General features: G+C 62.5%; 107 protein-coding genes, 3 tRNA genes and 2 pseudogenes (1 of these 112 running past the window's edge). 43 read left to right on the top strand and 69 right to left on the bottom strand.

All coding sequences use genetic code 11. From position 1 onward, the window contains the following. The 9 genes from K7H91_RS00275 to K7H91_RS00315 form a co-directional block, all read right to left on the bottom strand. A protein-coding gene (locus K7H91_RS00275) for an SGNH/GDSL hydrolase family protein (protein ID WP_230718087.1) crosses the window boundary here: on the bottom strand, nt 1–197 show its 5' portion. It extends 442 nt beyond the left edge of the window; only the first 197 of its 639 coding nucleotides appear in the window; it begins with the start codon at nt 195–197; its stop codon lies off the left edge, out of view. Between the two features lie 10 nt (nt 198–207). Beyond that, nucleotides 208–1,608, bottom strand: a complete 1,401-nt coding sequence (locus K7H91_RS00280; protein WP_230718089.1) for a pyruvate dehydrogenase complex dihydrolipoamide acetyltransferase — start codon at nt 1,606–1,608, stop codon at nt 208–210. Nucleotides 1,609–1,620: 12 nt separating this feature from the next. Then, a complete protein-coding gene (locus K7H91_RS00285) occupies nt 1,621–3,015 on the bottom strand; it encodes a pyruvate dehydrogenase complex E1 component subunit beta (RefSeq protein ID WP_230718091.1) in 1,395 nt (464 codons plus the stop codon). Nucleotides 3,016–3,031: 16 nt separating this feature from the next. Then, nucleotides 3,032–4,054 (bottom strand): pyruvate dehydrogenase (acetyl-transferring) E1 component subunit alpha, encoded by a 1,023-nt coding sequence (pdhA, locus tag K7H91_RS00290; RefSeq protein ID WP_230718093.1) that lies wholly within the window; start codon nt 4,052–4,054, stop codon nt 3,032–3,034. Nucleotides 4,055–4,201: 147 nt separating this feature from the next. Continuing rightward, the gene (locus K7H91_RS00295) at nt 4,202–4,522 is read right to left on the bottom strand and encodes an FtsB family cell division protein (protein WP_230718095.1); all 321 of its coding nucleotides are present in this window, start codon (nt 4,520–4,522) and stop codon (nt 4,202–4,204) included. Nucleotides 4,523–4,910: 388 nt separating this feature from the next. Beyond that, nucleotides 4,911–6,185, bottom strand: coding sequence for a phosphopyruvate hydratase (gene eno / locus K7H91_RS00300; protein ID WP_230718097.1), 1,275 nt, complete (start codon nt 6,183–6,185; stop codon nt 4,911–4,913). Between the two features lie 207 nt (nt 6,186–6,392). After that, nucleotides 6,393–7,232 carry a 3-deoxy-8-phosphooctulonate synthase gene (gene kdsA / locus K7H91_RS00305; RefSeq protein WP_230718099.1) on the bottom strand — a complete coding sequence of 280 codons (840 nt, stop codon included), beginning with the start codon at nt 7,230–7,232 and terminating at the stop codon, nt 6,393–6,395. Between the two features lies 1 nt (nt 7,233). Then, nucleotides 7,234–8,112, bottom strand: coding sequence for a VOC family protein (locus tag K7H91_RS00310; RefSeq protein WP_230718101.1), 879 nt, complete (start codon nt 8,110–8,112; stop codon nt 7,234–7,236). 78 nt (nt 8,113–8,190) lie between these two features. Continuing rightward, entirely contained in the window at nt 8,191–12,066 is a 3,876-nt protein-coding gene (locus K7H91_RS00315) for an autotransporter domain-containing protein (protein ID WP_230718102.1), read from the bottom strand. Between the two features lie 253 nt (nt 12,067–12,319). Between K7H91_RS00315 and K7H91_RS00320 the strand changes: the two genes are divergently transcribed. Genes K7H91_RS00320 through glp form a run of 5 tightly spaced genes read left to right on the top strand, consistent with a single transcriptional unit; the run spans nt 12,320 to nt 17,764 of the window. After that, nucleotides 12,320–14,215 carry a SurA N-terminal domain-containing protein gene (locus tag K7H91_RS00320; RefSeq protein WP_230718104.1) on the top strand — a complete coding sequence of 632 codons (1,896 nt, stop codon included), beginning with the start codon at nt 12,320–12,322 and terminating at the stop codon, nt 14,213–14,215. An 11-nt stretch (nt 14,216–14,226) separates the two neighbouring features. After that, on the top strand, nt 14,227–15,261 hold the full coding sequence (gene trpD / locus K7H91_RS00325; RefSeq protein ID WP_230718106.1) for an anthranilate phosphoribosyltransferase: 1,035 nt from the start codon (nt 14,227–14,229) through the stop codon (nt 15,259–15,261). Beyond that, entirely contained in the window at nt 15,258–16,067 is an 810-nt protein-coding gene (trpC, locus tag K7H91_RS00330; RefSeq protein ID WP_230718108.1) for an indole-3-glycerol phosphate synthase TrpC, read from the top strand. The genes trpD and trpC overlap by 4 nt, the downstream gene beginning before the upstream one ends. Continuing rightward, nucleotides 16,064–16,555 (top strand): cyclic pyranopterin monophosphate synthase MoaC, encoded by a 492-nt coding sequence (moaC, locus tag K7H91_RS00335; protein WP_230718110.1) that lies wholly within the window; start codon nt 16,064–16,066, stop codon nt 16,553–16,555. Before trpC ends, moaC begins: the two co-directional genes overlap by 4 nt. Nucleotides 16,556–16,558: 3 nt before the next feature. After that, entirely contained in the window at nt 16,559–17,764 is a 1,206-nt protein-coding gene (glp, locus tag K7H91_RS00340; RefSeq protein WP_230718112.1) for a gephyrin-like molybdotransferase Glp, read from the top strand. Nucleotides 17,765–17,837: 73 nt separating this feature from the next. Here glp and K7H91_RS00345 read toward each other — a convergent pair whose 3' ends face one another. Then, nucleotides 17,838–18,161, bottom strand: coding sequence for a DUF1476 domain-containing protein (locus K7H91_RS00345; RefSeq protein WP_230718113.1), 324 nt, complete (start codon nt 18,159–18,161; stop codon nt 17,838–17,840). 239 nt (nt 18,162–18,400) lie between these two features. Between K7H91_RS00345 and K7H91_RS00350 the strand changes: the two genes are divergently transcribed. The 4 genes from K7H91_RS00350 to K7H91_RS00365 all read left to right on the top strand — a co-directional run bounded on the left by K7H91_RS00350 (nt 18,401) and on the right by K7H91_RS00365 (nt 20,819). Further along, complete coding sequence (locus K7H91_RS00350) at nt 18,401–19,162, top strand: phosphoribosylaminoimidazolesuccinocarboxamide synthase (RefSeq protein ID WP_230718115.1); 762 nt, start codon at nt 18,401–18,403, stop codon at nt 19,160–19,162. Between the two features lie 30 nt (nt 19,163–19,192). Then, nucleotides 19,193–19,435 (top strand): phosphoribosylformylglycinamidine synthase subunit PurS, encoded by a 243-nt coding sequence (purS, locus tag K7H91_RS00355; protein ID WP_230718117.1) that lies wholly within the window; start codon nt 19,193–19,195, stop codon nt 19,433–19,435. 11 nt (nt 19,436–19,446) lie between these two features. Beyond that, nucleotides 19,447–20,121, top strand: coding sequence for a phosphoribosylformylglycinamidine synthase subunit PurQ (purQ, locus tag K7H91_RS00360; protein WP_230718119.1), 675 nt, complete (start codon nt 19,447–19,449; stop codon nt 20,119–20,121). 104 nt (nt 20,122–20,225) lie between these two features. Next, nucleotides 20,226–20,819 (top strand): acyloxyacyl hydrolase, encoded by a 594-nt coding sequence (locus K7H91_RS00365; protein WP_230718121.1) that lies wholly within the window; start codon nt 20,226–20,228, stop codon nt 20,817–20,819. Between the two features lie 223 nt (nt 20,820–21,042). Here the strand turns inward: K7H91_RS00365 and K7H91_RS00370 are convergent, their stop codons facing one another. Beyond that, on the bottom strand, nt 21,043–21,459 hold the full coding sequence (locus tag K7H91_RS00370) for a winged helix-turn-helix transcriptional regulator (protein ID WP_230718123.1): 417 nt from the start codon (nt 21,457–21,459) through the stop codon (nt 21,043–21,045). A 141-nt stretch (nt 21,460–21,600) separates the two neighbouring features. Between K7H91_RS00370 and K7H91_RS00375 the strand changes: the two genes are divergently transcribed. After that, nucleotides 21,601–22,488, top strand: a complete 888-nt coding sequence (locus K7H91_RS00375; protein WP_230718125.1) for an SDR family oxidoreductase — start codon at nt 21,601–21,603, stop codon at nt 22,486–22,488. A 12-nt stretch (nt 22,489–22,500) separates the two neighbouring features. On the opposite strand, the gene K7H91_RS00380 is transcribed toward K7H91_RS00375, so the two are convergent. Both K7H91_RS00380 and K7H91_RS00385 read right to left on the bottom strand, forming a co-directional pair. Next, on the bottom strand, nt 22,501–23,253 hold the full coding sequence (locus tag K7H91_RS00380; protein WP_230718127.1) for a pyridoxine 5'-phosphate synthase: 753 nt from the start codon (nt 23,251–23,253) through the stop codon (nt 22,501–22,503). 78 nt (nt 23,254–23,331) lie between these two features. Further along, nucleotides 23,332–24,462 (bottom strand): ATP-dependent DNA helicase, encoded by a 1,131-nt coding sequence (locus K7H91_RS00385; RefSeq protein WP_230718129.1) that lies wholly within the window; start codon nt 24,460–24,462, stop codon nt 23,332–23,334. Here K7H91_RS00385 and K7H91_RS00390 point away from each other — a divergent pair. Together K7H91_RS00390 and K7H91_RS00395 are read left to right on the top strand one after the other, a co-directional pair. Continuing rightward, nucleotides 24,461–24,988: a hypothetical protein gene (locus K7H91_RS00390; protein ID WP_230718131.1), complete on the top strand. Its 528-nt coding sequence runs from the start codon at nt 24,461–24,463 to the stop codon at nt 24,986–24,988. The genes K7H91_RS00385 and K7H91_RS00390 overlap by 2 nt on opposite strands. A gap of 64 nt (nt 24,989–25,052) precedes the next feature. Beyond that, a pseudogene (locus K7H91_RS00395) lies at nt 25,053–25,481 on the top strand (RNA polymerase sigma factor); the annotation flags it as partial. Between the two features lie 12 nt (nt 25,482–25,493). On the opposite strand, the gene K7H91_RS00400 reads toward K7H91_RS00395, so the two are convergent. The 8 genes from K7H91_RS00400 to murQ form a co-directional block, all read right to left on the bottom strand. Then, on the bottom strand, nt 25,494–26,090 hold the full coding sequence (locus K7H91_RS00400; protein WP_230718133.1) for a LysE family translocator: 597 nt from the start codon (nt 26,088–26,090) through the stop codon (nt 25,494–25,496). A gap of 63 nt (nt 26,091–26,153) precedes the next feature. Next, nucleotides 26,154–27,281 carry an anhydro-N-acetylmuramic acid kinase gene (locus K7H91_RS00405; protein ID WP_230718135.1) on the bottom strand — a complete coding sequence of 376 codons (1,128 nt, stop codon included), beginning with the start codon at nt 27,279–27,281 and terminating at the stop codon, nt 26,154–26,156. Then, nucleotides 27,281–28,285: a serine hydrolase domain-containing protein gene (locus K7H91_RS00410; RefSeq protein ID WP_230718137.1), complete on the bottom strand. Its 1,005-nt coding sequence runs from the start codon at nt 28,283–28,285 to the stop codon at nt 27,281–27,283. The genes K7H91_RS00405 and K7H91_RS00410 overlap by 1 nt, the downstream gene beginning before the upstream one ends. Next, nucleotides 28,282–30,021, bottom strand: coding sequence for an ABC transporter ATP-binding protein (locus tag K7H91_RS00415; protein WP_230718139.1), 1,740 nt, complete (start codon nt 30,019–30,021; stop codon nt 28,282–28,284). The genes K7H91_RS00410 and K7H91_RS00415 overlap by 4 nt, the downstream gene beginning before the upstream one ends. Further along, nucleotides 30,018–30,857: an ABC transporter permease gene (locus K7H91_RS00420; RefSeq protein WP_230718142.1), complete on the bottom strand. Its 840-nt coding sequence runs from the start codon at nt 30,855–30,857 to the stop codon at nt 30,018–30,020. Before K7H91_RS00420 ends, K7H91_RS00415 begins: the two co-directional genes overlap by 4 nt. Next, nucleotides 30,857–31,816 carry an ABC transporter permease gene (locus tag K7H91_RS00425; RefSeq protein ID WP_230718143.1) on the bottom strand — a complete coding sequence of 320 codons (960 nt, stop codon included), beginning with the start codon at nt 31,814–31,816 and terminating at the stop codon, nt 30,857–30,859. Before K7H91_RS00425 ends, K7H91_RS00420 begins: the two co-directional genes overlap by 1 nt. A 24-nt stretch (nt 31,817–31,840) precedes the next feature. Further along, a complete protein-coding gene (locus K7H91_RS00430) occupies nt 31,841–33,352 on the bottom strand; it encodes an ABC transporter substrate-binding protein (protein ID WP_230718145.1) in 1,512 nt (503 codons plus the stop codon). 53 nt (nt 33,353–33,405) lie between these two features. Then, nucleotides 33,406–34,338 (bottom strand): N-acetylmuramic acid 6-phosphate etherase, encoded by a 933-nt coding sequence (gene murQ, locus K7H91_RS00435; RefSeq protein WP_230718147.1) that lies wholly within the window; start codon nt 34,336–34,338, stop codon nt 33,406–33,408. Between the two features lie 231 nt (nt 34,339–34,569). On the opposite strand from murQ, the gene K7H91_RS00440 reads away from it, so the two are divergent. Then, on the top strand, nt 34,570–35,424 hold the full coding sequence (locus K7H91_RS00440) for a MurR/RpiR family transcriptional regulator (RefSeq protein ID WP_230718150.1): 855 nt from the start codon (nt 34,570–34,572) through the stop codon (nt 35,422–35,424). 6 nt (nt 35,425–35,430) lie between these two features. Here the strand turns inward: K7H91_RS00440 and K7H91_RS00445 are convergent, their stop codons facing one another. Then, the gene (locus tag K7H91_RS00445) at nt 35,431–36,102 is read right to left on the bottom strand and encodes an AraC family transcriptional regulator (RefSeq protein ID WP_230718152.1); all 672 of its coding nucleotides are present in this window, start codon (nt 36,100–36,102) and stop codon (nt 35,431–35,433) included. A 122-nt stretch (nt 36,103–36,224) separates the two neighbouring features. On the opposite strand from K7H91_RS00445, the gene K7H91_RS00450 reads away from it, so the two are divergent. From K7H91_RS00450 to alaS, 3 genes are all read left to right on the top strand, one after another. Beyond that, nucleotides 36,225–37,874 (top strand): SulP family inorganic anion transporter, encoded by a 1,650-nt coding sequence (locus tag K7H91_RS00450; protein ID WP_230718154.1) that lies wholly within the window; start codon nt 36,225–36,227, stop codon nt 37,872–37,874. Nucleotides 37,875–38,072: 198 nt separating this feature from the next. Further along, nucleotides 38,073–39,158: a recombinase RecA gene (gene recA, locus K7H91_RS00455; RefSeq protein ID WP_230718157.1), complete on the top strand. Its 1,086-nt coding sequence runs from the start codon at nt 38,073–38,075 to the stop codon at nt 39,156–39,158. A gap of 135 nt (nt 39,159–39,293) precedes the next feature. Beyond that, on the top strand, nt 39,294–41,948 hold the full coding sequence (gene alaS / locus K7H91_RS00460; protein WP_230718159.1) for an alanine--tRNA ligase: 2,655 nt from the start codon (nt 39,294–39,296) through the stop codon (nt 41,946–41,948). Between the two features lie 176 nt (nt 41,949–42,124). Here alaS and dusA read toward each other — a convergent pair whose 3' ends face one another. Further along, nucleotides 42,125–43,135, bottom strand: a complete 1,011-nt coding sequence (dusA, locus tag K7H91_RS00465) for a tRNA dihydrouridine(20/20a) synthase DusA (protein ID WP_330165978.1) — start codon at nt 43,133–43,135, stop codon at nt 42,125–42,127. Between the two features lie 100 nt (nt 43,136–43,235). On the opposite strand from dusA, the gene K7H91_RS00470 reads away from it, so the two are divergent. Both K7H91_RS00470 and K7H91_RS25655 read left to right on the top strand, forming a co-directional pair. Next, nucleotides 43,236–43,985, top strand: a complete 750-nt coding sequence (locus K7H91_RS00470; RefSeq protein WP_330165979.1) for a hypothetical protein — start codon at nt 43,236–43,238, stop codon at nt 43,983–43,985. A 39-nt stretch (nt 43,986–44,024) separates the two neighbouring features. After that, complete coding sequence (locus tag K7H91_RS25655; RefSeq protein ID WP_330165980.1) at nt 44,025–44,306, top strand: tyrosine-type recombinase/integrase; 282 nt, start codon at nt 44,025–44,027, stop codon at nt 44,304–44,306. A 436-nt stretch (nt 44,307–44,742) separates the two neighbouring features. Here the strand turns inward: K7H91_RS25655 and K7H91_RS00475 are convergent, their stop codons facing one another. The 18 genes from K7H91_RS00475 to K7H91_RS00560 all read right to left on the bottom strand — a co-directional run bounded on the left by K7H91_RS00475 (nt 44,743) and on the right by K7H91_RS00560 (nt 64,897). Next, complete coding sequence (locus tag K7H91_RS00475) at nt 44,743–45,489, bottom strand: hypothetical protein (RefSeq protein WP_230718163.1); 747 nt, start codon at nt 45,487–45,489, stop codon at nt 44,743–44,745. Between the two features lie 34 nt (nt 45,490–45,523). Beyond that, complete coding sequence (locus K7H91_RS00480) at nt 45,524–46,339, bottom strand: aspartate dehydrogenase (RefSeq protein WP_230718165.1); 816 nt, start codon at nt 46,337–46,339, stop codon at nt 45,524–45,526. Then, on the bottom strand, nt 46,332–47,810 hold the full coding sequence (locus K7H91_RS00485; RefSeq protein ID WP_230718167.1) for an aldehyde dehydrogenase family protein: 1,479 nt from the start codon (nt 47,808–47,810) through the stop codon (nt 46,332–46,334). The genes K7H91_RS00480 and K7H91_RS00485 overlap by 8 nt, the downstream gene beginning before the upstream one ends. A gap of 31 nt (nt 47,811–47,841) precedes the next feature. Beyond that, the gene (locus K7H91_RS00490) at nt 47,842–48,561 is read right to left on the bottom strand and encodes an ABC transporter ATP-binding protein (protein WP_230718169.1); all 720 of its coding nucleotides are present in this window, start codon (nt 48,559–48,561) and stop codon (nt 47,842–47,844) included. Then, nucleotides 48,554–49,309 carry an ABC transporter ATP-binding protein gene (locus tag K7H91_RS00495; protein WP_230718171.1) on the bottom strand — a complete coding sequence of 252 codons (756 nt, stop codon included), beginning with the start codon at nt 49,307–49,309 and terminating at the stop codon, nt 48,554–48,556. The genes K7H91_RS00490 and K7H91_RS00495 overlap by 8 nt, the downstream gene beginning before the upstream one ends. Beyond that, nucleotides 49,306–50,250 carry a branched-chain amino acid ABC transporter permease gene (locus tag K7H91_RS00500; protein WP_230718173.1) on the bottom strand — a complete coding sequence of 315 codons (945 nt, stop codon included), beginning with the start codon at nt 50,248–50,250 and terminating at the stop codon, nt 49,306–49,308. The genes K7H91_RS00495 and K7H91_RS00500 overlap by 4 nt, the downstream gene beginning before the upstream one ends. Beyond that, nucleotides 50,247–51,113 (bottom strand): branched-chain amino acid ABC transporter permease, encoded by an 867-nt coding sequence (locus K7H91_RS00505; RefSeq protein WP_230718175.1) that lies wholly within the window; start codon nt 51,111–51,113, stop codon nt 50,247–50,249. Before K7H91_RS00505 ends, K7H91_RS00500 begins: the two co-directional genes overlap by 4 nt. Before the next feature lie 75 nt (nt 51,114–51,188). Beyond that, complete coding sequence (locus tag K7H91_RS00510) at nt 51,189–52,391, bottom strand: amino acid ABC transporter substrate-binding protein (protein ID WP_230718176.1); 1,203 nt, start codon at nt 52,389–52,391, stop codon at nt 51,189–51,191. Between the two features lie 126 nt (nt 52,392–52,517). Next, nucleotides 52,518–53,420 (bottom strand): LysR family transcriptional regulator, encoded by a 903-nt coding sequence (locus K7H91_RS00515; protein WP_230718178.1) that lies wholly within the window; start codon nt 53,418–53,420, stop codon nt 52,518–52,520. A gap of 277 nt (nt 53,421–53,697) precedes the next feature. Beyond that, nucleotides 53,698–55,452 (bottom strand): serine hydrolase domain-containing protein, encoded by a 1,755-nt coding sequence (locus K7H91_RS00520; RefSeq protein ID WP_230718180.1) that lies wholly within the window; start codon nt 55,450–55,452, stop codon nt 53,698–53,700. 134 nt (nt 55,453–55,586) lie between these two features. Continuing rightward, nucleotides 55,587–56,582, bottom strand: a complete 996-nt coding sequence (locus K7H91_RS00525) for an NADPH:quinone reductase (protein WP_230718182.1) — start codon at nt 56,580–56,582, stop codon at nt 55,587–55,589. A 7-nt stretch (nt 56,583–56,589) separates the two neighbouring features. Further along, complete coding sequence (locus K7H91_RS00530) at nt 56,590–57,381, bottom strand: SDR family NAD(P)-dependent oxidoreductase (RefSeq protein WP_230718184.1); 792 nt, start codon at nt 57,379–57,381, stop codon at nt 56,590–56,592. Between the two features lie 2 nt (nt 57,382–57,383). Then, the gene (locus K7H91_RS00535; RefSeq protein WP_230718185.1) at nt 57,384–59,039 is read right to left on the bottom strand and encodes an ABC transporter ATP-binding protein; all 1,656 of its coding nucleotides are present in this window, start codon (nt 59,037–59,039) and stop codon (nt 57,384–57,386) included. Then, nucleotides 59,032–59,853: an ABC transporter permease gene (locus K7H91_RS00540; RefSeq protein WP_230718187.1), complete on the bottom strand. Its 822-nt coding sequence runs from the start codon at nt 59,851–59,853 to the stop codon at nt 59,032–59,034. The genes K7H91_RS00535 and K7H91_RS00540 overlap by 8 nt, the downstream gene beginning before the upstream one ends. A gap of 10 nt (nt 59,854–59,863) precedes the next feature. Beyond that, nucleotides 59,864–60,823, bottom strand: a complete 960-nt coding sequence (locus K7H91_RS00545; protein WP_018064213.1) for an ABC transporter permease — start codon at nt 60,821–60,823, stop codon at nt 59,864–59,866. 7 nt (nt 60,824–60,830) lie between these two features. Beyond that, entirely contained in the window at nt 60,831–62,417 is a 1,587-nt protein-coding gene (locus K7H91_RS00550; protein ID WP_230718190.1) for an ABC transporter substrate-binding protein, read from the bottom strand. A 114-nt stretch (nt 62,418–62,531) separates the two neighbouring features. Beyond that, a complete protein-coding gene (locus K7H91_RS00555) occupies nt 62,532–63,977 on the bottom strand; it encodes a carnitine 3-dehydrogenase (protein WP_230718192.1) in 1,446 nt (481 codons plus the stop codon). Continuing rightward, the gene (locus tag K7H91_RS00560; protein ID WP_230718194.1) at nt 63,977–64,897 is read right to left on the bottom strand and encodes a 3-keto-5-aminohexanoate cleavage protein; all 921 of its coding nucleotides are present in this window, start codon (nt 64,895–64,897) and stop codon (nt 63,977–63,979) included. Before K7H91_RS00560 ends, K7H91_RS00555 begins: the two co-directional genes overlap by 1 nt. A 419-nt stretch (nt 64,898–65,316) precedes the next feature. Here K7H91_RS00560 and K7H91_RS00565 point away from each other — a divergent pair, with 419 nt between their 5' ends. Next, nucleotides 65,317–66,243 carry a GlxA family transcriptional regulator gene (locus K7H91_RS00565; RefSeq protein ID WP_230718196.1) on the top strand — a complete coding sequence of 309 codons (927 nt, stop codon included), beginning with the start codon at nt 65,317–65,319 and terminating at the stop codon, nt 66,241–66,243. Between the two features lie 7 nt (nt 66,244–66,250). Here K7H91_RS00565 and K7H91_RS00570 read toward each other — a convergent pair whose 3' ends face one another. Next, on the bottom strand, nt 66,251–67,135 hold the full coding sequence (locus K7H91_RS00570; RefSeq protein ID WP_230718198.1) for an alpha/beta hydrolase: 885 nt from the start codon (nt 67,133–67,135) through the stop codon (nt 66,251–66,253). Between the two features lie 306 nt (nt 67,136–67,441). Here K7H91_RS00570 and K7H91_RS00575 point away from each other — a divergent pair, with 306 nt between their 5' ends. From K7H91_RS00575 to K7H91_RS00595, 5 genes are all read left to right on the top strand, one after another. Then, on the top strand, nt 67,442–68,323 hold the full coding sequence (locus K7H91_RS00575; protein WP_230718199.1) for a DMT family transporter: 882 nt from the start codon (nt 67,442–67,444) through the stop codon (nt 68,321–68,323). Between the two features lie 146 nt (nt 68,324–68,469). Further along, entirely contained in the window at nt 68,470–68,955 is a 486-nt protein-coding gene (locus tag K7H91_RS00580; protein ID WP_230718201.1) for a GNAT family N-acetyltransferase, read from the top strand. Beyond that, the gene (locus K7H91_RS00585) at nt 68,939–69,340 is read left to right on the top strand and encodes a GFA family protein (RefSeq protein ID WP_230718203.1); all 402 of its coding nucleotides are present in this window, start codon (nt 68,939–68,941) and stop codon (nt 69,338–69,340) included. Before K7H91_RS00580 ends, K7H91_RS00585 begins: the two co-directional genes overlap by 17 nt. A gap of 98 nt (nt 69,341–69,438) precedes the next feature. Further along, on the top strand, nt 69,439–69,855 hold the full coding sequence (locus K7H91_RS00590) for a hypothetical protein (RefSeq protein ID WP_230718206.1): 417 nt from the start codon (nt 69,439–69,441) through the stop codon (nt 69,853–69,855). A 206-nt stretch (nt 69,856–70,061) separates the two neighbouring features. Further along, nucleotides 70,062–70,424 carry a helix-turn-helix domain-containing protein gene (locus K7H91_RS00595; protein WP_269065820.1) on the top strand — a complete coding sequence of 121 codons (363 nt, stop codon included), beginning with the start codon at nt 70,062–70,064 and terminating at the stop codon, nt 70,422–70,424. A gap of 366 nt (nt 70,425–70,790) precedes the next feature. Here K7H91_RS00595 and K7H91_RS00600 read toward each other — a convergent pair. Then, nucleotides 70,791–71,303: pseudogene (locus tag K7H91_RS00600) on the bottom strand (cold-shock protein); the annotation flags it as partial. Nucleotides 71,304–71,530: 227 nt separating this feature from the next. Between K7H91_RS00600 and K7H91_RS00605 the strand changes: the two are divergent. The 3 genes from K7H91_RS00605 to K7H91_RS00615 all read left to right on the top strand — a co-directional run bounded on the left by K7H91_RS00605 (nt 71,531) and on the right by K7H91_RS00615 (nt 72,405). Beyond that, nucleotides 71,531–71,971, top strand: a complete 441-nt coding sequence (locus K7H91_RS00605; RefSeq protein ID WP_230718212.1) for a VOC family protein — start codon at nt 71,531–71,533, stop codon at nt 71,969–71,971. A 167-nt stretch (nt 71,972–72,138) separates the two neighbouring features. Further along, nucleotides 72,139–72,213, top strand: a tRNA-Glu gene (locus tag K7H91_RS00610). A gap of 117 nt (nt 72,214–72,330) precedes the next feature. Then, a tRNA-Glu gene (locus K7H91_RS00615) sits at nt 72,331–72,405 on the top strand. A 48-nt stretch (nt 72,406–72,453) separates the two neighbouring features. Here the strand turns inward: K7H91_RS00615 and recJ are convergent. From recJ to K7H91_RS00645, 6 genes are all read right to left on the bottom strand, one after another. Beyond that, nucleotides 72,454–74,268 (bottom strand): single-stranded-DNA-specific exonuclease RecJ, encoded by a 1,815-nt coding sequence (gene recJ, locus K7H91_RS00620; protein ID WP_230718214.1) that lies wholly within the window; start codon nt 74,266–74,268, stop codon nt 72,454–72,456. Nucleotides 74,269–74,387: 119 nt separating this feature from the next. Then, nucleotides 74,388–75,701, bottom strand: coding sequence for a homoserine dehydrogenase (locus K7H91_RS00625; protein ID WP_230718216.1), 1,314 nt, complete (start codon nt 75,699–75,701; stop codon nt 74,388–74,390). 139 nt (nt 75,702–75,840) lie between these two features. Further along, on the bottom strand, nt 75,841–76,242 hold the full coding sequence (locus K7H91_RS00630) for an acyl carrier protein (protein ID WP_230718218.1): 402 nt from the start codon (nt 76,240–76,242) through the stop codon (nt 75,841–75,843). Nucleotides 76,243–76,408: 166 nt separating this feature from the next. Next, nucleotides 76,409–77,626: an LL-diaminopimelate aminotransferase gene (locus tag K7H91_RS00635; protein WP_018065959.1), complete on the bottom strand. Its 1,218-nt coding sequence runs from the start codon at nt 77,624–77,626 to the stop codon at nt 76,409–76,411. Nucleotides 77,627–77,809: 183 nt separating this feature from the next. Next, a complete protein-coding gene (locus tag K7H91_RS00640) occupies nt 77,810–78,004 on the bottom strand; it encodes a hypothetical protein (protein WP_018065958.1) in 195 nt (64 codons plus the stop codon). 78 nt (nt 78,005–78,082) lie between these two features. Then, nucleotides 78,083–78,475 (bottom strand): GFA family protein, encoded by a 393-nt coding sequence (locus tag K7H91_RS00645; RefSeq protein WP_230718220.1) that lies wholly within the window; start codon nt 78,473–78,475, stop codon nt 78,083–78,085. 65 nt (nt 78,476–78,540) lie between these two features. Here K7H91_RS00645 and sfsA point away from each other — a divergent pair, with 65 nt between their 5' ends. The 5 genes from sfsA to K7H91_RS00670 all read left to right on the top strand — a co-directional run bounded on the left by sfsA (nt 78,541) and on the right by K7H91_RS00670 (nt 83,425). Then, nucleotides 78,541–79,248, top strand: coding sequence for a DNA/RNA nuclease SfsA (gene sfsA, locus K7H91_RS00650; protein WP_230718222.1), 708 nt, complete (start codon nt 78,541–78,543; stop codon nt 79,246–79,248). A 32-nt stretch (nt 79,249–79,280) separates the two neighbouring features. Beyond that, the gene (gene map / locus K7H91_RS00655; protein WP_230718224.1) at nt 79,281–80,114 is read left to right on the top strand and encodes a type I methionyl aminopeptidase; all 834 of its coding nucleotides are present in this window, start codon (nt 79,281–79,283) and stop codon (nt 80,112–80,114) included. A gap of 50 nt (nt 80,115–80,164) precedes the next feature. Next, complete coding sequence (radC, locus tag K7H91_RS00660; RefSeq protein WP_230718226.1) at nt 80,165–80,962, top strand: RadC family protein; 798 nt, start codon at nt 80,165–80,167, stop codon at nt 80,960–80,962. A 228-nt stretch (nt 80,963–81,190) separates the two neighbouring features. After that, the gene (gene sthA / locus K7H91_RS00665) at nt 81,191–82,606 is read left to right on the top strand and encodes a Si-specific NAD(P)(+) transhydrogenase (RefSeq protein ID WP_230718228.1); all 1,416 of its coding nucleotides are present in this window, start codon (nt 81,191–81,193) and stop codon (nt 82,604–82,606) included. A gap of 3 nt (nt 82,607–82,609) precedes the next feature. Continuing rightward, on the top strand, nt 82,610–83,425 hold the full coding sequence (locus K7H91_RS00670; protein ID WP_230718230.1) for an aminoglycoside phosphotransferase family protein: 816 nt from the start codon (nt 82,610–82,612) through the stop codon (nt 83,423–83,425). Between the two features lie 320 nt (nt 83,426–83,745). Here the strand turns inward: K7H91_RS00670 and tig are convergent, their stop codons facing one another. Both tig and K7H91_RS00680 read right to left on the bottom strand, forming a co-directional pair. Then, nucleotides 83,746–85,341, bottom strand: coding sequence for a trigger factor (gene tig / locus K7H91_RS00675; RefSeq protein ID WP_230718450.1), 1,596 nt, complete (start codon nt 85,339–85,341; stop codon nt 83,746–83,748). Nucleotides 85,342–85,538: 197 nt separating this feature from the next. After that, a tRNA-Thr gene (locus tag K7H91_RS00680) sits at nt 85,539–85,614 on the bottom strand. Between the two features lie 164 nt (nt 85,615–85,778). Here K7H91_RS00680 and K7H91_RS00685 point away from each other — a divergent pair. Further along, the gene (locus K7H91_RS00685) at nt 85,779–86,552 is read left to right on the top strand and encodes an NAD kinase (RefSeq protein ID WP_230718232.1); all 774 of its coding nucleotides are present in this window, start codon (nt 85,779–85,781) and stop codon (nt 86,550–86,552) included. Here the strand turns inward: K7H91_RS00685 and K7H91_RS00690 are convergent. Next, complete coding sequence (locus K7H91_RS00690; RefSeq protein WP_230718234.1) at nt 86,549–87,142, bottom strand: NUDIX domain-containing protein; 594 nt, start codon at nt 87,140–87,142, stop codon at nt 86,549–86,551. The genes K7H91_RS00685 and K7H91_RS00690 overlap by 4 nt on opposite strands. 98 nt (nt 87,143–87,240) lie before the next feature. On the opposite strand from K7H91_RS00690, the gene K7H91_RS00695 reads away from it, so the two are divergent. Together K7H91_RS00695 and K7H91_RS00700 are read left to right on the top strand one after the other, a co-directional pair. Further along, a complete protein-coding gene (locus K7H91_RS00695; protein ID WP_230718235.1) occupies nt 87,241–88,128 on the top strand; it encodes a 23S rRNA (adenine(2030)-N(6))-methyltransferase RlmJ in 888 nt (295 codons plus the stop codon). Next, nucleotides 88,125–88,727 carry a glutathione S-transferase family protein gene (locus K7H91_RS00700; protein ID WP_230718237.1) on the top strand — a complete coding sequence of 201 codons (603 nt, stop codon included), beginning with the start codon at nt 88,125–88,127 and terminating at the stop codon, nt 88,725–88,727. Before K7H91_RS00695 ends, K7H91_RS00700 begins: the two co-directional genes overlap by 4 nt. A gap of 77 nt (nt 88,728–88,804) precedes the next feature. On the opposite strand, the gene K7H91_RS00705 is transcribed toward K7H91_RS00700, so the two are convergent. Next, nucleotides 88,805–89,449 carry an outer membrane protein gene (locus K7H91_RS00705; protein ID WP_230718239.1) on the bottom strand — a complete coding sequence of 215 codons (645 nt, stop codon included), beginning with the start codon at nt 89,447–89,449 and terminating at the stop codon, nt 88,805–88,807. Nucleotides 89,450–89,750: 301 nt separating this feature from the next. On the opposite strand from K7H91_RS00705, the gene K7H91_RS00710 reads away from it, so the two are divergent. The 6 genes from K7H91_RS00710 (at nt 89,751) to K7H91_RS00735 (ending at nt 94,793) form a co-directional block, all read left to right on the top strand. Beyond that, the gene (locus K7H91_RS00710) at nt 89,751–90,521 is read left to right on the top strand and encodes an SDR family oxidoreductase (protein ID WP_230718241.1); all 771 of its coding nucleotides are present in this window, start codon (nt 89,751–89,753) and stop codon (nt 90,519–90,521) included. Continuing rightward, complete coding sequence (gene uvrC / locus K7H91_RS00715; protein WP_230718243.1) at nt 90,518–92,533, top strand: excinuclease ABC subunit UvrC; 2,016 nt, start codon at nt 90,518–90,520, stop codon at nt 92,531–92,533. Before K7H91_RS00710 ends, uvrC begins: the two co-directional genes overlap by 4 nt. Nucleotides 92,534–92,660: 127 nt before the next feature. After that, the gene (gene pgsA, locus K7H91_RS00720; protein WP_230718245.1) at nt 92,661–93,257 is read left to right on the top strand and encodes a CDP-diacylglycerol--glycerol-3-phosphate 3-phosphatidyltransferase; all 597 of its coding nucleotides are present in this window, start codon (nt 92,661–92,663) and stop codon (nt 93,255–93,257) included. Continuing rightward, complete coding sequence (gene moaD / locus K7H91_RS00725) at nt 93,254–93,508, top strand: molybdopterin converting factor subunit 1 (RefSeq protein ID WP_018064256.1); 255 nt, start codon at nt 93,254–93,256, stop codon at nt 93,506–93,508. The genes pgsA and moaD overlap by 4 nt, the downstream gene beginning before the upstream one ends. Before the next feature lie 3 nt (nt 93,509–93,511). Beyond that, a complete protein-coding gene (locus tag K7H91_RS00730; protein WP_230718247.1) occupies nt 93,512–93,973 on the top strand; it encodes a molybdenum cofactor biosynthesis protein MoaE in 462 nt (153 codons plus the stop codon). Nucleotides 93,974–94,085: 112 nt separating this feature from the next. Beyond that, nucleotides 94,086–94,793, top strand: coding sequence for a DJ-1/PfpI family protein (locus K7H91_RS00735; protein ID WP_230718249.1), 708 nt, complete (start codon nt 94,086–94,088; stop codon nt 94,791–94,793). 55 nt (nt 94,794–94,848) lie between these two features. Here K7H91_RS00735 and ndk read toward each other — a convergent pair whose 3' ends face one another. Both ndk and K7H91_RS00745 read right to left on the bottom strand, forming a co-directional pair. Next, complete coding sequence (gene ndk / locus K7H91_RS00740) at nt 94,849–95,271, bottom strand: nucleoside-diphosphate kinase (protein ID WP_026173380.1); 423 nt, start codon at nt 95,269–95,271, stop codon at nt 94,849–94,851. Nucleotides 95,272–95,368: 97 nt separating this feature from the next. After that, the gene (locus K7H91_RS00745; protein WP_230718251.1) at nt 95,369–96,037 is read right to left on the bottom strand and encodes a glutathione S-transferase family protein; all 669 of its coding nucleotides are present in this window, start codon (nt 96,035–96,037) and stop codon (nt 95,369–95,371) included. Nucleotides 96,038–96,175: 138 nt separating this feature from the next. On the opposite strand from K7H91_RS00745, the gene K7H91_RS00750 reads away from it, so the two are divergent. Next, nucleotides 96,176–96,688: a DinB family protein gene (locus K7H91_RS00750; protein WP_230718252.1), complete on the top strand. Its 513-nt coding sequence runs from the start codon at nt 96,176–96,178 to the stop codon at nt 96,686–96,688. A 44-nt stretch (nt 96,689–96,732) separates the two neighbouring features. Further along, nucleotides 96,733–98,613: an ABC-F family ATP-binding cassette domain-containing protein gene (locus K7H91_RS00755; protein WP_230718254.1), complete on the top strand. Its 1,881-nt coding sequence runs from the start codon at nt 96,733–96,735 to the stop codon at nt 98,611–98,613. Nucleotides 98,614–98,780: 167 nt separating this feature from the next. On the opposite strand, the gene metF is transcribed toward K7H91_RS00755, so the two are convergent. The 14 genes from metF to K7H91_RS00825 form a co-directional block, all read right to left on the bottom strand. Further along, nucleotides 98,781–99,695, bottom strand: a complete 915-nt coding sequence (metF, locus tag K7H91_RS00760) for a methylenetetrahydrofolate reductase [NAD(P)H] (RefSeq protein WP_230718256.1) — start codon at nt 99,693–99,695, stop codon at nt 98,781–98,783. 4 nt (nt 99,696–99,699) lie between these two features. After that, a complete protein-coding gene (locus tag K7H91_RS00765) occupies nt 99,700–100,704 on the bottom strand; it encodes an ArsR/SmtB family transcription factor (RefSeq protein ID WP_230718257.1) in 1,005 nt (334 codons plus the stop codon). Between the two features lie 443 nt (nt 100,705–101,147). Next, complete coding sequence (locus tag K7H91_RS00770) at nt 101,148–102,626, bottom strand: LysM peptidoglycan-binding domain-containing protein (RefSeq protein ID WP_230718259.1); 1,479 nt, start codon at nt 102,624–102,626, stop codon at nt 101,148–101,150. Nucleotides 102,627–102,756: 130 nt separating this feature from the next. Continuing rightward, nucleotides 102,757–103,410: a protein-L-isoaspartate(D-aspartate) O-methyltransferase gene (locus tag K7H91_RS00775; RefSeq protein ID WP_230718261.1), complete on the bottom strand. Its 654-nt coding sequence runs from the start codon at nt 103,408–103,410 to the stop codon at nt 102,757–102,759. 16 nt (nt 103,411–103,426) lie between these two features. Next, nucleotides 103,427–104,185, bottom strand: a complete 759-nt coding sequence (gene surE, locus K7H91_RS00780; RefSeq protein ID WP_230718263.1) for a 5'/3'-nucleotidase SurE — start codon at nt 104,183–104,185, stop codon at nt 103,427–103,429. Between the two features lie 7 nt (nt 104,186–104,192). Next, on the bottom strand, nt 104,193–105,476 hold the full coding sequence (gene serS, locus K7H91_RS00785; RefSeq protein WP_230718265.1) for a serine--tRNA ligase: 1,284 nt from the start codon (nt 105,474–105,476) through the stop codon (nt 104,193–104,195). A gap of 91 nt (nt 105,477–105,567) precedes the next feature. Further along, the gene (tatC, locus tag K7H91_RS00790) at nt 105,568–106,386 is read right to left on the bottom strand and encodes a twin-arginine translocase subunit TatC (RefSeq protein ID WP_230718267.1); all 819 of its coding nucleotides are present in this window, start codon (nt 106,384–106,386) and stop codon (nt 105,568–105,570) included. Then, the gene (gene tatB / locus K7H91_RS25660; protein WP_330165981.1) at nt 106,383–106,937 is read right to left on the bottom strand and encodes a Sec-independent protein translocase protein TatB; all 555 of its coding nucleotides are present in this window, start codon (nt 106,935–106,937) and stop codon (nt 106,383–106,385) included. The genes tatC and tatB overlap by 4 nt, the downstream gene beginning before the upstream one ends. Before the next feature lie 40 nt (nt 106,938–106,977). Then, nucleotides 106,978–107,193, bottom strand: a complete 216-nt coding sequence (locus K7H91_RS00800) for a twin-arginine translocase TatA/TatE family subunit (protein WP_230718269.1) — start codon at nt 107,191–107,193, stop codon at nt 106,978–106,980. 18 nt (nt 107,194–107,211) lie between these two features. Further along, nucleotides 107,212–108,351, bottom strand: coding sequence for an ABC transporter ATP-binding protein (locus K7H91_RS00805; RefSeq protein ID WP_419197422.1), 1,140 nt, complete (start codon nt 108,349–108,351; stop codon nt 107,212–107,214). Nucleotides 108,352–108,379: 28 nt separating this feature from the next. After that, nucleotides 108,380–109,075: an SMC-Scp complex subunit ScpB gene (scpB, locus tag K7H91_RS00810; RefSeq protein ID WP_230718273.1), complete on the bottom strand. Its 696-nt coding sequence runs from the start codon at nt 109,073–109,075 to the stop codon at nt 108,380–108,382. Next, the gene (locus tag K7H91_RS00815; RefSeq protein ID WP_230718275.1) at nt 109,072–109,893 is read right to left on the bottom strand and encodes a segregation and condensation protein A; all 822 of its coding nucleotides are present in this window, start codon (nt 109,891–109,893) and stop codon (nt 109,072–109,074) included. The genes scpB and K7H91_RS00815 overlap by 4 nt, the downstream gene beginning before the upstream one ends. Before the next feature lie 2 nt (nt 109,894–109,895). Beyond that, on the bottom strand, nt 109,896–110,915 hold the full coding sequence (gene nagZ / locus K7H91_RS00820; RefSeq protein WP_230718277.1) for a beta-N-acetylhexosaminidase: 1,020 nt from the start codon (nt 110,913–110,915) through the stop codon (nt 109,896–109,898). A 112-nt stretch (nt 110,916–111,027) separates the two neighbouring features. Then, nucleotides 111,028–113,271 carry an SPOR domain-containing protein gene (locus K7H91_RS00825; RefSeq protein ID WP_230718279.1) on the bottom strand — a complete coding sequence of 748 codons (2,244 nt, stop codon included), beginning with the start codon at nt 113,269–113,271 and terminating at the stop codon, nt 111,028–111,030. Nucleotides 113,272–113,325: the final 54 nt, after the last annotated feature.

Here is a 113,325-nt window from a genome sequence, read left to right on the forward strand (position 1 = left end):
CCGTTGCGGTCAGCCGCCGCCGTGTGATCGTCAAAGGCCGTGGTGCGGCCGCCCAGCGCCTCGGGGAGAACGTGAACGCCCTCCCCCAGAGCCTTCTGCAGCACCATCGGCCAGCGGTCCTCATGCGCATGACGGCGCTGCCCGGCCGCGTCATGACCGAACGTCAGCGAATCGCCGTAGCAGAGAACCGTCTTCATCGGACCGCCCTCAGACCAGCATCGACATCGGGTTTTCGATATAGCCCTTGAACGCCGCCAGAACCTCGGCCGCCAGAGCGCCATCGACGCAACGGTGGTCGGTCGAAAGCGTGACCGACATCATGGTCGCGATCGCCAGTTCGTCATTCTTGACCACCGGACGCTTTTCACCCGCGCCAATGGCGAGGATCGAGGCGTGCGGCGGGTTGATGACGGCAGCGAAGTCCTTGACGCCCATCATGCCCATGTTCGAAACAGCCGTCGTTCCGCCCTGGTATTCGGCGGGCTTCAGCTTCTTCTCACGAGCGCGGCTGCCCAGATCCTTCATCTCGTTGGAGATGACCGAGAGCGGCTTTTCCTCCGCCCGGCGCACGATCGGGGTGATCAGGCCGCCCGGGATCGACACCGCAACGCCGACATCGACATGCTTGTGGACGACCATGTTGCTTTCCGTCCAGGAGACGTTGGCGTTCGGCACATCCCGGAGTGCAAGCGCCATGGCCTTGATGACCATGTCGTTGACGGAGAGCTTGTAGGCCGGCTTGTCGTCCCTGACGGGCGCTGCCTTGTTGAGCTGGCTGCGAAGCGCCAGAAGCGCGTCGAGCTCGCAATCGATCGTGACATAGAAATGCGGCACGGTCTGCTTGGATTCGACCAGACGCTTGGCGATCGTCTTGCGCATGCCGTCATGCGGCACGAGTTCGTAAGAGCCTTCCTCGAACAGCTTGAGAACAGCCTCTTCCGAGGTCGCCTTCGGCAGCGGCGCGGCGGCAGCCTCTTGCCTGCCGGCTTCCGGCTTGGCAGCGGCCTTGCCGACGCCTTCGCTCTCGGCCTTCTCGATATCGCGCTTGACGATGCGGCCATGCGGGCCAGAACCGGAAAGCGCAGTCAGATCGAGACCGGCTTCCTTGGCCAGACGACGGGCAAGCGGCGAGGCGAAGATGCGCTCGCCATCGGCCTTGGGCGCCGCGGGCGCCTTGGGCTCGGGAACCGGTGTATCGGAAGACGGAATGCCGCCCTTGGCGACCTTTTCGGCCGTTTCGTCGGAGGAAGACTTCTCGGCCTTGGCCTCTTTCTTGGGCGCTTCCTTCGGCTTTTCTTCCTTGGGAGCTTCCTTTGCCGGCGCATCGCCGCCATCGGCCGCCTTGGCGGCTTCGGCAGCGTCCTCACCTTCTTCGGCGAGGATCGCGATCAGGGCATTGACCGCCACGCCATCTGTGCCTTCCGGCACCACGATCTTGGCGACCGTGCCCTCGTCGACGGCTTCGACTTCCATCGTCGCCTTGTCTGTCTCGATCTCGGCAATCACATCACCGGCCGAAACGCTGTCGCCTTCCTTGACCAGCCACTTGGAAAGATTGCCCTCTTCCATGGTCGGCGAAAGCGCCGGCATCGTAATCTTGATGGGCATCTTGACGCTCCCTTACTTGTAGCAGACGGCCTTGACCGCATCGATGACTTCACCGACGTTCGGCAGGGCGAGCTTTTCGAGGTTGGCGGCGTAGGGCATCGGAACATCCTTGCCGGCGATCGTCATGATCGGCGCATCGAGATAGTCGAAGGCCTGCTGCATGACGCGGGTCGCGATCTCGGTGCCGACGGAGGACTGCGGGAAGCCTTCCTCGACTGTGACCAGACGACCGGTCTTTTTCACCGATTCGATGACCGTCGGCAGATCCATCGGACGGATGGTGCGCAGGTCGATGATCTCGACATCGATGCCTTCCTCCTCAAGCTTGGCCGCCGCTTCCACCGCATAGGTCATGCCGATGCCGAAGGAAACGATCGTTGCGTCCTTGCCCTGCTTGTGGATACGGGCCTTGCCGATCGGCAGCACGAAATCATCAAGCTTCGGCACATCGAACTTGTGGCCGTAGAGAATTTCGTTTTCGAGGAAGATCACCGGATTGGGATCGCGGATCGCCGCCTTCAGGAGGCCCTTGGCGTCGGCGGCCGTATAGGGCATGACGACCTTGAGGCCCGGAATGTGGCTGTACCACGAAGCGTAGCACTGCGAGTGCTGGGCCGCCACGCGGGCTGCCGCGCCGTTCGGACCGCGGAACACGATCGACGATTCCATCTGGCCGCCGGACATATAGTGCGTCTTGGCGGCGGAGTTGATGATCTGGTCCATCGCCTGCATGGCGAAGTTGAAGGTCATGAACTCGACGATCGGCTTCAGCCCGGCAAGGGCAGCGCCCACGGCAACGCCGGTAAAGCCGTGCTCGGTGATCGGGGTATCGACCACGCGCTTGGCGCCGAATTCCTGCAGCAAGCCCTGCGTGATCTTGTAGGCGCCCTGATATTCGGCGACTTCCTCGCCCATGACGAAGACATCGCCATCGGCGCGCATTTCTTCGGCCATGGCGTCGCGCAGCGCTTCACGCACCGTGGTCGAAACCATTTCGGTGCCTTCCGGAATATCCGGATCGGAGGCGACCTCGATGGCCTTCGGTTCGGCCGGCGCGTTGGAAGCGGAAGCCTGCGGCTTTTCTTCCTGCTCGACCTCGGGGGCCCTTTCGGACTGTTTCGGCTGCTCGGCGGCGTCGGCCTTGCCGATATCGTCGGCGCTTTCGCCCTCTTCCAGCAGCACGGCGATCGGGGTGTTGACCTTGACGCCCTCGGCACCTTCCTCGACCAGGATCTTGCCGATCGTGCCTTCGTCCACGGCTTCGACTTCCATCGTCGCCTTGTCGGTCTCGATCTCGGCGATCACGTCACCGGCGGCGACGCTGTCGCCTTCCTTCTTGAGCCACTTTGTAAGGTTGCCCTCTTCCATCGTCGGGGAGAGTGCCGGCATGAGAATATTGGTAGGCATGATATCCCTCCCCGTCTTAGCGCAGGATGTCGGTGTAGAGCTCGGACGCATCCGGCTCCGGATCGGTCTGGGCGAAATCGGCGGCGTCAGAGATGACCGAACGCACATCCTTGTCGATCGCCTTCAACTCGTCTTCCGTCGCCCACTTCTTGTCCAGAAGCCGCTTCCTGACCTGCTCGATCGGGTCGTGCTCGGCGCGCATCTTCTGGACCTCGTCCTTGGAGCGGTATTTCGCCGGGTCCGACATCGAGTGGCCGCGATAGCGGTAGGTCATCATTTCGAGGATGAACGGCCCGTTGCCTTCACGCGCGAACTTTTCCGCCTCTTCGGCTGCCGCCTTGACGGCGCGGACATCCATGCCGTCGACCTGCTTGCCGGGAATGTTGAAAGATGCGCCGCGCTTGGAAAAGTCGGTCTCGGCCGACGAGCGCGTAACCGAGGTGCCCATGGCATAGCGGTTGTTTTCGACAACATAGACCACCGGCAGCTTCCAAAGCTCGGCCATGTTGAAGCTTTCATAGACCTGGCCCTGATTGGCCGCGCCATCGCCGTAATAGACGACGGCGACATGGTCGTTCTCGCGGTAACGGTTGGCAAAGGCGAGACCGGTTCCGAGCGGGACCTGCGCGCCGACGATGCCGTGACCGCCGTAAAACGCCTTCTCCTTGGAGAACATGTGCATCGAACCGCCCTTGCCCTTGGAATAGCCCGAGCGGCGGCCGGTCAGCTCGGCCATCACGCCGCGCGCTTCCATGCCGGTTGCCAGCATATGACCGTGGTCGCGGTAGCTGGTGATGATCTGGTCGCCATCCTTAAGCGCCATCTGCATGCCGACAACGACGGCTTCCTGGCCGATGTAAAGGTGACAGAAACCGCCGATGAAGCCCATGCCGTAAAGCTGGCCGGCCTTTTCCTCGAAACGGCGGATCATCAGCATCTCACGAAGAGCATGCATTTCCTGATCACGGTCGAATTCCGCGATCTTGGGACTATCCTGTTTTTTTGATGTTTTCCGTGAGCCGGACGCTTGCGACGCCATCAGGGTCTCCTTCTTTGAGGAAAGACTGGGAATTGGCAGTCACAATAGGCGGTTTTGTGCGGCACGGCAATGCTAGATTTAGCATGTTGTGCGACACACCAATATACTGAAATTTTTTACTAAAAACAGTATTAACTGGTTTTCAGTTTATTGGAGATTTCGCTCGAAAATCACGATCTCGTCGGGTTTCAGCAGGTTCAGCGCGTATCGTGCCTGCTCATCGAGCGCATCCTTCATCAGCGAGCCATCCGAGAGCATCTTGACGTGCTTTTCCATGGCCTCGCGTTCAGCCACGAGCTTTTCCAGCTTGCGCTCGTTGAGCGCCTTGTGGGCGGCAAACCGCTCGCCGGCGATCAGGCCGTAATCGCCATGGATCGAGTGATAGATGAAATAGCTCATGAAGCAGACGGTGATCGCGGGTACGATCAGGCGGCCGTAAAACCGGGATTTATGATGTCGGGTCCACATGAAGCTGTCCGGAAGGCTACGCAATACAATGGATTCACACTAACGCGTGAACCTTAACCAAGGCTAAACCGGGAGCGGGCGGGATGGGATGAGGTGCGGTTTTTTGAGGCAAAACCGGAGCGGCAATCAGGCCCGGCTCAGCAATCATACCCGCTGAAATCGCGGTGTCCGTCGGCATTGGAGTTAACCAAGGAACTGGCCGCCGCCAATCTCCCCCCTTGAGGGGGAGATGTCGCGAAAACGGCAGAGAGGGGTAAAGGGCGTAAGCCCTAAAAGCCGCAAGCTCCGAACCTATCGAGAGGGTTCACCCCTCTCTGCCCCTATCGGGGCATCTCCCCCTCAAGGGGGGAGATTGATTGGGGCTATGCGGCCGGAGCCTCCAAAAATATCAACCCTTCAGGATCGACCGGCCGGCGTAGACGGCCTGGCTACCCAGTTCTTCCTCGATGCGGATGAGCTGGTTGTACTTGGCGAGACGATCCGAACGCGACAGCGAGCCGGTCTTGATCTGACCGCAATTGGTGGCGACTGCGAGGTCGGCGATCGTGGCGTCCTCGGTTTCACCGGAGCGGTGCGACATCACGCTGGTGTAGCCGGCCTTGTGCGCGGTCTCGACGGCGTCGAGCGTCTCGGTCAGCGAGCCGATCTGGTTGACCTTGACCAGCAGAGAATTGCCAACGCCCATCCTGATGCCGTCCTTCAGGCGCTTGGTGTTGGTGACGAACAGGTCGTCGCCGACGAGCTGGCACTTGTCGCCGATCAGCGACGTCAGTTCCTTCCAGCCGTCCCAGTCATCCTCGGCGAGGCCGTCCTCGATCGAGAAGATCGGGTATTTGCCGATCAGGTCGGCGAGGTAAGCGGCCATTTCGCCGGAATCCAGCGTCTTGCCCTCGCCTTCCATGACGTATCTGCCGCCCTTGTAGAATTCCGTCGAGGCGGCGTCCATGGCGAGGTAGACATCGTCGCCCGGCTTGTAGCCGGCCTTTTCGATCGACTTCATGATGATGTCGAGCGCCGAGGTGGTGCTCGGAAGCGCCGGCGCGAAGCCGCCCTCGTCGCCGATCGCGGTATTGTAGCCGCCGGCCGAAAGTTCCTTCTTCAGCGTGTGGAAGATTTCCGAACCCGTCCGAACCGCATCACGCAGGGTGTCCGCGCCGATCGGCATGATCATGAATTCCTGGAAGTCGATCGGGTTGTCGGCATGCTCGCCGCCATTGATGATGTTCATCATCGGAACCGGCAGCTGGTGAGCGAACACGCCGCCGACATAGCGGTAAAGCGGCAGGCCGCAGGCGGTGGCGGCGGCCTTGGCCGTGGCGAGCGACACGCCGAGGATCGCATTGGCGCCGAGGCGGCCCTTGTTGGCGGTGCCGTCAAGCTCGATCATGGTCTGATCGATTTCCATCTGGTTTTCGGCATCGAGGCCGACAACCGCCTCGAGGATCTCGTTGTTGACGGCATCGACCGCCTTTTCGACGCCCTTGCCGAGATAGCGCTCGCCGCCATCGCGCAGTTCGACGGCTTCGTGCGCGCCGGTGGAGGCGCCGGAGGGAACGGCGGCGCGGCCGATCGTGCCGTCTTCCAGATACACATCGACCTCGACCGTGGGATTGCCACGGCTGTCGAGGATTTCACGGGCGAGAATGTCGGTGATTGTCGTCATGATTGTCTACCTGTCGACCTTGCTACAAAAAAATGAAACGACCGCGTCTAAGCTCTGGCGCTTTGCGAGGGCCCGCCCCTTCAGCAGGCGGACCGCGTCGTCGGAGTTCTGCTTAATGCAGTTCGTGCGCCAGCACTATGACGAATGAATGATTTTGGCGATCAAGCCGCGCATATTTGCGGCACGATCACCCGATTTCGAAAGAACTTACCTTCCCTTGGCAATGGCGTCAAAAGCAAGAAGCTTGTCCAGAAGCCGCGGCATGTCATCGAGCGGCACCATGTTGGGACCATCCGAAGGCGCATTGTCCGGGTCCTCATGGGTCTCGATGAAAACGCCGGCAACGCCGACGGCAACGGCCGCGCGCGCCAGCGTCTCGACGAATTCGCGCTGTCCGCCGGTGGAACCGCCCTGCCCGCCCGGCTGCTGCACCGAATGGGTGGCGTCGAAGATAACCGGCGCGCCGGTCGATGCCATGATCGGCAGCGCCCGCATGTCGGAGACCAGCGTGTTGTATCCGAAGGAAACGCCGCGCTCGCACAGAAGGACATTGTCATTGCCGCTGTCGACGATCTTGGCGAGCACGTTCTTCATGTCCCAGGGCGCCAGGAACTGGCCCTTCTTGACGTTGATCACCCGGCCGGTCTTCGCGGCGGCCACAAGAAGGTCTGTCTGGCGCGACAGGAAGGCCGGGATCTGCAACACGTCGACAACGGTCGCCACCTCGGCGCATTGCGCCTCGGTGTGGATGTCCGTCAGCACCGGAAAGCCGAACTCCCTCTTCAGGTCGGCGAAGACCTCAAGCGACTTGTCGAGACCCATGCCGCGCGTCGCCTTGAGTGAGGTGCGGTTGGCCTTGTCGAAGGAGGATTTGTAGACCAGCGCGATCCCGGCATCCGCGCAGATTTCCGAAAGCTTTCCGGCCATCATGAAGGCGTGATCGCGGCTTTCCATCTGGCACGGCCCGGCGATCAGCGACAGCTTGCCGCTATTGGAAAAGGCGACTGCTTTTTCGCCGGCGCCGGCGGTCACGGTACGGTCGGTCATGCTAGTATTCCCTGAATATGAAGGTCACGCCCTGGCCGGGCGCCGGCGGTACGGCAATGCCGTCGCCGGTCTGCCGTGAGGCGATCTCGTTGGCTTTCAGAATATCGGCGAGGTTTTCCAGGTCGGCCACCTCGAACACAATGGCGGCGGGCTCGATCCCGCGGCCCGCGCCGGAACGAGCGATTCCATATCGCCTGTAGAGATGATCAAAGGTGAAGACCGAAAGCTTCGCCGTCAGCGCATCGGTGCTGAAGCCGTCGGGATGGATATCGGCCTCGCCGGCGCGGGTGAGCGTCTGCAGCAGCGGCTCGAATTCCATCGGATAGTCCTCGCCGAGCAAGACACCCGAAATGCCGGTCACGCCGTTCTGATGGCCCATGAGGGTCTCGCCGGGGGCAAGCGCCTGCATGCGTTCGCAGGTGAAGAACAACAGGTCGGGCGCGCGCAGATCGGCGGCGAAGGCGAGCTTGAAACCGGCTGTTGCTTCCGTCCCGTCAGCCAGCTTATAGGGCCGGGAGAAGCTGAACAGATCGCCGACGCCAATACCGGATTCGGCAAATTCCGCATGGTCGGCCGCCGCATCCTCGCTCTTGAAGACGATCGCGGAGAGGCCGTCATCACCGTTACGGAAGCGGTAGGCGCGGTCGCGGCGCACGAATTCGGTTTTCGGGATATTCTGGTCGTAGATCTGCTGGTCGGCGATCGCGAGCGGCTCGAGATAGGTCGAATCGGCGAAATAGACGCAGGCATTCTCCGTACCGAACGGATGCCGCGCCTCCGGCGCCACGGCGAAGCCGAGCGCGGAAAGCCTGAGCCGCGCGGTCGCAAGATCGACGACCGGCAGAACCAGATGATCGATAGGACGGTGGGAAAGAGACATGGCCCCTCCTTTTCGGCGCTCTTGATGGCACAGAAACGCCCTCGCCTCAAGAAGGAGCACATCGGCCTACGCGAAGACCTACCAGACGTAGCGCAGTTTCGCCGACGCGATCAGCGCCGAATAGCTCTCGCCCCATTCGCCGTAGGCGCCAAAGCTGAGATCAGCCTGGCTGGTGAGCTGGATTCTCGCTGCGACATTGGCGGCGACGGCGCTGCCGGTGGGCGCATTGCTGGAGATCGAGAAGCCGTAGCCCGGCACCGCCAGGAAACTGGCGCTGGCATCGCCGCCGCCGCCATAGCGATAGAGATAGGAAACGCGGCCGTTGAGCGCGAAACGGCGCGCCACGTCGCCGGCGGCCGTGTCGAAACCGAGCCCGGCCTCGACCGTGCCGCGGAACAGGCCGACATCGGAATAGGCGAGCGCGGCATTGCCATAGCCGGCCTCGACCTCTTCCTGATAATCGGGCGCATGGGTATAGACCGCGCTCGCCCCCAAGAACGGCATCAACGCCACGCCGTTCTGGACGATGCGCCCGCCCGCCTCGATCCGCCCGCCGACTGTGGTCGCCGAATAGGAGCCGCGCAGCTGGTCGACGGCATTGCCGAAGGCGACCGTGCGCTTTGTATCGATACTGTCGACGCCGCCGCCGAGGGCAGCGGTGGCATAAAACCCTTCCTTGGACTGGGTCACGCCGTTGATGGCGGCGTGGAAGCTCTGCGAATCCGCCTTGCCGTCCTGCTCCGTCTGCTTGTAGGTCGAGCTGCCGCCGCCGAACACGATGCCGATCGCATTGGCGTCATCAAGCCGCGCCAGATAGCCGCCCTCGATCATGCTGCTGTCGATATCAGCGCCGGAATTGCCGGCCTGGGCATCGCCATCGACGCTTGAACTGCCGCCATTATATTCGAGCCAGCCGGTGTTGACCGGGTTGAGCGCGGCATAAATCCCCTGGCGCCGCGCCGCGGACCAGTCCCAGCGCGGATCGCCGGCCGCGCCCGCATAGCCGTCATAGCCGCCGACCGCCCAGTAGGCGAGACCCGATGTCGCCGCCGGCGCATTCTGCACGGTGTCCTCATCGGCATCCTTTTCGATAGGACGCCAGCCGGCGAGCAATCGGTTGAGGTTGGAGGAGCGCCGCAGGAAATTGTCCATGCCGAGTGTCGCCGTCATCGTGGCATTGATGCCGAGCTCGCCGCCGAGCGTCGTCATCGCCGCCTCATAGGCCTGGCCCGATTGCAGCATGCCGGCCGCAAGCGTGCCCTGCAGCGGCACGCCGTCATTGAACGCATTGACGAGCGCCGTGTTCACACCCTGGCCGAGCGCGGAGAAGTTGAAATTGCCGCCGACATAGGCGAGGCCAAGCTTCAGCGCATTGTCCTCGTCGGTGATCGTCCCGCGGAACTGGGAGGGCAGCGAATCAAGCGAGGGATCGTAGGTGCCGGTGAGGTTTCCGGCCTGGAGCAGCGTATACTCCTTCTTCAGCACGCCGCCCTGTTCGAAATCGAGATCGATGGCGGTATCGTCGAAGGCGACGGTGCCGGTGACGATCGCAGGCTCCTGATTGATCGTGATCACCGCGACATAGGTGGCATCTGGATCGAAATCGAGATCGCCGTCGACCATGATCGATCCCTTGCTGTCGCCGCCGCGGAACGTGCCGCCGGTGCTCACATGGGTGTCGCCGATCACGCCGGAGCCGCCCAGCGTCGCGCCGCCCGCCACTTCGGCGGTCGCGCCGCGCAGGTCGGCATCGATGTCGAGCGAACCGCCCGCCGCTTCGAGCGAACCGGTGAAATCCGCGCTGTCGGTGGAAAGGTTGAGTTCTCCCGGTCCCTTCTGCACCAGAGCGCCGGAACCGCTCAGCGCGCCACGGAACTCGATATCGTCGGAGCGGGCAAAGCTCAGCGTGCCGCCAGTTTCGATTGCGACATCGCCGCCGAGCGTTCCCGTCGTGCCGCCCGCGCCAACCTGGATTTCAGCGCCGGAGTCGATCGCCGTTAGTCCGGTATTGGTATTGTCGGCGGTCAGGATCGTGGTGCCGGACAACGCAGCTATCTGCCCCGCCCCGCTGATGGTCGGCGCGAAGACATAGTCTGACGATGTATGGTTGAAGACGATGAGGCCGGTGCCCTCGCCGAAAGCGATGGTGGGTATCGCCACTTCGCCCGGAGCGACGGCGCTGCCGACACCCGGAATGCCTCCGATGACAAGTCCGCCCTCAGAGCCGTTTGCGACGGCAAGAACAAGGCTGTCGGCCGTCACGATGCCGTTTTCGGCAACGTCGAGGATGCCGGAGCCACCATTGCCGACCACAAGGCCGCCATTGACCGTCCAGGTGCCGCCATAGACCTCAGCAAGGCCGATCGAGCCTGCTGCGTCGGCCACAACGCTGGCCGTGCTGGTGACCGTCGCCCCGGTCGTGACCGAGAACAGGCCCGTGCCACCCGCGCCGACCGTGATGCCGCCGTCGACATCCCAGCTCGATCCGGCACCCGCGACCAGCACACCGCCGTTCCCGGTTGCTGAAGCGCCGAGCACGGCTGTCTTGTTGGTGACCTTCGCGCCGCTACCGATGCCGAGAAGGCCTGTGCCATCCTGTCCGACAGTGAGATTGGAGGTGTTGGTCCAGACGCCGCCGCTTGTCAGCGCAACACCGCCCTCGCTGCCGGCGTCGCGACCGATGACCCCGCCATTGGAATTGAGCGCGGCGCCATCGAAAATGCCGAGCGCGCCTTCGCCCTTGGCCGCCACCGTCATCCTGTTGGTCAGCGTCAGGCTACTGCCGGCGCCGGTGATTACGGTTCCGCCGTAGCCGGTCGCGTTGACGCCCAGCATCGCGTAATCGGCGGTAACCGCCGCACCGTCCGATACGGTAAGGCCGCCTCCGCCGGAATTGCCGACCTTCAGCGCCGCCGAAAGCTGCAGCTTCGTGCCCGCGCCATCGATCGTCACCGTGCCCTCGCCGCCGGTCACATAACCGACCGTCATGTTGCTGGCGGTCATCGTCGCGCCAGCGAGAACGGAGAGCTCGCCTTCTCCGCCGGAGCCGCCGCCAGCCACGTTGCCGCCGATCGCGATATCGTTATAGACGTTCCAGAGCGAACCCGCCCCCGTCACGGTGGCGATGTTGCCTGTGGAGCTGTTGTTCTGGCCGATGCTGAGCGAGCCGCTGATCGCGTGGCCGCCATTGTTCACGGTCACCGAGCCGGTTCCCGACAGCCCGACCGTCAGGTCGCCATAGCCGTTCCATTCCGAATTCGCGCCGGAAACGGTTACCGCGCCGTCGCCGCCAGCGCCCTGTCCGATGATCGTCTGATTCGATTCGAATTTGGCCCCGCCGGTAATGTTGAGCGTGCCCGTGCCCAGATTGCCGACCACCACGCTGTTGGCGCCCGTGCCATAGGTGCGCATCTCCGTTCCCGCGCCGTCGAGCGTGTAGGTTCCCTCACCGCTTGCCGCGTTGCCGATGGTGATTGCGCCGGTCTGCCCCCTGGCGCCGGACTGCATCGTCAGCGTGCCGGTACCGGCGCCCCCGACCACGATCTGCTTGTCGAACTGGATCGCGCTGCCCGCGCCCTGAACGATGATGGTGCCGTTGCCGCCGGCGGACGCGCCGAGGGTGACCACCTCGCCGCTGACCGTTGCGTTGGAGGTTAGCTTGCCGGCGGCCGTGTCGCCCACGATGAAGTTGCTGATATATTCCGTGCCGCGGTCGGGGGTCAGCACCGGGGCATTGTTCAGCGTGTTGATGGTTACGTTGTCACCGGATTTCGGCGGAAGCGGCGGCTGGCTGCCGTCCACGGTCCAGTTCTCGGTCGCATACCAGTCTGTGGAGGTCGCGCCCGTCCAATTGAAATCGGCGGTCAGTCCCGGCGCGCTCCACGCCACCAGAAGTGCGGAGGAACTCAGAAACAACGCTCTGGCAGCGCCCTGCCCAAATCTCAAACCACGCATTACCTACCCCTTGCGACGCGATCCGCTAATCCGGGGAATCGGCCGACTGTCCAAAACTGGGGTGATTCTGGTTGCAGGTCCTTAAGAACCTATTGCCATGCGTGCTTTTGCGAACATGCTTAATATTTATGGTTAATGAACGGTTATCATCCCCTGCCCGGCCAGCCATCGCATCTGCGGCTTCAATTCGGTTGCATCTTCGTCTATGAAGCGTCACAAAACCGAAGGACCGGCAAACAGGGACTGCACAAGAATGCTTGAGACACTGCGCAAAGGCGCCCAGACCTGGGTCGCGAAACTCCTCTTGATCCTGCTGATCATCTCCTTCGGCGTATGGGGGGCGTCGAGCGCGTTCCTGTCCGGCAATTCCGATGTGGTGCTGACGGTCGGCGACAAGACCGTCTCGGCCAATGAATATCGCCTCGCCTATCAGCGCCAGTTGAACAGTCTCAGCAACCAGTTCGGCCGGCGGCTGACCGGCGAGGAAGCCCGCATGATCGGCGTCGACCAGCAGGTCAATGCCCAGCTCGTTGCCGGCGCCGCGCTCGACCAGCTCGCCGACGACATGAATCTCGGCCTCTCCGAAGACCGGCTGGCAGAGATCATCGCCCAGGACCCCGCCTTCCAGAATGCCGACGGCCGTTTCGACCGCCAGCGCTTCAGCGCGCTGCTGCGCAATGTCGGCCTCAACGAGGATGACTATGTCGCCGAACGCTCCAAGGTCGCCGTGCGCTCCCAGGTCGTCGATGGCATCGCCGACGGCTTCGTCCCGCCCAAAGCCCTGGTGGATGCAATCAGCGAATACCGCAACCAGTCGCGCGGCGTCGATTACATCGTGCTGAACAACGCCTTCATCGAGCCGGTGAAATCGCCGGGCGACGAGGTGCTGAAGCCCTGGTTCGAGCAGCGCAAGGCCGCCTATCGCGCGCCGGAATACCGCAAGGTTTCCTATGTGGCGCTTCACCCGTCCGATATCGCCGATCCCGACGCCATCACCGATGCCGCCGTGCGCGAGGATTACGACGCCCGGATCGCAAGCTTCACCACGCCCGAAGAGCGCCGTATCCAGCAGCTGACCTTCTCCGATCAGGCGGAGGCCGAACAGGCGGCCCAGGCGCTCGCCGATGGCACCAAGACATTCGACCAGCTTATCAGCGAACAGGGCAAGACCACCGGCGACGTGACCCTCGGCATCTTCACCAAGGGCCAGTTTCCGGACGCCTCGATCGACGAGGCGGCCTTCGCCATCGAGAACGAGGGTGGCACCAGCGAAGTCGTCCAGGGCAATTTCGGCCCAGTGATCCTGCGCGTCACCGCGATCTCGCCCGAACAGGTCACGCCGTTCGATCAGGTCAAGGACCGGATCCGTCAGGAACTCGCCGAGCAGCAGGCAACGGACGATATCCTGAATGTCGAAAACCAGTATGAGGACCAGCGCGCCGGCGGCGCTTCGATGGCAGAGGCAGCGCAAAGCCTGGGCCTCGAGCCGGTGACCATCGACGCCATCGACGCCCAGGGCAACGATGAAAGCGGCACTCCCGTTGCCGATATTCCGCTCGGCACAGAACTCGTTGCTTCAGCCTTCGACAGCGATATCGGCGTCGAGAACCTGCCGCTCACGCTCAATGATGGCGGCGTTGTCTGGTACGAGGTCGTCGACATTACCCCCTCGCGCGACCGCGAATTTGAAGAGGTCCGCAGCCAGGTGGAGGTCGACTGGGCGGCCGAGCAGCAGCGCGAGGCTCTTGCCGACAAGGCGAACGAGTTGCAGGCCCGCGTCGAAGGCGGCGAGAGCCTGCAGCAGATTGCCGACGAGCTGGCGATCGACGTCAACAGCGTGACCTCCGTCACCCGCACCACGCAGAATGACGAACTCGGCCCGGAAGCCGTCGCCGCCGCCTTCAGCGGCCCGCTCGGCACCGTGGCCACCGCGCCGCGCGACAGCGGCACCGAGCAGGTGGTGCTGAAGGTCGTGGCCGTCGTCAACCCGGTCGGCACGCTGGCGGCATCCGGCGACGACCAGGCGGTCAACGCCATCGCATCCTATGCCGGCGACGACATTCTCGACGAAATGATCAACAAGCTGCAGGGTGAGTACGGCGTCACGATCAACCAGACGCTGGCCCAGCAGGCGATCAACCTCAGATAAGAAGAGCAACAATGTCCGAGCTGAAGCCCTTCATCGCGAAAGTCGCAAGCGGCCAGTCGCTTTCCAGTGACGAAGCCCGCCAGGCCTTCGATCTGCTGATGTCGGGCGAGGCCACGCCCTCGCAGATCGGCGGCTTCCTGATGGCGCTGAGGGTCAAGGGCGAGACGGTCGACGAGATCGTCGGCGCCGTCTCGACCATGCGCGCCAAGATGACCCCCGTCAAAGCCCCGGCCGATGCCATCGATATCGTCGGCACCGGCGGCGATGGCGCGGGGACCTACAACATCTCGACGCTGGCGGCGATCATCACCGCCGGCGCCGGCGTCACCATCGCCAAGCATGGCAACCGCGCGCTCAGCTCGCGCTCCGGCACCGCCGACAGCCTGTCGGAACTCGGCGTCGATCTCGATATCACGCCGGCCCTCATCGAAGCCTGTCTGGAAGAGGCCGGAATCGGCTTCATGTTCGCGCAGAAGCACCACGCCGCCATGCGCCATGTCGGTCCGTCGCGCGTGGAGCTCGGCACCCGCACGATCTTCAATCTGCTCGGTCCGCTCTCCAATCCCGCAGGCGTCAAGCGGCAATTGCTCGGCGTGTTTGCCGCCGAATGGGTGCGGCCGCTCGCGGAGGTTCTGCGCGACCACGGATCGGAAAAGGTCTGGGTCGTCCACGGCCAGGGCCTCGACGAGATCACCACGACCGGCGAGACGCTGGTGGCCGAGCTTGCCGATGGCAAGGTCCGCGAATTCACGCTTTCGCCCTCCGATTTCGGCGTTCCACAAGCCGAGCTCAAGGCACTGCGCGGCGGCGATGGCAAGGTCAATGCGGCCGCGCTGCGCAAGGTGCTCGCCGGCGAGAAGAACGCCTATCGCGACATAGCGCTCTGCAATGCCGCCGCCGCACTCGTGGTCGCCGGCAAGGCCGATAGTGTCGCCGATGGTATGACAATCGCCACGGAGGCGCTGGAGAGCGGCAACGCGGCTGTCGCACTCGAACGGCTGGTTGCCGTTTCCAACCGCAAGCCCGAACATGGAATCCGGCCATGACCGATATTCTGAAGAAGATCGAAGCCTACAAGCGCGAGGAAATTGCCGCCGCGAAATCCGCGCACCCGCTTGATGAGTTGAAGGCGCGAATCCGCGACGTTGATCAACCGCGCGGCTTTGCCGATGCGCTTTTCGCCAGAAAGGCCGGAGGCGCATTCGGCCTGATCGCCGAAATCAAGAAGGCAAGCCCCTCCAAGGGGCTGATCCGCCCGGATTTCGATCCGCCGGCCTTCGCCGCGGCCTATGAGGAAGGCGGGGCGGCCTGCCTTTCGGTGCTGACCGATACGCCGAGCTTCCAGGGCGCGCCGGAATTTCTTGCCGCCGCCAAGGCGGCCTGCGCCCTTCCCGCTCTGCGCAAGGATTTCATGTTCGAGCCCTATCAGGTCTACGAGGCCCGCGCCTGGCAGGCCGATTGCATCCTGATCATCATGGCGAGCCTCTCCGATGACGAGGCCCGGCTCCTGGAGGAGACCGCCTTCGAACTCGGCATGGACGCGCTGATCGAGGTCCATGACGAAGCCGAATGCGAGCGGGCGCTGAAGCTCTCCTCGCCGCTGATCGGCATCAACAACCGCAATCTGCGCACCTTCGACGTCTCGCTTGAGACCAGCGAAAGGCTCGTTCCGATGATCCCGGAAGACCGGCTGATCGTCGGCGAGAGCGGCATCTTCGTCCATGACGATTGCCTGCGGCTGGCGAAGGTCGGCATTTCCACCTTCCTCGTGGGCGAGAGCCTGATGCGCAAGGACGATATCGCCGCCGCCACCCGTGCGCTGCTGAAGGGCACAGCCGAGGCCGCGCCATGACCGACAAGCCCGCCGGCCTGACCCATATCGGCGAGACCGGCGAGGCCCGCATGGTCGATGTCGGCGCCAAGGTCGAAACCGTCCGCTCGGCCACGGCGGAAGGCCATGTCCGGATGAAGCAGGAAACGCTTGCGCTGATCGAAAGCGGCAACGCCAAGAAGGGCGACGTGATCGCCACCGCCCGGCTGGCCGGGATCATGGGCGCGAAGCAGACGGCGAACCTCATTCCGCTCTGCCATCCGCTGATGCTGACGAAGATCGCCGTCGACATCGACGCCGACGCAACGCTTCCGGGTCTCAGGGTCGTCGCCACAACGTCGCTTTCCGGCCGGACCGGCGTCGAGATGGAGGCGCTGACCGCCGTTTCCATCGCCTGCCTCACGATCTACGACATGGCCAAGGCCGCCGATCGCGAAATGGAAATCGGCGCGATAAGGCTGGTCGAGAAATCCGGCGGCGCAAGCGGCGACTTCAAGCGCGGAGGCTGAGCCATGGCCGATCCCCTGCTGAGCGTTGAAAGAGCCGGTGAAATCCTGCTGGAGCATGCTCCGCAGGTAAGCGAGACGGAAACCGTGGCGCTTGCCGATGCCAATGGGCGCGTGCTTTGCGAGGACGTCGCCTCCCGGATAACCCAACCGCCCTTTTCGGCCTCCGCCATGGATGGCTATGCGGTACGCGCGGGCGATATCGGGCCCGAAGGCGCGGAGCTTCAGGTCATCGGCGAGGTCGCCGCCGGCGCGATGCCGGACGCGCATGTGGCTGCCGGAACCGCGATGCGGATTTTCACCGGCGCGCCGCTGCCGCAAGGCGCCGATAGCGTGGTGATACAGGAAAACACCGAGAAGCGCGGCGATGGCGGCGTCTTCTTCAAAGCCCCCGCCATCACGGACGATAACATCCGAAAGGCGGGACAGGATTTTACCGCGGGCGATATCCTGCTCAGCCGCGGCCGCACGCTTGACGCCCGCGCCCTTTCGCTTGCGGCAGCCGGTGGTCACGCAACGCTTTCCGTCTTTCGCCGGCCGCGCGTCGCTGTGCTTGCCACCGGCAATGAACTGGTGCCGCCCGGCACGCTACCGGGCCCCGGCCAGATTTCAGCCTCCGGCAGCGTCGCCATTGCGGCGCTCGCTCGCGGCAACGGCGCGGATGTCATCGATCTCGGCATTGCCGGCGATAGCGAGGCGGCGATCCGCGGGGCCGTGGAAAAGGCGGTCGCGGCGAAGGTTGACATTCTGGTGACGATCGGCGGCGCGTCGGTCGGCGACCACGACCTGATCCGCCCCACGCTTTCCGCCATGGGCATGGAACTCGATTTCTGGAAGATCGCGATGCGCCCGGGAAAGCCGCTGATGGTCGGTCGGCTCGCAGACATGCGAGTGCTCGGCCTGCCCGGCAACCCGGTCTCGAGCTTCGTCTGCGCCCTGCTCTTTGCCGAGCCGCTCATCCGCCATGTCGGACACTTCCCGCCGCGCAAGCGCGAGACCACGGCAATCGCCGCGTCCGCGCTCGCCGACAACGGCTCGCGCCAGCACTATATGCGCGGCCGCTTCGACCCCGAGGGTCGGGTCGCGCCGTTCGCGCGGCAGGATTCATCCCTGCAGGCCACGCTTGCCGAAGCGGATTGTCTGATCGTCCGCCCGCCCCACGCCAAGGCGGTTCAAGCGGGCGAGACCGCCCGGATCGTGACCCTAGGCTGAGCGATCGGCCGCGCCTCAAAAAAGAGGCAGAGCGGCCACGCCTTCCGAAAAAGCCGGGACCGCTCAAGTCAATTCAGGCGGAACCCTTTTCCTGGGCAGCGGCTGCAATCATGAACTCGTTCAGCTTGGCATGAATGGTCTGCTCGTCCATTTCGACGCCCGCCGCATTGAAGTCCGCCATCAGCTTGCCCGTCAGATCGGCATCGCCGGCCTCGATGAAATGGCTGGCCATCACTTCACTGATATAGGCCTGGTCGCCCTCACGGTCCAAAAGCCCTGCCGCCCAGTTTGCCAGCATCCGGTTGCGCCGGGCGAGCGTGTTGAAATGCGCATGCTGTTCCGCCGTATAGGCGGCCTCGTGCGCGCGCCCGCGGTCTGCAAAAATTCGATCTGCCATGTTGGCCTCCCTGATAATCCTACTCACCTAAGATGGTATGACTCGGCACGATTGAGAAGAAAAAAACCGGCATTTGCTTCAAAATTTGTCCGCATGCGACGGTTTGTCGTCAGCAAAAGGTGCAAAACCGCAATTGCCTTGAAAAACACGTGGTTTTGATTGAGAAAGCGGCGCAAACTCGCTATTGCAGCGAAACTGATGATTTCAGCGCGTTTTGCGCCAACGTATACGAGACAGAGATGAGTCGTCGCCGCCGGGTTTATGAAGGCAAGGGTAAAGTCCTCTATGAGGGCCCCGAGCCCGGAACCCTGATCCAGTTCTTCAAGGACGACGCCAGCACCGAACCGGGTGCGGGCGCCGACGTGATCGACGGAAAAGGTGTTCTGAACAACCGCATTTCGGAATATGTCTTCGGGCATCTGAACGCGATCGGGATTCCCACCCACTTCATCCGTCGCCTCAACATGCGCGAGCAGCTCGTGCGCGAAGTGGAGATGATCCCGCTGATCGTCACCGTGCGCAATGTCGCGGCCGGCTCGCTGTCGCGCCGGCTCGGCATCGAGGAAGGCGTTCCCCTGCCCCGCTCGATCGTCGAGTTCAGCCTGAATTCCGATGAGCTCGGCAATCCGCTGGTGACCGAGGAACACATCACCGCCTTCGGCTGGGCCTCGCCGCCGGAGCTCGACGACATGATGGCGCTGGCGATCCGCATTAACGACTTCCTGTCCGGCCTGTTTCTCGGCGCCGGCATGCAACTCGTCGATTTCAAGATCGAGTGCGGACGCCTTTTCGAGGGCGATATGATGCGCATCATCCTGGCCGACGAGATTTCCCCTGATTCCTGTCGCCTGATGGATCTGGCGACCCGCCAGCGTCTCGATTCGCGCGTTGAGGGCGCCGACGGCGTTGCCGTCAGCGCCTATTCCGAGGTCGCCCGCCGGCTCGGCATCATGAATGAGAACGAGCCGGCGCGCGCCGCCGGCCCCGTCCTGGTCAAATAGAATTTTCGAACAGAAGCTGAGGTTAAGCCAGTGATCAACGCACGCGTCATCGTCACCTTGAAAAACGGCGTACTCGATCCGCAGGGAAAGGCGATCGAAGGCGCGTTGCATGGCCTCGGATTCGATGGCCTTTCCGGCGCGCGCCAGGGCAAGGTCTTCGACCTCACGCTCAACACCGATGACCGCGCCAAGGCGGAAGCCGACGTCGCGGAGATGTGCGAGAAGCTGCTGGCCAATATGGTGATCGAAAACTACGCCATCGAGCTGAACTGATCGGAGCCGCCATGAAATCCGCTCTTATCCAGCTTCCCGGCCTCAACCGCGACCGCGACATGTTTGCAGCCCTCCGGCAGATTTCCGGCACCGATCCGGTCACCATCTGGCAGACCGAGACCGAACTGCCGGATGTTGACCTGATCGTGATCCCCGGCGGCTTCTCCTATGGCGATTACCTGCGCTGCGGCGCGATCGCCGCTCGCATGCCGGTGATGCGCGCGGTTGCCGAAAAGGCGCGCGCGGGCGTGCGCGTCATCGGCGTCTGCAACGGCTTCCAGATCCTGCTCGAGGCCGGCCTTCTGCCGGGCGCGTTGATGCGCAATGCATCGCTGAAATTCGTCTGCCGCGAGGTTCGGCTCACCGTCGCCAACAACCGCACGGTCTTCACCAGCGGTTACGCCGCCGGAGAAGTGATCCGCTGCCCGGTCGCCCATCACGACGGCAATTATTTCGCCGATGCCGACACCCTTGCAGCGCTCGAGGATCGCGGCCAGGTGGCGTTCCGTTACGCCGAGGGCACCAACCCCAATGGCTCGGTCAACGACATCGCGGGCCTCGTTAACGAAGCCGGCAATGTGCTCGGCATGATGCCGCATCCCGAAAACCTGATCGAACCCGCCCATGGCGGCACCGACGGCCGCCGTCTTTTCGAGGCGGCGCTTGGACAGATTGAGGTTGCCTGAAACGGCGCACGTTTGGCTTGACCTGAACGTGAGAATGATCAGTATTAGGAGAAAATTAAGGCAGCGCGAGTTTGCTGTCGTACTGATTCGATTAGGTCGACCAAATGCAACTGAATAGATTCTCGACGTCGGCGGCAAGCCTTGCGGTCGCGCTGATCACCGCAACTGCTGCCTCTGGCGCCGATATGGATAGTGTCACCGTCTCTCCCGCGCCGGTTGCCAACGACAGTATTTTCGATGAAGTCCGCTTCGAGGTTGCCGGTTCGCTCGGCTCCAATTCGGATTTTGAAAGTGGCGTTTTCCTGATCCCGAGCGTGTTCTTCGATCCGCTGCACAGCGAAGGCCGGGAAGGGTTCGACAAGGTTTTCCACCCCCGTTTCTTCCTGAGCGCCAGCATCTCGACCGATGACGAATCATCGCAGATCATGGCCGGCGCAAGCTGGAAGTTTCCGCTGCTAGGCCCGACCTTCGCCGATATCGGCTTCGGCGGTGCGCTGACCAACGCCGATATTGACGAGGGCGGTCGCGGCCCCGGCGTCGGCTCGCACATCCTGTTTCACGAATATATCGCGCTCGGCGTCAATCTCGATGAAAACTGGAGTCTGACGGCTACGGTGCGTCATTCCTCGAACGCCGAACTGGCCTCGCCCAACAGCGGCCTGACCTATGGCGGCATCGGGCTTGGCCGCAGCTTCTGATTCCGCGCTCCTCCGGCATTTCAAGACAACTTCGAGCGCCAACGACAGCCGCGCGCTTCGTCCGGTAAGGGCAAAAATCCGCTTCGCCTTCAAATCGCCGGAAAATTAACCATATATGGGAACTAGACGGACACGGGCAGCGTTTCGTGTCTATAAGTTCGTAAGTGACCCCCAAGTAAACGCCCCGGCACCCCCTGCTCCGGGGCGTTTATTTTTTGCCATATCAGAAGCTCATTTCGTTTTCGGCGCGATCGAATGCGCTGCGCGCCTCGCTGATCTGCTTGTGGTTTTCCTTCGCCCAGGTGACCAGCAGCGAGAACGGTGCGAGAAACGACCGGCCCGTCTCCGTCAGTTCGTAGACCACCCTGGGCGGTTTGGTGGGAAACACGGTGCGGGTGATATAGCCGTCGCGGTGAAGGTCTCTCAATGTCTTGGTGAGCATCCGTTGCGAGATGTCCGGCGTCATGCGCTTGAGTTCGGCAAAGCGCAGCGGCCCGCTCGAAAGCGCCATCAACAGCAGGCTACTCCATTTTCCGGACACCTGATTGAGCACATCGCGCACCGGGCAGTTCCCGGCCCCGTCATCAGCGATGATCTCGGCAAGCTGCGCGCGACTCCACAAGCGAAGATCGTCGGCCATTTCTTTCTCCCGGTCACAACCGTGTAACCACCGCACAAATAAAACCCGTCTTTACAACGACGACGGTCATATTAGATGGTTCATGGTCTCTTTTTGAGACTATAATTCGTTCATAGCTTTACTCTAATCGGGATACCAACCATGAACAACCCGACAATCCTCGTCACCGGCGCGTCCGGAAAGCTCGGCCGCGAAACGCTGGACTTTCTGCTTGCCTCCGGCAAGGACCCAGCCCGGATCATCGCCGCCACCCGCGACGTGACCAAGCTTGCCGATTACGCCGAGAAAGGCGTTAACGTGCGACACGCCGATTTCAATGCGCCCGAAACCCTGGGCCCCGCCTTCGAAGGGGCCGATCGGGTGGCCATCATCTCCACCGATGCCGTTTTCCCCGGGGTCGATCGGGTCGCCCAGCACAGCGCTGCCGTCAGCGCCGCCAAGGCTGCGGGCGCCCGTCACATTATCTATACCTCGATGCCTGCCCCCGAGACCTCGCTGATCAGCTTCGCGGGCGATCATCTGGGCAGCGAGAAGGCGGTCAAGGAAAGCGGCCTCGACTACACCATCCTGCGCAACACCTGGTATCAGGAAAACCTTCTGATGAGCCTGCCGCAGGCACTGGAGCATGGCATGCTCATGTCGGCGGCGGGTCAGGGCAAGCTCAGCTACATCGCCCACGAGGATTGCGCCCGGGCGCTGGCCGCGGCCCTGCTTGCGGAGACCGATGGGAATGCGATCTACACGCTCGTCGGCTCCGAAGGCCACACCATCGAGGATGTTGCCGCGCTGGCGCGCGAATTCAGCGGCAAGCCGCTCGCGGTGCAGCATGTCGACAGCGCCACGCTGCGCAAGACGCTTGAGGGCGCGGGCCTGCCACCCTTCCTCGTGGACATGCTTGTGAGCACGGACGACAACATCCGCGCCGGCAACTTCGACATCGTCAATGATGATTTCGAGCGCCTTACCGGTCGCACGCCGAAGCCGCTGCGCGCCTTCTTCGAGGACAATCGCCAAGCCCTGTCGTCTTAAGGCTTCGCCGTCTCAGACCGTTTCGCCACAGGCATGGCGGAAGCGCCTCACGCTCTCCGCCATGCCGTATTCCAGCGCGTCGGCGGTGAGGCCGTGGCCGATCGAGACCTCCGCCAGATCCGGTATCGCGGCCACAAGCGGCGGAAGGTTGGCGACGGTCAGGTCGTGGCCGGCATTGACGCCAAGGCCAAGTTCGCGGGCGCGTTGCGCGGTCTGACCCAGTTGCGCCGCAAGCGTGGCCTCCCTCGCCGGATCCTCGAAACAGGCGCCATAGGGGCCGGTATAGAGCTCGATCCGGTCGGCCCCGCTCTCGCGCGCGGCATACAGTTCGGCGGCGCTCGCATCGCCATCGGCGAACATCGAGACCCGGATATTCTTCTTCTTCAGCCTTGCAACCGTCTTCTTCAGCAGGTCGCGATTCTCGGCGAATTTCCAGCCGTGATCCGATGTCGCCTGGTCGGGATCATCCGGCACCAGCGTGACCTGCTCGGGCTCGGCTTCAAGGCACAGGCCGATGAAGAAATCGCTCGGATAGCCCTCGATATTGAACTCCGCCTGCGGGAATTCGTCATCGATCAGCGCCCGCAAGACAGGCAGATCGGAAAACCGGATATGGCGCTGGTCGGGTCTTGGATGGACCGTCAGGCCATGGGCGCCGGCTTCAAGCGCGATCCGGCCGAAATGACGCACGCTGGGCCACGGCAGATCACGCCGATTGCGCAACTGGGCAATCGCATTCAGGTTAACGGACAGCTTGGCGACCATGGCTCCCTCCGGATGTATCGCGACACGCGCTCACTCGTATATGCGACAAAGCGCACACCGTCGCAACAAAAGGTTGCGTCACGACTTGACCACTGTCAGCTTTTCAGACGCGCGCGTGATCGCGGTGTAAAGCCAGCGCTCCCGCGTATCGCGAAATGCCCAACTCTCATCGAACAGCACGACATTGTTCCATTGCGAGCCCTGCGCCTTGTGGACCGTCAGGGCATAACCATAGTCGAAATCGTCATAGCGCTTCTTGGTGGACCACGGAATTTCGGTTCCCGTGTCCTCGAATGCCGCCTTCAAGAGCTTGATGCGAGATGCGCCGCGATCGGGATCGTCCTCTTCCGGGTTCACAAGAAGGTTGATGCCGGGCTTCACGGTTTCGCGCGAGGCGGACATCACCTTCCACAGCGAGCCGTTGAGCAGGCCCTTGGCCGGATCGTTTCTGAGGCACACCAGCTTGTCGCCGGCCTGCGGATGGATCTGCGAAAAACCCTTCAACTCGCGCAGCCGCTGGTTATAGCGCCGCCTTGTGCGATTGGTGCCGACCAGAACCTGATCGGCCTCCAGCACCAGTTCCTGGGTGACGTCATGCTTGGAGATCACCTGTGCAAGGCCGTAATCGCCATAGTCGATCTCGTTGCCCTCGCGCACCTTCATCGCAAGGTCGATGATCGGATTGTCGCGGGCCTGACGGTGAATTTCGGTGAGCAGGAAATCCGGTTCGTGATTGGTGAAATAGCCGCCGCCCGAAACCGGCGGCAACTGGCCGGGATCGCCGAGCACCAGCACCGGCGTGCCGAAGGAGACCAGATCCTGACCGAGCTTTTCGTCCACCATCGAGCATTCATCGATGATGATCAGCGCCGCCTTGGCAAGCGGGCTTTGACGATTGAGAGTGAACATCGGCGACACCGAGGTCTTGCCGGTCTCCTCATCCTCGATCATCTCCTCGCCCTTGGGGCGATAGATCAGCGAATGGATGGTGCGGGCATTGGTGGCCCCGCGCGAGCGCAGCACCTGCGCCGCCTTGCCGGTGAAGGCGGCAAACAGCACCTCGCCGTCGACATGCTCGGCAAAATAGCGCGCAAGCGTGGTCTTGCCGGTTCCGGCGAAGCCGAACAGGCGGAACACCGGCGCCCGGCCTTCCTTCAGCCAGCGGGCGACGGCCTGTAGCGCTTCATCCTGTTGCGGCGAGAATTCCATGAGCGTGAATTGGCAGGATTCGCCGCCGCTCGGCAACAAAAAATCGCATCGCACGGGAATAAACCGCCGCGCTGAGGTGTCTATCGCACGTAACCACCGCAATCTGCGGTTATCACGACACGGACAGACAACCATGATGAAGAAAACACCCATACTCGCAGCCGTCGCGCTTGCAGCCTTTGCCGGGATGGCCCATGCGGGCACCACCACCTTTCAGGCGATCAACACGCCGGACGGCCAGGTTCTCGCCGGACAGAACGGCCAGACGCTCTACACCTATGACAAGGACGCAAACCACCAATCCGTTTGCTATGGTAGCTGCGCCAAGGAATGGCTCCCATATCTCGCCAACTCATCCGCGCAACCGTTCGCACATTACAGCTTTGTGGTGCGCAAGGATGGCCAGAGACAGTGGGCATTAAATGGCGAACCCCTCTACTTCCGCTCTGCGGACAAGAAAACCGGCGACATCACCGGCCAGAACGCCGATCACGGCAACTGGCAGGTGGCGCGCCCGGCTGCATGATCGCGCTGAAACGGCGCAGCGTCGCTCTGAGGCTGCGCCGCCACGCATCGCATTCGAGGCTGAGATGCTCGAGCAACTGCCGAAGCTCCGCCGCATGGCCGGCGCTTTGGCCGGATCGGCTGCGGACGGCGACGATCTTTTGCAGAACACGCTCATGGTCGCATTCGAGCGCCGGGACCAGTGGCGCGGCGAAAATCTCGGCGGCTGGCTCTACGCGATCATGCGCCACATCGACGCCAACCGCCGCCGCCACGACCGGGTGTTGCCAATGATGGTTCTGGACGAGGATTGCGGCCTTGCCGACAATTCGACGGAAGCCATCGAGATCGACCGGCTCGGCGTCGAGGCAGCGCTCGACGCGCTCGATCCCGACTTCCGCGCCATCGTGATCCTCAGGGATATCGAGGGTTATGGCTATGAGGAGATCGCGGACAGGCTCGGCATTCCGCTTGGGACCGTGATGTCGCGCCTGTCGCGGGCGCGCCGCCGGCTGGCCTCAGCGCTTTCAGGAGAGCATCGGCCAGAGACTTGCGACCAGCAGAAGCGCCATGGCGATGTTGAACCATTTGAGCCGGTTTCCCACGGACAGCCAGTCGCGCAGTCCCGCGCCGAACCCGCCCCAGATCGAAAGGCTCGGCACCGACACCACGCCGAACATGCCTGACACCAGCGCAACCGAAAACGCATAATCTTCCGGATAGGTATAGACCGATATCGCCGTCAACGACATGATCCAGGCCTTCGGATTGACCCATTGAAAGGCGGCGGCCTGAAGGAAGGTCAACGGCCTTCCGGAAACCGTCCGGCCCGAATCCATCTGCCTTGTATTGGCGATTTTCCAGGCGATCCATATGAGATAAGCGCCGCCGGCGACCTTGGCCACGATCAGAAGGCTGGGAAAGGCGGCGACGACCGCGCCGAGCCCCGCGCCGATCGAGGCCAGCAGCACCATAAAGCCGATCACGACGCCGGCCATATGCGGGATCGTGCGCAAAAAGCCGAAGTTCACCGTCGACGCAAACACCATGAAATTATTCGGCCCCGGCGTAAACGAGGCCGCAACCGCGAAACCGAACAGGGCCAGCAATGTTTCATGGGTCATAGTCCCGGTCCCTCCCCGGCTTGGCGAAACGAATCGCAACCGCGAGAATGCACCGGCATCCGCCTATCCGGCAAGCCGCCCGCCCGTCATCGGCTGTGGCACGCCTGTGGTTGTCGGGAAGCTGATCGGCAGACCGCGCAGCGTCCGTACCGCAAGAAACGCAAAGCACTCCGCCTCGATCGCATCGCCGCGCCAGCCGACCGTTTCGGCGGGCACGGCTTCAACGCCGGCGCGCGAGCCGAGCATCTGCATGATCGCCGGATTGCGCCGTCCGCCGCCACAGACGATCAGGCGTTTCGGACGCACGGGCAGCAGATCGAGCGCCTTGCCGACGGCGGCCGCGGTGAAGGCGGTCAGGGTTGCCGCGCCTGTTGCAGGATCGAGGCCGTCGGCCATCTCAGCAGTGAAGTCAAAACGGTCGAGGGATTTCGGATAAGGCGTTGAAAGATAGGGATGTTCGAGCAGTCGCGACAAGCGTTCCTCGTCGACGGTTCCGGACAGCGCCAGCTTGCCGTCGCGGTCCATCTCGCCAAGGCCGTTTGCCTTGATGAAGTCGTTGAGGGGCGCATTGGCGGGGCCTGTGTCGAAGGCGATCAGGCGCTCGCCGCCATCCCATGCGGTGACATTGGCGACGCCGCCTAGATTGAGCACCGCCGTCTCGCCGGACGTGTCGAGGCCGCGCAGCAGGGCCTGGTGGTAGCCGGCGGAGAGCGGCGCGCCCTGCCCGCCGGCGCGGATATCGGCGGTGCGGAAATCATAGGCGACCTTGCAGCCGAGCAGGTCGTGCATCAGCGCGCCGTCGCCAAGCTGGCGGGTATCGCCGATGCGCTCTTTCGTCGGCGCGCGGTGGAGCACCGACTGACCGTGAAAGCCGACGACGCCGATATCGGCCATGCTCAGGCCCTCCGCCTCCACCAGCGCCTTCACGGCGGCGGACTGGGCGCGGGTCAGAACCTCCTCGGCTTTCGCGAAAATCGCGGGTTCCGGTCCCTCGAAATTCCACTTGCGGGCGGCGGCCAGCGTTTCCTCCAGCAGGTCGCGGGTCGATTGCGGATAGGGCGCCAACGTATAGGCGCCGAATTGCTCGACGCTGACGCCGTCCGTCTTCAGCATCGCGACATCGATATTGCCGTCGAGCACGGTGCCCGTCATCAGGCCCACGGCCCAGACCGGCTTGAAGTCCTCGGCCATTAGTCGGCTCCATTCATGAAATCGCTGACGGCGCGGCGCAGCGCCATGATGCCACTGTCGAAATGGCGACTGGGGTGAACCCGGTTGGTCAAGAGCGTCCAGGCATGGCCGCGCTCGAAATCCACGCACAGCGAGGTGCCGGTGAAGCCGGTGTGGCCGATGGTTGCGTGCGAGCACAGCGCGCCGCCATGCCAGCCCTCATAGGGTCGCTCCCACCCATGGGTGCGGCGTTCGGACAAGGGTTCCCGCATCAGGTTGACTGCCGCATAGCCCCTGCTATCGCGCTCCAGCAGATCGCGGGCGAAATCCAGAACGGCGTCGACCTGCCCGAACAGCCCGGCATGGCCGGAGCCCTGAAGGGCGTGGCAATTCTCGTCATGCACCTCGCCCGCCATCACCCGGCCGCGCCATGTGCAGCGCTCGGTGGCGGCCGTTTCCGCAGGATCGGCGGACCAGGCGAATCCGGGACCCGGATCGAGATCGCGGATCGTCTTGCCGGAAAGCCGTTCCAGCGCTATGCCGAGCAGGATGTAGTTGATGTCGGAATAGACCGGCGTTTCCACCCGCCGCCATTCCCGCTGCAGCACGAAGGCTCTCAGCCGGTCCGGATCGCCGCCATAGGTGTAGATCGGCTCGACCGCCGGAAAATGCGTCTGGTGCCCGAGGCACTGGCGGAAGGTGACCTGCCGCTCCCAGCAGTTCGGATCATATTGGCGGAAATCGGGGATGACAGAGGTGAGCGGCGCATCGAGGTCGATGTCTCCGGCTTCTGCGCGCGCCAGAATGCGCGACGTGGTGAAGATCACCTTGGTGAGCGAGGCGAGATCGAACCATGTGTCGGTATTCATCGGACGCTCTTCCGGCTCGATCGCGGCCCTGCCGACGGCCCGGGTCAGCCGGTTGCCTTTACCGTCCATGAGGCCCAGCACACCGCCGGGAATGCGTCCCTCGGCAACGGATTGCTCAAGTGCTGCAAAAGCCTTGTCGAAACCGGTCTCGTTCATGCTTCGGCCCTCGCCAGATGATCATCGCCATAGGATACCCAATCCGCCTGCGGCGGCTCATAGCCCGCAGGGCGCACCAGCGATGGCACGTCGGTGGTGTCGAGGCGATAGTCCTGGTGACGGCGGTCGATGCTCGGCACCGCCGAGATCAGCCGCTTGGTATAGGAATGCCGCGGATCGGCAAGCACCGACCTTGCATCGCCGATCTCGACGATCTGGCCGGCATAGACCACCGCGATACGGTGGGCAATGCGCTCGACCACGGCCATGTCGTGGGTGACGAACAGATAGGAGAGGTTCATGTCGCGCTGAAGCTCGGTCAGCAGTTCCAGAACCATGGCCTGCACCGAGACATCGAGTGCGGACACCGCCTCGTCCAACACCACGACGGAGGGCTTCAGCATCAGCGCACGGGCGATGCAGAGCCGTTGGCGCTGGCCGCCGGAGAATTCGTGTGGATAGCGCGTCAGCGCGTTTTCCGGCAGGCCGACGCGGTTCAGCAATTCGGCCATGCGGGCGCGGGTTTCAGCGTTCAGCCTTCCTCCGGTGGCTATCACCGGCTCGGCGAGGATGCTGTCGACGCGAAGGCGCGGATTGAGCGAGGCGTAGGGGTTCTGAAACACCATCTGGATCGGATCGCCATGGGCGGCGACGGAACCGCCCTCGCCCAGCGAGAAATTGCCGCGCGTGGGCTTGGTCAATCCCATGATGGCGCGCGCCGTCGTCGACTTGCCGGAGCCGCTTTCGCCGACAATGCCCAGCGTCTCGCCCGGCATCAGGTCGAAATCGATGCCATCGACGGCATGGACCGCGCCCGTCCGTCTGTTGAAGAAACCGGAGGCGACGGGAAAGCGCACGGTGAGGTTTTCAACCGCCAACGCCGGTTTGGCCTCAGGCTTGCGAGTAAAGTCGCTGCGCACCGCCCGTCCCTCCGCGAAATGCGGCACCGCCTTTAAGAGATGCTGGGTATAGGCGTGCTGCGGGTTGTCGAGAACCGCGTCGGTCGCTCCCTGTTCGACCACCTCACCGGCCTGCATCACCATCACCTTGTCGGCGATGCCGGCGACGAGGCCGATATCGTGGGTGATGAAGATCAGGCCCATATCGCTTTCGCGCTTCAGTTCGGAAAGCAGCGCGAGGATCTGCGCCTGCACCGTCACGTCGAGCGCGGTCGTCGGCTCGTCCGCGATCAGCAGGCGCGGATTGCACGACAGCGCGGTCGCGATCATCACCCGTTGCAGCATGCCGCCTGAAAGCTGATGCGGATGGTATTTCAGCCGCCGCGCCGCGTCCGAGATGCGGACGCGCTCAAGCGCCTCGCGCGCGGCATTCATCGCCTGTTTGCCGGTGAGGCCGTGATGAAGACGAAAACTTTCCGCAATCTGCTCGCCGATCGTGTGGACCGGGTTCAGCGAGGTCATCGGCTCCTGGAAGATCATGCCGATCTCGCGGCCGCGAATGCCGGTCAGGCGCTTTTCCGGCAGGCTCGCGATGTCGACGGTGCTGCCATCCGCCAGCGTGTAGTCGATCCGTCCGCCGGTGATCTTGCCGCCGCCGAAATCGACAAGACGGTTGAGGCAGAGCGAGGTGACGGATTTGCCCGAGCCGCTTTCACCGACAATCGCAAGCGTCTCGCCGGGGGAAAGATCGAAGCTGACGCCGCGCACGACCTCGTTCTTCTCCGGCTTCTTGCCGAAGCCGACGCGGAGATCGGAGACGGAAACAAGTCTGCTCATGCCTCTGCCCTCCTCGAGCGGGGATCGAGAATGTCGCGCAGCGCATCGCCCAGAAGGTTGAAGCCGAGAATGCCGAGCATGATCGCAAGTGCGGGGAAGATCAGCAGCCATGGCGCCATCTCCATCAGGTTGCGGGCCTCGCTCAGCATCAGGCCGAGAGAGGCCTGCGGCGGCTGGGTGCCGAGACCGAGGAAGGAAAGCCCCGCCTCCGTCAGCAGCGCCCAGGCCAGCGCCAGAGTCACCTGCACGGTGAGCGGCGCCACCAGATTGAGCAGCATGTGCCGCGACAGGATGTAGGAGCGCGAAGACCCGAAGGTGCGAGCGGCATCGACGAATTCGCGGGTTTTCAGCGACAGCGCCGGGCCGCGCACCACGCGGGTGAAGATCGGCGTGTAGACGAAGGCGATCGCCATCACGCTGGTCCAGGTGCCGGGGCCGACAATGGTGATGATCAGGAGCGCCAGCAGGATCGCCGGAAACGCCAGCAGCACATCCATCAGCCGCATGATTGCTCCATCCCAATTGCCGCCGAACCAGGCCGCGGCAAGGCCGAGGACGATGCCGGCGATCGTTGCCAGCGCCACGGAGGAAAACGACACGATGAAGGATTGCGCGATGCCGATCATCAGCCGGCTGGCGACATCGCGGCCGAGCAGATCGGTGCCCATCCAGTAGGTCGCGGATGGCGCATGCAGGCGGTCGATGCGGAACTGCGTCAGCGGGTCGTGCGGGGTGACGCCGATCAGACCGAGGATCGCGATCACGATATAGAGCCCGACGATCGCGCCGCCGATGCGGCCGCTCGGATGGGAGAAAATGGAGCGTATGAGGGCCATCACTGCGCTCCCAGCCGGATACGCGGATCGAGCGCCGCATAGGCGAGATCGACCAGCAGATTGACGATCATGAAGTTGAGCGCAATGAACAGCACGCTGCCCTGCACCAGCGCGTAATCGCGCTGCAGAATGGCATCCAGCACCGTGCGCCCCAGCCCCGGCAGCGCGAACACCTGCTCGACAATCACCGCGCCGCCCAGCAGATAGCCGAACTCGACGCCGGAGACGGTGACCACCGGGATCAGTGCATTGGGCAGCGCATGGTGCCAGATCACCTTGCGCTGCGGCACGCCCTTGGCGCGGGCGGTGCGGACATAGTCGTCGGAGAGAATATCGAGCATGGCGGAACGCGAGATGCGGGTGACGGCGGCGGCGAAAGCGAAGCCCAGAGTGAGGGCCGGCAGGATCATCTGCGCGAGGTTCTTCAGCGGATCTTCGAACAAAGGCGTGAACGTGCCCATGGCCGGCAACACGCCGAACCAGACGGACAGCGCGTAGATCGCGAGCAGCGCGACCACGAAGCTCGGCGTCGACTGGCCGATCATCGCGACGATGCGAACGATAAGGTCGGACGGCTTTTCGGCGTGGGTGGCGGCGTAAATGCCGGCCGGCAGGCCAATGGCGAGCGCCACGATCATCGACAGCAACGCCAGTTCCAGCGTCAGCGGAAACACCCGGAGGATAACCTCCAGCACCGGCTTGCCATAGGTGACCGAAATGCCGAGATCGCCGGTGAGCGCGCCACCGAGCCAGTGCCAGTATTGACCAAACCAGCTCTGGTCCATGCCGAAATAGGTTTCAAGCGCGGCACGCTGGGCCGGCGTCAGCAGGCCGGCCTCGGTCCCCAGCATCGCCGTGATGGCGTCGCCGGGAACCAGCCTGATCGAGATGAACACGAGGACCGACACCCCGAGCATGACCAGAGGAAAGGTCACCAGTCTTCGGGTCAGATAGTTCATGGAGCGTTGACCTCGTGTCTTTTCTTATTCGCCGACGGTGACGGCGGTCAGACCGAAGAGCGAGCCGGTCGGCGTTGCCTCGAAGCCCTTCACCTTGTCGGTGCTGGCGGTGTAGCTGTAGCCGGTATAGAGCCAGACCCAGGGCGAAACCTCGGTGATGTGTTTGGAGAATTCCGCGAAGATTTCCTTGCGCTTGGCCGGATCGGTTTCCACGCGGCCCTCATTCATCAGCGTATCGAGCTCGTCGTCGATATAATGGGCGACGTGGTTGAGATTGCCGTCCTTGGTCCAGTAGCGGTTATACATGGTGTAGGGATCAGTGCGGCCGCCGTTCAGCGCCACGGCCATGTCGAAATCGCCCTTCAGCCAGCGGTCGATATAGACGTTGAGCTCCATCATCTCGATCTCGAGATCGATGCCGATCTCGGCAAGCTGCGACTGGATGACCTGGGCCTCTGCCGCTGCCGTCGGCGGCTCGCCGGTCGCGGCCATCACCTTGGCGGAGAAGCCGTCCGCATAGCCGGCCTCCTCCATCAGCGCCCTCGCCTTGTCGAGGTCCTGCGTGTAGCAGAACAGTTCGGAGGGGTCGGTGGCGAAGGCCGGCATGGTCAGCGGACCGGTTACCTCGCCCTCGCCCAGAAGCGCGGCATCGAGCACGTCCTGCCGGTCGATCGCGCAGGAGATCGCCTGGCGGACCTTGAGCTCCTTCATCGCGCCCTCTTCGGCATTGAGCTGCAGTACGTGGTAGGAGAGCACCGGCTCGCGATCGAGCGTCAGGCCGGGATTGGACGGCACCAGCGTGGCGACCAGCGGATCGTTGATCAGCGCGAAATCGACCTGGCCGGTGCGCAGCGATGCCAGAATGGCGGTCTCGTCCGGCAGGACCGAGATATCGAGCCCGTCGATAGCGAGCTCGCCGCCGGCCCAGTTTTCATTGGCCGTCAGCGTCTCGCTGGAATTGGGCTCCCAGTTTTCCAGCACGAACGGGCCGGAGCCGAGGGTTTCGGTGCCAAGCGTACCGGCTTCGATCGCCGAGGCGGGAACGATCGCCGCGTTGATCGACGACATCGCCGTCAGCAGCGGAACGTCCGGCTGCGACAGGTTGAAGACGACGGTTTCATCATCCGGCGTATCGATGCTTTCGATCGACAGGAAGTTGGAGCGGGCCGCCGCACTGGTGGCCTCGTCCAGAATGCGCTCGAACGATGCTTTCACATCCGCCGGCGTCACCTTGTCGCCATTGGAGAATTTTGCATTCGGATCAAGTTTGAATGTCAGCGTCTTGCCGTCCTCGGAGAAGTCCCAGGAGGAAGCGATGGCCGGCACCACGTTCAGTTCGGCATCTGTGCGCACCAGCGGCTCGTAGACGAGTTCCAGCAGGCGGATCGACGCGAATGCGGTCTGCTTGTGCGGGTCGAGGCCGGTCGCATCCTGCGACCATGCCATTTTCAGTGTCTCTGCCGAAGCCGGCGCTGCCGCGAGCGCGGCGGCAATCGCCAGCGCCGATGCGATCGTCTTGATTTGAACTCTTCCCATGATCAATTCCCTCGAGATGATGATTGTTGCCGGTCGTCGCGACCGGAGCGACTTCAGTCTTCGCGGCCTTGCGCCGTCTTCTGGTTGATAGCCTTGCGCAGATAGCCGCCCGATTTCGACAGCAGATCGCGGCCTTCCTGCACATCCATATCGGTCAGCGCCAGCAATATGGCGAGCTTGACGTCATTTCCGGTTTTCTCCAGAAGCGCCGCCGCCGCGTCGGCGCCAACGCCCGAGGCCTCCATGACGATGCGCACCGCGCGGGCGTAAAGCTTGGCGTTGCTGACCGTCACATCGACCATCAGGTTCTGGTAGACCTTGCCGATACGGATCATGCTCGCCGTGCTCAGCATGTTGAGCACCAGCTTCTGCGCCGTGCCGGATTTCAGGCGGGTGGAGCCGGTCAGGACCTCGGGCCCGACGACGGGCGCGATCGAAATATCGGCGATGGCCGCAATCGCGGAAGATGGGTTGCAGGAGAGCGCGACCGTGTCTGCCCCAACTTCGCGGGCATAGTCCAGCGCGCCGATCACATAGGGCGTGCGCCCGCTGACGGCGATTCCGACCACGACATCGCGCTTCGAAAGATTGACGGCCTCAAGATCGGCGCGCCCCAAAGCAGGGTCATCCTCCGCGCCCTCGACCGCCGTGGTGAGCGCCGGATTCCCGCCAGCGATCAGGCCGACGACCATGCCCGGCGGCACGGAGAATGTCGGCGGGCATTCCGAAGCATCGAGCACGCCGAGGCGGCCGCTGGTGCCGGCGCCGATATAGATCAGCCGTCCGCCGGCATTGAACGCGGCCACGATGCGTTCGACCGCGGCCGTGATCGGCGCGATCTCGCGGGCGACTGCCCCGGCCACCAGCGCATCCTCGGCATTGATGGTTTCAAGGATCTCGCTCGTGCTCAGAAGATCCAGTTCGACGCTTTTCGGATTGCGCCCTTCGGAGACCAGTTTGTCGAGCTCGCCATTCAACAGATTCACGTTGGAATTCCCCTGCCCTACAAGGCTTGCCGATGGACGAATCCGCAGCGGCAGCCTGCTATCTTGCCCAGAGGCTATAATCGAGAATTCCAACTGTCAAATAATATTGAGAATAATTTATTCCAAACCGGCCCAGGCAATCAACGAAAACCAATTCGCAACAATTCCATTGTATTCCTGAATTCAGGAATTTATTATTCTTCTCGTTCGACCCTCTCGGAAAGGCAGGCCGTGTCCGTCCTCAGCATCATAGAAGCGCAGCTGGAAAGCCTCGCGCCGGCCGACCGGCAGATCGGCGATTTCATCCTCGCCCATCCCGACGAGGTGCTGCGGCTGTCGTCCGCCAGCCTTGCCGAGAAGACCGGGCGCAGCCAGTCGAGCGTGGTGAAATTCGCGCAGAAACTGGGTTTTTCCGGCTATCAGGACATGAAATTCGCCGTCAGCAAGGCCAAGGCCAGCGAGTGGCGCGCGCCCGGCGCGCTGCATGCGACCATCGAGCTGGACGACAGCCACGCCACGATCGCGCAGAAATTGCTTGCCAGCAAGATGCACGCCATGCAGCAGACGCTTGCCGCCAATGACGAGACCGCGATTTCGCGGGCGCTCGACATCACGGATGCCGCGCGGCGCATTCATGTGGCCGGCGTCGGCGCGTCGTCGCTGGTGGCGCGCGATTTCTGCTACAAGCTACAAAAGCTCGGCCGCTACGCGCTGCATGATTCCGACAGTCACGTGCAGATGGCGAATGTCTCGGCCGCCAAATCCGGCGATGTGCTGTTCGCGCTCTCCTATTCCGGCGCGAGCATCGAGACCGTGCGGATCGCCGAACTTGCCCGCAAGCGCGCCGTCACCGTGATCTCGCTGACGGGACCGAAACAGAACGCCATCGCCCGCGTGGCCGATGTCAATCTCTACACCATCGCCGATGAGGAAAAGGTGCGCTCCTCGGCAATCACCGCCCGCGATGCCCAACTGATGTTGACCGACTTCCTCTTCATCCTGCTGCTCCAGCGCCAGCAGGATGCCGGCGACTACATTGCGGATAGTGGCGATGCGGTTACGGCGCTGAAGCTCGGCGACAAGTGACGCCGCCTACCCTTTGATCGGTATGCATATTTCCGTCAGCAGGTCCTGGGGCGCGACCTCGCGCGGATTGTTGAGATAGACCTCGACAGGCGGCGCGTCCGCAGGCTCGTATCCATTGGCGGGAAGGTAGCTGCCGTAAAACCAGCCATAGGCCTTGTGAAGCTCGGCATATGGCCCCTTGTGGCGCAAGACCGCATACCGACCACCGGCGATCTCGCGCAGCGTCAGCCCTGCGGGCGGGGTAAAGCCGGCGGGCACGACAAGGCCGGCGAAAGACTGCAGCTCTTCCTCAGCCACAAGGCCGGGGTCCGAATAATAGATGCCGACCATCTGCATATCCGGCCGGAACAGACCCGCCGGCGCCATTCCATAAGCGGATTTGAAACTTCGTGTGAATGATGCGACGCCTGAATAGCCGGAACGGCGGGCAATGCTCTCTATGCCTGCCGCACTGTTGACAAGTTCGCCGGCAGCCCGGTGCAGACGCAGGCGCTTCACCGTGGCGTGGATGGTTTCGCCATAGACGGCCCGGTAGATCCGGTGCCAGTGCCATGGCGACAGGCAGGCGATCTCGGCGAGTTTCGCGTAGTCGAGCGCGTCGTCCAGATGGACGGCAATATAATCGCTGACCCGCTTCAGCCTTTGCTCATAGGTCCCGAACACATCCATATCTTTCATCACAACCGTTCACTCCCGTTTGACATTGCCTTTCAAACACAGGTCGCATTGACAAATCTTGCGGAATCGCCCCTCGGGTGCAATGATCCGCCTGCCCATCCGCGGCCCCAGGTGAAATGATCATGCCCACCCGTCTCGTTCCCAAGACCGTCAGCGTTCTGCGCGAAGGTTATTCCTTTTCCCGTCTGAAAAGCGACGCCATTTCCGGATTGACCGTCGCGATCGTTGCCCTGCCGCTGTCGATGGCGATCGCGATCGCCTCCGGCGTTTCGCCCGACCGGGGGCTCTACGCCGCGATCATTGGCGGCTTCTTCGTTTCGCTGCTGGGCGGCAGCCGCCACCAGATCGGCGGCCCAGCGGGGGCCTTCATCGTGCTGGTCGCAGCCTCGGTGGAACGCAATGGCATTGACGGGCTGATCATCGCCGTGATTCTTTCCGGCCTGATCATGATCGCGGCCGGTTACCTGAGGCTCGGGGCCTATATCCGCTTCATACCCTATCCGGTGACCGTCGGCTTCACGGCCGGCATCGCCATCATCATCTTCGCCAGCCAGCTTTCCGCGATCTTCGGCCTTGACCTGCCCGGCAAGGAGCCGGGCCCCTTCGCCGAAAAGGTCGCCTATCTGGCGCAATATGTCGGCACCACCAATATTTCAGCCGTTGCCATCGCGGTGCTGACCATTGCCATCATCATAGCCGTGAAGCGCTTCCGGCCGGGCTGGCCGGGGATGCTGATCGCCGTTGCCGTGGCAACCCTTGCGGCCTTCGCGTTCAACCTGCCGGTGGAAACCATCGGCAGCCAGTTCGGCGGCCTGCCGCGCGGGCTGCAGACCCCGGCCCTGCCTGCGCTGTCGGTCCAGAAGGTCATCTCGGTGCTGCCCGATGCCTTCGCCTTCGCGCTGCTGGGCTCGATCGAATCGCTGCTTTCCGCCGTCGTCGCCGACGGCATGACCGGGCGCCGGCATCGCTCCAACATGGAGCTGGTCGGCCAGGGCGTGGCCAATATCGCCTCCGGCCTGTTCGGCGGCATCTGCGTGACCGGCACGATCGCGCGCACCGCAACCAATGTGCGCGCCGGCGCGACCAGCCCGTTTTCCGGCATGCTGCATTCGCTTTTCCTGCTCTTGTTCATGATCGTCGCAGCCCCGCTGGCCCGCTTCATTCCGCTGGCGACCCTCGCCGGCGTTCTGGCCGTCGTCGCCTGGACGATGGTGGAGAAGGCCGCGATCCGGACGCTGCTCAAGACCTCGCGCGGCGATGCCGTCATCCTGCTCGTCACGCTGTTGCTCGTGGTCTTCCGCGACCTGACCGAAGGCATCGTCGCCGGCTTTGCGCTTGGCGCCGTCATGTTCATCGACCGCATGGGCAAGAATGTCGCCGTGAACCCCTATTCCGACTACAACGCCAGGGCCGAATCGCCGATCGCCAATACCGATCCCGACACCGTGGTCTACCGCATTTCGGGCGCGTTCTTCTTCGGCGCGGCCGCCACCGTCGGCTCCGTGCTCGACCGGGTGGCCGGCGGCGCGCGCAATTTCGTGCTCGATCTTTCCGATGTGCCCTATGTCGATTCCTCCGCCGCCAACGTGTTGGAGGGCACGATCGGCAAGGCCGAACACCGCAAGGTTCGGGTTCTGCTCGCCGGCGCGACGCCGAGCGTCCGGTCGATCCTCGAAAGCCACGGGATCTCCGAACCGCGCGTCGCCTACTGCGCCACTCTCGACGAGGCCGCCGCACGAATCGAAGCCCAGAAAAACGAAACGGCGGACTGAGGCGGCCGCGACCGGCGCTTTCCTCCTCCCGCAACGCCGTACACAAGCTTTCGAGCGGAAATACATAACCGGAACATTGTTGCCTTTCTATATATAAAACAATGATTTGACAAGGGCTTGCGGGAATGGAACAAATGGAGTACAAATATGTAAGTTCTGAAATCGTCTAGGCGGCAGCGACAACAAGGGATAAGGTCCATGGCACAGAATTCACTAAAACTCGTCGAGGAAAAATCGGTGAACAAGAGCAAGGCGCTGGAAGCGGCACTTTCCCAGATCGAGCGCTCGTTCGGCAAGGGCTCGATCATGAAGCTCGGCGCCAATGACAGCATCGTCGAGATCGAAACGGTGTCGACCGGTTCCCTTGGCCTTGATATCGCGCTCGGCATTGGCGGCCTGCCCAAGGGACGCATTATCGAAATCTACGGCCCGGAAAGCTCCGGCAAGACCACGCTGGCGCTGCAGACCATCGCCGAGGCTCAGAAGAATGGCGGCATTTGCGGCTTCATCGATGCCGAGCATGCGCTTGATCCGGTCTATGCCCGCAAGCTCGGCGTCGACCTGCACGACCTTTTGATCTCCCAGCCCGACACCGGCGAGCAGGCGCTTGAAATCGCCGATACGCTGGTGCGCTCCGGCGCGCTCGACGTCATCGTGATCGACTCGGTCGCGGCCCTCACCCCGCGCGCGGAAATCGAGGGCGAGATGGGCGACAGCCTCCCCGGTCTGCAGGCGCGGCTGATGAGCCAGGCGCTGCGCAAGCTCACAGGCTCGATCTCCCGCTCCAACTGCATGGTCGTCTTCATCAACCAGATCCGCATGAAGATCGGCGTCATGTTCGGCTCGCCCGAAACCACGACCGGCGGCAACGCGCTGAAGTTCTACGCCTCCGTTCGTCTGGACATTCGCCGTATCGGCGCGGTCAAGGATCGCGACGAAGTGGTCGGCAACCAGACCCGCGTGAAGGTGGTGAAGAACAAGATGGCCCCGCCCTTCAAGCAGGTCGAGTTCGACATCATGTATGGCGAGGGCGTGTCCAAGACCGGCGAACTGATCGACCTCGGCGTCAAGGCCGGCATCGTCGAGAAGTCCGGCTCCTGGTTCTCCTATAACAGCGAGCGTCTCGGCCAGGGGCGTGAGAATGCCAAGCAGTTCCTGAAGGACAACCCGGCAACCGCCAACGAGATCGAGCTTGCGCTTCGCCAGAATGCCGGCCTGCTTTCCGAAGGTCTGCTCGATACGGGTGAAGACGATGGCGAAGCTACCGGAACCAACGACGAATAGGCTTCGTCGCACTTCGTGAGTTTGATTAAACAGCGGCTTTCCGGGGCCGCTGTTTTGTCTTGTCTGGACAGTATCTTCGCCTGTCGTTAAAAGCCGGGAAACGGACACACCAGAATTCAAAGGGACGTGCGCAGCATGAATGGCGTGAATGAAATCCGGTCGACCTTCCTCGACTACTTCCGGCAGAACGGTCATGAAGTCGTCGCGTCCAGTCCGCTGGTGCCGCATAACGACCCGACGCTGATGTTCACCAATGCCGGCATGGTGCCGTTCAAGAACGTCTTTACCGGACTTGAATCGCGGCCCTACTCCACCGCAACGACCGCGCAGAAATGCGTGCGCGCCGGCGGCAAGCATAACGATCTCGACAATGTCGGCTATACCGCGCGCCACCATACCTTCTTCGAGATGATGGGCAATTTCTCCTTCGGGGATTACTTCAAGGAACGCGCGATCTCGCTCGCCTGGAACCTGATCACCAAGGAATTCGCGCTTCCAAAGGACAAGCTGCTGGTCACCGTCTACCACGAGGACGACGAGGCCTTTGACCTGTGGAAGAAGATCGCCGGTCTTCCCGAGGAGCGGATCATCCGGATCGCGACGTCGGACAATTTCTGGTCGATGGGCGATACCGGCCCCTGCGGCCCGTGCTCGGAAATATTCTACGACCATGGCGACCATATTTGGGGCGGCCCGCCCGGCTCGCCGGAAGAGGATGGCGATCGGTTCATCGAGATCTGGAACCTGGTGTTCATGCAGTATGAACAGATTTCCGCCGACCGCCGCGAAAATCTTCCGCGCCCCTCGATCGATACCGGCATGGGCCTGGAACGGGTCGCGGCCGTGCTTCAGGGCAAGCACGACAATTACGACATCGATCTGTTCCGCAACCTGATCGCCGCGTCCGTGGATCTCACCGGCGTCAAGGCCGAGGGCGAGCATCGCGCCAGCCACCGTGTCATCGCCGATCACCTGCGCTCCTCCGCCTTCCTGATCGCCGACGGCGTCCTGCCGTCGAATGAAGGCCGTGGCTATGTCCTGCGCCGGATCATGCGCCGCGCCATGCGCCACGCCGAACTGCTCGGCGCGCGCGAGCCAGTGCTCTACAAGCTTCTTCCCGTCCTGGTCGGCGAGATGGGCCGCGCCTATCCCGAACTCCATCGCGCCGAGGCGCTGATCTCCGAGACGCTGAAGCTTGAGGAATCCCGGTTCCGCAAGACGCTCGACCGCGGCCTGACGCTGCTTGACGAGGCCAGCAGCAACCTGAAGAAGGGCGACAGCCTCGATGGCGAGACCGCCTTCAAGCTCTACGACACTTACGGCTTCCCGCTGGATCTCACCCAGGATGCCCTGCGCGCCCGCGGCATCCATGTCGACCTCACCGGCTTTCAGGACGCCATGCACCGCCAGCGCGCCGAAGCCCGCGCCCACTGGCAGGGCTCTGGTGACAAGGCGACCGAGACCATCTGGTTCGAGCTTGGCGAGAAGCACGAAGCGACCGAGTTTCTCGGCTACGACACCGAAAAGGCAGAGGGCATAGTCCAGGCGCTCGTCAAGGATGGCGCTTCGGTGGAAGGCGCACGGGAGGGTGATGCCGTCGCCCTCGTCGTCAACCAGACGCCGTTTTACGGCGAATCCGGCGGCCAGATGGGCGATACCGGCACGATCCGGACCGACAAGGCCGTTCTGCGCGTGACCGACACGCAGAAAAAGGGCCGCGGCTTGTTCGTGCACTACGCCACCGTCGAGACGGGCGAAATCGCGCGCGGCGAGCCGGTTTCGCTCGAAGTCAATCACGCTCGCCGGTCCCGGCTGCGCGCCAACCACTCGGCCACCCACCTCATCCATGAGGCGCTGCGCGAGCGGCTCGGCAACCACGTCGCCCAGAAGGGCTCGCTGGTCGCGCCCGAGCGGCTGCGCTTCGATATTTCGCACCCCAAGCCCCTGAGCGCGGCGGAACTGACCGACGTCGAAAACATGGCCAACGAGATCGTGCTGCAGAACGCCCCGGTCGCAACCCGGCTGATGAGCGTCGACGACGCGATCGCGGAAGGCGCCATGGCGCTGTTCGGCGAGAAATACGGCGATGAGGTCCGCGTCGTGTCGATGGGTATCGCGACGTCGGGCGAGAAGGCCGGCAAGACCTATTCGCTGGAACTGTGCGGCGGCACCCATGTGCGCGCCACCGGCGATATCGGCCTGATCAGGATCGTCGGCGAAAGCGCCGTCGGTGCCGGCGTGCGGCGGATCGAGGCGCTGACCGGCGTTGACGCGCGGCGCTATCTCACCGACCAGGATGAAAAGCTGAAGGCGCTTGCGGCAAGTCTGAAGGTCCAGCCCGACGATGTCGGTAACCGCGTGGATGCGCTGCTGGACGAACGCCGTCGGCTGGAGCGCGAACTCACGGAGGTACGCAAGCAGCTTGCGCTCGGCGGCTCGGGATCGGCCGATGAATCCGAGAAGATCGGCGATATCAACCTGATCGCCAAGGTGCTCTCGGGCGTGGCGGCAAAAGACCTGAAGGGCATGGCCGACACAGCCAAGACCAACCGCGATCATACGGCCGTCGCCTTCATCGCCGTGGCGGAAGACGGCAAGGCGAGCGTCGTCGTGTCGCTGACCGAAGATTTGACGCAGAAATTTTCCGCCGTCGATCTGGTGCGCGCGGCCTCTGCCGCAGTCGGCGGCAAGGGCGGCGGCGGACGTCCGGACATGGCCCAGGCCGGCGGCCCCGATGGCGCGAATGCCGATGCCGCGATCGATGCCGTGCGATCAGCGCTCGCCGGCTAGAGCGTCGGGCGAAAAAGCCGAATCCGGTTTTTCGTTAACCCGACGCGTCAAAAAGGAAGAATTCAGAGTATCGGGCAATGCCAATTAGTCGCCCGATACTCTAAGCGCGGACAGGCCTCGAAAATTCGAAACGGATGCGAGCGGGCCGCCGGCCGTCGCAGTCACAAGCGGCCGGATCAGGCCGCTTTTTCATCCAGCGCAACTGCGTCGAACGCGCGCGCGATCACCTCCGGCCCCGCGCCCGGCTTCGTCGCCTCGGTTGAAAGGATCTGGCGATAGCGCCGCGCGCCGGCATAGCCGCTCATCAGGCCGACCATATGGCGCGTGATCTGCGAGAGCCGGGTGCCCGCGGCCAGTTCACGGTCCGCATAAACCATCATCGCGTCGCGCAGCGCCTGCCAGTCCAGCGCCCGGCGCGGCTCGCCGAACAGTCGATGATCGACATCGGCCAGAAACGCGGGCGTCTGGTAGGCCGCGCGACCGATCATCACGCCATCGACTTTTTCAAGGTGGGCTTCCGCCGCGTCCATGGTCAGGATGCCGCCATTGATGCCGATGAAGAAATCGGGATGGCGCTCCTTCATGGCATAGACCAGCGGATAGTCGAGCGGCGGGACCGAACGGTTTTCCTTGGGGCTCAACCCCTGCAGCCACGCCTTGCGGGCGTGTATCCACAAAGCGTCGGCCCCGGCGCCCGCCATCCGGTCGACAAAATCCGGAAGCACCGTCGTGGGATCCTGATCGTCCACGCCGATCCGGCATTTGACCGTGACGGGCACCGAAACAGCCGCCTTCATCGCAGAGACCGCCCGTTCCACGACCTCGGGCGTCTTCATCAGGCAGGCGCCGAACGTACCGAACTGAACGCGGTCCGACGGGCAGCCGACATTGAGATTGATCTCGTCATACCCGAAATCACTGCCGATCGCCGCCGCGTCCGCAAGCTTCACCGGATCGGACCCGCCAAGCTGCAGCACCACGGGATGCTCGACCAAGGCAAAGCCCAGCAGCCTGTCGCGATCACCATGCAGCACCGCATCGGCCACGATCATCTCCGTATACACCTGCCCGCGGGTCATCATCTGCCGATGAAAAAACCGGCAATGCCGATCCGTCCAGTCGATCATAGGCGCAACGGAAAAGCGGGAAGCCGCTGGAAACTCCTGTTTTTCAGTTTTTTCAGACACTTATAGAAACCTTATTTCTGTCTCTTTTCCGCTCGTTCGGTACCAAACCCGTCGATTTCGACACTGGACTTGGTACAAAGTACCAAATCAGGAGATCACCATGGGCTCGATCAGAACACGCAAACGAAAAGATGGCAGCAGCAGCTACCTTGCCCGCTTGCGCGTGATGCGAGAGGGGACGTCCTATCACGAGACCAAGACTTTTGACAGACGCCCAGCTGCAGCCGCATGGATAAAGAAACGCGAGAAAGAGCTGGCCAGACCTGGCGCACTGGAGGAGTTCAACGCATACGACCCGCCGCTGTCCAAGGCCATCGAGCGCTATACCGAAGAAGCGGTCAAAGAAATCGGACGCACGAAGGCACAACTCCTGAAGACCATCTCGACCTATCCGATCGCCGACATGCCCTGCTCCGCCATCAGGTCGAAGAATATCATCGAATTCCTTCAGTCCCTTCCCGGGCAGTCACAAACCGTTGGGAACTACGCAAGCCACCTCGCCTCCATATTTGCCATCGCGCGGCCGATGTGGGACTTTCGGCTTGACGACAGGGAAATGAGAGACGCCATCACGGTGGCGCGCCGCATGGGGATCATATCCCGCTCAGCTCAGCGGCACCGCAGACCCACCCTCGACGAACTCGACCGATTATCGACGCATTTCATCGATCGGCGCCGAAGAACACCTCAGGCCATGCCAATGCACAAGGTGATCGTTTTCGCTCTTTTCTCGACCCGCCGACAGGCAGAGATTACCCGCCTCGCCTGGGCAGATTTCCAGAAGCAACACAAACGCATCCTGGCTCGTGACATGAAGCACCCGGGTGAGAAGATCGGCAATGATACCTAGGTCGACCTGCCCGACGAAGCCATCCGTATCATCGACAGCATGCCCAAGCGTAAATCGGAGATATTCCCCTACTCCCCGGATGCAATCACAGCGAACTTCACGCGGGCTTGCAAGCTGCTTGGAATTGAAGGCTTGCACTTCCACGATCTGCGCCATGACGGCATCTCGCGCCTGTTCGAGATGGGCTGGAACATCCCGCATGTCGCAGCGGTCAGCGGACACAGGTCCTGGGTGACCCTTAAACGTTATACCCACATCCGTGAGACCGGCGACAAATATGCCACTTGGGCAGGCTTGCAACTCGCGAGCGGAAACGACTGAACGCCCCCGGTGGCTCACCGGTTTATCTCTTTGAGATAAGCCTGATGGGTTGAAGCGTTACGCGTCTGCGCCCTAAGCGTATGTCTGATTGGGACGACCCTTCGCGCGTCGCGCAGCATCTGCCGGCTTCATCTACACCCTGTGCCTTTCACAGTGCCGAAACGAACAACAGGTCGCTCGGGCAAGCATCTGAACGGCTGACATAGGTGCAAGGCGTCCGCCCAAATTCGGCATTGACCTGAATTTCATTTTGAAGCACGTAGTAATATATCACTCTGCAGAGTGGTTGCGGGGGCGGGATTTGGACACTGTTTTTTTGCTCACAGCCGTTTGTTGTTTCATCAAGGCTGCTCGTGCAACGCGATGTCTTTAAGCGCTTACTTCCCGAAAGCGTTCCAGGCTGAGGTTCACCTGCACACCCCGCGCCTGCGTCGCTTCACAGAATGATTTCGTCGAACACCCGACGGCAGTCCATCTCATATTCCAAACCGACAATTGGCGGCCGGTTATAGTGCCAGGAAAGCCCGTTACGGTGGGCGCCGCGCGGCGCCAGTTCCGTCTCGATCAACGGGTGGATGTCATGGACCGCATAGATCTGCGCCGCTGTCGTATCCGCCCACTTGCCGCCGAAAAACCCCATGCGGCGCTCCATCTCATCGAGCACAAAGGCCGCCTTCTCGCGAATGGCGTCAGGACCTGTCTCACCCGGACGAACGATATGGTCGCGGTAATTGGCCTTGCCCTCCGGCACCTCGCCGGAACCGGCAATCGCGAAGGTCTTCGGTGCGTTCTCATCCTTCACCGTGTAGCAGAAGGCATGGAAGCCGGGCTCCTCCGGCGCGCCGATCTCGGGGCAGATATTGGAACGCGCCACCGGATTGTCATCGCCTTCCATGATGCTCCAGGCGCTGAGCGTTTCGGCGTAAAGCGTGTTGAAGGCGGCAAACCCCTCCTCGGTGAACTGGCCGGGCGAGCGCATCTCGCAGGCGCAGAAGGCTTGCAGCGGGCGGCCGTTTTCGCCGAGATGCGCGGCGATGCGCTCAAAGGCCTCTTTCATTGGCACGACATCGAAAAAGCGGGCGCGGACGATGCGGTAACCTTCAAGGGCGGCAACGCCGGCTGAATACTGCATTACGCCCGGAATATAGTGGTAACCGCCAGCCGCCATGGTTTTTGTCTGCATAGTCAATTCCTTCTGTCTGATATGTGCTTCCGGCTCACGAGCCGACCGAAACGGCACTTTCCATACGCCTCAAGGCAGCGATGATGCTGTAGGCCGTGATCGCGCTGCTCTTCGGATTGTCCGCATCGGGCAGGTTTTCCGACACGGCCCTGATCTTGCCGCCCCTGGAGCGAATGGTGAGTTCATGGGTATTCATGGCGATACCGGGATCGGCCCAGATCTCGACAGATGTCCGATCGGCGCCGAGCCCTGCAAGCGCGACGGTCGCCGCCACATTGATGTTCTTCGGAAAGGCTGAGATCGATTGCCGGGCACTGCCGGAGAACAGGCGTGTGGGCTCTTCGATCGCGGACGCCGCCACAATGGTGTCGCCGATCCTGACGCTATCACCGAAGGAATGCGGCGGTTTGCGGGTCTTGAGACTGACCGCCTCCAGTCCGATCTCGCGCGCTGCCCGCAGCCCGTCAAGTCCGGCAACCGCACCGGATGGCGCAAGGATCGCAAGGTCTGCTGCACGTGCGGCATCGAGAAAGCCTTCGGCGATCAACAATTGCCCGACGCTTGCCACGACAAGGCTCTTGCCGCCGTGGTTCAGCATCGCGTTGCCAAGCTCCGGGAAAGCCGATGGCGGCAGACACTCGACCACGATATCGGCCGCTTCCGGCAGTTCGGAAAGCGGCAGGATGGCGGGAGAAGAACGCAAGCCGGAAAGACGCGCGGTCGCCGTCGTGACATCACGCAGTGCGACGGCTTTCAGTTGAAGACCCTCGATCCCCTGATCAAGGGCATTTGCCACCCGCATGCCGATCGACCCCAGCCCGGCGACTGCGACCGTGTGACATTCAGCCATAATTGATCACAAGGAGCTTGATGTCGGTCATACTATCCATCGCATAGCGCGTGCCCTCGCGGCCGAGGCCAGAATCCTTCCAGCCGCCAAAGGGCATTGTGTCGATGCGGTAGATCGGCACGTCATTGATCATCAGCGCGCCGACATCCCAGTCCTCCAGCGCGCGGAAGGCGGCCTTCATGTCGTTGGTGAAGAACCCGCCCTGCAGGCCGAACCGGCTGTCAGCGGCACGGCGCACGCCCTCATCGGCATCCTTCACCTTCGTCAGCGTCACCACCGGTCCGAAAATCTCGTCCGCCTCGACCTTCATGTCGGGTTTCGTGTCGGTCAGAACCGTCGGCGCGATGACGGCCTTGTCGCGCGTGCCGCCGGTCAGAACGCGCGCACCCTGGTCAACGGCCTCGTTGATCCAGCTTTCGATGCGCATCGCCGAACGCTCGTCGATCACCGGCCCGACATCGACCCCCTCCTCCATCGGATTGCCGACCTTGCAGGCTTCCACACGGGCCACCAGCTCCTTCTCGAAGGCGTCATAGACCTTTTCATGCACGAAAATGCGCTGGACGCCGATGCAATACTGGCCGCCATAGACGACGCCGCCGCGCACGCAGCGTGCCGCCGCAAAGGCGATATCGGCGTCATCGGAGACCACAACCGCGCCGTTGCCGCCAAGTTCGAGCGAGACCTTCTTCTTGCCGCTCAGCGACTTGATATGCCAGCCAACCGGTACGCTGCCGGTGAAGGTGACCATGGCGATGCGATCATCACGCACCAGCTTTTCAGCAAGCGGCACATCGCAATGCACCACCGTCAGCGCCTCCTCGGGCAGACCGGCCTCATACAAGACTTCAGCCAGCAGCCGGCTGGTGAGCGGCGTCTGCGGCGCGGGCTTGAGGATGACGGAATTGCCGACGGCAAAGGCCGGCGCCAGCTTGTGCAGCACCAGGTTCAGCGGAAAGTTGAAGGGTGTGATCGCGAGGATCGGGCCGATCGGGAACCTTCGGGCAATGCCGATGCGCCGGCCAAGCCCGTTGAGCGTCGCCAGATTGGCCTTCGAAAGATCGAGCGGGCTGCCATCGGCAGACGCCGTCTGGTATTCGAAGACCGCGCCATCGATATCGAGCGGCACTTCCTCGCCGCCGAAGGCGCGCGCCTCGCGGGCCGCGCCGCGCAGGTTCAAAAGCGAACGCGATATCTCTCCGCGCGCATCATAAAGCGGCTTTCCCGCTTCCGCCGCGATGAGGCGGACGAATTCATCCTTGCGCGCCTCGATCAGGTCCGCGGTGCGCTCGAGAATATCGGCGCGCACGAAACGCGGCAGCTTGCGCATCATGTCGAAGCCCTTCTCGGCCGTCAGGATGGCCCGTTCGACATCGGCCTCCTCGCAGACCGGCATATGCCCGACAAGGCTGCCGTCATAGGGCGAGAGAATGGCGTCCAGACGGGGTTCGATTTTCTGGGAAGCATGCATCGGAATTGCTTTCTTGTGTTTTCTTAAAATGTCAGGCCGCGCCGATATAGGCTTCGCGCACGGCGGGCTCCTGACGGAGTTCTTCTGAAGTGGCTGCAAGGGAAATCCGGCCGCGATCGATCACATAGCCGCGATGGGCAAGGTCGAGCGCGGTCATCACATCCTGCTCGACAAGCAGGATGGCAACACCGGTCTTGTTGATCTCGATGAGGGATTCGCTGAGGAGCTCGACGGCGCGCGGGGCAAGCCCCAGCGAAAGTTCGTCGATCATCAGCAGTTTCGGACGGCTCATGATCCCGCGACCGATCGCGCACATCTGCTGTTCGCCGCCCGACAGCGTCGAGGCATCCTGATGCGCCCGTTCGGCAAGGCGCGGGAACATGGTCATGACCCGTTCGAGATCGTCCTCGACCGAGGCGTCCCTCTTCCTGAGATAGGCGCCCATCATCAGATTGTCCTTCACCGACATGGTGCGAAACAGCCGCCGGCCTTCGGGCACATGGGCAATGCCGCCCGCCAGGATCCGGCGCGTGTCGGCGCCCGCGAGCTCCTGGCCGTCGATTACGATGCTGCCCACCGTCGGCGGAAGCAGGCCGGAGATCGTGCGCAGCAGCGTCGTCTTGCCCGCGCCGTTGGAGCCGATCAGGCAGACGATCTCGCCGGCACTGACGGCAAGATCGATGCCCCAGAGAACCCGGATTTCGCCGTAGCCGGCCTCAAGCTTGCTGATCTGGAAGAATGGTTCAGACATCGGCTTTCTCCCCGGCATTGGCTTTCGCATAACGATTGCCGAGATAGGCCTCGATCACCTTCTCGTTTCGCGTGATCTCGTCTGGCCGGCCTTCGGCGATCTTGGCTCCGTGATGCAGGACAACAATGCGGGTGCAAAGGCTCATCACCACCTTCATCAGATGCTCGATCAGGATGATGGTGATCCCGCGCGCCGCAATCGCCCTGATCATCTCGAGCGCCGTCTCGATCTCCGCCGGGTTGAGCCCGGCATTGACCTCGTCCAGCAGCAGCACCTTCGGCTTCATGGCAAGGCTCTTGGCCAGTTCCAGCCGCTTGCGGCCGGCAAGGGTCAGTTCGCCCGCCAGCGTGTCGCGATGCTCTTTCAGCCCGAGGAATTCGATCGCCTCGTCGGCGGCATGCATCGCCTCGGTGGTCGAGGATGCGCCAGCGGCAAAGACCGCCGGCGCCATCACGTTTTCCAGCACGGTCATCTCGGGAAACGGCTGGACCACCTGATAGGTGCGGGCGACGCCGAGCCGGCTGATCTGATAAGGCTTCATGCCGTCGATGCGCCGGCCATCATAGATGACGCTGCCGGCAGACGGCTTGAAGACGCCCGTTACCAGATTGACGAGCGTGGTCTTTCCCGCGCCGTTGGGTCCGATGAGGCCGACGATCTCGCCGGGTTCGACCGCAAGATCGACATCATTGACGGCTGTCAGCCCGCCGAAGCGCTGGGTGAGACCGTTCAGTTCGAGAATGCTCATGGCCTGGTCTCCACTTTATGTGCCTTGCGCTTGCGCAGTTTGCGCATGGCGGTCCCGACAACGCCGTTGGGCAGGTAGAAGATCAATCCGACAATGAGGATGCCGAGAACGGCGGCATGGATGGACAGGAAGTTGCGCCACACCACTTCCTCGATGACTAAAAAGATTCCGGAGCCGATAACCGGACCGAGCAGCGTTCCGGGACCGCCGAGCATGGTCATCACGATCGGGCGAACGGTGGTCATCACCGAGTAGACATCCGGCGGTTCGATGTAGAACACCCATGAGGCATAGAGCGCGCCAGCGGAGCCGACGAACAGGGCGGAAAGCACAAAGGCGATGATCTTGTAGAGCGTGGTGTTGATGCCGACCATGGAGGAGGCATCCTCGTTCTGGCGAATGCAACGAAGGGCAAAACCGATGCGTCCGGCCGAGACATACCAGCTCATCAGGAAGGTGAGCACGGCAAGGGCGAGCATCGACCAGAAGAACAGGCGCGCCTGGGCGGCAACCGACATGCGGATGATCGGCAGGTTGAGCCCCATGCCGCCGCCCGTCAGGCTGGTCCATGACGTCGTGACTTCCAGAAGCACTTCGGCCAGGACGAGGCTGGCAATGGCAAAGTAGTGGCCCTTCAGGTGCAGGATGGCAGCGCCCATGGCGGCGGCGAAGGCTGCGGCCATCAGGCCAGCCGCCGCCCAGGCAAGCGGCATGGCAAGGCCGAGCCCCTGCAGGATGGCGCCCGTATAAGCCCCGAGCCCGAAGAAGGCAGCCGTTGCGAAGGAAGGATAGCCGGCATAGCCGCCGATGATATTCCACGATTGGGACAGCACCGCATACATGGCAAACATGGTGCCAAGGCGCAGGATGTAATTGTCTCCGAAGACCGGCAGGAAGGCGATGAGGGCAAAGAAGCCGAGGGCAATCAGCGGATGTTTCATTCATACCCCCTGCGGCCCATGATGCCGGTCGGCTTGAAGATAAGAAGCAGGATGAGCAGGACGAAGGCGATCGTCAGCCCGTGTTCCGGGCCGATGAACAGCGCGCCGAAACTCTGGATGAGGCCGAGCGCCAGCCCGCCGACAATGGCGCCGGCAATACTGCCAAGCCCGCCGAGAACGCAGACGATGAAGGCGATCGACAGATATTCCGAGCTTGCCAGCGGCGAGATCGGGAAGACGAGGCTCAGGAGACTGCCCGCGGCACCGGCCATCAGCGCACCGATGCCGAAGGTGATGGCGTAGATCGTCTTCACGTCGACGCCCATCAGGGCTGCCGCCTCCCGGTCCATGCGCACGGCGACGATGGCATGGCCGATCTTTGAGCGCACCAGCAGAAGATACAAAAGTCCGGTCAGTACGCCTGCAAGCAGCATCGCCATCAGCCGGTCGAGTGGCAGCACCAGTCCGGCGATCACCTTGCTGCCAAGCGGATTGGCAAGCTGAACCGAGCGGTAGTCGGCGCTGAACGCCAGCAGCATGCCGTTGTTCAACAGAAGGTCGAGGCCGAAGGTCAGCACCAGCGTCGTCAGAACCGGCGCGCCAACCACCCGGTTGATCAGACCGAGCTGCACCACATAGCCAAGCGCGAACAGAAGCGCGCCGGCAATGATGACCGAAACGAACGGGTGAATGCCGAGGTGAACATAGGCGAAATAGGCGATGTAGGAACCGAGAACCACAAACGAACCGTGCAGCACGTTGATGACGTTCAGGACACCCCACACCAGTGAGAAGCCGACCGAGATACAGGCATAGAGCCCGCCCAGCACCAGCCCGTTGAGGAGGATCTGTGCGTATAGCATTGCTGTGTTTTCCGCTGTCTGGGCGGCCGGCCGCCATGGCCGACCGCAAAAGCGTTGAATGGCTGATGCCGGGACTTATTCGATGCCGCCGAAACGCATATCGGCCTGCTTGATTTCTTCCGGATAGATCGTCTTCGTGGCGCCATCCTGAATCTGGAAGACCGGCGGCTCGAGCGAGTCGATCTGGCCGTTCTCGCCGAAATGCACAGGACCGTAGAAGGTCATGGCGTCCATCGCGGCCAGCGCATCGCGCACAGCGGTCGGCTCAATCGTGCCGGCATCCTCGATGGCGAGTTGCAGCACGACGCCGGCGGCAGCTGCGGAGGCTTCCGCATAGTCGGGTGTGGAATCATATTTCGTTTCGAAAGCGGACACGAAATCCGCCGTCGCGCCGAAAATGCCCTCGCCATCATAGGCGACAGCGGGATGCCACCACGCAGCGCTCGAGACGTTGTTGGAGAGGTCGCCGGTCGCCTCAATAAATTCCTTGTAGGCCGGACCGGCCAGCATCGTCAGCGCCTTCGGCTCGATACCGAGATCGGCCATCTGGCGGCGGATGAGAATGAGATCGTTGATATAACCGGTGGCGAATATCCAATCCGGCTTGGACCGCATCATCAGCGTCATGGCCGAGGCGTGGTCCATCGTTCCGATGGCATATTCATCAAAGGAGATGACCTCGATGCCGTTGTCGCCGGCCGATTTTTCCATTTCCTTGGCGATCGCCAGCGGAAACAGGTCGTTACGGGCATAGATTGCGACAGTCGAGATATCCTCACCGGAATCGGCGACGATCGCGGCAAGTGGATCGGTCAACGTATTGTTGGGCGTAAACGTACCGAACAGATACTGATAACCCTGATCGTAAACCTCGACGGAGGAAGCCGTCGCGGCAACCATCGGGATCTGGTAGCGCTCGGCAACCGAGCTTGCGGCCTTGGCAGCACCCGAACCGAAGGGCGCGAACAGGAAATTGACCTCATCAGCCGTGATCAGCCGCTCGGCGGTCTGCACGGCGCGCGGCGTCTGACTTTCGTAATCGACATAAACGATCTCGACGTCATAGGTCATATCACCGGCGGTGATACCGCCGGCGGCATTGACGGTTTCGGCCCAGAGGTCATAACCGCGCTGCTGTTTCAAGCCCTCCGGGGAAAGAGGCCCCGTCAGCGGCAGCGGCGCGCCGACCCGGATCGTCTCGTTGGCAAGTGCCGGCGTCGCCAGCAGCATTGTGGCGCCGGCAAGCGCGAGCAGCCACGACTTCGTAGAATGCGTCATTTCGGAACCCCTCAGTTCTCGTTGTTTTTTGATGCACCGGGAGATTTGGCGATCTCCGGACTTCAACAAGGTAAGGGTAAAAGCGTGCTTCGCGGAAGTCGTAATTGAGGCACACAGCGTTGCATCCTACGCAACACCAACAAACTCATCAGCCACTTTACGGATATACTCGACTAGTCGGCCTGCGGCCGGGCTCAGTTCAATTTCTGCGCGCTTGCAGACCTGTGTCGTCGACTGCGACAACGTTGAGGAGGTGATCGGGACGCCGATCAGCTCACCGGATTCCAGTTCACGCTCGAACGAGAAGGCAGGCAGAAAGACGATGCCCATGTCCTGAAGCGCAAACTGGCGCATCATGTCGATAGAATTGGTTTCCAACCTGATCTTGAGCGCGAGCTGCTCGGACCTGACGACATGGTCGACCAGTTGACGAATGCCGAAGGACTGGTCCGGCAGGCCGACCGGCTGATGGCGGATTTCGGTGAGGTCCAGTTCCCGCCGTCCGGCGAGCGGATGGTGGCGCGACATCACCGCCATCACCGGCTGGCGCAGGCTGACCAGCGTATCGATCTCATCGCGCGGAAACGGCTGGAAGGAAATACCGATATCGCAGCGATCCTCTGCAACCGCCCGCATCACGCCATCGGTTCCGGCGACCAGCACTTGATAGGTGATATTCGGGTGGTCCCTGCCGAAACGGGCAAGCGCGCGCGGCAGAAGACCGCCGATCATGCCCTCGACCGTATAGATGATGACATGACCACTTTCGAGGTTTTTCAGCGCATCGATTTCCGCGCGCAGCCGCTGCAGTTCCTTATTGCGCCCCTTCACAAAGCGCAGCACCAGTTCACCCGCCGGCGTCAGCCGGACGCCCTGGGACTGGCGGACGAGAAGTTCGGTTCCGTAAGCATATTCCAGCTTCTGGATCTGCCGACTGACCGAAGACGGCGAGATATGAAGCTTCTCCGAAGCCTTCCTGATCGAACCGAGCTCCGCAACAGTCTCGAACTGAAAGAAGGCTGTTTCCATCTCGGCTTCCGTTTGAATTTACCGAAACAGGCCGCAGACCCATTTCCTTTCAGCGGCTGACACTCTGACGTCAAAGCCGCGATCCTTCAGAGAAAGGCTTACAGAAGTCGACCCTAAAAGGCTTTCCATATGCTGTGCTTCCCAAGCTATAGGGTGCAGACGCGTTTTGCAATGCGCACCATAAAGCTACGCTCCGCCCAAGCTCGGCCAGCGGGGTATCAAAGCGGCAAAACAGAAAGCGCCTGACAGGTCGTCCCCGGCTGCCAGGCGGATCATTTTATGGGCAGAAGGGGTCGATTGCGTTTGCCGTGCGAATGAGGCTCTCCATGTTCTTTGCGCTCTCGTCGCCATCCCAGTTGGCCGCAATTCGGATCGCGGTGATGTCGTTTGGCATCAGCATGACGCGGTTGTCGCCCCAGCCATCCATGGACGGGAAATAGAGCGTGCATTCATCCGATTTGAAGGGATAGCGCCAGAAGGCCTTTCCGTAATAGGGCTTCGCTTCCTGACCGGTCGTAAGCCCGGCAGGTTCGCTGGTGGTGGCGATATCGGCCATCATCTCGGCGCTGAGTATCTGCTCGTCGCCCAACCTGCCGCCATTCTGGTAGAGCCTTGCAAGCTTCACGAGATCGCCCACCGTCGGATAAAGCCCATAGGCCGTAAGCGGCTGGCCTTCGCTGCCGTCATCCTCGATCGTCTTGTTGATCGGCATGTCATGAATGCCGATCGGTTCGTAAACATTCGCCTGAAGGAAGGACCAGGCATTCGGGTTCGGGTCCTGCTTGTCCTTCAGGTAGTTGGTGACAGCGACGCCAACGAGAAACATATCCTCATCCCGGTAGCGCATCATCGCGCCGGGCCCCCAGTCATAGGGCTTGGCGGCGTTGAGCAGCAGGTTTAGCTTGTCTTCCTGCGATCGCGCCTCATAGAAGGCGTAGTAGTCGTCGGTATAGGGCGACCAGGATATTTTCGGCTCTGCCTCGCGCTGGCCATAGCCCATGCCGGTCGCCATGTTGAGCGCATCGCCGACCGTTACCTTGTCCCAGCCTTCGATGCCTTCGGCTTCCGGCACGAGGTCCGTGATTGTCATGTCGAAGATCTCGGGACCGTACTTCTTCGAAACGCTCAGCATCGCGGCAGCCGCCACCAGCGACTTCGACACCGACCAGACACCGAAGCGCTGGCGGTCGCAATAGGGCAGTTCGCCGGCCGGCGTCGGGCAGGATTTCAGATAGAAGGTATCCTCTACCATCAACCCGTCCAGCAGAAGTTCGTTGGGGCGGATGTCGCTGTCGAAGCCTTCCAGCGTGGCGGCGCCAACCTTTTTCTCCAGCGCGGACCACGGGCGGATGTCCTCGGCATCGGCCCTGGCAATCTCGAAGCGCGCGGCCAGCGCATCAGCATTATCCACTGTCGTGGAAGTCAGCTCGGCAGGCAGGCTTCCTGCGGCGGTGAAATAGGTCTCAACGTAGAAAGGCGCTGTTTCCGTCAGTATCTGATAGCGGAGATCGCTGACTTCGCCTTCCCTGTAGAGGAACATGGCAACGCCGTTATGGGTCTCGCCCTCGATCATATGGATCAGCGAGAACGGAAACGACGCCCGCGACCAGCCGTCATCGCCAATCGACCAGACCTTTCCGGGCTGAACGATGATATCCCAGAAACTGCTGCCGTTTTCCGTCGATCCGGCGCGGATGACGTCCTGCGTGGCGGGCACAAGGTCATCGCCGACGGTGATGAACGAAAGATCGACAGCCGGGAAAAGCTGCGGGTTCTTGCCGAGGACCTCCCCGCTCGCAATCTCGGCAGGATCACTCGGCATCGGGGTCTCGGAAATCGACAGCGTGCCCTCGAAGGCCTCCTTTGCCGGCCCCGCATCTTGCGGCGGCACGAACAGAGCGTTGTCGACCAGCGCATAGTCGTCAATCGACGCGGTGAAATCGTCAATGGTAAAACGGGTTTCATCGGCAAGCGCTGTACCTGTGACCATCGCGCCAAGCGACACCATCATGGGCAGAAGCAGTCGTTTCATGGGCTTTTTCTCCAGTCTGTTGTCATTGCGGCCGGCTCCGCGACGGACGCACACTCCCCAGCAAAGCCTGTCCGGCCTCGCAGTATGTATCTTCACTTCGCATCGGCTCCCGCCGAAGGGTCGGATACGGTGGCTCAAGCGCCTTTGATCTTCAGCACCACCGAACCGCGCACCTCGCCCGCTTCGATCTCGCGGTGGGCGGAAGCGCAGTCTGCGAGCGGGATCAGGCGGGCAACGCGGTGTTGCAGACGGCCGGCTTCCAGCGCATCCTGAATGTCGGAAACGGCGTGGTCCTTGGCCTCATCCGGCATGGCGTAGACGATCACCATGCGGATGGTGATGTCGAGATACATCATCTTGAGGAAGGGCAGCTTCGGCTCCTTCTCGACCGTCGATGAATAGGTCGCGATGACGCCGCTTGTGCCAATGACCTTCAGCACATTTTCGAGATTGGCGCCGAATTCGACCTCCACCACGCGGTCCACCTTCTCACCGTTGGTTGCGGCCAGAAGCGCTTCCGGCCAGCCGGTGTCGCGGTGATTGACGATGATCGATGCACCGGCATTGCGGCAGGCATCGGCATCGGCGTCATTGCTGGCGGTGGCGATCACGCGGGCGCCGGAAAGCGCTGCCCACTGGATGGCGTAAAAGCCGACGCGGCCCGCCCCGCCGGTGACAAGCACGGTCTTGCCGTTGACCGATCCATCGGCGAAGACGCAGCGGTGCGCGGTCATGGCCGGAATGCCGAGGCAGGCGCCGACTTCGAAGCTTGCCGGGTCGGGAAGGCACGGCGCGTGGGCAGACGGCAGCGCGACATATTCGGCAGCCGTGCCGAAACGGCGGCCATATTGCGCATTGAAGGTGAAGACCCGCTCGCCGATCCGAGCTTCGGGCACGCCTTCGCCGACGGCCGCGATCACGCCGGCGCCATCGCTGTGGGGAATGACATAGCCGTCATCAAGCAGGTTCGGAAACGAGGCCATCCGTTTCTTCGTGTCAGACGGATTGACGGCGCTGGTGTGCAGCTTCACCAGCACCTCGCCGGGGCCTGCGACGGGCGTTTCGATATCGCCGTAGATCAGCACCTCATCGGCATCGCCGAATTTTTCAAACCGGACTGCTTTCATCATAACGCTCCTAAAAGGGGACTGAGAGGCTTTCGGTGTGCCCATCGACGGCGATCACCTGGCCGGATACCATGCCCGCATCTTTCGACGCCAGAAACACACACATGCGGGCAATATCGTCAGCGCCGACAAATTTGCGCATGGACACCTGGCGCTCGTAGATCCTGCGCACATCGCCAGCTTCCATGCCACGGTTTTTTGCATCCCGCGCAATCACGCCATCAATGCGCGGGCCTTCCACCGATCCGGGACAGATGGCATTGGCGCGGATTCCGAAGGGGCCAAGCTCCATCGCAAGCGTCTTTGTGAGCCCGATGATAGCCCATTTGGAGGCAGCATAGGAGGTGCGGTTCGGATAGCCGAAAAGGGCGGCCGTCGAGGCGATGTTGATGATCGCGCCCTGCCCCTTTGCCTTCATGGCCGGCACCACTTCCTTGAGGAAATAAAAGGTGCCGTTGACATTGATATCCATGGTGCGGCGGAAGTCTTCGGCATCGACATCCTCCACCGGCGCATTCATGCCGGCTATCCCGGCATTGTTGACGAGAAGGTCGAGCCTGCCACCGGTCGCCGCAACAACCTCCGCCACCAGCGCAGACACCGCGGTCTCATCGGCGACATTGCAGACACTGGCGGTGATACCGGCGGCCTGCATGCTTTCGACGGCCTCCGGATCGACATCGCAGATGAACACGCGAAAGCCCGCGGCCTTCAGATTGAGGGCGATCGCCTTGCCGATGCCGGAGCCGGCGCCGGTGACCAGAGCCACCGAGCCATCTGTTTCGGGTTTTGTCTGAGACAAGATCAGGCTCCTTCCGGCACGACTGAAGCCGGCAGATGCTCCTCGAGCAGTTTCAGCGTATCTTCCAGCCAGCCGATCCGCATTTCCGGCACGGAGCGCATGAGAAGCTCGGTGTAATCGTCGAACGGCGGCGAAAGGACCTCCTGCTTGCCGCCATAGCGCACCACCTCACCCTGATACATGACCGCAATCGTGTCGGCGACTTCACGGACAGCGGCGATATCGTGGGTGATGAAGATGTAGGTCACGCCGTCTTTCAGCTGAAGATCGCGCAGCAACTTCAGAATGCCCTTGGCCACCAGCGGGTCGAGCGCACTCGTCACCTCGTCACAGATGATCAGCTTCGGTTCTGCCGCAAGCGCGCGGGCAATGCAGACGCGCTGCTTCTGCCCGCCGGAAAGTTCGGCCGGGTAGCGATCGATGAATTCTTCGCCGAGTTCGATACGGTCGAGCAGCTCGATGACGCGTTTGCGTTTCTCCTTGCCCTTCATGCCGAAATAGAATTCGAGCGGGCGGCCAATGATCGTGCCGACGGTCTGGCGCGGGTTCATCGCCACATCCGCCATCTGGTAGATCATCTGCAGTTCTTGCAGATTCTGCCAGCTACGTCCCTTCAACGCAGGCGACAGCACCTCGCCGTCAAACGAGATTTCCCCGGTATGCGGCGGCAACAGCCCGGTCAGGACCCGGGCAAGCGTCGACTTGCCCGAACCGCTTTCGCCGACGATCGCGAGCGTCGTGCCTGGCTGGACCTCCATGTTGATGTTCTTCAGCACATCGAAATCGAGCCCGCGATAGCGCGCCGAAATCTCCTTCAGCGTCAGCACCGGCTTTTCATCCGGGTCGTGCTCGCGGCGCTCGACATTGATCGCCGAGACGAGGTCCTGCGTATACTCCTCCTGCGGGTGATTGATGATCTGGTCGCAGGTGCCGTATTCCACCGTCTCGCCACCGCGCAACACCATGATGTCATCGGCGATCTGGGCGACGACGGCAAGGTCATGCGTAATGTAGAGAGCGGCCACGCCGAAATCGCGGATCGCCTTCTTGATCGCCGCCAGAACGCCAAGCTGGGTGGTCACGTCCAGCGCCGTCGTCGGCTCGTCGAAGACGACAAGATCCGGCTTCGGGCAAAGCGCCATGGCGGTCATGGCGCGCTGCAACTGGCCGCCGGAGACCTGATGCGGATAGCGGTTGCCGAAGGTTTCCGGGTCGGGCAGCCCAAGACGGGTGAAAAGGTCGACGGCGCGCGCCTTTGCCTCCGACCGGCTCATGCGCTTGTGCTTGACGGTCGATTCAATGACCTGATCCATCAGCTTGCGCGCCGGATTGAAGGCGGCCGCCGCTGACTGCGCCACATAAGTGACTTCGGCGCCGCGGGCAGAGCGCAGCACCTTGCCGGGCGCGCGGCGCATTTCCCGGCCATTGAGCTTGATGGAGCCGCCGGTCAGCCGAACGCCGCCACGGCCATAACCCATGGCGGACAAGCCGATGGTCGACTTGCCGGCGCCCGATTCTCCGATCAGGCCCAGCACCTTGCCTTCTTCCAGCGTCAGCGAGACGCCGTTGACGATGGTGATCTTCTGCGGTTTTTCGCCCGGCGGATAGCTGGTCGCCTCGATCTTGAGGTCCTTGATTTCAAGAAGAGCCTCAGCCATTGCGGCCTCCTTTCAGCGATGTCGTGCGTTCCAGAATCCAGTCGGCGACCAGATTGACGGAGATGGCGAGCGCGGCGATCGCAACGGCAGGCAGCAGGGCTGCGGGAATGCCATAGACGATGCCATCCTTGTTTTCCTTCACGATGCCGCCCCAGTCGGCATTCGGCGGCTGGATGCCGAGACCGAGGAAGGAAAGCGTCGAAACGAACAGAACGACGAAGATGAAGCGCATGCCGAGTTCGGCAATCAGCGGCGAAATCGCATTCGGCAGGATTTCACGGAAGATCACCCAGCCACGGCCTTCACCGCGAAGCTGCGCTGCCTCGACAAAGTCCATGACGGCAAGATCGGCTGCAACGGCGCGCGACAGGCGGAACATGCGGGTCGCTTCCAGCAGCCCGATGACGACGATCAGGATCGGCACCGTGACCGGCATCACCGACAGCACCACCAGCGCAAAGATCAGCGATGGAATGGCCATGATGAGGTCGACGAGGCGCGACAGCGCCTGATCCACCCATCCGCCGATGACGGCAGCGAAAAGCCCAAGCGCCGTGCCGACGACGAAGGCCACCATGGTCGCCGCGATCGCGACGAAAATCGTGGTGCGGCCGCCATAGATCAGACGCGACAACAGGTCGCGGCCGATATTGTCTGTGCCAAGCCAGTGGGCGGCGGACGCCGGCTCCCAGACATCGCCGACAATCTGACTCATGCCATAAGGCGCAAGCCATGGCGCGAAGATTGCCGCGAGGAAGAAGCAGATGGTGACAAACAGGCCGATAAGGGCGGGATAAGGTACTCGTTTTATCATGTTCTCCTCCTCACCGCGGATGCCGCAGACGCGGATTGGCGAGGATGGAGAAGATATCCGCCAGCATGTTCAAACTGATGTAGACCGCTGCGAAGATGATGCCGCAGGCCTGAACCACCGGCACGTCGCGCTTGGCCACATGGTCGACCAGATACTGGCCCATGCCGGGATAGACAAAGACCACTTCAACCACCACGACGCCGACGACCAGATAGGCCATGTTGAGCATCACGACGTTGACGATCGGCGCAATGGCGTTCGGAAACGCATGCCGCCAGATCACCTTGAAGCGGGAAAGCCCGTTCAGTTCGGCGGTTTCGATATAGGCGGACTGCATGACGTTCAAAAGCGCGGCACGGGTCATGCGCATCATATGCGCCAGCACCACCATCACCAGCACCGTGACCGGAAGCGCAATTGCATACAGTCTGGCGAAGAAAGACATGTTCTGATTGATCATCGCGACCGACGGCGCCCAGCCAAGCTGCACGCCGATGTAGAAGATCAGGATGTAGCTCAGCATGAATTCCGGCACGGAAATCGATGCCAGCGTGATCGTCGAGATCAGCTTGTCCGGCCAGCGGTTGCGATAAAGCACCGAAACAAGGCCGAGAATGATGGCGAGCGGCACCGAGATGATGGCGGCGCACCCGGCCAGGAACAGCGTGTTTGAAAGCCGTCCACTGATGGCGGTCGCGATATTCTGGCCATTGGTCAGAGATGTTCCGAGATCGCCGTGCAAAAGACCGACAAGCCACGTGATGTAGCGTTGGTAGACCGGCGCGTTAAGGCCAAGCTCGGCGCGCAGGTTTGCCAAGGCTTCAGGTGTGGCGGATTGGCCGAGAATGGCCTGGGCGACATCGCCGGGCAGCATTTGCGTGCCGGCGAAGATCAGGATCGATACGAAAAAGATCAGCATGAGGCCCAGCGCTAACCGCTGGGCCACAAGCTTGAAAAGGGAGGCGTTCATGGGCGCCTCAGGCCTTCCAGCATTTTACGGGGGCAAGACCGTTCATCAGCTCGAAGACGCCGTTTTCTTCCCAGCCCTGAACATCAGTGCTGACGGCCTGAACGAACTCGTTGAACATCGGGCAGATGAGACCGCCCTCGTCACGCAGGATCTGCGCCATCTGGCTGTACTGTTCCTTGCGCGTTTCCTGGTCGAGTTCGCCCTTGGCTTCCAGCAGAAGCTCGTCGAATTCCTCATTGTAGAAATGCGTGTCGTTCCAGTCGGCGCTTGAAAGATAGGCGGTGGTGTACATCTGGTCCTGAACCGGACGGCCATCCCAGTAGGAAGCGCAGAACGGCGTATTGTTCCAGACATCCGACCAGTAGCCGTCATCGGGCTCGCGCTGGATCTGCAGCGGAATGCCGGCGGCCTGTGCGCTCTGCTGGAAGAGCTGCGCGGCATCGACTGCGCCCGGGAAGGCGGTTTCGGCAACACGCAGAATGATCGGGCTGCCGTCATGACCGGAAGTCTTGTAGAGTTCGGCGGCCTTTTCGGGGTCGTACGAGCGCTGCTCGATGCTGTCGTCGAACAGCGGGTAGCTCTCGTTGATCGGGAAATCATTGCCAACCGAACCATAGCCACGCAGGATCTTTTCGACCATTTCCTCGCGGTTGATGGCGTATTTCAGCGCGTTGCGCAGTTCCCTGTTGTCGAAGGGCGGCTGGTCGCACTGCATGATGAACACGTAGTGACCGCGACCGGCAACATGATCGACGGTGATGTTCGGCGCACGGTCAAGCAGACCGGCAACGCGCGGCGCGACCTGGTTGACGATATCGACCTGACCGGACTGAAGCGCTGCATTGCGCGCCGTCGCATCATTGATGATGGTCATCTCGATCGTGTCGAAGTGACCGCGGCTTTCGTCCCAGTAGTCTGCGAACTTCTCGAAGGTGTAGCGAACGCCCGGCTCGGCCTCGACGATCCTGTAGGCGCCGGTACCGATGCCGGCGGTCGGATCTTCGCGGCCGCCGCCCGGCTGGATTGCCAGATGGAAGTCGGAAAGGAGATAAGGAAGGTCCGCCGTCGGCACATCGACCTCGACGATCAGGTTTTCACCATCGACGCGGATATCGGAAATGCCGCGCATGATGCCGAGCGCGCCGGACTTGGAATCCTCATCGGAATGGCGCAGCAGCGTCTGGCGCACATCTTCCGGCGTCATCGTCTCGCCATTGTGGAACTTGACGCCCTGGCGGATCTTGAAGGTCCAGGTCTTGGCGTCGTCGGAGGCCTCGAAGGATTCAGCTAGACGCGGGTTCAGCGAGCCGTCTGCGTTCACTTCGAGAAGCTGTTCGCCATAGGCGCGGACAACGTGGAACGGCACCTGGCTGGCAATCAGCGCCGGGTCGAGCGAGGTGGTGGACGAGCCGCCGCCGAGGCCCATGCGCAGCGTGCCGCCCTTGACCGGCTCCTGCGCCATGGCCATGCGGCCGAACATCGAATTGGCGGCAACGGCACCGACGCCAAGCGCCGAGGTGCGGGCGATGAATGCACGGCGGGACATGCCGCTCTTCAAAATGCCGGGTGTGAGAAATTTCCGATAATTGTTCATTTTGCTTCCCTCTTGGTTTGGATTTGTCCGCAAACGAGGCGGCTCGTGAGCCTCTCTGGTGGGGCGGAATAAAATTGCTGGAACGAGCCCGTAAGAAACTTTGCCCGGTCGCAGCTAACGACTGCCGGGCCGCTCGCCGACAAAGCGGCCAGCGCCATCGGCATCGAAAACGGAATGTACACGCTCGAATTCCGCCAGCTTTTCGGCGACCTCACCTTCCGGAACGCACGTACGCCGCGCCTTGAGGTCGGTGTGCAGCAGCAGCGTCTCGACGGTTGCCGCCAGTTCGCCGTCGCCGCGGAAAAGCCGGTGGAACAGATGCATCTTCTTGCCCTGGCCGGATAGCAATTGCGACGTCGCCGTCAGCCTGTCGCCCTCGTGAACCTCGTTCAGATAGCGCACATGGCTTTCGACGGTGAAATAGCTAAGCCCGCCGGCGAAATAGGCTGCATCCGCGCCGATCAGCGCCATGAAGCCATCTGTAGCCTTGGAGCCGGCCTCCAGATAGAAGGCCTCGTTCATGTGGCCGTTATAATCGGTCCATGACGGCGGCACCTGGCGGCTAAGCGTCACGGGAAGGCCATCGCGCGCTCCGGCGACAACAAGATCGGCCTCATGCGCCGACACGACCTTGCCGGCGGCATTGTCGCTGACCTTCAGCGCCCGCAGGATGCCAACAAGGTTGTCGTCGCGCTCCCGCTCCAGCGACCGGATCGACTTTTCACCCGACTGGTCGTTCGACTGCCCAGCGATCAGCTCGACAAGCTCGTCGTTGAATTCCGGCACGTCCATGAGCTTTGTCCACGGCCAGGAAAGCGCCGGGCCGAACTGCGCCATGAAATGCTTCATGCCAGCTTCGCCACCGGCAATCCGATAGCTTTCGAACAGACCCATTTGGGCAAAGCGCAGGCCGAAGCCCATCCGGATCGCCTCGTCGATGTCTTGCGTTGTGGCGACGCCATCCTTCACCAGCCACAGGCTTTCGCGCCAGATCGCCTCCAACAGCCGGTCGGCGATATGGGCATCAATTTCCTTCTTCACTGTCAGCGGGTACATGCCGATGGCGGTGAGGATGTCGGCAGCCTTCGCGCAGGTCGCCTCATCGCCCACGAGTTCGACGAGCGGCAGCAGATAGACCGGGTTGAACGGATGGGCGACGATGGCGCGGGCACCCTTTTCATTCAGCTCAGAGGGTTTGAAACCGGACGTGGACGAACCGATGATCGCCCCCTTTCCCGCCGCCGCAGAAATCGCTGCATGGGTTTCATGCTTCAGCGCCAACCGTTCCGGCACGCTTTCCTGTACCCAGATGGCACCGCAGACAGCCTCTTCAAGTGTGTCACAGAAGGTCAGCGCCCCTTCGACGGGCAGCGGCTTATCGTAGAGCGCCGGCAGCGAGCGGCGGGCATTGGCGATGACCTCGCCAATCTTCCGTTCGGCTTCCGGATCGGGATCGAACACTGCGACATCAAAACCATTCAGCAGGAAGCGTGCGGCCCAGCCGCCGCCGATCACGCCGCCGCCGATAATGGTGACCTTTGATGGGCCATCCGAACTCATCAGGCAGCCCCCTTCGGCGCACGTTTGACCAGACCGAGCTTTTCACGCACGGCCTCCGGCCCGATGACGCGACCGCCCATGTTTTCAGCAATCGTGACCGCTTTTTCGACGAGTTGGGCATTGGTGGCGAGCACGCCCTTCGACAGATAGATATTATCCTCAAGCCCGACGCGGATATTGCCGCCGGCAAGCATGGCGGCTGCCGCATAGGGCATCTGATCACGACCGAGCGAGAAGGCCGACCAGTGCCAGTCTTCCGGAACATTGTTGACCATGGCCATGAAGGTGTTGAGGTCGTTCGGCGCGCCCCATGGCACGCCCATGCATAGCTGCACCAGCGCCGGCGATGTCAAAATGCCTTCCTTGACCAGCTGTTTGGCGAACCAGAGGTGGCCGGTGTCGAAAGCCTCGATCTCCGGCTTCACGCCGAGATCCGTCATCATCTGCCCCATGGCGCGCAGCATGCCGGGCGTATTGGTCATCACGTAATCGGCTTCGGCGAAATTCATCGTGCCGCAATCGAGCGTGCACAGTTCCGGCAGGCATTCGGCGATGTGGACGACGCGTTCGGCGGCGCCGATCATGTCGGTTCCGGCTTCATTGACCGGCAACGGCGCTTCCGTCGACCCGAAAGTGATATCGCCGCCCATGCCGGCCGTCAGGTTCAGCACCACATCGACCTCCGCATCGCGGATGCGGTCCGTCACTTCGCGGTAGAGTGCGGGAAGGCGTGACGGCGCGCCGGTTTCGGGATCGCGGACATGACAGTGAACGATGGCTGCGCCCGCCTTGGCGGCATCAATGGCGCTTTTGGCAATCGCTTCCGGTGAACGGGGAACATGGGGCGAGCGGTCCTGGGTACTGCCTGAACCGGTTACGGCACACGTGATGAAGACATCCCTGTTCATTGTCAGAGGCATGAATACTCCTGTTGTGTCACTCCCGTCGTGAAGAGGCGGAGAGCGAGAATTCTCGTTGCGCACAAGCCGGCCTGACCTTGAAGGCCGGGTGCGAATTCCAATTTTTCTCGCGCAGATTGACGCCCTGCGCGGCGTTTAACATGCAGGTATGAATCGGACTTCGGATGCGAGACGCATCCCGGCACGCGGCGTGCAGCCATGTGCATGACCCGGTGGAAAAACAGTCGCATGCCGCTAGGGACAGGCATGCCCCGTCAGGACAGACTTCGTCACCGGCTCGTCCGATTGTCCAGGCGACGGGCCTGAGGCGCGCTGTCGCGAGGACTGACGGTTTCGATGGGCAGGAGAATAGGTTAGCCATGCGCCGGTGTTTTATCCTATTATGCCATTTTATTGTCCAATAAGGCCAATTTCGCCCCATGAACGTCACATTCCTGCTCCTTGACGGCTTTTCGAACCTGGTCTTCTCATGTCTTCTCGAACCGCTTCGCATGGTTCACGATCTTTATCGGGAGGATATCAGATGGCAGGTCATCAGCGCCGATGACGAAGCGGTGGAAAGCTCTTCGCACCTGTTGCTCGTCCCCACGGCAAAGCGCGAGGACATCGAGGCCTCCGATCTTCTCGTTATCATTTCCAGCAACGGTTACCGCCAGCACCCAACGCCTGAAAACCAGCGCCTCGTGATGGCGCTCGCCCGACAGAGCCGTTATGTCATAGGCGCGGATGCCGGTGCATGGATGCTCGCCTCGACCGGTCTTCTGGACGACCTGACGGCAACGCTGCACTGGTCGGTGATCAGCGAGTTTGCGGAGACCTTTCCGGACGTTCACGTCAGCCAGGCAGGCTACGTCAAGGAAGGGCGGCTGTGGAGCTGCGGCGGCGCCTCGACGGCGCTGGAACTGATTCTCGCCTTCATCACCGAGGAGTTTGGCGCGGCCAGGGCGTTCATGGTTTCATCCATGTTCATGCATGATGCAAGCCCACAGCGCGACGGCGCGCGCATGCCGACGGCGCTTTCCGTGCCAGGACGCGGCAAGATGGACGCCATCATCGACATCATGGTGGAAACGATCGAAAATCCGCTGTCGCTCAGCGCGCTTGCCGATCGCGCCCACATGTCGACACGCACCCTTAACCGGCTGTTCAAGGCCGAGCTCGGCATGTCGCCGGGGCAGTACTACCAGAACATCAGGCTGGCTCACGCCCGCGAGATGGCGGAAAACACGGCGCTGGGCCTGCGCGAAATCGCGATCCGCTCCGGCTATTCGAACGCCCCTGCCCTCAGCAAGGCCTTTCGCAAGGCCTATGGGCACTCGCTGCGCAAGATCGAAAAGAAGCCGTGACCGGCCTTCAGTCGCCGTGGCACAGGAGCGAGAGCCGCTCCGTGATCCGCCGGAACATATCCGCCGCCCTCTGGCTGCGGTGGCGGGCGCGCAGCCAGCCATGCACCAGTCCCGTTCCGGTTTCGACATGGACGGAACCGCCGACAGCTTGCGCGGCGGCCTGATAACGCAGCGCGTCGTCATGCAGCGGATCGCATTCGGCGGAATAGATGAAAGTTGGCGGCAGGCGGGCAAGATCGCCGGCCCGCGGCGTTGCCCTCGGATCTTCGGGCGTGCCGCCGCGTACATCGCCATAGCCGCGCAACTCGTCACGGGAAAGCAACGGCGCGTGGGCATGAGTCTCGAAGCTTCCGCCCTCCGGTGCAAAGCCGAGCGAGGGATAGATCAGAACCTGCCCCGCAAGCGCCGGCCCCACCCACGTTCCGGCCACGGAGGCGCAGAGCGACGCGCCGGCACTATCGCCGCAAAGCACCAGCCGGCGCGCCTCTGCAAGCGCGCGCAGGACGGCCATCATATCATCATAGGCCGCCGGATGGCGGTGCTCCGGCGCAAGCCTGTAGTCGACGGACACCACCTGAACGCCGGTCTCGGCGGCAATTTCCGCGCAAACATCGTCATGGCTCTCCAGCCCGCCCAGCACAAAGCCGCCGCCATGGGCATAGACAATGACCGTGTCGGTCTCTGCCCCATAAAAGCGAACCGGCACGCCGTCGATCGTCCCGTCGAGAACCGTGAGCCCTACCGGTCGTCCGGCATGAAAATGCGCCGCCATACGATCGTAAGCCGCCCGCTGCCCGTCCCAGTCGTCACCCTTCAGGTCCGCAGGATAGAAAGCCATTGTTTCATTAACGAAGTCGAGAATGGTCTGGTCCAGATAAGTCGTATAATCCACGAACACGCTCCCTTGGCTGCAGGGATCGTTAGCTCATTTTCCCATCGGCAAACAAGTTCCCGCGAACAGGTCAAAAAGCGAACCACCGATTTGAACGCGAAGCGTTTGAGCTTGCCGAAACGAGGTCGACGGGCAGCGACAAGGCCGGCCGCGCCGTCGACGCCAAGGCTGCCGGACCAGCCAGGAAGGCCGTACTCGACCCGGGCTTCAATGACCTCTACGACGTCCTCGCACTTGCCTCTTCAGCTCCGGATCGGGCAGTCTGTCACTTCGCATACGTAAAGGCATCGACAGAAAGAGATCGACATGCAGGCTGCGCCGTCCGGCAGAGAGGCAAGTTACACCAGCGGCGTTGTCCTGATGTGCGCCGGCGTTGCCTGCCTGAGCGCCAATGATGCAGTAGCCAAGGCGCTGACCTCGCACTACCCGCCGCTTGAGATTCTGTTTCTGCGCAATGTGGTTGCCTTTCCCTTCACCGTGCTCATCGCCATCACCATGGGTGGACGGCAGGCGCTGAAGACCTACCGGCCCGCAGCACACATGCTGCGCGGGGCGCTCTGGGTCTGCGCCACGATGATGTTCTTCACGAGCTTTATATATCTCGGACTTGCGGAGGCCACCGCGCTGATCTTCGTGGCGCCTTTCTTCATTACCCTCATTTCGGCGCTGTTTTTGGGCGAAAAGGTCCATATACGGCGATGGCTGGCGGTCCTCTTCGGTTTTCTCGGCGTTCTCGTGGTCATCCGCCCGGGCGGCGCGACCTTTCAGGCGGCCTCACTGCTGCCCGTTGCCACAGCACTTGTCTACGCATTGCTGATGCTCAGCGCCCGCTGGGTCGATGCGCGTGAGAGTGTGTGGACACTGCTGGTCTATCTGACGGGCACGGCAGCGCTGATCAGCGTGTTCATCGTGCCCTTCGTCTGGGTGCCGGTGCGCCTCGAAGACCTTTGGCTTTTTGCGGCCATCGCCATTTTCGGAACGGCGGGCATGACAATGATGACGCAGGCCTTTCGGCTGACCCCGGCGGTTATTGTCGCGCCGCTGGACTATACCGCACTCATCTGGGCCACGCTGTTCGGCTGGTTGATCTGGCGGGAAAGTCCGGACGCCGCGACCTTCCTGGGCGCGGCGATCATCATCGCCAGCGGCGTTTTCACGATCTTCCGGCAAAAAGGCAAAGCCGCATGACCCTGCAGAAACGTAACATTCACGGACACGGATAACAGATGGCACGCCAACCGCATGCGCCGTTAGCTTTTGATATCCGACCGGCAAGATGGGCGGACTTTGAGGCCGTTATGGGAGAGAAAGGCGGCTGTGGCGGGTGCTGGTGCATGTTATGGAGACGCAGCGCCAGGGCGATGGAAGCCGGAAAGGGTGATGGCAATCGGCAGGCCATGAAGGCGATCTTCGACAGCGGCGCTGTTCCGGGGCTTGTCGCAATGCATGGAGACGAGGCTGTCGGATGGATCCAGGTCGACCGGCGATCGGCATTCCCGCGCCTTGCATCGTCACGAATCCTGAAGCCGGTGGATGAACGGGCGGTCTGGAGCGTTTCATGTTTCCTGGTCGACAAGCGATACCGGCGTCAGGGGCTCTCGCTCAAACTGTTGAACGCGGCTGTCGAATGGGCCCGTATGCACGGGGCAGCAATCATCGAGGGCTACCCGATCGATACGCCAAAAGCAAAATATCCGGCCGTCTATGCCTGGACCGGTTTCATGGGAACATATAGCAGCGCCGGTTTCACCGAGGTCGCCCGCCGATCCGAGACGCGACCGATCATGCGAAAGCAGTTGAAAAATGATGGAGAGGATTGAGATGATCAAAGGCAGATGCGAATGCGGCGCGGTCGCTTTCGAGGTGGAAAATGTGCGCGACACCGTCACGATCTGCCATTGCAGCCAGTGCAGACGAACCAGCGGTCATCTCTGGGCATCGACCCACGCGCCATTCGACAAGCTGACATTCCTGAATGACGAAGGACTGCGATGGTATGCATCGTCTGATCATGCAAAACGCGGCTTCTGCACGCATTGTGGATCCAGCCTGTTCTATCGCATGAATGACGAAGCAGGCATCGGCATCGCCGCCGGTTGCCTGGACGACACCTCCACCTTGCACGTCAGCAAACATATCTTCGTTGCCGACAAGGGCGACTACTATCCTCTGCCCCGGTCGCGAGCCACGATCGATATGGACTGATGTTGGGCCAGCCATAGTCGAGACGTATCCGGCGCCCGATCCGGCAAGAGAGTGACCGGCCTCCGCCGTTCTAGGCCGCAAGCGATTGTTCCGTAGGTTTGGCCGCGTCGAAAGGCAAAGTCATCAAAGCCTATGACAGTGAGTTTATCGCTCTGATCGGCTATACGTCGGCGAACCACCCGCAGCAGCGTGTCGTTGCCCACCGGCATCATGAGGCGATTGGCAAAGGCGGCAGCCGTTCTGCCGCCGAGTGCCAGGCCAAGATGGTGGACGACAGTTTCCAGCCGTTGAGTGCGCCGTCCATAGCGGGCCAACACACCGCCATCGAACTGCTCGCAGAATACGCGCCGACCGCAGAGGACAGAATCGCACCAGAACCGGCGCGCGACTATCGTCAACTTTACACGCCGACCAGAAAGTGGAAGGTCAGCAGGTCGGCGAACATATCGGCTTTGAACTCTCGGCTCGCTCGTCCGCAGTCCGGATATCTTCCCAAGGGGGTGGCGCGACCGTAACAGGATCTGAACGCTATCCGCTACAACCTTCACTTCATCTACTGAAAAGCCGTCAGGCGCGAGACTCGCGTGCGGAATTCGATGTCGCATAAGCTGATTCTCAAGTGAATTAGCAAAAGCCTGCCTTCCAACAGCAGCAAAGTGCGTCAGAGTTAGTTCTCAGTGGAAATACGGGGCAGTTCTCAGCGAAAATCAACAATCAAAGGTTGGAGTTTTGCCGACTTTGTGCGCTTGAGGGCGCGAGTGTTTCGGAATTGTGCCTGCGCTTCGGGATATCTCGTCGAACGGGCTATGTCTGGCTGAAGCGCGTCAGATCTGGCGAGGCGGCGCAGGAACGCTCGCGGCGTCCGCCTTCAAACAAGTCAAAAGGGGCATTCGATCGCTGGCGCGACCTCTACAACCATTATCGGCCTTATCAGGGCATCGCCATGGCCGTGCCCGCCAGCCGTTACCGCCCATCGTCGCGCAGCTTTCCCGCCCCTGCTCCGGAGCCTGTTTACGATCCGGGCAAGATCGTCAGGCGAGTCAGTAGCACCAGAGCCTACGTCGCCTTCAAGGGGCAGGCCTGACGCATGCCAAACGCCTTTCAGGGCGAGGCACTCGCCATCAGACCCTTGGAGACCGACGGCCAATACCGCGTGTTCTTCGCAGCAAACCTGTCAGCCATATCTCCGGGCTTTACATCAAGCCCGAGCTTCCAGGCGGTTCAAGACATTGAATTCAGGATATTTTCTGCAACCATTTATCATATGGCCTGGATCCTCCGGTCAAGCCCGAGGATGACTCGGCATGGGTGGGTGGGGCCTTACTCAACCGAAGCCGCGAAGAGAAAAGCGATGTCGTGAAATTCAATAAAGACACGAAATTCAGCGATTTCAACGCTTTTCGATGTTCTCGCGATTATTGAACCGGACACGATTGGCCCAAACGACGCGTCAGTTGGTGCGGTGCATCGGGTTCGGAATATCGGGATGAACCTCGGCGGCCATCAGGCCCTTCGGTCCGTCGCCGAATCGCACCAGCACGCTCTGGCCCTGGACCAGTTCGGTCAGGCCGTAGCGGCGCAGCGTCTCCATGTGGATGAAGATATCCTCGGTGCCCTCGCCGCGGGTCAGGAAGCCGAAGCCCTTTTCGCGGTTGAACCATTTGACGATCACCCGCTCCAGCCCGCTCGTCGCCTCGACATGGACATGGGTCTTGACCGGCGGCAGCTGCGAGGGATGGACGGCGGTGGACTGGTCCATGGACAGGATGCGGAACGCCTGATAGCCGCGCTCGCGCTTCTGCACCAGCGCCACGACGCGGGTGCCTTCCAGTATGGTCTGGTAGCCGTCCTTGCGCAGGCAGGTGACGTGGAGGAGAATATCGTCCATGCCGTTGTCCGGCACCACGAAACCAAAACCCTTGCCGACGTCGAACCACTTCACGAAGCCGGTAACCTCGAGCAGTTCCCCGGCTTCAAGGCCCGCATCCTCTGCGGCAGAATATCTTCCCGCTTGAGACCTCTCGGCCATGTTGCCCCCGCTCCTTGAAAAACCCAGGCCGCGAATTAACTGATTCTTCACAGAAGAATAACATTCATCCATCTGATTCCTGCAATACCCAAACGCATGAAATCGGGAATTGCGGGTCAACGCCGCAGAAATTTTCAGTTTAGCCCACAGGAAAGTGACCTATGCATTATCTCCACACCATGGTCCGCATAACGGATATCGACGCCTCGCTGCGATTCTACTGCGAGTTGATGGGGCTGAAGGAAGTCCGCCGGATCGAGAACGAAAAGGGCCGGTTCACCCTGATTTTCCTCGCCGCACCCGCCGATCTCGAAAAGGGCGACAACGACCACGTGCCGAAGCTGGAGCTGACCTATAACTGGGATCCGGAAGAATATTCCGGCGGCCGCAATTTCGGCCACCTCGCCTATCGGGTCGAAAATATCTATGATTTCTGCCAGAAGATGGCGGATGCCGGCGTCACCATCAACCGCCCGCCGCGCGACGGCCATATGGCATTTGTGCGCTCGCCCGACGGCATTTCGGTTGAAATCCTGCAGGAAGGCGATGCGCTGCCGCCGCAGGAGCCCTGGGCTTCGATGCAGAACACCGGAAGCTGGTAAGAGGACTTTTCCGCTGACCGTGCAAGCACGGATTTTAGGCGGAAAAAACAAATACTTATTGAGGCGCCGCAACCGGCGCCTCTGATGTGTCTTTTTTTTGAAGAATTCGCTGATTTGCGCTTGCGGCAATTCATCTGCCTGATTATAAGGGCGCCCAGCGAACGCATGCGCCCTTCGTCTATCGGTTAGGACGCCAGATTTTCATTCTGGAAAGAGGGGTTCGATTCCCCTAGGGCGTGCCATCCTTTGCGCGAGGTCATTGACCTTTTGCGGGATGTTTCCGGAGCCTGGATGCTTCGAGAATGGTGTTTGCTGCGGCGGCGGTTCCGGCTTTGCGGTGACCGCCGTTTTTGAAATGTGCGCCCTTCGTCTATCGGTTAGGACGCCAGATTTTCATTCTGGAAAGAGGGGTTCGATTCCCCTAGGGCGTGCCATTTCAAAACCTTCGGTTTCCCAGCCGAAAGAATTCCCCGCATTTCATTTTATGATGTAACGGCCGCATCGATGATTCGCAGCTGAACGCGGCGCTGGCCCTGCCAGTGGTCGCCGGAAAGCGTTCCCGCGACATGCAGGCTGCGTCCGCGGCTGCCAAGCAGAAGCTCGCCCAGAGGCTTGTCGGCAGCACGGAAGGCGATGCCATCCAGCGCCGTCCCCTCCGCGCTTTCAAGCCGCACCTTCACATGGCCGCCTGCGCCGATCACGCGCGCGTCGCGCACCCTGTGCTGCGGCAGCGCGAAGATCGGCTGCGGATGGCCGGAGCCGTAGGGGCCCGCCGCTTCCAGCCGGTCGATCAGGTCAAGCGTGGCGCCCGAGGCGCTGAGCGCGCCGTCGATCTTCAACACCGCGTCGGCCGCGAGCGCCTCGACGGCGTCGCACGCGTGGTCCTCAAAGAAGGCCCGAAGCGCCGAGAGCTTCTCGCGCGTCACCGTCAGGCCGGCGGCCATGGCATGCCCGCCGCCCTTGACCAGCAGCCCCTGCTCCACCGCCATGCGCACCATCCGCCCGAGGTCGAAGCCAGAAATCGACCGGCCGGAACCGGTACCGCGGCCATTGGCATCGAAGGCGATGGCGAAGGCGGGCCGCCCGAACCTGTCCTTCAGGCGCGAGGCCAGCAGGCCGACGATGCCGGGATGCCAGCCCTGGCGGGCGGTCACGATCACGCCCGCGCCGCTGCCATCGCCGAATTCGGCGATCGCGTCGGCCTCCGCCTCCTGCAGCATCGCCGTCTCGATCGCCTGGCGCTCGCGGTTGAGCTGGTCGAGGCGTTCGGCGATCGCCTCTGCCTCTTCCGTATCATCGACGGTCAGAAGCCTACTGCCGAGCGCCGCGTCGCCGATCCGCCCGCCGGCGTTGATGCGCGGGCCGATGAGGAAACCGAGGTGATAGGGCGTCACCGGCCCTGCGAGGCCGGCGCGCTTGAACAGCGCCGCGAGACCGGGATTGGAGAGCGAACGCGCCACGATCAGCCCCTTGACCACATAGGCGCGGTTCAGCCCCCTGAGCGGCACCACGTCGCACACCGTCGCCAGCGCCACCAGATCGAGCCAGGACAGGAGATCGATCCGCCCGGCCCGCATGTCGCCGGCCTGGCGCAGCGCGCGGTGGGCGGCGACCAGAACGAGAAACACAACGCCGGCGGCGCAGAGATGCCCCTGCCCCGACAGATCGTCCTCGCGGTTGGGGTTCACCAGCGCTGCGCATTCCGGCAGGTCGACGCCGACCTGATGGTGGTCGATCACCACGACATCGACGCCGAGTGCCTTCGCCGCCGCAAGCGATTCGTGGCTGGTGGAACCGCAATCCACGGTCACGATCAGTTTCGCGCCGTCCCTGATCAGGCTTTCGATCGCCTGCGGGTTCGGCCCGTAGCCCTCGAAGATCCGGTCGGGGATATAGATCTCGACCTCGAGGCCGAGCATGGTGAGGAAGCGGTACATGAGCGCCGACGAACAGGCCCCGTCGACGTCGTAGTCGCCGAAGATCGCGACCTTTTCGCCGCGTTTGACGGCTTCGATCAGGCGCGCGACCGCTGCCTCGCAATCGGTCAGGCTGAAAGGGTCCGGCATCAGCGAGCGCAGGGTCGGGTCGAGAAAGGCGGGCGCGTCGTCCACCGGCACATCGCGGCCGGCCAGCACCCGGGCAATCAGCTCGGACAGGCCGTGGTTCTGCGCCATGGCCAGCGCCCGGTTTTCGCCGGCTGGCCCCAGACGCGGCACCCAGCGCAATTCGCGCGCGGAACGATCCACGCCCAGAAATGCCCGGGGGCTCGCCTTGCGCTGGGCGGCAGTATCAGTCATCAGGCCTCGGCTCCGCTTTGACGTTCTGCCCTTCATAGCGCCTGATGCGCCCCGATGTCATCGGCTGATCGCGACGACGCATGGCAGCCGAAGCGCGAATCCGGAGCAGGAACCGCGCTTCAGGGCTTTTCGATGCGGATAACCTGCGGCTTGCCGACGATGTAGCCATCGCTCTCCATCGCCTTGACGGCGTTTCGGATCGAAAGCTCGGTGGTGGCGTGGGTGACCATGATAATGGTCTTGGTCGGCGCGTCGCGCTCGCCATTGGCCGAATGCTGCACGATCGATTCGAGCGAGATCTGGTTGTCGGCCATGCGCCGGGCAATCGCCGCGATCACGCCGATCCGGTCGGCCACCCGCATGCGGATGAAATAGCCGCCCTCATGGCTGCGCATGCGCGCCCGCTTGTAGGGCTCCAGCGATTTCGCCGGCCGGCCGAGCGCCGGCACGGTCTGCGCGCCGGGGCGCGACTTGGCGATATCGGCGATATCGCCAAGTACGGCGGAGGCCGTGGCATCGCCCCCCGCCCCCGGGCCGACCATCAGCAGGTCGCCGAGAATATCGGATTCGATCGCCACCGCATTGGTAACCCCATCGACCTGTGCGATCACGGTATCATGCGGCACCATGGTGGGGTGCACGCGCTGTTCGATGCCGCCGCCCGTGCGCTGGGCAACGCCCAGGAGCTTGATGCGATAGCCGAGTTCGGCCGCCGCGCGGATATCGTCCTGGGTGATGTTGGAGATACCCTCGAGATAGATATCGTCGCAGGAAATCTCGCAGCCGAAGGCAAGCGAGGTCAGGATCGCGAGCTTGTGGGCGGTGTCATTGCCGTTGATGTCGAAGGACGGATCGGCCTCGGCATAGCCAAGGCGCTGGGCCTCCTTCAGGCAGTCCTCAAAGGACAGCCCCTCCTTTTCCATCCGCGTCAGGATGTAATTGCAGGTGCCGTTCATGATGCCGTAGACGCGGGTCATGGTGTTGCCGGTGAGCGATTCGCGCACGGCCTTGATCACCGGAATGCCGCCGGCGACGGCCGCCTCGAAATTCAGCAGCACGCCCTTTTCCTCGGCGAGCGCCGCGAGCGCCACGCCGTCTTCGGCGAGCAACGCCTTGTTGGCGGTCACGACATGAATGCCCCGCTCCAGCGCCGCATTCACCGCATCCTTCGCGGCCCCGCTCGCGCCGCCGATGAGCTCGACCAGCACGTCGATATCGCCCTCGCGCGCCATCGCCGCCGGATCTTCGTACCATGTGGCCGAGGTGACATCGATGCCGCGATCCTTGCTGCGGTCGCGCGCCGATACCGCCGTCACCATAATGGCGCGACCGCAGGCGGTGGCGAGGTTTTCATATCGCTCGCTGATGATGCGCACAAGCGAGGCGCCGACGGTTCCAAGACCGGCGACGCCGATTTTCAGGGCATCTGCCATGGGGTATTCCTACTGACCCGAATTTCACGTTCGGACGCAAGCGTCCGCGCTTCATTTAGATCGTTTCGGCGGCAATTGAAACATTCCGGGCCGGGAAATTTGGAAGGGCCTGCACAGGAACGGCATCGAGCGGAAACATTCACGCTCCTGCTTCACCTTCGCTGTGGACGAAAACTTCCGCCGGGTCCGCAAGTTGCGAATAGTGGGCCTGCGATTTGTGTATAGTCTTGACCAGATCGCCAACGGTGGCGCTGGAGAAAAGATACTCATCCATAATCACCACAGCGAACTCGTCCTCAAGAGCCATGCCCAGCTCGAGGATATCGATCGAGTTGACGCCCAGATCGTCCAACGTAGCCAGCTCAACGACGTCGCGCTCGGCCGAGCCGATGACGGCGATGATCGTTTTCTTTACCCGGCCAAAGGTTTCACTCATCCGCAGTTCCTCCGCTTGAAGCCCTGCCGCGAGCGCCGGCTTCGCCTGCCAGCCAGGCAAATTCCCAACGTGAACCATTCCCGCAAGGTTTCTCTTGTTATTCATGATAGCGCTACCACCCCTGATTTAAAAGAGGATTCTTCCCCAGCGATAAACTAATTCTCGTCAGAGGAATGCGGTATTGGTTATGAACCTGGCATGAACATTGGGCGATCAGGAAAGCCATCGCCTTCCTGATCGAATTGCGAGAGGGGGGCACCTTGCCGCTACACTATCGATGCGCCTTCAGCGACACGATGTTGTCGGGCGCGACCTCAGTGGTGGCGAAGAAACGCTTGAGGTTGCGCGCGGCCTGGCGGATGCGGTGCTCGTTTTCGACCAGCGCGATGCGCACATGATCGTCGCCCTGCTCGCCGAAGCCGATGCCGGGGGCAACGGCGACATCGGCCTTTTCCACCAGCAGCTTGGAGAATTCAAGCGAGCCCATCTCCGCGAAAGGCTCGGGGATCTTCGCCCAGGCGAACATGGTCGCCGCCGGCGGGGTCACCTGCCAGCCGGCCTTGGCGAAGCTTTCGACCATGACGTCGCGACGCTTGTGGTAGATTGAGCGGACCTCCGCGATATCCGAGCCATCGCCGTTCAGCGCGTGCGTGGCGGCAACCTGGATCGGGGTGAAAGCGCCGTAATCGAGATAGGACTTCACCCGCGCGAGCGCCGAGATCAGCCGCTCATTGCCGACGGCAAAGCCCATGCGCCAGCCCGGCATGGAATAGGTCTTGGACATCGAGGTGAACTCGACCGCGACGTCCTTGGCGCCCGGCACCTGGAGCACGGAGGGCGGCGGCGCGCCATCGAAATAGATTTCCGAATAGGCGAGATCGGAGAGCACGATAAGCTCGTGCTTCTTCGCAAAGGCAACGACCTCGCGATAGAAATCCAGGCTCGCCACCTGCGCGGTCGGGTTCGACGGGTAGTTGAGCACCAGCGCGATCGGCTTGGGGATCGAGTGTTTCACCGCCCGCTCGACCGGCCCAAAGAAGCTGTCATCCGGCTCCACCGGGATCGAACGGATCACGCCGCCGGCCATCAGGAAGCCGAAGGCGTGGATCGGATAGGTCGGGTTCGGGCAAAGGATCATATCGCCGGGCGCGGTGATTGCCTGCGCCATGTTGGCAAAGCCTTCCTTGGAGCCGAGCGTGGCGACGATTTCGGTCTCCGGGTTCAGCTTGACGCCGAAACGGCGGGCATAATAGCCGGCCTGGGCGCGGCGCAGACCGGGAATGCCCTTGGACGAGGAATAGCGGTGGGTGCGCGGATCGCGCACGACCTCGCACAGCTTGTCGACCACGGATTGCGGGGTCGGAAGATCGGGATTGCCCATGCCAAGGTCGATGATATCGGCGCCCGCCGCTCGCGCGCTCGCTTTCAAACGGTTGACCTGTTCGAAAACGTATGGCGGCAGTCGCCTGACCTTGTGGAACTCTTCCATCTTCTTCCTCTTGGAACACTGGGTTGAACGATCCTTGCCTTTCGAAGGATCGTCGAAACGAGAGCAGGAAAAACCGCCCTTACGCAACAATCAACTGCACTTGCGTCGATTTTGCGGCAGAAATCCTAATACTCTGTTTCATCCTTGCCACAGAGGAAGGCAAGAACGGAGGTTTTTGGAGGATTACTGGGGGGCGGGAATGCCGGCCAGTCCGTCGAGCTTGGTCGTCATGGTCGCGACCTCTTCATCGGTAAACTGCGGATAGGCCGCCGTGCCGGTATCGCAGACGTCCGGCTCGCCGCAGGTGGTGGAGCAGGCGGCAAGAAGCGAGGCCGCCGCCACAAGGGTTACACTCAAGATCATCCGGCCGAATTTCATCGCATCTCTCCAGGCGCCGCGGCGGCGCAAATCAGTCGCCGGCAAATCTGCCCGGTTTGGCGGCCGGGTGCAAGCAGGTCAGTCTTCCGTTCGCCCCTCGCCTTCCCGGTCACGCTCGTAGCGATGGGCGACCGGCAGCGGCGGAAGCCAGGATTCGCGCCGGATCGTCCACAGTTCATAGGTCGGCTTGAAACGGTCGGGCTGATCGAACGTGCCGAGATTGATCTCGATTTCATCGCCGCTCACGGCATAGACCGGCGAACCGCAGGTCGGGCAGAAATACCTGTCTTCGAAGCAGCTCGCCTCGCCCGCAATGCTGACGGCGGTCTCGGGGAAGATCGCGGCCGCCTGGAACGGCGCGCCGTGATGCTTGCGGCAATCGAGGCAATGGCACACGCCCACCCGATAGGGCTCTCCCGACACCGCAATCCGCACCCTGCCGCAAAGGCATCCGCCCGTTATCCATTCCATGATCTCGTCTCCTCGTTGGCGTCCACCCCTTGCAAGCGGCACTTGAAAGGCTAAAACGCATTCCCATGCAGTTCGATCCTCCCTTGATAGCGGCAACGCTGATCCGGCGCTACAAGCGCTTTCTGTTCGATGCCGTTCTGGAGGACACCGGGGAGACGATCACCGGCTCCTGCCCCAATACCGGCTCGATGCTCGGGCTCAATACGCCCGGCTCGCGCATCTGGCTGTCGCGCAATGACGACGGCAAGCGCAAATATCCCCACCGCTTCGAGCTGATCGAGGCCGATGGCACCGTCGTCGGCGTGAATACCGGTCTGCCGAACCGGCTTGTCGAAGAGGCGATCCGGATGGGCATGGTGGCCGATTTTGCCGACTACCCCGTGATCCGGCGCGAACAGAAATATGGCCGCCAGAGCCGTATCGACCTGCTGCTGTCGGCCGATGACCGGCCCGACCTTTACATCGAGGTCAAGAATGTCCACTTCATCCGCACGCCCGGTCTCGCGGAATTTCCCGATACGCCGACGGCGCGCGGAACCCGGCACCTGGCCGAGCTTGCGGATATGGTCGCGGCGGGAAAACGGGCGGCGATGGTCTATCTGATCCAGCGCGGCGATTGCGAAGGCTTCGCCATCGCCGCCGATCTTGACCCGGTCTATGCCGAGGCCTTCAAATGCGCCCGTCGCGCCGGCGTCGAGGCCTATGCGATAAAATGCAATGTATCCCGTGACAGCATCACGCCAGATGGTACAGTATTGGTTGATAACATGTAAGCGCACACGCCAGGGCGGTGCGGAGGATGACCATGGTAAATTACGCCGATGCGGCAACCGCGCCGCTGAAGAATGACGGTACAATCCGCCTTTATGATGAGGCAGGCTTTGAGAAGATGCGCCAGGTCTGCCGCATCACCGCCGGCTGTCTCGACAGCCTCGCCGATCTGATCAAGCCGGGCGTCACCACCGAGGAGATCGACCGCCACGTGCTGCAGTACGGTCTCGACCACGGCGTGGTGCCGGCAACGCTCGGCTATCGCGGCTACAAATATTCAAGCTGCACCTCGATCAATCATGTCGTCTGCCATGGCATGCCCAATGCCAAGCCGCTGCGCGAGGGCGACATCATCAATGTCGACGTCACCTATATCCTCGACGGATGGCACGGCGATTCGAGCCGGATGTATCCGGTAGGGCAGTTGAAGCGGGCGGCCGAACGGCTCTTGGAAGTGACCTACGAATCGTTGTTGCGCGGCATTGCCGCAGTGAAGCCCGGCGCGCGCACTGGCGCCATCGGCGAGGCGATCCAGACCTATGCCGAAAGCGAGCGCTGTTCGGTGGTGCGCGATTTCTGCGGCCACGGCGTCGGCCGGCTGTTCCACGATGCGCCCAACATTCTGCATTACGGCCGCAAGAACGAGGGACCGGAACTGAAGGAAGGCATGATCTTCACCATCGAGCCCATGCTCAACCTCGGCAAGCCCCATGTGAAGGTGCTGAATGACGGCTGGACCGCAGTGACCCGCGACCGCTCGCTTTCGGCCCAGTACGAGCATACCGTCGGCGTCACCAGCGAAGGCTGCGAGGTGTTCACGCTGTCGCCCGGCGGCTACGACCGTCCGGGGCTGACACCCGCGCTTTAGGTCGTTTCAGGATTGGAACCGATGTTGCCTGCTATCGCTCCAGGAGCCGCATGAAGAAACCGCCCGCCAAAGGCAAACCAGCCGGCCTTGAAGAAGACGGCCCCGACGAACGGACGTTCTTCGCCGATCAACCGCCCGAACGTCCGTTTAGGGGCGGCGATATCCGCGACAAGACGCCGAGCCATGTCCACGGCCATCGCGACCGGTTGCGCGCCCGTTTCAGGGAGAGCGGGGCCAACGCGCTCGCCGATTACGAAATCCTCGAACTGCTGCTGTTCCGGCTGATCCCGCGCCGCGATACCAAGCCAATCGCCAAGGCGCTGATCGAGCGGTTCGGCTCGCTTGGCGGCGTGTTCGGCGCGCCGGCGGAACTGCTGCAGGAGGTCCCGGGCATCGGCGAGACCGTCGCCTTCGACCTCAAACTGATGTCGGCTCTGGCGCAGCGCAGCCTGAAAAGCTCGCTGAAGGACCGCCCGATCCTCGGATCATGGTCGTCGGTGATCGACTATTGCAACGCGGCCATGGCGCACGAGACCCGCGAACAGTTCCGCATCCTATTTCTCGACAAGCGCAACAAGCTGATCGCCGACGAAATCCAGGGCATCGGCACGATCGATCATACGCCGGTCTATCCGCGCGAGGTGATCAAGCGGGCGCTGGAACTGTCGGCCACGGCGATCATACTGGTCCACAACCACCCCTCCGGCGACCCGACCCCTTCGCGCGCGGATATCGACATGACCCATATGATCATCAACAGCGCCAAGCCGCTCGGCATCACGGTGCATGACCACATCATCATCGGCAAGGATGGCTATGTCAGCTTCAAGGGCTTAAAGCTCATCTGAGGCCATAGACTCGGCATGCAGCTTGTGGCTGTATGTAATGAAAACATCACGGAGCGGGACCATATTGCGCCGCAAACGCCGCGCTGTTGCGGCGCGGGAACCATTTCACGTAAAGCATTTCGCATGTCAGGCGGAATCTTCCGGCGACGGCGGACATGCGGCAGAACGATAGGATTGTGCCTTCCGGCACATGTCTTTGAATTTGAATAACCAAATCGGGGTGATTTTATGAATTCTTACGATCTGGTCGTCATCGGCAGCGGTCCGGCCGGCCGGCGCGCCGCGGTGCAGGCCGCCAAGCTCGGCAAGACGGCGCTCGTCATCGACAAGGGCTCTCAGGTGGGCGGGGTCTCCGTCCACACCGGCACCATCCCGTCCAAGACGATGCGCGAAACCGTGCTGAACCTCACCGGCTGGCGTGAGCGCGGCTTCTACGGCCGCTCCTACCGCGTCAAACAGAAGATCACCGCCGACGACCTGCGCGCCCGCCTGATCAAGACGCTGGATTACGAGATCGACGTGCTGGAATGGCAGTTCGAGCGCAATCGCGTCGAGCAGGTGCGCGGCTTCGCCCATTTCGTCGATGCCCATACGATCGAGATCGAGAAGGACAGCGGTGAAATCCAGCGCGTTCACGCCGAAGCCGTGCTGATCTCGGTCGGCACAAGGCCGTACCGCCCGCCGAACGTGCCGTTCGATGGCCAGACGGTGATGGACAGCGACGAGCTGCTCAACATCAAGGCGATTCCGCGTTCTATGATCGTCGTCGGCGCCGGCGTGATCGGCATCGAATATGCGACCATCTTTTCCGCGCTCGATACCCAGGTGATCGTGGTCGAGCCGCGCGACAGCATGCTGGATTTCATCGACCGCGAGATCCGCGACAATTTCGCGGCCCAACTGCGCGACCGCAACGTCAAGCTTCTGTTCGGCGCGGGCGCGGACAAGGTCGAGAAGATCGCCGACGGCAAGGCGCGTGTCACGCTCTCCAACGGCCGGGTGCTGATGGCCGAATCGGTGCTGTTTGCCGCCGGCCGCCAGGGCGCGACCGACACGCTGAACCTTCAGTCCGTGGGGCTGGAGGCCGACCGTCGCGGCCGCATCAAGGTCGATCCGATCACCTTCCAGACCGATGTGCCGCATATCTACGCCGCCGGCGATGTGATCGGCTTCCCTGCCCTTGCCTCGACCTCGATGGAACAGGGCCGCATCGCCGCCCGCCACGCCGTGGGCGCGGAGGCCGAGGAGCCGCCGCAATTCTTTCCCTACGGCATTTACGCCGTGCCGGAAATGTCGACCTGCGGCATGACCGAGGAGGAAATTCAGGAACGCGGCATCGCTTATGAATGCGGCATCGCCTTCTTCCGCGAAACCTCGCGCGGTCACATCATGGGCATTCAGAACGGGCTGCTGAAGATGATCTTCTCGCTGAAGACCCATCGTCTGCTCGGCGTCCATATCGTCGGTGAGGGCGCGACCGAACTCATCCATATCGGCCAGGCGGTGCTGAACCTGAAGGGCACGGTGGAGTATTTCGTCGAGAATACCTTCAACTATCCGACCCTTGCCGAAGCCTACAAGATCGCCGGCCTCGATGCTTCCAACAGGATCGCGATGCTGGAGGCCGCCGAGCAGAGCGAATAGGCCATGTTCGAGGCGCTGCTGGCCGAATGGCAACTGTCACCGGCCGGCGCGCCGATCGTGACGGCGACCGGCGCATTGCTGCCGGTGCTCCGCAACGGCCGGCCGGCAATGCTGAAGCGGTTCACCGATCCGGAGGAAGCCATCGGCGCCGCCCTGCTCAAATGGTGGGACGGCGATCGCGCAGCCCGCATTCTCGCCGAAGCCGACAATGCGATCCTGATGGAGCGGGCGACGGGTTCAGTATCGCTGACCGCCCTTTCTCTTTCCGACGAGGATGATCGCGCCTGCCGCCAGATCTGCGCCACCGCCGCGCGGCTACATGCCCACCGCCCTGCCCCTTTGCCTGCGCTGACGCCGCTCGACCGCTATTTCCGGGCGCTGCTGGAGGCGACGCCCGGCGAACACCCATTCCTCGACCGGGCGTCGGACGAGGCGCGCCGCCTGCTCGACGAACCGCGGGATCTCCGCCCGCTGCACGGCGACCTGCACCACGGCAATATTCTGGATTTCGGCGACCGCGGCTTTCTTGCCATCGACCCCAAGGGGCTTTACGGCGAGCGCGCCTTCGACTTCGCCAATGTCTTCTGCAATCCGGATATCGATGTCCCGGACGCCGTCATCGCGCGCGATCAGAGCCGCTTCGACCGCCGTCTGGACATTATTGCTGCGGCCGCCGATCTCGACCGGACACGCCTGCTCCGCTGGACTATCGCCTGGTGCGGCCTCTCCGCAGTCTGGTTCCTGCGGGATGACGATATCCGGGCCGACATTCCGCTGACCGTCGGAAAGCTCGCGCTCGAACGGCTTGCGGAAGACTGACGGTCGAGAAATTTGAAAATCGGCAGCCGCAAAAACGCACGGGTGAACCGACGACGCAGACTGCTGACAAGCCTATCCCCTTTACGGACGTCATCCTCGGCCCTGTGCCGAGGATCTAACCACCTTTCCACACGAGCGGAGTTGGCGTTTGGGAATAGGGCGTATTTAAATAGATTTTCGTCCGAAACGCTGGTCGTGCTGATACGTGCTTAGATCCTCGGGTCAAGCCCGAGGATGACGAGGGAGAATGGGGCGGGCACCGCCAACAAAAAACCCGCCCGGGCGAACCGGGCGGGTTTTAAATTCACGAAGCCGCAGGCTTATTCGGCGCTGTCGTCGGCCTTCTTTTTCGGAGCGGCCTTCTTCTTCGGCGCGGGCTTCGCATCGCTGTCGGCGTCAGCCTTGGCAGTAGCAGCCTTCTTCGGAGCGGCCTTCTTGGCCGGCGCCTTCTTGGCGGCAGGCTTTTCAGCCTCTTCGGGAGCTGCGTCATCCTCGGCCTTGGCGGCGGCCTTCTTCGGCGCAGCCTTCTTCTTGGCGGCGGGCTTCTTTTCAGCCTTCTTGGTCGCCGCTGCTACCTCGTCGTCATCGTCAGCCATCAGCTCTTCCTTGGAGACCGTGACATCCTTGACGTCGATGCCTTCGAGCAGGTGGTCGACCACCTTTTCCTCGAAGATCGGCGCGCGCAGCGATGCCTGGGCGCCGGGGGTTTCGCGGAAGAACTTCAGGATTTCCTGCTCCTGGCCGGGATACTGACGCATCTGGTCATAAAGCGCGCGCTGCATTTCCTCATCGGAAACCTGAACGCCGGCCTTCTCACCGATTTCGGACAGCACGAGGCCGAGACGGACGCGACGCTCGGCAAGCTTGCGGTATTCGCTGCGCGCTTCCTCTTCGGTCGTGTCCTCATCCTCGAAGGTCTTGCCCGAACGCTCCAGATCGGCCTGGACCTGGCGCCAGATGTTTTCAAACTCGGCATCAACCAGCGACTGCGGGGCTTCGAAGGAATACTGTTCGTCGAGCTGATCGAGGATCTGACGCTTGACCTTCTGGCGGGTGAACTGGTTGTACTGGCCAACGATCTGCTCGCGCACGAGCTCGCGCAGACGATCGGCCGATTCCAGACCCAGCTTTTCGGCCAGCGCGTCGTTGATCTCCAGTTCGCCGGCGGAGGCGACTTCCTTCACGGTAACGTCGAACACGGCTTCCTTGCCGGCGAGATGTTCGGCCGGATAGTCTTCGGGGAAGGTGACCTTGACCTGCTTTTCGTCCTCGGCCTTGACGCCGACGAGCTGCTCTTCGAAGCCGGGGATGAAGCGGTTGGAACCGAGCACGAGCTGCGAATCGGTGTCGGCGCCGCCTTCGAAGGCTTCGCCGTCGATCTTGCCGACATAGTCGATGGTGACGCGGTCGCCATCCGCGGCCTTGCCCTTCTTGGTTTCGTATTCGCGGGCGTTTTCGGCAACCGCCTTGACCTGCTCCTCGACTTCCTCATCGGAAATCTCGACAACCGGACGCTCGACTTTCAGGCCGTCGGTCGGCTGAAGCTCGAACTTCGGCAGAATTTCGTAGGATACGGTGAATTCGAAATCGATTTCGCCGTTCAGGACCTTGTTGGCCTCGCCCTCATCCTCGGTCATGTCGATCTTCGGCTGGCCGGCGGCGCGTTCGCCGCGCTCGGCGATCACGGCCTGCGGCTTTTCCTGCAGCGTCTCGTTGACGATTTCCGCCATGACCGACTTGCCGTAAAGCTTCTTGAGGTGCGACATCGGCACCTTGCCCGGACGGAAGCCGTTGATGCGAACCTTGTCCTTGGCGTCCGCCAGGCGTTCATTCATGCGCGCCTTCAGATCATCCGCAGGAACTGTGATCTTGATTTCGCGCTTCAGCCCTTCGGCGAGCGTTTCGGTTACCTGCATATCCATACCTTCATTTCATATCGGCTCGAAAGCCGTGGGGTTACATGCGCAAACGCGGCGTCATGGCCGGGCGCGACTTCTTGCAATATCCTTGGCATTTTGACAAGCTTTTCCGGGCTTGGGCAAAATGGCGCCAGGGCATTTACCGGCCGGAAGCGTCGAACTCGACGCCTTGCGCGGTAACCCTGAAAGCGGCTTGGTGCCCCCGGCAGGATTCGAACCCGCGACCCTCTGATTACAAATCAGATGCTCTACCAACTGAGCTACAAGGGCATTGGGCATGCCAACTATCAGATTTGGCCCTGCTGTAAAACGAAAAAATCATCTATTTCGTCGCTATTTTGGCGCAGCCGGAAAGATCGGCGGCGCGAGGGGCTTGCAAATCGCGGCCCGCTCGGGTGATCTGGCCCCGCGCCAAACCCGAACGGAAAAGCGATATGCCCAAGACCACACCCGCCCTGTGCTTTCTGTCTTCCGGAACCGAAGATGCCGAGGTGGCTTTAGCCGAACTGACACAGCTTTATGGCAATGTTGCGCCGGAAGAGGCGGATTACATCGTGGCGCTCGGCGGCGACGGCTTCATGCTGCAGACGCTGCACGAATACATGAACTCCGCCACCCCGGTCTACGGCATGAACCGCGGCTCGGTCGGCTTCCTGATGAACGAGTATTCGACCGTCGATCTGCTCGGCCGTCTGGCGATTGCCGACATCAACGAGCTGCGGCCGCTGCGCATGACGACGCGCAATGCCGACGGAACCTCGTCGATCGCGCTCGCGATCAACGAGGTCTCGATGCTGCGCCAGTCCCACCAGGCGGCCAAGCTGCAGGTCAGCGTCGACGGCAGGGTGCGCCTGCCGGAGCTTGCCTGCGACGGCATATTGGTCGCAACGCCCGCCGGCTCGACCGCCTACAACCTCTCCGTCCACGGCCCGATCATCCCACTTGAGGCGCCGCTTCTGGCGATCACCCCGGTCAGCGCCTTCCGGCCGCGACGCTGGCGCGGCGCATTGCTGCCCAACACCGCCGTCGTCGATATCGTGGCGCTGGAGCCTGAAAAGCGCCTGGTCAACGCCTTCGCCGACCATACCGAGGTCAAGCACGTGCTCCACGTCCGCATCGAACAGGACCCCGACGCCCGCGCCAAGGTGCTCTCCGACCCGAACCGCTCATGGTCGGAACGGATACTGGCGGAACAGTTTTCGGACTAAAGTCCGAAAACCGACCGGTTCATCGCCGCCCATTGCAGCATGATGATCGTCTTGGCGTCGCTGATCTCGCCGGAGGCGACCATTGCCATTGCTTCGTCGAGCGTGAGCGTCACGATCTCGATGTCCTCGTGCTCGTCGGCGAGCCCGCCGCCATCTTCAACCCGCATGCTGCCGTCGGCGATTGCCGCGAAACAATGCACCACCTCGGTGAGAATGCCCGGCGCGGAGATCATGGCGCTGATGGGGATAAGCTCGCCCACCGCATAGCCGGTTTCTTCCCGGGCCTCGCGGATCGCGGCCTCGCGCGGCGTCTCGCCGTCGTCGATCAACCCGGCCGCGGCCTCCAGCAGAAAACCGTCACAATTGCCCAGCGCGAAGACAGGCACGCGGAACTGGCGCACCAGCACGAACCTGCCGAGATCGTGGTCATAGACCAGCACGGTCGCCGCCTCCGGTCGCTCGCAGACCTCCCAGGAGCGGTCGCTTTCGCGCCCCTTACTATCGCGGTAGTGGAAAACATATTCGACGATCCGGCTCCAGCCTTCGAACAGCACGTTTTTCTGGAGAATTCGGGCGCGATCCGTGGTCATGGGGAAATCCTTGTTGAAAGCAGGCGGGCGGCGAGCCGCTTGTAAAGCGATGCCGGGACTCTTAATACCATCCCGGCCAAAGGCAATGCGAGGACGCGATGAATTACCGCCATATCTACCACGCCGGCAATTTCGCCGACGTTCTGAAACACGCCGTGCTCGTCAATGTCATCCGCTATTTCGAGCGCAAGGAGGCCGCCTTCCGGGTACTCGACACCCATGCGGGCATCGGTCAGTACGATCTTTCGAGCGGAGAAGCGGAAAAGACCGGCGAATGGCGCGACGGCATCGGGAGGCTCCTTGACGCCGACTTGCCCGGCAATATCGCGCGCCTGCTTGAGCCCTATCTCGATTGCGTGCGCGCGCTCAACCCGAATGTGGGGCCGAACGGCGGAGTAAAATCCTATCCGGGCTCGCCGCGCCTTGCCCGCATGCTGCTGCGCAAGCAGGACCGGCTGTCGCTGATGGAACTGCATCCGGCCGACTACGAGACCCTGCATGCCGCATTCGACGGCGATTATCAGGTCCGCGCCACCCATCTCGACGGCTGGCTAGCGCTTGCCGGCCATCTGCCGCCGAAGGAGCGGCGCGGCATCGTGCTGGTCGATCCGCCCTTCGAGGAGCCGGGCGAATTCGATCGTCTCGCAGACGGTCTGGCAAAGGCCCACCGCCGATTCGCCACCGGCACCTATCTGCTGTGGTATCCGATCAAGAACGGCGCCCCGGTCGCCGCCTTCCATCAGAAACTGAAGCAACTTGCGATCCCGAAAATCCTCTGCGCGGAGCTTGTCGTCAAAAGCGAGCGCGACGCCGAGGGCCTTGCCGGTACGGGCCTCGTCATCGTCAATCCGCCCTATACGCTGGCGGGCGAACTCGATATTCTGCTGCCCTATCTGAAGACCTGCCTGGCGCAGGACCGTTTCGCCCGCGCCAAAAGCTTCTGGATCGCCGGCGAGACCGCACACGAGAAAGAAGACGGCCGATGAAACTGTTTTACGCCCCCGCCTCGCCCTTCTCCACCAAGGTGGTGATGGCGGCTCACCATCTGGGCATAGCGCTCGATCTGGTGCCCACGGCGACGCAGGACAATCCGGAGGACCTCCTGATCGCCAACCCGCTCGGCAAGATCCCCACGCTGGTCACCGACGAGGGCGAGACCTACTACGACAGCCGCACCATCATGCATTATCTGAACGCGATTGCCGGCGAGGATGCTCGCATCTATCCGCGCAGCCCGGAAAAACGCGCGGCGGTGGAACGCACCGAGGCGCTTTGCGACGGGATCTGCGATGCCGCCATTCTGGTGATCTACGAGACGCGGTTTCGCTCTCCGGAGGCCTGGCACCAGCCCTGGGTCGACCGCCAGTGGGACAAGGTGCGCCGCGGGCTTGATCATCTGGATGCCCATCCGCCGAAATTCGGCAAGCGGCTCAATGCCGGCCATTTCGCGCTGGCGAGCCTGCTCGGCTATCTGATGCTGCGCTTTCCCGGCCAGTGGGAAGAACACCGCGTGCGCCTCGTCAACTGGCCGGCGGCATTCGAGGAACGCTTTCCCGATTATGGCCGGCTGCGCCCGCAGGCGTAGCCCGCGGCGTTTCCCGCCCGAACGAAAAAAGGCCCGCCTTCCGGCGAGCCTCCCCTACATCAGGCGTTGTCGGGTTCTCAGAAGTGAACGCCGAGACCGACCTTGACGGTGTTTTCCTGAAAGCCGCGCTCATAGGTCGCGCCGTTCAGCTTGAAATCCTGGTTGCCGTAGTCGGTGTAGCGATATTCCAGGCGAGCGGAGATATTGTCCGTCAGCATGGCTTCCGCGCCGGCGCCGGCCGTCCAGCCCCAGCCCATCTGCGTGTCCTTGTCGCCGGCCTGCTTGGCGACCAGCTTGGAACCGGCGAGACCGGCCGTGCCGTAGAGCAGAACCGGATCCATGGCGAAACCGACGCGGCCGCGCAGCGAGCCGTTAACGCCCTGTTCCATCTTCACGCTGGGAACCACAACTTCATTCTGGTTCGAAGTGGCGAGATCGGCTTCGACGCCGTAGACGATATTGCCGCTCTGCATGTTGTAGCCGCCGAACAGCGTGCCGCCCCAGCCATCGGCCTTGAAGTCGCCCTCGTCGAACGTGCCCCAGTCCCAGTTGGCGGCGCCGCCGAGGTAGAAGCCGCTCCAGTTCGAAATCTTGGCCGGCTGAGCATAGCTCACCGGGCTCGGCTCATAAGGGGTGGAGACGATGGCGTCTGCGGCCTGTGCCGCGCCAGCGCCTACCAATACCGCCATCGCGACGGCGGTCGTCGTTTTGATATTCCGCATCTTGTCTCTCCTTCTTGTGCTTCGCTATCGTATCTGCGCGTAAAGCACTTAAGAAATGAGATAGGCGCGATTAATTATGTTATCAATGCTTTCGATAAGTCCGTCATATATATCGTTAACAATGAATTTATACAAAAATAAACTCAGAAAATCAGAGTTAATACATTATTTATATTTAAATCCGCTATATCACTGCGTGGTCGCCGCTTCCGCCGCGCCCCCGTAAGCGCGCCAACTTCCACTTGGTTGTTGCTGCGACAAGACGATATAAGCTTCGCAACGCCGTCCAAAGGATCGATATATGCAGCAAAACCCGTGCTCCAGAACCGTTCTCATCACCGGCGGCGCGAAAAGACTTGGCCGCGCCATCGTCGAGGGCATGGCGAATTGCGGCTTCAATGTGGCAATCCATGCCAATCGCAGCTTCGAGGAAGCGGAATCGCTGGCAAACGCCCTTCGCGACGGCGGCATCGAGGCCCGCGCCTTCGAGGCCGATCTACTCGACAGCGAACAGACGGGTCGCCTGATCGGCGCGGTCAACGCGGCCATGGGGCCGATCGATATCCTGGTCAACAACGCCTCGCTGTTCAATGCCGACGAGGCCGACCGGTTCAACGCGGACCAGTTCGACAGCCATTTCGCCATCCATGTGAAGGCGCCGCTGATTCTGGCCGAGCATTTCGCGCGTCAGGTCGACGGCGCGCGGTCCGGCCTGATCGTCAACATGATCGACCAGCGGGTCTGGGCGCTCACGCCGCGCTTCTTCAGCTACACGCTGTCCAAGAGCACGCTGTGGACCGCCACGCAAACCATGGCGCAGGCCTTCGCGCCGAACATCCGCGTCAACGCCATCGGCCCCGGTCCGACGCTGAAAAACACGCGTCAGAGCGACGAGGATTTTGAAAGCCAGATCGGAACGCTTATCTTAAGACGTGGGCCGGCGCTGTCGGAATTCGCGGCGACGATTCGCTATCTTTACGAAACGCCCTCGATCACCGGTCAGATGATCGCGCTCGATGGCGGGCAGCACCTGGCCTGGGAAACACCGGACGTAACGGGTATCAATGAATGACACGCAACGCGCCTGATGGCGGCATTGTTTATGACGACAGGGATGATGACGACGGCTTGCCGGAGGTCACCGTGCCCTCGCCCGACGCGATCCAGTGGAATGATGCGGCGAGCGAACAGCATGCGCTGAAGGGCGCGGAACTGATTGCCGAATTCGTCAAGCGCCTGCCGAACGCGCCGGGCGTCTACCGCATGTTCAATGCCAATGGCGACGTGCTTTATGTCGGCAAGGCGCGGTCTCTGAAAAAGCGCGTCACCAATTATGCGCAAGGCCGCGGCCACTCCAACCGCATCACCCGCATGGTCGCGCAGACCACCCATATGGAATTCGTCACCACCAGGACGGAGACCGAGGCGCTGCTGCTGGAAGCCAATCTGATCAAGAGGTTGCGGCCGCGCTTTAATGTCCTGCTGCGTGACGACAAGTCGTTTCCCTATATCCTGATCACCGGCGACCACGAGGCGCCCGCTTTGTTCAAGCATCGCGGCGCGCGCGCCCGCAAGGGCGATTATTACGGCCCCTTCGCGTCGGCCGGCGCGGTCGGGCGCACCATCAATGCGATGCAGCGCGCGTTTCTGATTCGCTCCTGCACCGACAGCGTCTATGAAAGCCGCACGCGCCCCTGTCTGCTCTATCAGATCAAGCGCTGCGCCGCGCCCTGCACCGGCGAGATATCGAAAGAGGATTATGCCGAACTGGTGGACGAGGCCCGCGCCTTTCTGTCGGGCAAGAGCAAGCAGGTCCATGCCGAACTCGCCGATGCGATGAATGCTGCGTCGGAAAACCTCGATTTCGAACGCGCCGCGATCTATCGCGACCGGTTGTCCGCGCTCTCGCATGTGCTCGGCCACCAGGGCGTCAATCCGGCAGGCATCGAGGAAGCGGATGTGTTCGCGATCCACAATGAGGGCGGGCTCTGCTGCATTCAGGTGTTTTTCTACCGCACCGGCCAGAACTGGGGCAATCGCGCCTATTTTCCGAAGGCCGATCCGTCGCTCACCGGCGCGGAAATCCTGAACGCCTTCCTGGCGCAGTTCTATGACGACAAGCCGATCCCGAGGAATATATTCCTGTCGGAGGAGATCGAGGAGCAGGCGCTGCTCGAACTGGCGCTTTCGGAGCGCGCCGAGCGCAAGGTGCAGATCACCGTGCCGAAGCGCGGCGAAAAGCGCGAGGCGGTCGAGCACGGCCTTGCCAATGCCCGCGAGGCCCATGGCCGCAAGCTTGCCGAAACCGCGACGCAATCGCGCCTGCTGCAAGGCTTCGCCGAAACCTTCGGCCTGCGCCAGCCGCCGCGGCGGATCGAGGTTTACGACAACTCCCACATCATGGGCAACAATGCGGTGGGCGGCATGATCGTCGCCGGTCCCGACGGCTTCGTGAAGGCGCAATATCGCAAGTTCAACATCAAATCGACCGAGATCACGCCCGGCGACGATTTCGGCATGATGCGCGAGGTCATGACCCGCCGGTTCGCGCGGCTGATCAAGGAGCACGGCATTCCCGAACGATCCGTTGCGCCGGATGGCGATGGCGACGCCCCCTTCCCCGCCTGGCCGGATGTGATCCTGATCGACGGCGGACAGGGGCAGATGTCGGCGGTGCGCAAGATTCTCGAAGACCTCGGCATCACCGAGGCGGTCACCGCGATCGGCGTCGCCAAGGGCGCCGACCGCGAGGCCGGCCGCGAGCGCTTCTTCATGGCGGGCCGGCCCGATTTCTCGCTGCCGCCGCGCGACCCGGTGCTTTATTTCATCCAGCGCCTGCGCGACGAGGCCCATCGCTTCGCGATCGGTTCCCACCGGGCGCGGCGCAAGAAGGAGATGGTCAGGAACCCGCTCGACGAGATCGCCGGCATCGGGCCGTCACGCAAGCGCGCTCTGCTGCAGCATTTCGGCTCGGCCAAGGCGGTGTCGCGCGCGGGGTTGTCGGACCTTGCCGGCGTCGACGGGATTTCGGAGGCGATGGCGCGGCTGATCTACGACCATTTTCACGAAGGCGGCGGCAAATGACAGTCGGCTTTCGGAAATTCTGAAAACCTGTCACAGGTTTAATGCCGCGCCGCATTGACCGCGGGGTTGCATTGGAAGCATCTTGCGGCGGGGCGCGACCGCCCGCCCGAGCAGACGGAATGACGCGATGGCATCGAAAGCTTACAATCTACCCAACCTCCTGACCTATGGGCGCATCCTGGCGGTGCCGCTGATCGTGCTCTGCTTTTTCCTGGAGGGAAAGCTCTCAAGCTCCGATTTCGCCCGCTGGGCGGCGCTGACGATCTTCCTGATCGCCTCAATCACCGATTTCTTCGACGGCTATCTGGCGCGTGCCTGGAACCAGACCTCCAATATCGGACGCATGCTGGACCCGATCGCCGACAAGCTGCTGGTCTCGACCTGCCTTCTGCTGCTCGCCGCCGATGTCGAGCGCACGATTGCCGGCTGGTCGCTGTGGGCGGCGATCATCATCCTGTGCCGCGAGGTGCTGGTATCGGGCCTGCGCGAATATCTGGCGGGCCTCAAGGTCTCGGTCCCGGTCACCCGCATCGCCAAGTGGAAGACCACTTTCCAGATGGTGGCGATCGGCCTGTTGCTGGCCGGCCCCGCCGGCGACAAGGTGATCCCTTACACCACCAATCTCGGCATCGTTCTGCTCTGGGTCGCGGCGGCGCTGACGATGTATACCGGCTATGATTATTTCCGCGCCGGGCTGAAACATGTCGTGGAGGCGGAGCGATGACCAGGCTCGTCTATTTCGCATGGGTGCGCGAGCGGATCGGGACCGGCGAGGAGGAACTGGACATTCCGGCCGAGGTGACGGATGTCGCCGGCCTGCTCGCCTTCCTCCAGGCGCGCGGCGACAATTATGCCGCGGCCCTTGCCGAACCGGAGGTGATCCGGGTCGCGCTCGACAAGTTCCATGCCGAGCATGACGCCCCGATCGCCGGCGCGCGCGAGATCGCGCTGTTTCCCCCCATGACGGGCGGGTGAGACATGAAGCTCGCACCGAAAGTCAGGATACAGGCTGAAGCCTTTGATATCGCGTCAGAAATCGAGAATATCACCGGAGGCCGCCCGGATATCGGCGCGAGTGTGAGCTTCACCGGCCACTGCCGCGACGAGGGCGGCAGGCTTGAGGCGCTGGAACTCGAGCACTATCCCGGCATGGCCGAGGAGGAGATCGCCCGGATCGGCCAACAGGCGATCGAGCGCTTCGGCCTGCTCGGCCTGACGGTGATCCACCGTTTCGGCCGCATGCTGCCCGGCGATCCGATCGTGGTGGTGATCGCCGCGGCCAGCCATCGCCATGCCGCCTTCGACGGCGCATCCTTCGTCATGGACTTCCTGAAGACCGACGCGCCGTTCTGGAAAAAGGAACACCTGAAGGACGGCGGCTCCGGCGAATGGGTCAGCGCCCGCGAACAGGATGACCGGGCCCGCGGCCGCTGGCAATAAAACGGACACGATCTTGCTGTAGAAGCGCGATTGCAGGGCTTGCCCGGATTGTAAATCGCTCTATCCTGCTGATGAAATCTTTCAATCGATTTACCGCGCGACGAGGACCGCCATGCCCGCCAATGCCGCTTCCATAGATGTCGGCTTGATCATGTATCCTGGCCTGACCCAGCTGGATCTGTTCGGGCCCGCCGACGTTCTCAATCGCATGCCGGGCACGAACATCAAATTTCTCTGGAAAAACCTCGATCCGGTGATCGTCGATCGCGGGCTGCGCGTGCTGCCCAACACCACATTCGGCCAGTGCCAGAGCCTGGACATCGTCTGTGTCCCCGGCGGCCCCGGCCAGATCGCGCTGATGGATGACGACGAGACGCTGAATTTCCTGCGACGGATTGCGCCGGGCTGCCAGCTGGTCACCTCGGTCTGCACCGGCTCGCTGGTGCTGGGGGCGGCGGGCCTGCTTGACGGCTACCGCGCCACCTCGCACTGGACCTCGATCGAGCAGCTGGCGCTGTTCGGCGCCAAACCGGTGCATGAGCGCGTGGTCGTCGACCGCAATCGCATCACCGGCGCCGGCGTCACCTCCGGCATCGATTTCGCCTTGCGGGTGGTGGAGGACATGACCGACCGGGCGACCGCCCAGCAGATCCAGCTGCAGATGGAATACGATCCCGAACCGCCCTATCGCTGCGGCACACCGAAGACCGCGCCGCCGGAGATCGTCGACGCCGTCAGGGCGCGGCTCCACATGTTCCAGTCCAGCCGCCGCTCCGCCAGCGAACGGGCCGCCGAGCGCCTCGCCGCGCGCAAGGGCTGACACAAAAAAACCCGCGGGCAAGCCGCGGGTTCTGAAAGTCGGTTCGACCGAGAAATCAGCCGACGATTTCGGTTTCGGAGAACCAGAAGGCGATTTCGCGCTTGGCGGTTTCCGGCGCGTCCGAACCGTGAACCGAGTTTTCGCCCATGGACAGCGCGAAGGTCTTGCGGATCGTGCCCTCATCGGCCTTTTCCGGGTTGGTCGCGCCCATGATTTCGCGGTTCTTCAGGACGGCATTCTCGCCTTCCAGAACCTGGACGATGGTCGGGCCGGAGCACATGAAATCGACGAGTTCACCGAAGAACGGACGTTCCTTGTGCTCGGCGTAGAAGGCTTCCGCCTCGCGCTTGGCCATCCATACCCGCTTGGAGGCGACGACGCGAAGGCCGTTTTCCTCGAAAACCTTGGTGATCGCACCGGTCAGGTTGCGCTTGGTGGCATCCGGCTTGATCATCGAAAAAGTGCGTTCAATCGCCATGTCGTCGTCCTTTGCGTTCATGAAATTTGGCCGGTGTATAAAGCGGTTTCGGCCAAAATGGAAGCTGTCGGACGCGATGAATCGATGCGGCTTGCGATTATGAAGTTTCGGTGAAGCCCTGGCAGCGCTCGAACCAGTTCATTACCGGGTCGTTGGGATCGAGAAGCCCTGGATTGCCGGTCTTGAACGCCCATTGCAGCGCGCCGAAGATGATGTAATCGGCAAAAAGCGGCTCGCTGCCGCCTATGAAGGGCTGTTTCGCCAGCATCACCCGCAGCGGCTTCAGCTTGTCGGCGAAGGCGGCGATTTCCGCCTCGCGTCCGGTCGCGACCTCTTCGAGCGTCGCCCCAAGGCGGGCTTCCCGGCTTTCGCGGAAATAGGCCTGATCGACCGGGGCCAGCATGTCGTGGATATTCTTGACCGCGATCCGGGTGATGGCGGGATGCAGCGTCGCCTGGGAATAGGCCTCGACGAACCGCGCCATGCCGGCCCCGCCCTCGCCCTTGAAGAGCGACGGGGCGTCCGGATAGGTCTGCTCCAGATAGAGCGCGATCGCGAAACTGTCGGCAATCAGCTTGTCGCCATCCTTCAGGATCGGCACGGTTTTCGAAAACCCGTTCTCGAGCTTGGCGATCTCGGTGAAGCCGACGGACTTTTCCTCAAAGTCGAGCCCCTTGTGCCTCAGGGCCAGTATGATTTTCCAGCAATGGGGGGAAAAGCGGATATCGGGATCGGCGCCGCAAAGCGTGTAGAGAATTCGTGCCATGTGAAACTCCTTCGTCGCGGTTGAAAAATTAGCACGTCAAGGGGGCATGACGCATGAGACTTATTGCTGAAACCATCAAAATTTCTCGCTGGCTTACGGCCAGCGCCGCGGTATTCTGCGGCAAAAGAGGAGACCCCCATGCTGCAGCATTACCGCCGTTTCGCCGCCTATAATGCCTGGGCCAACGCCCTTGTCTACACCGCGGCCGCGGAATTATCCGATGAGGAATATCGCCGCGATCTCGGCGCCTTCTTCCCCTCCGTCCACGCCACGCTCAACCATGTCCTCTATGCCGACGGGGTCTGGATGACGCGGTTTGCGGGCAAGGATACCGGCCCGGTTCAGCTCGACACCATCCTGTTCGATGATTTCACAGCGTTGAGGGCGTCGCGCCAGGCGATGGACGAGAAGATCATCGGCTTCATCGACGGGCTCGACAGCGTCGAAGGAACATTTTCCTATCAGCGCGGCAACCCGCCCAAGACCTATACAGACCGACTCGGCACCACGCTTGCGCATTTCTTCAACCACCAGACTCACCACCGCGGCCAGGTCCACATGATGCTGACGGTGCTCGGGCAACCGTCGCTGGCATTGGACATGATCTACTTCCTGCGCACCGCGGAAGCCCGCGCGCTCGACAACGCCTGACGCAACGCTTGCCAAGCGGTGCGGTTTCAGACAAAACCGCTGGCATGATCTCGATATCCGACCTTACCGTCCGCGTCGCCGGACGCCTGCTCATTGAAAACGCCTCCGTTTCCATCCCCGATGGGATGAAGGCCGGGCTAGTGGGGCGCAATGGCGCCGGCAAGTCGACGCTGTTTCGCGTGCTGACCGGCGCGCTTGCGCCAGAAACCGGCACGGTGTCGCTGCCCAAACGCGCGCGCATCGGCCAGGTGGCGCAGGAGGCGCCCGGCACGGAAGATCCGCTGATCGATATCGTGCTGGCCGCCGACAAGGAACGCGCCGCCCTGCTCGCCGAGGCCGAGACGGCCGCCGATCCCGACCGGATCGCCGAAATCCACACAAGGCTTGCCGATATCGACGCCCATTCGGCAGAAGCGCGCGCCGCCAGCATTCTCTCCGGCCTCGGTTTCGACGAAGCCGCCCAGAAGCGCCCCGCCTCGTCTTTTTCCGGCGGCTGGCGCATGCGCGTGGCGCTGGCGGCGGTGCTGTTTTCCGAGCCCGACCTGCTGCTGCTCGACGAGCCGACCAACTATCTCGATCTCGAGGGCACGCTCTGGCTGGAGGATTACATCCGCCGCTATCCCTACAGCGTGATCATCATCTCACATGACCGCGATCTCCTGAACACCGCGGCCAATGCCATCGTCCATCTCGACCAGAAGAAGCTGACCTTCTATCGCGGCTCCTACGACCAGTTCGCCCGCCAGAAGGCCGCCCAGGACGAGCTGCAGATGAAGGCGCATGCCAAGAACGAGGCCCAGCGCAAGCACCTGCAAAGTTTCATCGACCGGTTCAAGGCCAAGGCTTCCAAGGCCCGCCAGGCGCAAAGCCGGGTCAAGGCGCTGGAGCGGATGGGCACGGTGTCTGCGGTGATCGAGGATCACGTGCAGGGGTTCTCCTTCCCGGCCCCGGAAAAGATCCCCGCCTCCCCGATCGTCGCGATCGAGGACGGCGCGGTCGGCTATGCGCCAGGCAAACCGATCCTGACCGGGCTCAACCTGCGCCTCGACAATGACGACCGGATCGCGCTGCTTGGCGCAAACGGCAACGGCAAATCCACCTTCGCGAAGTTCATCTCCGGCCGGCTGAAGCCGGAAAGCGGAACTCTGAAGCTCGCCCCTGGCCTTCTGACAGGCTTCTTCGCCCAGCACCAGATCGATGATCTCGTGCCTGACGAAAGTGCGATCGCCCATGTGCGCAAGCTGATGCCGGCGGCAGCGGAGCCCAAGGTGCGCGCCCGCGTGGCCCAGATGGGCCTTGCGACGGAAAAGATGGATACGCCCGCGCGCGATCTTTCCGGCGGCGAAAAGGCGCGGCTCCTGATGGGCCTTGCCGCCTTCCACGCGCCCAATCTGCTGATCCTCGACGAGCCGACCAACCATCTTGATATCGACAGCCGCAACGCGCTGATCCAGGCGCTGAACGATTATCCCGGCGCCGTCATCCTGATCTCGCATGACCGTCACCTGATCGAGGCCACCGTCGACCGGCTGTGGCTGGTCCACGAGGGAACGGTGAAGAATTATGACGGCGACCTTGAGGACTACCGCGAGCTGATTATCTCCGGCGGCAAGCCGAAGGCAACGAAGATCCCGGTCGAGGATGCCCGCTCGAAGGCCGAACAGCGCCGAAGCGCCGCCGACCGGCGCGCCTCAATGGCGCCGCTGAAGAAGCAGATCGACATGGCCGAGAAAAAGACCGCGAAGATCGAGGCAATCATCGCCAGGCTCGACGCCGATCTCGCCAATCCCAAGCTCTACACCCAGTCGCCCGAAAAGGCGAAGGTAATGATCCAGGCGCGCGCGAACGCGGCGGCGGAGCTTTCCAAAGTCGAGGAAGAATGGCTGGCGCTTTCGGCGAAATACGAAGCCGGCATGGCGGACTGATCGTCGGCCGCGGAAGCATTGCCGGTGAAGACTAGAGCAGTTTCACGGAAACGCGAAACTGCTCGATCTCTTTGGTTTCACGCATTTTCGCGAACGTCAGGTGTTCCCACCTGACTGCGAAATGGTCAGGGTCACCGGCATCTGTCCGAGGACGTGTCACCCGGCTGCTATCCCGTGCGCCCCAGCATCTTTTCATCCGATTCCCTTTCGGCCGGCGTGATGCCGAGGCGGTCGAACACCGCGATCAGGAGCTTGGAGCGGTTCATCGTGTAGAAGTGGAACTCGGAGATGCCGCGCTTCTGCAGATCGAGCACCTGCTCGGCGGCGATATCGGCCGCCACTTCGAAATGCGCCGCGGGGTCATCAACGAGACCGCCGAGCCGCTTTTCGAGGAAATCCGGGATGCTCGCCCCGCACATCGCCGCAAAACGCTTGAGCTGATTGAGGTTCTGAACCGGCATGATGCCGGGCAGCACCGGTAGGGTGATTCCGGCCCTGCGGACATCGTTCAGGTAGTCCTCGAACACGTCATTGTCGAAGAAAAACTGGGTCAGGGCGCGGTCGGCGCCGTTATCGGCCTTCGCCTTCAACATCGCGATATCGGCGGCGCGATCGGCGCTTTCGGGGTGTTTTTCGGGATAGGCGGAAACCGAGATATCGAAATCGTCGATCGCCTTCAGCCCGGCCACCAATGCCGCGGCATTGGCGTAGCCGCCGGGATGCGGGCGATAGGCAGCGCCGACGCCATCCGGCGCGTCGCCGCGCAGGGCGACGAAGCGCTTCACGCCGGCATCGCGGAACCGGCGGATCACGTTATCGACCTCGCCGCTGGTGGCTTTCACCACCGTCAGGTGCGAGGCGGTGACGAGATCTGTCTCATCGATCAGCCGCTTGACGGCATCGAAGGTCGGGGCCTGGCTGGAGGCGCCTGCGCCATAGGTGACGGAGACGAAGGCCGGATCATAGGCCGACAGCGCCTCCACCGCCCGCCACCAGCCGGCGGCGGCGTCCTCGCTCTTGGGCGGAAAAAATTCGAACGAATACACGATCGGCCGCGTCAGCGCGCCGGTTCCATCGGTCATTGCCTCAGACACTCCTCGCAAAAGTCTTTTCATTGCCGCCGGCCACCAGCCGGCGGGGATCGCGCGCAAGCCAGACCGTCACCGTCAGCGACGGTTCGCTTGCAGCCGCGAACGGAAGATCGATCACCTTTTCCACGTCAAGCCCGGCTTCCTGCATCCAGTCTTCCATCGCCTGGTGGGAAAAGCCGAGACGCAGATGCGCATGGTCGGCGCGCAGATATTCCAGGTCATGCGGCGCGAAATCGATGACCGCCAGCCGCCCGCCGGGCCGCATCACGCGCGCGGCCTCCGCGATCGCTTCGTCCGGGTTTTCGAGGAAATGCAGCACCTGATGGACGATCACCAGATCGAAATCCTCGCTTTCAAGCGGCAGGTTCAGAATGTCGCCAAGCCGGACGACCGCGCGGGTCAGTCCCTCGGCATCGAGATTGGCGCGGGCGACGGCCAGCATGTCGCGGCTGGCATCAATGCCGACGGCGCGACGATAGACATCCTTCAGCAACAGCAGCATGCGCCCGGTGCCCGTGCCGAGATCGAGCATGTTCTGCACCGGCTTGTTGCCGATCAGGCTGACGAGGCATTCTTCCACCTCGGCCTCGGAAATGTGGAGGCGGCGCATCTGGTCCCACTCGCCGGCATGCTGGGCGAAATAGGCCTCCGCCTTTTCCGCTCGCGCCTGCTTGACCGCCGCAAGGCGGGCGACGTCGCGCTCCAGCGCCGAATCCTCCAGCGATGCATGGGCGAGAATCTGGCGCACGAGGCGCGCGGGCGGGCCTTCGTCGCGAAGCCGGAAATAGGCCCACGCCCCCTCCTGATAGCGATCGATCAGGCCGGCTTCGGAAAGCAGTTTCAGGTGGCGCGAAATGCGCGGCTGCGACTGGCCGAGAATGTCGGTAAGATCGGAGACCGTGAGGTCGCCTGCCGAAAGCAGCGCGATCAGCCTGAGCCGCGTGGGCTCGCCCACCGCCTTCAGCACCTCCACCATGGTTTCCAGATCGAATTTCGCCATCTACCGACTTTCATCAAGATATAAAGATATCTTTATATAGGTTGCGAGGCTTACGCAAGCCCGCTGATGAAACATGGTACAATAGCAGAGCTGTGCTGCCCACCATCGCAAGGCGGCGTAAGCGAAACAGCGAACCTGATCAGCCGGCAAATTGCTCGGACAAGCAAAACAGCGCCCCTCGGCGCCGCCAGTTTTCTGACAAACACTGCCCCACATTCCGGGTCATCCTCGGGCTTGACCCGAGGATCCAGGCCGCCCGGCAGGGCTTGCCATAAGTCTTTCGCAAATTCAGCGACTTAATCCGCCTGGATGCTCGGATCAAGTCCGAGCATAACCCACGACGAGGGGCCGACAACATACGATGGCCCAAGCCGCAGCTTTGTCTACAGTCTGACGGCGTCGTTCAGTGACGTGCAGCCATCTCGCAATTCAATGTCGGTCTCTCAGCCGTTGAGGAACGGCATCGGGTCGACGGCGGTGGTGTTGTCGCGGACCTCGAAATGGACCATGGGGCGCTGCGCCTTGCCGCTCATGCCGGATGTAGCGATGGTCTGGCCGCGCTGGACGCTGTCGCCGCGCTTGACCTTCAGCTCCTCGGCATAGCCATAGACCGTGACCCGGCCATCGTCATGGCGGATCAGGATCGCGTTGCCGTAATCGGAGAGCCCGTCATCGGCATAGACCACGACGCCGTTTTCAGCGGCCTTGATCGGCGTGCCCTGAGGAACCGAAATATCGATGCCCTCGGATATATCGTCGCCATAGGGCTGGCCGAAGCCGACAACCACCGCGCCCTTGACGGGCCAGCGATAGGTGGCGATGCCGGTGCCTTCCGGCACCTCCTCGCCCGCGTCGGTTCTCACCGCAACCTCTTCCACGACGGCCGTCGTTTCGGCGGCCGGCGGCTGGTAGGGCTTGGGACTGTCTGCGGTCTCCGCGGTCTTGTTGACCGGGGTCGTCGGCGCCGCGGCGGCGGTCTGCACCGGGGCCGGTGCGCCCTTGCTCGGAATGACGAGCTTCTGGCCGATGCGGATATTGGCCGACGTCAGGCCGTTGGCCGCCTTCAGCGCATCAACCGTGACGCCATAGGATTTCGCGATGGTGTAGAGGCTGTCGCCGCTCTTGACGGAATAGGTGTTGCCATCGCCGCTCTCGCCGTTGCGGGCGGCGGAAGCCGTGCTGGTCGCCTCCACGCTCTGACGTTCGCGAACGCCCGCCGTTCCCGGCAGAACGGCGACGCGCTGATCGGGCGTATCGGAGGGAAGTTGCGTCGGCGCGGCCGGCGGCAGACCCTGGGTCTGGCTCGCGGACTTGGCAACCGAGGGCTGGCTGGAGACGACCGGAACGACCAGAACCTGGCCCGGGCGCACCTGAGAGGCGCTGGTGAGCCCGTTGAGGCGCAGAAGGTCCTGCTCGCTGACGCCATTACGGCTGGCAAAGGCTGAAAGCGATTCGTCCGAACGCATCATCACGCGCCGCGTCGCCACATCCTGCGTGCTGGAGGGCAGCGTGCTCGGCTGACCGACGGCGGCCGGCTGCGGCGCGGGATTGGCCGGCTGGGCGAGCGCCGCTGTCTGTGTTGGCGCTGCCGGCGGCGGCAGCGTGTTGCTCTGCACCGTCACCGGCGTGGTCGCCATGCGGGCGCCCGAACCGGCTGTGGTTGCGGTATTGATTGGCTGGTTGCTGTAAACGGCCTGGCCGGAGGAAGCCGATGGCAGGCCCTGATATCCGCCGCCGCCGACATTGGCGGGCGGCACGAGCTGCTGATATTGGGGAACGACCGAGCCGGTGGTCATCGTGTCCGGCCCATTGCTGAGGCGCGAGGTTTCAGAACTGCACCCGGCGGCCAATATGGCCAGCGACGAAACGAGCAGTACGCCTTGTGTTGCTTTGCCGACTTCCGGCAGCCCAGAAATACGCATGAACCGACCCTGTACGCTTGAACTCTTTACTGCACCGGTTTTAACCACATCAGAGTTACCGCACGGTTAAAGCCGGCAGCGAAGCGCGAAATTCAGGGACGAGAAGTCCGGTCAGCCGGAAAATGAAGCGTTACAGGGCCTTTGAAAGTCCGCGTTCGGCGGCGATATAGGGAACCTCGAACAGGTCCTGACGTTCGAACCGGCTTCCGATCCGCGTCATGCGCACCATCAGCGGCGGCGCGCCCTCACGGATCAGCGGGGCCATGATGACGCCGTTGGAGACAAGCTGCTCGACGCGGGCGCGCGGAATTTCCGGCACCGCCACGGTATAGAGGATACGGTCGAAAGTGCCCTCGCCGCTCATGCCCTCGCGGCCATCGGCCTGGCGCACGACAACCCTTTGCAGCGAAAGTTCGGCAAGACGCCGACGCGCGAGATCGGCGAGCGTGCGGTAGCGCTCCACCGTCAGCACCCGCTCGGCAACGCGCCCCATGATGGCCGCGGTATAGCCCGAGCCCGTGCCGACCTCGAGCACGCGCTGGCCGGGCTTCACCTTGAGGATATCGATCAGGCGGATGGCGAGATCGGCGCTTTCCATGAACGCGCCGCATTCGATCGGCACCGATCGTCCGCTATAGGCATAGGGCGAAAGATGAGACGGCGTGAACAACGAGCGCGGCGTTGCCTCGACCGCCGACAACAGGTCCAGATTGGTGACGCCACCTGCGCGAAGGCGCATCACAAGCGCCGCGAACCCTTCCCGTTCCTGAAGCTTCGTCGCCACCGCCATCCCTTTCAAATCAGCCGAGCGCCGCCTTGATCCTGTCGCGAACCACATGGTCGGTCAAGTCGAGCTTCAGCGGCGTGACCGACAGATAATTCTCGCCGATCGCCTGCAGGTCGCTGTCGTCGGCGAACGCGCTGAGACGCTCGCGGAAGGTCAGCCAGTAATAGGGAAGCCCGCGACCATCGGACCGCTTGTCGACCGAAAGGCCCGATTCGAGCTTGCCCTGCGCGGTGACCCGCACGCCCTTGACCTCGTCCGGCGTGCAGCACGGGAAATTGACGTTCAAGAAGGTGCCCTCGGGAAGCTCGAGCGACAGCAGCTTGTCGATCAGCGCCGGGGCATGGCGCTCGGCCACCTCCCAGGGAAAATAGCGCCGTCCATCATCGTAATTGCCGGTCTGGCTGAGCGCGATCGAGCGTACGCCCTGCATCGTGCCCTCGATCGCCGCGGCGATCGTGCCGGAATAGGTGACGTCGTCGGCCATGTTGGCGCCGGAATTGATCCCGGAGAGGATGAGGTCCGGCGGCTCGGGCAGCACTTCGCGCACGGCCATGATCACGCAGTCCGTCGGCGTGCCGCGCAGCGCATATTCCTTCTCGCCCATCTGACGGAGCCTGAGCGGCTCCGAGAGCGTCAGCGAATGGGCAAGGCCGCTCTGGTCGGTCTCCGGCGCCACCGTCCAGACGTCGTCGGAAAGCTGGGCGGCAAGGGATTGCAGCACGACAAGGCCGGGGCCGTGAATGCCATCGTCATTGGTCAGCAGAATGCGCATATCGATCTCACTTCGCCTTCTCGATGCGGGTCATGCCGCCCATATAGGGCACCAGCACATCCGGCACCGTGACGGAACCATCTTCATTGAGGTAATTCTCGACGACGGCGATCAGCGCGCGGCCGACAGCCACGCCGGACCCGTTCAGCGTATGCACGAAGCGGGTCTGCTTCTCCTCCTTGCCGCGATAGCGCGCATTCATGCGCCGGGCCTGGAAATCGCCGCAGACCGAGCAGGACGAGATCTCGCGATAGGTATCCTGCCCCGGCAGCCAGACCTCGATGTCATAGGTCTTGCGCGCCGAAAAGCCCATATCGCCGGTCGAAAGCGCCATGACGCGGTAATGCAGGCCGAGCTTCTTCAGCACGTCCTCGGCCGCTGCCGTCATCCGCTCGAGTTCATCGAGTGAGCTTTCGGCATCGGTGATCGAGACCATCTCGCATTTCAGGAACTGATGCTGGCGCAGCATGCCGCGGGTATCGCGCCCGGCCGAGCCTGCCTCCGAACGGAAGCAATAGGTCAGCGCAGAATAGCGCAGCGGCAGTTCCTCCGCCGGCAGGATTTCACCTGACACCAGATTTGTAAGCGGCACTTCCGCCGTCGGGATCATCCAGCGATCCTCCGAGGCCTTGAACAGGTCCTCGGAAAATTTCGGCAGCTGCCCTGTCCCGAACAGCGCCTCATCGCGCACCAGAAGCGGCGGGCTGACTTCCTGATAGCCATGCTCCGTGGTGTGCATGTCGATCATGAACTGGCCAAGCGCCCGCTCCAGCCGGGCGAATGCGCCGGTCAGTACCGTGAAGCGCGAGCCCGACAGCTTTGCCGCCCGTTCGAAATCCATGCCGCCCAGCGCCTCGCCGATCTCGAAATGCTCTTTCGCGGCGTGATTCCAGCCGGGCTTTTCGCCCCAGCGGCGGATTTCGACATTGGCCTCCTCGTCCTCGCCGACCGGCACATCGTCGAGCGGCACGTTGGGGATGCCGGCGAGAAGATCGTCCAGCGCTGTCGTCGCCTCGCGCTCCTCCGTTTCCAGCGTCGGCATCGCGGTCTTGATTTCCGAAACCTCGGCCTTCAGCTTTTCAGCCAGTTCTGCATCCTTGCGGCCCATCGCGATGCCGATCTCCTTGGAGGCGGCGTTGCGGCGGGACTGCATTTCCTGGAGGCGCTGCACGACGGAGCGGCGCTTCTCATCCAGATCGACGATTTCTGCGGCAAGCGGCCTGGCGCCGCGCGCGGCCAGCGCCTTGTCGAGCGCCTCCGGGTTTTCGCGAATCCATTTGATATCGAGCATGATGAAGCTTCCAGAAAAGTAAAAGGGTCGCCGGTCAATTTCCCGGCGGCCCTCTTGTGCCCAACTCATATCAAAAGCGCAAGTGGAAGGACTAAGCCTCGTCTTCTTCCGAGGCGCTCTCTTCCTCTGTGGCTTCGACGCGCTTGCGCTCCACAATCCGCGCCGCGTAGATCGCGACCTCGTAGAGAAGCACGGTCGGAAGCGCCAGACCGAGCTGCGAGAGCGGATCGGGCGGGGTCAGGATGGCGGCGATGATGAAGGCGATCACGATCGCGAATTTGCGCTGCTTGCCGAGCCACTCGGAAGACACCAGCCCGACGCGCGCCATCAGCGTGGTGACCACCGGCAACTGGAATACCAGGCCGAAGGCCAGCACCAGCGACATGATCAGGCTCAGATATTCCGACACTTTCGGCAGCAGCGAAATCGCCACCTCGCCCTCTCCAGCGGTTTGCTGCATGCCGAGGAAGAACAGCATGACCACCGGGATCAGGAAGAAATAGACGATGGCGCCGCCGATGATGAACAGCACCGGCGAGGCCACCAGGAACGGCAGAAAGGCCGACCGCTCGTTGCGGTAAAGACCGGGGGCAACGAAGCTGTAGACCTGAAAGGCGATCACCGGAAAGGCCAGAAGCAGGCCGCCGAACAGCGAGATCTTGATCTGGGTGAAGAAGAATTCCTGCGGCGCGGTGTAAATGAGCTGCATCTTCTCCGGATCATGTCCGGACCACATCACCGCCCATTTATAGGGCAGGACCAGAATGTTGAAGAGATCCTTGGCGAAGGCGAAACAGAGCAGGAAGCCGAGGAAGAAAGCCACCAGCGACCAGACAAGGCGCTTTCTGAGCTCGATCAGATGCTCGACAAGCGGTTGCGGCTTGTCGTTGATATCGTTTTCTGCGCTCATCGCCCGCTCCTGCGTCCACCGGACGATTTCGATTTGACCGGCCTGGGCGCGGCCTTGAAGCCGGGCCTGTGGCTGACAAGCTTTTCGTCCCGAGGCTTCGAGACCAGCGCCGGTGCAGCCTCATCCTTCTTCGCCGCCGCCTTGTCGAACGCGTTGACGGACGAGACATCGGGGTTTGTGCCGGGCGTGGGATAGGACGTCTTCTTCAGTTCCGGCCCATCGGCTTTGGGTTTCGGCTTGTTATCGAGCGCGGTCGATTTTTTGAGATCGTTGTCGATATCCCGCGCGGTCTGCCGCAGGGGATTGATTGCGTCGCGCAACTGATTGGCGGGATTGATTTTTCTGACGTCCCGGATCGCCGTCGAGACGTCTTCCATATCCGCCTCTTTCAGCGCATCGTCCATCTGGGAGCGGAAATCGGACGCCATGCGCCGGAACTTCGTCATGGTCTTGCCGAAGGTCCTCAGCACATGCGGAAGTTCGCGGGGCCCGACGACAACGACCAGCACGATCGCCACGACCAAAAGCTCGGTCCAGCCAATGTCAAGCATTCACATTCTCCTGCGGCCAGCCGTTGCCGGCTGCCCGGCATCAGCCCTGCTTGGTCTCGTCTGCCCTGTGGTCAACAGTGTGCTCGACGGTCTTGTCCTTGTCCGCCGGCTTTTCTTCGTCGTCCGAAATGCCCTTCTTGAAGCTCTTGATGCCCTTGGCGACATCGCCCATGAGTTCGGGAATCTTGCCGCGGCCGAAAAGCAGCACGACAATCGCCAGAATGATGAGCAGCTGCCAGATACCGAGATTACCCATAACCAAATCTCCTGTTACTTAGGTGTCTCTGGTGTAAGGCGTTTGCTCGCGATTTTCAAATACCAAAATAGTCTGATCGTCGACTTCGACAAAAACCCGCGCCGCCCCCTCGCCGATCGCGCCGGCGGAAACGCTGGCGTCGACAACATGCGACGTACCCTCGATCCTCAGCCGGAACAGTTCCTGGGTGCCGAGAAAGCGGCGTTCGAGCACCTCCGCCGGCTGGCCGGAAAGCGTCGCCTCCTGGTTCAGCCGGATATCGCCGGGACGGATCGCGAACGTGACAGGACCGTCTGGCATGGGGACGGCCAACGGACGGTTGCCAAAGGGAGTTTCAACCCGTCCTGTTTCAACTTTCCCCTCGAAACGATTGATTTCAGAGAAAAAAGAGGCGGCGAACAGGCTCTCCGGGCGGGAGAACAGCGCGCGCGGCGTGCCCGTCTGCACCAGATGTCCGTCCTTCAGCAAGGCGATCCTGTCGGCCACCCCCATCGCCTCGCCGGGGTCGTGGGTAACGATCATGACGGTCGCGCCGGTCTCGCGCAAAACGGCCAGCGTTTCGGCCCGCACCTGATCCTTCAGCCGCGAATCGAGGCCGGAAAACGGCTCGTCCATCAACAGCACGGAAGGGCGCGGGGCGACGGCGCGCGCCAGCGCCACCCGCTGCTGCTCGCCGCCCGACAGCATATGCGGGTATTTGTCGCGATAGCCGGAAAGGCCGACCCGCGCCAGCGCCTCGCCGACGGCGGCCTGCCGTGACGCTCTTGGCAGGCGTTGCAGCCCGAAGGCGACATTGTCGGCGACCGTCATATGCGGAAACAGGGCAAAATCCTGAAACATCAACCCGATGCCGCGCCGCTCCGGCGGCAGGAAGGTCGAAGGGCCGGTCACCTCGACGCCATCGATCAGCAGCCGACCGTGATGCGGCCGTTCGAGGCCGGCGGCGATGCGCAGAAGCGTGCTTTTTCCCGAACCGGACGGCCCCAGCAGGCACAGGACCTCGCCGGGCGCGGCCGACAGCGACACGCCCTTGACGACGTCGCCCTGGCCATAGCCGTGGCGGATATCTTCAAAACCGAGCCGCGCGGTCAGACCGCTCTCGGCTACAGGGCGCCGGGCAAAATTCATCGCCGCTCCAGAACGTTTTTGCCTCGCCATACATCGGCGCGACGGCTTTTTCTAGAGCTTATTCATCATGTTTACCGCCCGGTGTCAAAAGCCCCAGATCCTCGAGGTCCGCGGCGTCCAGCGGCTCTTCGTCATCGGCAAGGTCTTCATCATCGTTGAGCGGCAGCGGTATCTGGAAGCCGGGCGGTATCCGGCCAGACAAGAGCCCCGCCCCGCGCAACTCCTCAAGGCCCGGCAGGTCGCGGATCTCCTCAAGGCCGAAATGGTCGAGAAAGCTGCGGGTGGTGCCCATGGTCACCGGCCGGCCGGGCGTGCGCCGGCGGCCGCGAAAGCGGACCCAGCCCGCCTCCATCAACACGTCGAGCGTGCCCTTGGAGGTCTGAACGCCCCGGATTTCCTCGATCTCGGCGCGGGTCACCGGCTGGTGGTAGGCGATGATCGACAGCACTTCGAGTGCTGCGCGGGTAAGCTTGCGCGCCTCGCGCTCGCCGCGGTGGATGACGAAGGAGAGATCGGCGGCGGTGCGGAACGCCCAGTGGTCCTCGACGCGCACCAGATTGACGCCGCGATTGCGGTATTGTTCGGCAAGGCCCGCCATCAGCTCGGCCACTTCGACGCCCTCGGGAATGCGCTCGGCAATATAGGCCTCGCTCACCGGTTCGGCCGAGGCGAAAACCAGCGCCTCGGCGATCCGCTCGGCCTCCAGCATCCGTTCCGGGCTCAACGATTCTTCGTTGTCCTCGGGCTCGCTCATTCGGCGGCCTCGCCGGTGAAGGGCTCGCTCCTGCTTCTGCCGCGACGCATCATCAGCGGCGCGAAGGCCTCGTCCTGTCTCAGGTCAAGCCTGCCCTCGCGCGCCAGTTCCAGCGAGGCGGCGAAGGTGCTGGCGATCGCGGTGCGCAGGTCCTCCGGCCGGGCAAGATAACGCAACAGATAACGGTCGAGCGCAGTCCATTCACCGATCTCGCCGATCAGCCCCTGCAGCAGTTCGCGCGCATCGGTGAGCGACCACACGTGACGCAGGGCGATCGTCACCTCGCTGACCGCCTCGCGCTGACGCATATTGGCATAGGCGTCCAGCAGTTCGTAAAGCGACGCCATGTAGCGGGAGCCGGTTTCATCGGGGATATGTTCCGGCGCGCCCCGGCGGAAGACATCGCGGTCGAGCCGGTTGCGGTTGATGAGCTGGCTTGCGGCATCGCGCATCGCCTCCAGCCGCTTGAGGCGGTAGGCGAGCGTTGCCGCCATATCCTCGCCCGAAGGCTCCTCGTCGCTCGGCCTTTTGGGGATCAGCAGCCGCGATTTCAGATAGGCAAGCCAGGCGGCCATGACCAGATAATCGGCGGCCAGCTCGATGCGGATGCGCCGCGCGCTTTCGATAAAGGCGAGATACTGCTCGGCGAGCGCCAGAACCGAAATCCGGGCCAGATCCACCTTCTGTGTGCGCGCCAGATGCAGCAACAGATCGAGCGGCCCTTCAAAACCGCCGACATCGATCACCAACACCGCCTCGCCGGCCGCGCGCACCTCGACAGTGGCATTCTCGCTTTCGGGGAAGAAACTGTCCTGCATGGTCAGCTCCCAGCCTGAAGAAGGGCATCGAGATGGCGCGACAGCGCGGCGAGATCGGCGTCATCGGCCGTTGGCCGGCCCGCCATCACCCGTTCGCTGCGGATCAGGGCGGCGCCGGAAAGCATTGGAGCGGCATCGGCAACGGCGCGCATCTCGTCCATCTTGCCGTTGCAGTGAAGAATGATGTCGATGCCGGCGGCCGCGACAGCGCGGGCGCGCGCGCCGATATCGCCGGCCAGCGCGTTCATCGAGATATCGTCGGAGATGATCAGCCCGTCGAAACCGATCGAGCCGCGCATCACCTGCTCGACCACCTTCGCCGAGGTGGAGGCCGGGTTCTCGGCGTCAACCGCCTCGAACAGCACATGGCAGGTCATCGCCATCAGAATGCCGGTGATTTCGCGAAACGGCCGGAAATCGCGCTCGGCGAGCAGCGCCAGCGGCTCTTTGACCACCGGAAGGCCGATATGGGAATCGGCAAGGCCGCGCCCGTGGCCCGGCATGTGCTTGATCACCGGCAGCACGCCGCCGGCTTTCAGCCCGTCGGCCATGGCCTGCGCCAGAACCCGCACCTGGTCGGGGTCCGAACCGAAAGCGCGGTTGGCGATGAACCCGGTATCGGGTTCCGGCGGCATGTCGAGCACCGGGGCGCAGTCGACATCGACGCCGACGGACAAAAGATCCGCCGCGATCAGCCGCCCGCAGGCATAGGCCGCCTCCTTCGCTTCATCGGGAGCGGCAGCATAGCGCTTCCCGATCACCGAGGCGGCGGGATAATCGCGCACCAGCGGCGGGCGCAGACGACGCACGGTTCCGCCTTCCTGATCGATCAGCACCGGGGCATTGTGGCCGACAGCTGCGCGCAGTTCCGCCGTCAGCGCCCTCACCTGTTCCCTGGTTTCGAGATTGCGGCCGAACAGGATGAAGCCCCACGGCTGCTCCGCGCGGAAGAATGCTTTCTCCTCGGCGCTGAGGCGGGCGCCGGCGCAACCGAGAATCATGGCTTTCGCAGCGTCTGTCATGGGCGAATCATATGGGATCGGGACCAAAGCAAGAATAAGCCCCGACATTCATGCACAATTTTGTGTGGTCCTGCACGGCAAAAACACCAATTCGGCGCCCGCGCCGCCGAAATCAGCGCGGAACGAAGCAGCTTCCGCCTTCCGCCTTGTACTGCTCGCACAGCGACAGCGCTTCCGAAAGGCTGGAGGCCCCGATACGCACGCGATAATAAGTGCCCTTGCCGGCAATCGTCGCGGGAACGATCTCCGCCGGTCGCCGTCCGAGCACCGCCGGATGCTGTGCGCTGAGCCGTCGGTAAGCCTGCTCCGCTTCCTGCTGAGAAGGCAGCGACGCGATCTGCATGGCATAGGCCGAACCGGATTGCGCGCTTGGCTGCGGCGCCGTCGCGGCAGGCGCTGTGGTGGTCGTCGAAGCGGCGGGCGCCGGGCTGGAGGCAGGAGCCGGGGTGGCGGCGGCAACGCGCGCGGGCGCACCGCCCGGAGGCCGCGGCGTCGGCAGCGGCACATTGGCGATGCCGAAATCCTGTACGGGCTCTTCCGTGGCGGCCGGCTCTTCGGTCGCTTCGACTGCACCTTCGGCGGCTGCTTCTGCCACGGTGGCCGGCTCGGTGGCGGCCGGCGTTTCCGCGCCCGTTTCGTCCGTTACTCCAGCCGTCTGCGAGGCGGTCGTCGCTTGCGATGATGGGGGTGCCAGCGAGGGCGCGGCAGGCTCATCGCCGGCGCCGGCATTCGTGCTGTCCTGAGACACGGATGTGACAAGCTGGCCGTTTTCATCGGGAAGCGCGGATTGGGTCTCAATCCTTCTGACCCCGGTCGAGGGCGAAGAACTGGCCTCAGCCACATCGCGTTCGACCAGCGTGCCGTCGGGCCTGACGATCATGGTCCTGACCTTGCGGGGCTCAAGACCGCCGGTATCGGCTGTGCCGCTCGCAGCGCTGCCGGCCAGCGGATTGGGCGCGACGCTTTCAACATCGGTCGGCTCCTGGTCGGAGGCGATCAGGCTGCCCTGGCGCGGCGCTTCGGCCAGCGTCCCGGAGACATCGTTGAAGACGGCATTATCCTGATTGGGAACGACCTCGCCGCCCGGATCCTCCGGCGCTTCCTTGACGCTTGAATTGTCGGCCGTGATGACCACCGGCTCGCCGCCGCCATCGCCGGCGAAATAGCGCATGCCCGCGAACACGAACAGCACGGCCAGCGCAACCGCGGCAATGCCGATCAGGGCGACGCGCCCTGCTCCGAGGAAGGTCGCGGGCAGCAGGCCCGGACGACGCTCGCGATCGTCAAAGTCGTAATAGTCGTCATCGACCGCAGCTTCAAAGCCCTCGGCAGCATCGTTGTAGCCGGCCTGCGGCGGAACGGCCTGCCTGAGGGGTTCGTCATACGCTTCGCTGTGAGCGGCGGCGTAATAGTCGACCTCCTCCGGCAGGTCCGGCTGGGCGGGCGTCTCCTGCAGTGGATCGACCAGAGCCGGCTGGCTTGCCAGCACATCGGCAAGCTCTTCATCGAGGTCGAATTCGTAGGGCTCGGCGGAGGCGCGGGCCGGCACGACTTCGTCATCGCCCATCGGCGGCAGGTCGAGCTCATCGACCGGCGCGGGCGGCTCCTCAGTCGAAATCAGCGCGGCCGGATCGAAATCGCCGTCGCGATCGTCGTCGCCAGCCGCCACCTCGTCCAGCGGTCCCGGGCCGTCATCGGCCAGTTCGAGCTCCGAAAGCTCAAGCGCGATTTCATCGAGGTCGAGATCGAGCTCCTGATCCTCATGCGCCGCCGGCTGCCGCGGCTCGGGCGCGTATGCGGGTTCCGTCTGGTATTCCGGTTCCCGCTGCTGCGGCGGCTCCGGCTCGTATTCCGCCTTCGGCGCGTAGGTCGGTTCCGGCTGATATGGCGGCGGGGGCGCGACAGGTTCCTCTGCGGGCGGCGTCACATCGGTCTGGCGGGGGTCTTCCGGCTCGTATCCGCCAAGCGAACCGCGCAATTCGAAGCGGCCGAAATCATCCGGCTGCTCGTTCTCGGGCGCGGGGTCGGCCGGCATGCTGTCCCAGATGGAAGCCGGCCTCTCATCGGGCTCGAAGGGCTGAGGCTCGTCGTAAGGCCTCTCCTCTTCCGGCGCGAAGGACGGCTCGGCCGCGTGGCGCGACGGCGGCTCGGACCGTTCGGAAGGAGCAGAAAAGCTGTCGAACTCGCGCAACAGCTCGTCCGTCAGGTCATCCGCCGTTTCCGGCGGGTACGGACCTTCCTGTCGGCGCGGCGGCTCATTGTCAGACGTGCCGATCAACCTCGCCAGTTCGGCAAAGGGATCGTCCCCGTCAAAGCCGCCATTATTGCCGTTACCCGGCTTGTTCTTGTCTGCCATTTTCAAACCACCGAGGCTGCCATCGGCCACAAGGCCGACGGGAGAGTGCAGGTG

This window comes from Martelella mediterranea (assembly GCF_021021415.1).
Taxonomy (GTDB): domain Bacteria; phylum Pseudomonadota; class Alphaproteobacteria; order Rhizobiales; family Rhizobiaceae; genus Martelella; species Martelella mediterranea_C.

Bases quoted from the DNA above. Each gene is read 5' to 3' on its own strand.
- K7H91_RS00280 (WP_230718089.1), bottom strand. From the start codon at position 1,608: ATGCCCATCAAGATTACGATGCCGGCGCTTTCGCCGACCATGGAAGAG.
- K7H91_RS00285 (WP_230718091.1), bottom strand. From the start codon at position 3,015: ATGCCTACCAATATTCTCATGCCGGCACTCTCCCCGACGATGGAAGAG.
- pdhA (WP_230718093.1), bottom strand. From the start codon at position 4,054: ATGGCGTCGCAAGCGTCCGGCTCACGGAAAACATCAAAAAAACAGGAT.
- K7H91_RS00295 (WP_230718095.1), bottom strand. From the start codon at position 4,522: ATGTGGACCCGACATCATAAATCCCGGTTTTACGGCCGCCTGATCGTA.
- eno (WP_230718097.1), bottom strand. From the start codon at position 6,185: ATGACGACAATCACCGACATTCTCGCCCGTGAAATCCTCGACAGCCGT.
- kdsA (WP_230718099.1), bottom strand. From the start codon at position 7,232: ATGACCGACCGTACCGTGACCGCCGGCGCCGGCGAAAAAGCAGTCGCC.
- K7H91_RS00310 (WP_230718101.1), bottom strand. From the start codon at position 8,112: ATGTCTCTTTCCCACCGTCCTATCGATCATCTGGTTCTGCCGGTCGTC.
- K7H91_RS00315 (WP_230718102.1), bottom strand. From the start codon at position 12,066: ATGCGTGGTTTGAGATTTGGGCAGGGCGCTGCCAGAGCGTTGTTTCTG.
- K7H91_RS00320 (WP_230718104.1), top strand. From the start codon at position 12,320: ATGCTTGAGACACTGCGCAAAGGCGCCCAGACCTGGGTCGCGAAACTC.
- trpD (WP_230718106.1), top strand. From the start codon at position 14,227: ATGTCCGAGCTGAAGCCCTTCATCGCGAAAGTCGCAAGCGGCCAGTCG.
- trpC (WP_230718108.1), top strand. From the start codon at position 15,258: ATGACCGATATTCTGAAGAAGATCGAAGCCTACAAGCGCGAGGAAATT.
- moaC (WP_230718110.1), top strand. From the start codon at position 16,064: ATGACCGACAAGCCCGCCGGCCTGACCCATATCGGCGAGACCGGCGAG.
- glp (WP_230718112.1), top strand. From the start codon at position 16,559: ATGGCCGATCCCCTGCTGAGCGTTGAAAGAGCCGGTGAAATCCTGCTG.
- K7H91_RS00345 (WP_230718113.1), bottom strand. From the start codon at position 18,161: ATGGCAGATCGAATTTTTGCAGACCGCGGGCGCGCGCACGAGGCCGCC.
- K7H91_RS00350 (WP_230718115.1), top strand. From the start codon at position 18,401: ATGAGTCGTCGCCGCCGGGTTTATGAAGGCAAGGGTAAAGTCCTCTAT.
- purQ (WP_230718119.1), top strand. From the start codon at position 19,447: ATGAAATCCGCTCTTATCCAGCTTCCCGGCCTCAACCGCGACCGCGAC.
- K7H91_RS00365 (WP_230718121.1), top strand. From the start codon at position 20,226: ATGCAACTGAATAGATTCTCGACGTCGGCGGCAAGCCTTGCGGTCGCG.
- K7H91_RS00370 (WP_230718123.1), bottom strand. From the start codon at position 21,459: ATGGCCGACGATCTTCGCTTGTGGAGTCGCGCGCAGCTTGCCGAGATC.
- K7H91_RS00375 (WP_230718125.1), top strand. From the start codon at position 21,601: ATGAACAACCCGACAATCCTCGTCACCGGCGCGTCCGGAAAGCTCGGC.
- K7H91_RS00380 (WP_230718127.1), bottom strand. From the start codon at position 23,253: ATGGTCGCCAAGCTGTCCGTTAACCTGAATGCGATTGCCCAGTTGCGC.
- K7H91_RS00390 (WP_230718131.1), top strand. From the start codon at position 24,461: ATGAGCGTGAATTGGCAGGATTCGCCGCCGCTCGGCAACAAAAAATCG.
- K7H91_RS00385 (WP_230718129.1), bottom strand. From the start codon at position 24,462: ATGGAATTCTCGCCGCAACAGGATGAAGCGCTACAGGCCGTCGCCCGC.
- K7H91_RS00400 (WP_230718133.1), bottom strand. From the start codon at position 26,090: ATGACCCATGAAACATTGCTGGCCCTGTTCGGTTTCGCGGTTGCGGCC.
- K7H91_RS00405 (WP_230718135.1), bottom strand. From the start codon at position 27,281: ATGGCCGAGGACTTCAAGCCGGTCTGGGCCGTGGGCCTGATGACGGGC.
- K7H91_RS00410 (WP_230718137.1), bottom strand. From the start codon at position 28,285: ATGAACGAGACCGGTTTCGACAAGGCTTTTGCAGCACTTGAGCAATCC.
- K7H91_RS00415 (WP_230718139.1), bottom strand. From the start codon at position 30,021: ATGAGCAGACTTGTTTCCGTCTCCGATCTCCGCGTCGGCTTCGGCAAG.
- K7H91_RS00420 (WP_230718142.1), bottom strand. From the start codon at position 30,857: ATGGCCCTCATACGCTCCATTTTCTCCCATCCGAGCGGCCGCATCGGC.
- K7H91_RS00425 (WP_230718143.1), bottom strand. From the start codon at position 31,816: ATGAACTATCTGACCCGAAGACTGGTGACCTTTCCTCTGGTCATGCTC.
- K7H91_RS00430 (WP_230718145.1), bottom strand. From the start codon at position 33,352: ATGGGAAGAGTTCAAATCAAGACGATCGCATCGGCGCTGGCGATTGCC.
- K7H91_RS00445 (WP_230718152.1), bottom strand. From the start codon at position 36,102: ATGAAAGATATGGATGTGTTCGGGACCTATGAGCAAAGGCTGAAGCGG.
- K7H91_RS00450 (WP_230718154.1), top strand. From the start codon at position 36,225: ATGCCCACCCGTCTCGTTCCCAAGACCGTCAGCGTTCTGCGCGAAGGT.
- recA (WP_230718157.1), top strand. From the start codon at position 38,073: ATGGCACAGAATTCACTAAAACTCGTCGAGGAAAAATCGGTGAACAAG.
- alaS (WP_230718159.1), top strand. From the start codon at position 39,294: ATGAATGGCGTGAATGAAATCCGGTCGACCTTCCTCGACTACTTCCGG.
- K7H91_RS00470 (WP_330165979.1), top strand. From the start codon at position 43,236: ATGGGCTCGATCAGAACACGCAAACGAAAAGATGGCAGCAGCAGCTAC.
- K7H91_RS25655 (WP_330165980.1), top strand. From the start codon at position 44,025: ATGCCCAAGCGTAAATCGGAGATATTCCCCTACTCCCCGGATGCAATC.
- K7H91_RS00475 (WP_230718163.1), bottom strand. From the start codon at position 45,489: ATGCAGACAAAAACCATGGCGGCTGGCGGTTACCACTATATTCCGGGC.
- K7H91_RS00480 (WP_230718165.1), bottom strand. From the start codon at position 46,339: ATGGCTGAATGTCACACGGTCGCAGTCGCCGGGCTGGGGTCGATCGGC.
- K7H91_RS00485 (WP_230718167.1), bottom strand. From the start codon at position 47,810: ATGCATGCTTCCCAGAAAATCGAACCCCGTCTGGACGCCATTCTCTCG.
- K7H91_RS00490 (WP_230718169.1), bottom strand. From the start codon at position 48,561: ATGTCTGAACCATTCTTCCAGATCAGCAAGCTTGAGGCCGGCTACGGC.
- K7H91_RS00495 (WP_230718171.1), bottom strand. From the start codon at position 49,309: ATGAGCATTCTCGAACTGAACGGTCTCACCCAGCGCTTCGGCGGGCTG.
- K7H91_RS00500 (WP_230718173.1), bottom strand. From the start codon at position 50,250: ATGAAACATCCGCTGATTGCCCTCGGCTTCTTTGCCCTCATCGCCTTC.
- K7H91_RS00505 (WP_230718175.1), bottom strand. From the start codon at position 51,113: ATGCTATACGCACAGATCCTCCTCAACGGGCTGGTGCTGGGCGGGCTC.
- K7H91_RS00510 (WP_230718176.1), bottom strand. From the start codon at position 52,391: ATGACGCATTCTACGAAGTCGTGGCTGCTCGCGCTTGCCGGCGCCACA.
- K7H91_RS00515 (WP_230718178.1), bottom strand. From the start codon at position 53,420: ATGGAAACAGCCTTCTTTCAGTTCGAGACTGTTGCGGAGCTCGGTTCG.
- K7H91_RS00520 (WP_230718180.1), bottom strand. From the start codon at position 55,452: ATGAAACGACTGCTTCTGCCCATGATGGTGTCGCTTGGCGCGATGGTC.
- K7H91_RS00525 (WP_230718182.1), bottom strand. From the start codon at position 56,582: ATGATGAAAGCAGTCCGGTTTGAAAAATTCGGCGATGCCGATGAGGTG.
- K7H91_RS00535 (WP_230718185.1), bottom strand. From the start codon at position 59,039: ATGGCTGAGGCTCTTCTTGAAATCAAGGACCTCAAGATCGAGGCGACC.
- K7H91_RS00540 (WP_230718187.1), bottom strand. From the start codon at position 59,853: ATGATAAAACGAGTACCTTATCCCGCCCTTATCGGCCTGTTTGTCACC.
- K7H91_RS00545 (WP_018064213.1), bottom strand. From the start codon at position 60,823: ATGAACGCCTCCCTTTTCAAGCTTGTGGCCCAGCGGTTAGCGCTGGGC.
- K7H91_RS00550 (WP_230718190.1), bottom strand. From the start codon at position 62,417: ATGAACAATTATCGGAAATTTCTCACACCCGGCATTTTGAAGAGCGGC.
- K7H91_RS00555 (WP_230718192.1), bottom strand. From the start codon at position 63,977: ATGAGTTCGGATGGCCCATCAAAGGTCACCATTATCGGCGGCGGCGTG.
- K7H91_RS00560 (WP_230718194.1), bottom strand. From the start codon at position 64,897: ATGCCTCTGACAATGAACAGGGATGTCTTCATCACGTGTGCCGTAACC.
- K7H91_RS00565 (WP_230718196.1), top strand. From the start codon at position 65,317: ATGAACGTCACATTCCTGCTCCTTGACGGCTTTTCGAACCTGGTCTTC.
- K7H91_RS00575 (WP_230718199.1), top strand. From the start codon at position 67,442: ATGCAGGCTGCGCCGTCCGGCAGAGAGGCAAGTTACACCAGCGGCGTT.
- K7H91_RS00580 (WP_230718201.1), top strand. From the start codon at position 68,470: ATGTTATGGAGACGCAGCGCCAGGGCGATGGAAGCCGGAAAGGGTGAT.
- K7H91_RS00585 (WP_230718203.1), top strand. From the start codon at position 68,939: ATGATGGAGAGGATTGAGATGATCAAAGGCAGATGCGAATGCGGCGCG.
- K7H91_RS00605 (WP_230718212.1), top strand. From the start codon at position 71,531: ATGCATTATCTCCACACCATGGTCCGCATAACGGATATCGACGCCTCG.
- recJ (WP_230718214.1), bottom strand. From the start codon at position 74,268: ATGACTGATACTGCCGCCCAGCGCAAGGCGAGCCCCCGGGCATTTCTG.
- K7H91_RS00625 (WP_230718216.1), bottom strand. From the start codon at position 75,701: ATGGCAGATGCCCTGAAAATCGGCGTCGCCGGTCTTGGAACCGTCGGC.
- K7H91_RS00630 (WP_230718218.1), bottom strand. From the start codon at position 76,242: ATGAATAACAAGAGAAACCTTGCGGGAATGGTTCACGTTGGGAATTTG.
- K7H91_RS00635 (WP_018065959.1), bottom strand. From the start codon at position 77,626: ATGGAAGAGTTCCACAAGGTCAGGCGACTGCCGCCATACGTTTTCGAA.
- K7H91_RS00640 (WP_018065958.1), bottom strand. From the start codon at position 78,004: ATGAAATTCGGCCGGATGATCTTGAGTGTAACCCTTGTGGCGGCGGCC.
- K7H91_RS00645 (WP_230718220.1), bottom strand. From the start codon at position 78,475: ATGGAATGGATAACGGGCGGATGCCTTTGCGGCAGGGTGCGGATTGCG.
- sfsA (WP_230718222.1), top strand. From the start codon at position 78,541: ATGCAGTTCGATCCTCCCTTGATAGCGGCAACGCTGATCCGGCGCTAC.
- map (WP_230718224.1), top strand. From the start codon at position 79,281: ATGGTAAATTACGCCGATGCGGCAACCGCGCCGCTGAAGAATGACGGT.
- radC (WP_230718226.1), top strand. From the start codon at position 80,165: ATGAAGAAACCGCCCGCCAAAGGCAAACCAGCCGGCCTTGAAGAAGAC.
- sthA (WP_230718228.1), top strand. From the start codon at position 81,191: ATGAATTCTTACGATCTGGTCGTCATCGGCAGCGGTCCGGCCGGCCGG.
- K7H91_RS00670 (WP_230718230.1), top strand. From the start codon at position 82,610: ATGTTCGAGGCGCTGCTGGCCGAATGGCAACTGTCACCGGCCGGCGCG.
- tig (WP_230718450.1), bottom strand. From the start codon at position 85,341: ATGCAGGTAACCGAAACGCTCGCCGAAGGGCTGAAGCGCGAAATCAAG.
- K7H91_RS00685 (WP_230718232.1), top strand. From the start codon at position 85,779: ATGCCCAAGACCACACCCGCCCTGTGCTTTCTGTCTTCCGGAACCGAA.
- K7H91_RS00690 (WP_230718234.1), bottom strand. From the start codon at position 87,142: ATGACCACGGATCGCGCCCGAATTCTCCAGAAAAACGTGCTGTTCGAA.
- K7H91_RS00695 (WP_230718235.1), top strand. From the start codon at position 87,241: ATGAATTACCGCCATATCTACCACGCCGGCAATTTCGCCGACGTTCTG.
- K7H91_RS00700 (WP_230718237.1), top strand. From the start codon at position 88,125: ATGAAACTGTTTTACGCCCCCGCCTCGCCCTTCTCCACCAAGGTGGTG.
- K7H91_RS00705 (WP_230718239.1), bottom strand. From the start codon at position 89,449: ATGCGGAATATCAAAACGACGACCGCCGTCGCGATGGCGGTATTGGTA.
- K7H91_RS00710 (WP_230718241.1), top strand. From the start codon at position 89,751: ATGCAGCAAAACCCGTGCTCCAGAACCGTTCTCATCACCGGCGGCGCG.
- uvrC (WP_230718243.1), top strand. From the start codon at position 90,518: ATGACACGCAACGCGCCTGATGGCGGCATTGTTTATGACGACAGGGAT.
- pgsA (WP_230718245.1), top strand. From the start codon at position 92,661: ATGGCATCGAAAGCTTACAATCTACCCAACCTCCTGACCTATGGGCGC.
- moaD (WP_018064256.1), top strand. From the start codon at position 93,254: ATGACCAGGCTCGTCTATTTCGCATGGGTGCGCGAGCGGATCGGGACC.
- K7H91_RS00730 (WP_230718247.1), top strand. From the start codon at position 93,512: ATGAAGCTCGCACCGAAAGTCAGGATACAGGCTGAAGCCTTTGATATC.
- K7H91_RS00735 (WP_230718249.1), top strand. From the start codon at position 94,086: ATGCCCGCCAATGCCGCTTCCATAGATGTCGGCTTGATCATGTATCCT.
- ndk (WP_026173380.1), bottom strand. From the start codon at position 95,271: ATGGCGATTGAACGCACTTTTTCGATGATCAAGCCGGATGCCACCAAG.
- K7H91_RS00745 (WP_230718251.1), bottom strand. From the start codon at position 96,037: ATGGCACGAATTCTCTACACGCTTTGCGGCGCCGATCCCGATATCCGC.
- K7H91_RS00750 (WP_230718252.1), top strand. From the start codon at position 96,176: ATGCTGCAGCATTACCGCCGTTTCGCCGCCTATAATGCCTGGGCCAAC.
- K7H91_RS00755 (WP_230718254.1), top strand. From the start codon at position 96,733: ATGATCTCGATATCCGACCTTACCGTCCGCGTCGCCGGACGCCTGCTC.
- metF (WP_230718256.1), bottom strand. From the start codon at position 99,695: ATGACCGATGGAACCGGCGCGCTGACGCGGCCGATCGTGTATTCGTTC.
- K7H91_RS00765 (WP_230718257.1), bottom strand. From the start codon at position 100,704: ATGGCGAAATTCGATCTGGAAACCATGGTGGAGGTGCTGAAGGCGGTG.
- K7H91_RS00770 (WP_230718259.1), bottom strand. From the start codon at position 102,626: ATGCGTATTTCTGGGCTGCCGGAAGTCGGCAAAGCAACACAAGGCGTA.
- surE (WP_230718263.1), bottom strand. From the start codon at position 104,185: ATGCGCATTCTGCTGACCAATGACGATGGCATTCACGGCCCCGGCCTT.
- serS (WP_230718265.1), bottom strand. From the start codon at position 105,476: ATGCTCGATATCAAATGGATTCGCGAAAACCCGGAGGCGCTCGACAAG.
- tatC (WP_230718267.1), bottom strand. From the start codon at position 106,386: ATGAGCGCAGAAAACGATATCAACGACAAGCCGCAACCGCTTGTCGAG.
- tatB (WP_330165981.1), bottom strand. From the start codon at position 106,937: ATGCTTGACATTGGCTGGACCGAGCTTTTGGTCGTGGCGATCGTGCTG.
- K7H91_RS00800 (WP_230718269.1), bottom strand. From the start codon at position 107,193: ATGGGTAATCTCGGTATCTGGCAGCTGCTCATCATTCTGGCGATTGTC.
- K7H91_RS00805 (WP_419197422.1), bottom strand. From the start codon at position 108,351: ATGGCGAGGCAAAAACGTTCTGGAGCGGCGATGAATTTTGCCCGGCGC.
- scpB (WP_230718273.1), bottom strand. From the start codon at position 109,075: ATGAGCGAGCCCGAGGACAACGAAGAATCGTTGAGCCCGGAACGGATG.
- K7H91_RS00815 (WP_230718275.1), bottom strand. From the start codon at position 109,893: ATGCAGGACAGTTTCTTCCCCGAAAGCGAGAATGCCACTGTCGAGGTG.
- nagZ (WP_230718277.1), bottom strand. From the start codon at position 110,915: ATGACAGACGCTGCGAAAGCCATGATTCTCGGTTGCGCCGGCGCCCGC.
- K7H91_RS00825 (WP_230718279.1), bottom strand. From the start codon at position 113,271: ATGGCAGACAAGAACAAGCCGGGTAACGGCAATAATGGCGGCTTTGAC.